The organism is Amycolatopsis sp. NPDC048633, from assembly GCF_040650695.1.
Lineage (GTDB): Bacteria > Actinomycetota > Actinomycetes > Mycobacteriales > Pseudonocardiaceae > Amycolatopsis.
In genome coordinates, this window is sequence record NZ_JBEZHS010000025.1 from 57,672 (window position 1) to 146,447 (window position 88,776).

81 protein-coding genes (1 of these 81 cut by a window edge) are annotated in these 88,776 nt (G+C 71.5%); 51 read left to right on the forward strand and 30 right to left on the reverse strand.

The genetic code is table 11. From position 1 onward, the window contains the following. Positions 1 to 93, forward strand: the 3' portion of a protein-coding gene (locus AB0C38_RS34010) for a glycosyltransferase (protein ID WP_360681460.1). Its footprint begins 624 nt before the window's first position; only the last 93 of its 717 coding nucleotides appear in the window; its start codon lies off the left edge, out of view; the stop codon is at positions 91 to 93. A gap of 440 nt (positions 94 to 533) precedes the next feature. Here AB0C38_RS34010 and AB0C38_RS34015 read toward each other — a convergent pair whose 3' ends face one another. Continuing rightward, positions 534 to 2,738: a helix-turn-helix domain-containing protein gene (locus tag AB0C38_RS34015; protein ID WP_360681462.1), complete on the reverse strand. Its 2,205-nt coding sequence runs from the start codon at positions 2,736 to 2,738 to the stop codon at positions 534 to 536. 114 nt (positions 2,739 to 2,852) lie between these two features. On the opposite strand from AB0C38_RS34015, the gene AB0C38_RS34020 reads away from it, so the two are divergent. From AB0C38_RS34020 to AB0C38_RS34030, 3 genes are read left to right on the forward strand one after another with little or no spacing between them, the layout of a single operon-like run. Then, on the forward strand, positions 2,853 to 3,809 hold the full coding sequence (locus AB0C38_RS34020) for a helix-turn-helix domain-containing protein (RefSeq protein WP_360681464.1): 957 nt from the start codon (positions 2,853 to 2,855) through the stop codon (positions 3,807 to 3,809). A gap of 58 nt (positions 3,810 to 3,867) precedes the next feature. Beyond that, positions 3,868 to 5,655: an ATP-binding cassette domain-containing protein gene (locus tag AB0C38_RS34025; RefSeq protein WP_360681466.1), complete on the forward strand. Its 1,788-nt coding sequence runs from the start codon at positions 3,868 to 3,870 to the stop codon at positions 5,653 to 5,655. Further along, positions 5,652 to 6,344 carry an ATP-binding cassette domain-containing protein gene (locus AB0C38_RS34030; protein WP_360681468.1) on the forward strand — a complete coding sequence of 231 codons (693 nt, stop codon included), beginning with the start codon at positions 5,652 to 5,654 and terminating at the stop codon, positions 6,342 to 6,344. Before AB0C38_RS34025 ends, AB0C38_RS34030 begins: the two co-directional genes overlap by 4 nt. A gap of 4 nt (positions 6,345 to 6,348) precedes the next feature. Here the strand turns inward: AB0C38_RS34030 and AB0C38_RS34035 are convergent, their stop codons facing one another. Continuing rightward, positions 6,349 to 7,149: an SDR family oxidoreductase gene (locus AB0C38_RS34035; RefSeq protein ID WP_360681470.1), complete on the reverse strand. Its 801-nt coding sequence runs from the start codon at positions 7,147 to 7,149 to the stop codon at positions 6,349 to 6,351. 13 nt (positions 7,150 to 7,162) lie between these two features. Beyond that, the gene (locus tag AB0C38_RS34040) at positions 7,163 to 7,426 is read right to left on the reverse strand and encodes a hypothetical protein (RefSeq protein ID WP_360681599.1); all 264 of its coding nucleotides are present in this window, start codon (positions 7,424 to 7,426) and stop codon (positions 7,163 to 7,165) included. Between AB0C38_RS34040 and AB0C38_RS34045 the strand changes: the two genes are divergently transcribed. The 4 genes from AB0C38_RS34045 to AB0C38_RS34060 all read left to right on the forward strand — a co-directional run bounded on the left by AB0C38_RS34045 (position 7,408) and on the right by AB0C38_RS34060 (position 12,541). Beyond that, positions 7,408 to 8,163: a MoaF C-terminal domain-containing protein gene (locus AB0C38_RS34045; protein WP_360681595.1), complete on the forward strand. Its 756-nt coding sequence runs from the start codon at positions 7,408 to 7,410 to the stop codon at positions 8,161 to 8,163. The two genes, AB0C38_RS34040 and AB0C38_RS34045, sit on opposite strands and share 19 nt — an antisense overlap. A 2-nt stretch (positions 8,164 to 8,165) precedes the next feature. Further along, positions 8,166 to 9,770, forward strand: a complete 1,605-nt coding sequence (locus AB0C38_RS34050; RefSeq protein ID WP_360681472.1) for an amidohydrolase — start codon at positions 8,166 to 8,168, stop codon at positions 9,768 to 9,770. Between the two features lie 161 nt (positions 9,771 to 9,931). Then, positions 9,932 to 11,308 (forward strand): DUF222 domain-containing protein, encoded by a 1,377-nt coding sequence (locus tag AB0C38_RS34055; RefSeq protein ID WP_360681474.1) that lies wholly within the window; start codon positions 9,932 to 9,934, stop codon positions 11,306 to 11,308. Positions 11,309 to 11,953: 645 nt separating this feature from the next. Then, a complete protein-coding gene (locus tag AB0C38_RS34060) occupies positions 11,954 to 12,541 on the forward strand; it encodes a TetR/AcrR family transcriptional regulator (RefSeq protein WP_360681475.1) in 588 nt (195 codons plus the stop codon). 3 nt (positions 12,542 to 12,544) lie between these two features. Here AB0C38_RS34060 and AB0C38_RS34065 read toward each other — a convergent pair whose 3' ends face one another. Together AB0C38_RS34065 and AB0C38_RS34070 are read right to left on the reverse strand one after the other, a co-directional pair. Continuing rightward, positions 12,545 to 13,453 (reverse strand): alpha/beta hydrolase, encoded by a 909-nt coding sequence (locus tag AB0C38_RS34065; protein WP_360681476.1) that lies wholly within the window; start codon positions 13,451 to 13,453, stop codon positions 12,545 to 12,547. A gap of 2 nt (positions 13,454 to 13,455) precedes the next feature. After that, positions 13,456 to 14,430, reverse strand: a complete 975-nt coding sequence (locus tag AB0C38_RS34070) for a methyltransferase dimerization domain-containing protein (RefSeq protein ID WP_360681478.1) — start codon at positions 14,428 to 14,430, stop codon at positions 13,456 to 13,458. 218 nt (positions 14,431 to 14,648) lie between these two features. On the opposite strand from AB0C38_RS34070, the gene AB0C38_RS34075 reads away from it, so the two are divergent. The 5 genes from AB0C38_RS34075 (at position 14,649) to AB0C38_RS34095 (ending at position 20,468) form a co-directional block, all read left to right on the forward strand. Next, positions 14,649 to 16,382 (forward strand): ABC transporter ATP-binding protein, encoded by a 1,734-nt coding sequence (locus AB0C38_RS34075; RefSeq protein ID WP_360681480.1) that lies wholly within the window; start codon positions 14,649 to 14,651, stop codon positions 16,380 to 16,382. Continuing rightward, entirely contained in the window at positions 16,379 to 17,956 is a 1,578-nt protein-coding gene (locus tag AB0C38_RS34080; RefSeq protein WP_360681482.1) for an ABC transporter substrate-binding protein, read from the forward strand. Before AB0C38_RS34075 ends, AB0C38_RS34080 begins: the two co-directional genes overlap by 4 nt. Next, complete coding sequence (locus AB0C38_RS34085; RefSeq protein ID WP_360681484.1) at positions 17,953 to 18,897, forward strand: ABC transporter permease; 945 nt, start codon at positions 17,953 to 17,955, stop codon at positions 18,895 to 18,897. The genes AB0C38_RS34080 and AB0C38_RS34085 overlap by 4 nt, the downstream gene beginning before the upstream one ends. Beyond that, positions 18,894 to 19,736, forward strand: a complete 843-nt coding sequence (locus tag AB0C38_RS34090) for an ABC transporter permease (RefSeq protein ID WP_360681486.1) — start codon at positions 18,894 to 18,896, stop codon at positions 19,734 to 19,736. Before AB0C38_RS34085 ends, AB0C38_RS34090 begins: the two co-directional genes overlap by 4 nt. 75 nt (positions 19,737 to 19,811) lie before the next feature. Continuing rightward, a complete protein-coding gene (locus tag AB0C38_RS34095) occupies positions 19,812 to 20,468 on the forward strand; it encodes an alpha/beta fold hydrolase (RefSeq protein ID WP_360681488.1) in 657 nt (218 codons plus the stop codon). Here the strand turns inward: AB0C38_RS34095 and AB0C38_RS34100 are convergent. Next, positions 20,446 to 21,720: an MFS transporter gene (locus AB0C38_RS34100; protein WP_360681490.1), complete on the reverse strand. Its 1,275-nt coding sequence runs from the start codon at positions 21,718 to 21,720 to the stop codon at positions 20,446 to 20,448. The two genes, AB0C38_RS34095 and AB0C38_RS34100, sit on opposite strands and share 23 nt — an antisense overlap. An 80-nt stretch (positions 21,721 to 21,800) precedes the next feature. Next, positions 21,801 to 22,727, reverse strand: coding sequence for an aldo/keto reductase (locus AB0C38_RS34105; RefSeq protein WP_360681491.1), 927 nt, complete (start codon positions 22,725 to 22,727; stop codon positions 21,801 to 21,803). 45 nt (positions 22,728 to 22,772) lie between these two features. Between AB0C38_RS34105 and AB0C38_RS34110 the strand changes: the two genes are divergently transcribed. Continuing rightward, a complete protein-coding gene (locus AB0C38_RS34110) occupies positions 22,773 to 23,501 on the forward strand; it encodes an SDR family NAD(P)-dependent oxidoreductase (protein WP_360681493.1) in 729 nt (242 codons plus the stop codon). Here the strand turns inward: AB0C38_RS34110 and AB0C38_RS34115 are convergent, their stop codons facing one another. Beyond that, positions 23,502 to 24,791: an amidohydrolase family protein gene (locus AB0C38_RS34115; RefSeq protein WP_360681495.1), complete on the reverse strand. Its 1,290-nt coding sequence runs from the start codon at positions 24,789 to 24,791 to the stop codon at positions 23,502 to 23,504. Positions 24,792 to 24,847: 56 nt separating this feature from the next. Between AB0C38_RS34115 and AB0C38_RS34120 the strand changes: the two genes are divergently transcribed. Next, the gene (locus AB0C38_RS34120) at positions 24,848 to 25,951 is read left to right on the forward strand and encodes a zinc-binding dehydrogenase (protein WP_360681597.1); all 1,104 of its coding nucleotides are present in this window, start codon (positions 24,848 to 24,850) and stop codon (positions 25,949 to 25,951) included. A gap of 8 nt (positions 25,952 to 25,959) precedes the next feature. Next, the gene (locus AB0C38_RS34125) at positions 25,960 to 26,907 is read left to right on the forward strand and encodes an aldo/keto reductase (protein WP_360681497.1); all 948 of its coding nucleotides are present in this window, start codon (positions 25,960 to 25,962) and stop codon (positions 26,905 to 26,907) included. A gap of 88 nt (positions 26,908 to 26,995) precedes the next feature. Here AB0C38_RS34125 and AB0C38_RS34130 read toward each other — a convergent pair whose 3' ends face one another. After that, complete coding sequence (locus AB0C38_RS34130) at positions 26,996 to 28,447, reverse strand: GMC family oxidoreductase (RefSeq protein ID WP_360681499.1); 1,452 nt, start codon at positions 28,445 to 28,447, stop codon at positions 26,996 to 26,998. A gap of 139 nt (positions 28,448 to 28,586) precedes the next feature. Here AB0C38_RS34130 and AB0C38_RS34135 point away from each other — a divergent pair, with 139 nt between their 5' ends. The 6 genes from AB0C38_RS34135 (at position 28,587) to hpaD (ending at position 35,663) form a co-directional block, all read left to right on the forward strand. Then, positions 28,587 to 30,023: an aldehyde dehydrogenase family protein gene (locus AB0C38_RS34135; protein ID WP_360681500.1), complete on the forward strand. Its 1,437-nt coding sequence runs from the start codon at positions 28,587 to 28,589 to the stop codon at positions 30,021 to 30,023. A 63-nt stretch (positions 30,024 to 30,086) separates the two neighbouring features. Then, entirely contained in the window at positions 30,087 to 31,505 is a 1,419-nt protein-coding gene (locus tag AB0C38_RS34140; protein WP_360681502.1) for a fumarylacetoacetate hydrolase family protein, read from the forward strand. After that, the gene (locus AB0C38_RS34145; RefSeq protein ID WP_360681503.1) at positions 31,487 to 32,155 is read left to right on the forward strand and encodes a GntR family transcriptional regulator; all 669 of its coding nucleotides are present in this window, start codon (positions 31,487 to 31,489) and stop codon (positions 32,153 to 32,155) included. Before AB0C38_RS34140 ends, AB0C38_RS34145 begins: the two co-directional genes overlap by 19 nt. Positions 32,156 to 32,170: 15 nt before the next feature. Then, positions 32,171 to 33,118 carry a 4-hydroxy-tetrahydrodipicolinate synthase gene (dapA, locus tag AB0C38_RS34150; RefSeq protein ID WP_360681505.1) on the forward strand — a complete coding sequence of 316 codons (948 nt, stop codon included), beginning with the start codon at positions 32,171 to 32,173 and terminating at the stop codon, positions 33,116 to 33,118. Then, positions 33,115 to 34,623, forward strand: coding sequence for a 5-carboxymethyl-2-hydroxymuconate semialdehyde dehydrogenase (gene hpaE / locus AB0C38_RS34155; RefSeq protein WP_360681506.1), 1,509 nt, complete (start codon positions 33,115 to 33,117; stop codon positions 34,621 to 34,623). Before dapA ends, hpaE begins: the two co-directional genes overlap by 4 nt. Then, on the forward strand, positions 34,620 to 35,663 hold the full coding sequence (gene hpaD, locus AB0C38_RS34160) for a 3,4-dihydroxyphenylacetate 2,3-dioxygenase (protein WP_360681508.1): 1,044 nt from the start codon (positions 34,620 to 34,622) through the stop codon (positions 35,661 to 35,663). The genes hpaE and hpaD overlap by 4 nt, the downstream gene beginning before the upstream one ends. Here the strand turns inward: hpaD and AB0C38_RS34165 are convergent. After that, positions 35,646 to 37,487: a prolyl oligopeptidase family serine peptidase gene (locus AB0C38_RS34165; protein WP_360681509.1), complete on the reverse strand. Its 1,842-nt coding sequence runs from the start codon at positions 37,485 to 37,487 to the stop codon at positions 35,646 to 35,648. The genes hpaD and AB0C38_RS34165 overlap by 18 nt on opposite strands. A 19-nt stretch (positions 37,488 to 37,506) precedes the next feature. Further along, on the reverse strand, positions 37,507 to 37,920 hold the full coding sequence (locus AB0C38_RS34170) for a DUF6292 family protein (protein WP_360681511.1): 414 nt from the start codon (positions 37,918 to 37,920) through the stop codon (positions 37,507 to 37,509). Between the two features lie 268 nt (positions 37,921 to 38,188). Here AB0C38_RS34170 and AB0C38_RS34175 point away from each other — a divergent pair, with 268 nt between their 5' ends. The 5 genes from AB0C38_RS34175 (at position 38,189) to AB0C38_RS34195 (ending at position 42,911) form a co-directional block, all read left to right on the forward strand. Further along, positions 38,189 to 39,580 carry an FAD-binding oxidoreductase gene (locus AB0C38_RS34175; protein ID WP_360681512.1) on the forward strand — a complete coding sequence of 464 codons (1,392 nt, stop codon included), beginning with the start codon at positions 38,189 to 38,191 and terminating at the stop codon, positions 39,578 to 39,580. Further along, positions 39,562 to 40,857, forward strand: coding sequence for a cyclopropane-fatty-acyl-phospholipid synthase family protein (locus AB0C38_RS34180; protein ID WP_360681514.1), 1,296 nt, complete (start codon positions 39,562 to 39,564; stop codon positions 40,855 to 40,857). The genes AB0C38_RS34175 and AB0C38_RS34180 overlap by 19 nt, the downstream gene beginning before the upstream one ends. A gap of 102 nt (positions 40,858 to 40,959) precedes the next feature. Beyond that, on the forward strand, positions 40,960 to 41,163 hold the full coding sequence (locus tag AB0C38_RS34185; protein WP_004558414.1) for a cold-shock protein: 204 nt from the start codon (positions 40,960 to 40,962) through the stop codon (positions 41,161 to 41,163). Positions 41,164 to 41,439: 276 nt separating this feature from the next. Beyond that, the gene (locus tag AB0C38_RS34190; RefSeq protein WP_360681516.1) at positions 41,440 to 42,372 is read left to right on the forward strand and encodes an acyl-CoA desaturase; all 933 of its coding nucleotides are present in this window, start codon (positions 41,440 to 41,442) and stop codon (positions 42,370 to 42,372) included. Then, positions 42,369 to 42,911 (forward strand): polysaccharide deacetylase family protein, encoded by a 543-nt coding sequence (locus AB0C38_RS34195; RefSeq protein ID WP_360681518.1) that lies wholly within the window; start codon positions 42,369 to 42,371, stop codon positions 42,909 to 42,911. The genes AB0C38_RS34190 and AB0C38_RS34195 overlap by 4 nt, the downstream gene beginning before the upstream one ends. Here AB0C38_RS34195 and AB0C38_RS34200 read toward each other — a convergent pair. Further along, positions 42,901 to 43,917: an endo-1,4-beta-xylanase gene (locus tag AB0C38_RS34200; protein ID WP_360681519.1), complete on the reverse strand. Its 1,017-nt coding sequence runs from the start codon at positions 43,915 to 43,917 to the stop codon at positions 42,901 to 42,903. The two genes, AB0C38_RS34195 and AB0C38_RS34200, sit on opposite strands and share 11 nt — an antisense overlap. 80 nt (positions 43,918 to 43,997) lie before the next feature. Between AB0C38_RS34200 and AB0C38_RS34205 the strand changes: the two genes are divergently transcribed. Further along, complete coding sequence (locus AB0C38_RS34205; RefSeq protein WP_360681521.1) at positions 43,998 to 45,059, forward strand: LacI family DNA-binding transcriptional regulator; 1,062 nt, start codon at positions 43,998 to 44,000, stop codon at positions 45,057 to 45,059. 38 nt (positions 45,060 to 45,097) lie between these two features. Here AB0C38_RS34205 and AB0C38_RS34210 read toward each other — a convergent pair whose 3' ends face one another. The 4 genes from AB0C38_RS34210 to AB0C38_RS34225 are packed head-to-tail and all read right to left on the reverse strand — an operon-like array spanning position 45,098 to position 51,227. After that, positions 45,098 to 48,127 carry a glycosyl hydrolase 115 family protein gene (locus tag AB0C38_RS34210; protein WP_360681523.1) on the reverse strand — a complete coding sequence of 1,010 codons (3,030 nt, stop codon included), beginning with the start codon at positions 48,125 to 48,127 and terminating at the stop codon, positions 45,098 to 45,100. A gap of 15 nt (positions 48,128 to 48,142) precedes the next feature. Beyond that, a complete protein-coding gene (locus AB0C38_RS34215; RefSeq protein WP_360681525.1) occupies positions 48,143 to 48,967 on the reverse strand; it encodes a carbohydrate ABC transporter permease in 825 nt (274 codons plus the stop codon). Then, complete coding sequence (locus tag AB0C38_RS34220) at positions 48,967 to 49,938, reverse strand: sugar ABC transporter permease (protein ID WP_360681526.1); 972 nt, start codon at positions 49,936 to 49,938, stop codon at positions 48,967 to 48,969. The genes AB0C38_RS34215 and AB0C38_RS34220 overlap by 1 nt, the downstream gene beginning before the upstream one ends. Then, positions 49,935 to 51,227 carry an extracellular solute-binding protein gene (locus tag AB0C38_RS34225; RefSeq protein ID WP_360681528.1) on the reverse strand — a complete coding sequence of 431 codons (1,293 nt, stop codon included), beginning with the start codon at positions 51,225 to 51,227 and terminating at the stop codon, positions 49,935 to 49,937. Before AB0C38_RS34225 ends, AB0C38_RS34220 begins: the two co-directional genes overlap by 4 nt. Before the next feature lie 133 nt (positions 51,228 to 51,360). Here AB0C38_RS34225 and AB0C38_RS34230 point away from each other — a divergent pair, with 133 nt between their 5' ends. From AB0C38_RS34230 to AB0C38_RS34245, 4 genes are all read left to right on the forward strand, one after another. Then, a complete protein-coding gene (locus tag AB0C38_RS34230) occupies positions 51,361 to 52,371 on the forward strand; it encodes a LacI family DNA-binding transcriptional regulator (protein WP_360681530.1) in 1,011 nt (336 codons plus the stop codon). A 71-nt stretch (positions 52,372 to 52,442) separates the two neighbouring features. Further along, complete coding sequence (locus AB0C38_RS34235; RefSeq protein WP_360681532.1) at positions 52,443 to 54,740, forward strand: glycoside hydrolase family 3 N-terminal domain-containing protein; 2,298 nt, start codon at positions 52,443 to 52,445, stop codon at positions 54,738 to 54,740. Beyond that, positions 54,737 to 55,954 carry an SGNH/GDSL hydrolase family protein gene (locus AB0C38_RS34240; protein ID WP_360681534.1) on the forward strand — a complete coding sequence of 406 codons (1,218 nt, stop codon included), beginning with the start codon at positions 54,737 to 54,739 and terminating at the stop codon, positions 55,952 to 55,954. Before AB0C38_RS34235 ends, AB0C38_RS34240 begins: the two co-directional genes overlap by 4 nt. Before the next feature lie 261 nt (positions 55,955 to 56,215). After that, positions 56,216 to 56,944 (forward strand): Asp23/Gls24 family envelope stress response protein, encoded by a 729-nt coding sequence (locus AB0C38_RS34245; RefSeq protein WP_360681535.1) that lies wholly within the window; start codon positions 56,216 to 56,218, stop codon positions 56,942 to 56,944. A gap of 46 nt (positions 56,945 to 56,990) precedes the next feature. Here the strand turns inward: AB0C38_RS34245 and AB0C38_RS34250 are convergent, their stop codons facing one another. Next, entirely contained in the window at positions 56,991 to 57,554 is a 564-nt protein-coding gene (locus AB0C38_RS34250) for a dihydrofolate reductase family protein (protein WP_360681537.1), read from the reverse strand. Positions 57,555 to 57,946: 392 nt separating this feature from the next. Here AB0C38_RS34250 and AB0C38_RS34255 point away from each other — a divergent pair, with 392 nt between their 5' ends. Next, the gene (locus tag AB0C38_RS34255) at positions 57,947 to 59,761 is read left to right on the forward strand and encodes a ThiF family adenylyltransferase (RefSeq protein WP_360681538.1); all 1,815 of its coding nucleotides are present in this window, start codon (positions 57,947 to 57,949) and stop codon (positions 59,759 to 59,761) included. Then, a complete protein-coding gene (locus tag AB0C38_RS34260; protein ID WP_360681540.1) occupies positions 59,758 to 60,711 on the forward strand; it encodes a ketoacyl-ACP synthase III in 954 nt (317 codons plus the stop codon). The genes AB0C38_RS34255 and AB0C38_RS34260 overlap by 4 nt, the downstream gene beginning before the upstream one ends. A gap of 39 nt (positions 60,712 to 60,750) precedes the next feature. Here AB0C38_RS34260 and AB0C38_RS34265 read toward each other — a convergent pair whose 3' ends face one another. Genes AB0C38_RS34265 through AB0C38_RS34280 form a run of 4 tightly spaced genes read right to left on the reverse strand, consistent with a single transcriptional unit; the run spans position 60,751 to position 66,694 of the window. Next, positions 60,751 to 63,846: a DUF87 domain-containing protein gene (locus AB0C38_RS34265; protein ID WP_360681541.1), complete on the reverse strand. Its 3,096-nt coding sequence runs from the start codon at positions 63,844 to 63,846 to the stop codon at positions 60,751 to 60,753. Continuing rightward, entirely contained in the window at positions 63,846 to 64,499 is a 654-nt protein-coding gene (locus tag AB0C38_RS34270; protein WP_360681542.1) for a hypothetical protein, read from the reverse strand. Before AB0C38_RS34270 ends, AB0C38_RS34265 begins: the two co-directional genes overlap by 1 nt. After that, positions 64,496 to 66,130, reverse strand: a complete 1,635-nt coding sequence (locus tag AB0C38_RS34275; protein WP_360681543.1) for a CATRA system-associated protein — start codon at positions 66,128 to 66,130, stop codon at positions 64,496 to 64,498. Before AB0C38_RS34275 ends, AB0C38_RS34270 begins: the two co-directional genes overlap by 4 nt. Before the next feature lie 3 nt (positions 66,131 to 66,133). Continuing rightward, positions 66,134 to 66,694: a toll/interleukin-1 receptor domain-containing protein gene (locus AB0C38_RS34280; protein ID WP_360681544.1), complete on the reverse strand. Its 561-nt coding sequence runs from the start codon at positions 66,692 to 66,694 to the stop codon at positions 66,134 to 66,136. Between the two features lie 235 nt (positions 66,695 to 66,929). On the opposite strand from AB0C38_RS34280, the gene AB0C38_RS34285 reads away from it, so the two are divergent. Further along, positions 66,930 to 67,904, forward strand: a complete 975-nt coding sequence (locus tag AB0C38_RS34285; RefSeq protein ID WP_360681546.1) for an SEFIR domain-containing protein — start codon at positions 66,930 to 66,932, stop codon at positions 67,902 to 67,904. On the opposite strand, the gene AB0C38_RS34290 is transcribed toward AB0C38_RS34285, so the two are convergent. The 3 genes from AB0C38_RS34290 to AB0C38_RS34300 all read right to left on the reverse strand — a co-directional run bounded on the left by AB0C38_RS34290 (position 67,901) and on the right by AB0C38_RS34300 (position 70,053). Beyond that, on the reverse strand, positions 67,901 to 68,944 hold the full coding sequence (locus AB0C38_RS34290; RefSeq protein WP_360681547.1) for an alcohol dehydrogenase catalytic domain-containing protein: 1,044 nt from the start codon (positions 68,942 to 68,944) through the stop codon (positions 67,901 to 67,903). The genes AB0C38_RS34285 and AB0C38_RS34290 overlap by 4 nt on opposite strands. Positions 68,945 to 69,038: 94 nt before the next feature. Next, entirely contained in the window at positions 69,039 to 69,449 is a 411-nt protein-coding gene (locus AB0C38_RS34295) for a cupin domain-containing protein (RefSeq protein WP_360681549.1), read from the reverse strand. A 22-nt stretch (positions 69,450 to 69,471) separates the two neighbouring features. After that, the gene (locus AB0C38_RS34300; RefSeq protein WP_360681551.1) at positions 69,472 to 70,053 is read right to left on the reverse strand and encodes a helix-turn-helix domain-containing protein; all 582 of its coding nucleotides are present in this window, start codon (positions 70,051 to 70,053) and stop codon (positions 69,472 to 69,474) included. A gap of 84 nt (positions 70,054 to 70,137) precedes the next feature. Between AB0C38_RS34300 and AB0C38_RS34305 the strand changes: the two genes are divergently transcribed. From AB0C38_RS34305 to AB0C38_RS34330, 6 genes are all read left to right on the forward strand, one after another. Beyond that, complete coding sequence (locus AB0C38_RS34305; protein ID WP_360681553.1) at positions 70,138 to 71,430, forward strand: cytochrome P450; 1,293 nt, start codon at positions 70,138 to 70,140, stop codon at positions 71,428 to 71,430. After that, positions 71,427 to 72,317 carry an alpha/beta hydrolase gene (locus AB0C38_RS34310; protein WP_360681555.1) on the forward strand — a complete coding sequence of 297 codons (891 nt, stop codon included), beginning with the start codon at positions 71,427 to 71,429 and terminating at the stop codon, positions 72,315 to 72,317. Before AB0C38_RS34305 ends, AB0C38_RS34310 begins: the two co-directional genes overlap by 4 nt. Next, a complete protein-coding gene (locus AB0C38_RS34315; RefSeq protein ID WP_360681556.1) occupies positions 72,301 to 73,146 on the forward strand; it encodes an SDR family NAD(P)-dependent oxidoreductase in 846 nt (281 codons plus the stop codon). The genes AB0C38_RS34310 and AB0C38_RS34315 overlap by 17 nt, the downstream gene beginning before the upstream one ends. After that, on the forward strand, positions 73,143 to 74,618 hold the full coding sequence (locus AB0C38_RS34320) for an NAD(P)/FAD-dependent oxidoreductase (protein ID WP_360681558.1): 1,476 nt from the start codon (positions 73,143 to 73,145) through the stop codon (positions 74,616 to 74,618). Before AB0C38_RS34315 ends, AB0C38_RS34320 begins: the two co-directional genes overlap by 4 nt. Before the next feature lie 30 nt (positions 74,619 to 74,648). After that, positions 74,649 to 75,515, forward strand: a complete 867-nt coding sequence (locus AB0C38_RS34325) for an NAD(+)/NADH kinase (RefSeq protein ID WP_360681560.1) — start codon at positions 74,649 to 74,651, stop codon at positions 75,513 to 75,515. Positions 75,516 to 75,632: 117 nt separating this feature from the next. Next, positions 75,633 to 76,316 (forward strand): DUF998 domain-containing protein, encoded by a 684-nt coding sequence (locus tag AB0C38_RS34330; RefSeq protein ID WP_360681562.1) that lies wholly within the window; start codon positions 75,633 to 75,635, stop codon positions 76,314 to 76,316. Between the two features lie 25 nt (positions 76,317 to 76,341). Here AB0C38_RS34330 and AB0C38_RS34335 read toward each other — a convergent pair whose 3' ends face one another. Continuing rightward, the gene (locus AB0C38_RS34335; protein WP_360681564.1) at positions 76,342 to 76,698 is read right to left on the reverse strand and encodes a DNA polymerase ligase N-terminal domain-containing protein; all 357 of its coding nucleotides are present in this window, start codon (positions 76,696 to 76,698) and stop codon (positions 76,342 to 76,344) included. A 105-nt stretch (positions 76,699 to 76,803) separates the two neighbouring features. On the opposite strand from AB0C38_RS34335, the gene AB0C38_RS34340 reads away from it, so the two are divergent. The 3 genes from AB0C38_RS34340 to AB0C38_RS34350 all read left to right on the forward strand — a co-directional run bounded on the left by AB0C38_RS34340 (position 76,804) and on the right by AB0C38_RS34350 (position 79,841). Next, a complete protein-coding gene (locus AB0C38_RS34340) occupies positions 76,804 to 77,238 on the forward strand; it encodes a Fur family transcriptional regulator (RefSeq protein ID WP_360681566.1) in 435 nt (144 codons plus the stop codon). Continuing rightward, the gene (locus AB0C38_RS34345; protein ID WP_360681567.1) at positions 77,235 to 78,758 is read left to right on the forward strand and encodes a catalase; all 1,524 of its coding nucleotides are present in this window, start codon (positions 77,235 to 77,237) and stop codon (positions 78,756 to 78,758) included. The genes AB0C38_RS34340 and AB0C38_RS34345 overlap by 4 nt, the downstream gene beginning before the upstream one ends. Positions 78,759 to 78,845: 87 nt before the next feature. Then, positions 78,846 to 79,841, forward strand: a complete 996-nt coding sequence (locus tag AB0C38_RS34350; RefSeq protein WP_360681569.1) for a YdcF family protein — start codon at positions 78,846 to 78,848, stop codon at positions 79,839 to 79,841. Here AB0C38_RS34350 and AB0C38_RS34355 read toward each other — a convergent pair. Further along, positions 79,838 to 80,257 (reverse strand): RidA family protein, encoded by a 420-nt coding sequence (locus AB0C38_RS34355; RefSeq protein WP_360681570.1) that lies wholly within the window; start codon positions 80,255 to 80,257, stop codon positions 79,838 to 79,840. The two genes, AB0C38_RS34350 and AB0C38_RS34355, sit on opposite strands and share 4 nt — an antisense overlap. A gap of 96 nt (positions 80,258 to 80,353) precedes the next feature. Between AB0C38_RS34355 and AB0C38_RS34360 the strand changes: the two genes are divergently transcribed. Next, positions 80,354 to 81,172: a hypothetical protein gene (locus AB0C38_RS34360; protein ID WP_360681572.1), complete on the forward strand. Its 819-nt coding sequence runs from the start codon at positions 80,354 to 80,356 to the stop codon at positions 81,170 to 81,172. Beyond that, the gene (locus tag AB0C38_RS34365) at positions 81,169 to 81,483 is read left to right on the forward strand and encodes a transcriptional regulator (protein ID WP_360681574.1); all 315 of its coding nucleotides are present in this window, start codon (positions 81,169 to 81,171) and stop codon (positions 81,481 to 81,483) included. Before AB0C38_RS34360 ends, AB0C38_RS34365 begins: the two co-directional genes overlap by 4 nt. A 33-nt stretch (positions 81,484 to 81,516) precedes the next feature. Here the strand turns inward: AB0C38_RS34365 and AB0C38_RS34370 are convergent, their stop codons facing one another. Beyond that, positions 81,517 to 82,656 (reverse strand): DICT sensory domain-containing protein, encoded by a 1,140-nt coding sequence (locus tag AB0C38_RS34370; protein WP_360681576.1) that lies wholly within the window; start codon positions 82,654 to 82,656, stop codon positions 81,517 to 81,519. Positions 82,657 to 82,804: 148 nt separating this feature from the next. Next, complete coding sequence (locus tag AB0C38_RS34375; protein WP_360681578.1) at positions 82,805 to 83,251, reverse strand: MarR family winged helix-turn-helix transcriptional regulator; 447 nt, start codon at positions 83,249 to 83,251, stop codon at positions 82,805 to 82,807. A gap of 54 nt (positions 83,252 to 83,305) precedes the next feature. Between AB0C38_RS34375 and AB0C38_RS34380 the strand changes: the two genes are divergently transcribed. Further along, on the forward strand, positions 83,306 to 83,758 hold the full coding sequence (locus tag AB0C38_RS34380; RefSeq protein WP_360681579.1) for a nitroreductase/quinone reductase family protein: 453 nt from the start codon (positions 83,306 to 83,308) through the stop codon (positions 83,756 to 83,758). Beyond that, positions 83,755 to 84,951 carry an FAD-dependent oxidoreductase gene (locus AB0C38_RS34385; RefSeq protein ID WP_360681581.1) on the forward strand — a complete coding sequence of 399 codons (1,197 nt, stop codon included), beginning with the start codon at positions 83,755 to 83,757 and terminating at the stop codon, positions 84,949 to 84,951. The genes AB0C38_RS34380 and AB0C38_RS34385 overlap by 4 nt, the downstream gene beginning before the upstream one ends. On the opposite strand, the gene AB0C38_RS34390 is transcribed toward AB0C38_RS34385, so the two are convergent. Then, positions 84,921 to 85,382, reverse strand: a complete 462-nt coding sequence (locus AB0C38_RS34390) for an SRPBCC family protein (RefSeq protein WP_360681583.1) — start codon at positions 85,380 to 85,382, stop codon at positions 84,921 to 84,923. The two genes, AB0C38_RS34385 and AB0C38_RS34390, sit on opposite strands and share 31 nt — an antisense overlap. Positions 85,383 to 85,489: 107 nt before the next feature. Between AB0C38_RS34390 and AB0C38_RS34395 the strand changes: the two genes are divergently transcribed. After that, positions 85,490 to 85,927: a DUF4383 domain-containing protein gene (locus AB0C38_RS34395; protein ID WP_360681585.1), complete on the forward strand. Its 438-nt coding sequence runs from the start codon at positions 85,490 to 85,492 to the stop codon at positions 85,925 to 85,927. On the opposite strand, the gene AB0C38_RS34400 is transcribed toward AB0C38_RS34395, so the two are convergent. Further along, a complete protein-coding gene (locus AB0C38_RS34400) occupies positions 85,878 to 87,128 on the reverse strand; it encodes a glycosyltransferase 87 family protein (RefSeq protein ID WP_360681587.1) in 1,251 nt (416 codons plus the stop codon). The genes AB0C38_RS34395 and AB0C38_RS34400 overlap by 50 nt on opposite strands. Positions 87,129 to 87,235: 107 nt before the next feature. Here AB0C38_RS34400 and AB0C38_RS34405 point away from each other — a divergent pair, with 107 nt between their 5' ends. Together AB0C38_RS34405 and AB0C38_RS34410 are read left to right on the forward strand one after the other, a co-directional pair. Then, positions 87,236 to 87,463 (forward strand): hypothetical protein, encoded by a 228-nt coding sequence (locus AB0C38_RS34405; protein ID WP_360681589.1) that lies wholly within the window; start codon positions 87,236 to 87,238, stop codon positions 87,461 to 87,463. A gap of 20 nt (positions 87,464 to 87,483) precedes the next feature. Then, positions 87,484 to 88,683 carry a cysteine desulfurase-like protein gene (locus AB0C38_RS34410; RefSeq protein WP_360681591.1) on the forward strand — a complete coding sequence of 400 codons (1,200 nt, stop codon included), beginning with the start codon at positions 87,484 to 87,486 and terminating at the stop codon, positions 88,681 to 88,683. Positions 88,684 to 88,776: the final 93 nt, after the last annotated feature.

The following is an 88,776-nucleotide window of genomic DNA, read 5'->3' on the forward strand; positions in this document are numbered from 1 at the left end:
GCACCGGTGATCACGAGCGCGCGCCTGCACGGCCGAGCCCCGGACGGCCTGGCCACCCTGCTCCGCACCTTGGCAACGGACCCAGTCGCCTGACCAGCCACCCATCGGCCGTGTCGTCCCCGCAATCACGCGAGATGCGCCTCCAATCACGCGAGTTCCGTCTCCAGTCACGCGAGTCACGTCCCCGGTCACGCGATTCCCGCCTCCGGACACCGGCCCTACTCCTGCGCGCTTCGCTTTGTAGAGGTCCTTCGTAGAGGTTGTCGCTGTCGCCGCCGGCCGCTCGCCGCGAAGATCGCTCCTGCCGCCACTCCCGATGAGAAAGGCACCGGTGAGAGCCGCCTGGAGAATGCTTCTCGCCGCGCTCGTCGCGGCTGCCCTGCTCACCGGGGTGCCCGCCGCCGCGGAAGGGCAGGCACACGTCGTGCTCGTGGACCGGTTCCGCGACACCGTCACCCTCGCCTGCGCGAGCCACGGCGGCAAGATCGCCTGCGTCCCCGTGCACCGGGCCCGGCCCTACCTGACGGCCGTCGTCACAACCGGTCCAGCTCCGCTCGCACCGCGGCCGCGCGCTCCTCACCGCCGTACTCCCGCAGCAGCTCCAGCGCATCCGTGAGCACCTCGCGCGCCCGGTCGCGCTCCTCGAGGCCGAGGTGCGCGCGGCCCAGCTCGGCCAGCGTCATCGCCTCGTACAGCCGGACCCCGGCCTCGCGCCAGAGGTCCGCGCTTCGGCTCAGCTCCCCGACCGCGACGGCGAACCGGCCCAGCTCCCGGTGCACGATCCCGATCCGCATCCGGCCGTACGCCATGCCGCGCACGTCGCCGGTTTCCTCGCCGACGGTCACCGCTTCGGACGCATAAGCCAGCTCGCGCGCGCGGTCGCCCTGGCGCCCGTACAGCACCGCCAGGTTGACCAGGTTGAGCGTCTCGACGTGCCTCAGGCCCAGCGACCGGTTGAGCGTCAGGCCGCGCTCGCCGAAGCCGATGGCCGCGTCGACGTCGTCGCCGAGGCCGTAGACAAAGCAGAGGTTGTTGAGGATGCCCGCCAGCTGACGCTCGTCGCCGATCGCCTCCCAGTCCGCGAGGCTCCGGCGCAGGAACGCGTGCGACCGCCGGTAACCGGCCGCTTCGCCACCGCTTGCCAGCTCCGCTTCGGCGACCCCGAGGTCGTTGCGCAGCGTCGCGGCCGCGACCGGGTCGACGCCGTCGACCAGCCGCAGGGCCACCTCGTCGACCTGGATGGCGTCACGCCAGCGGGCCCGCGCACGGTGGTATTCGTACAGGCCGAGCCCGACGGCGGCGATCGCGTCGGGCGGCACCCCGGGTGTCGCGGCGGCCTGCCGCACGACCGTGACGAGCTGCGCCTGGTGCCGGTCGAGCCAGGCGAACACCTCCTCCGCGGACGCCGGTCCGGCGGCCGCCCACCGCCCGGCCGCCCAGTCGTGGCGGTGCGAAGCCGACGAGACGAGCGCCATGCTCTGCCACGCCATCGCCGCGCAGAGCTCGACGACGCGGGTGATCGCTGCCGCCCCCTCGCCGGCCGGCACCTGCTCCCGCGCGTAGAGCCGGAGCAGGTCGTGCAGCCGGTACCACCCGGGGGCGGGCGTGGTCAGGAGGTGCTCGTCGGTGAGCCGCTCCAGCAGTTCCTCCGTCTGCCGCTCCGGCGCATCGAGCAACCGGCTCGCGACGGGCACCGACAGCTCCGGGACGTCGAGCAGCGACAGGAGCGGGTACGCGCGGGCCGCGGTGTCGTCCAATGCGCCGACGGCGAGCGCGAAGCTGGTCCGGACGCCCGTTTCGTCGAGCCGTCGGCGCTCGTCGTCGAGCCGGTGCGCGAGGTGGGCGACGGGCCAGCGCGGCCGGGTCGCCAGCCGCGCGCCGACCAGGTGCAGCGCCAGCGGCAGGTAGCCGCACAGCCGCGCCACCTTCCGGGCGGCGGTCGGTTCGGCCGCGACGCGCTCGGCCCCGATTTCGGCGGCGAGCAGGCGCAACGCGTCCGCCTCGGGCAGGACGTCGAGCAGCACCTGGTGCGCCTGCGGCAGGTCCGTCAGCGCGACGCGGCTGGTGACGATCGCCGCCGAACCGCCGGCGCCGGGCAGCAGCGGCGCGACGTGCGCGACGTCGCGGGCGTTGTCGAGCAGGAGCAGCACGCGCTTCGAAGCGAGCAGCGTCCGGAAGCGGGCCGACGCGGAGTCGAGCGACAACGGCTTCGGCGGCTCGCCCCCGAGCTCGCGGATGAGCCGGTCGAGCAGGTCCAGGGGATCCGCTGGGTCGGCGGCGTGTCCGCGCAGGTCCAGGTGTAGCGAGCCGCCGGGGAAGCGCCGCGCGAGCCGGTGCCCGGCTTCGAGGGCGAGCGCGGTCTTCCCGACGCCCGCCATCCCGGCGATCGCCACCACGACGCCCTGACGCGGCTCGCCGAACAGCCCCAGCACCCGGTCGAGCTCGACGTCCCGGCCGGTGAACGTCGCGATCCCGCCGGGCAGCTCCCGCGGGACGACGTCCGCGCGCGCCGGGCTTCCGGGCCGGGCGGCCGCGGCGGCGAACTCCGCGCGTTCGTCCGCGGCGAGGCCCAAGGCGTCGGCGAGCCGGTCGAGGGTGGCGCGCTGCGGGTAGCGGCGGTCACCCCGTTCGAGCGCGCCGACAGCCTGACCGCTGAGCCCGGACTTCTCGGCCAGCGCCTCCTGGGTCAGCTCCGCGGCGCGCCGAAGACGGCGCAGCCGAGTGCCGAACGACTCCATCCCCGCCCCTCCTCCGGGAACGAGGATCACATGCCGGAGCGGGCGAACACCAGGAGCCGTGCATTGTCGCCGAAGATCGTATCGCTTATCGTATACGACACTGCTCCCCTCCCGATGCTGCGAGGTGACCCCGTGCCCGCCCCCACGACCCTCATCGCCCGTGACTTCACCGAGTTCCGAACCGCGGTTTCGCAGTCGTTCGTCCCGCTCCAGGTCACCGAGGGCGGCGACGGCTTCCGCGGCCGGATCCGCTCGTCGGCCGCCGACGGGGTCCAGGTCTCCGAGGTCACCGCGTCGCCCCACGTCGTCGAGCGCACGCCGGAGCTGATCGCCCGCGGCGAACGGCGGTACTACAAGCTGAGCCTGGTCCTCGCCGGCACCAGCCTGCTCGTGCAGGACGGCCGCCAGGCCGTGCTCCGCCCCGGCGACGTCGCCCTCTACGACACCCACCGGCCCTACTCGCTGGTGTTCGAAGAAGACTTCCGCACCCTCGTCGTGATGTTCCCGCAGCGGCTGATCGACCTGCCCGCCGAGCTCGTCGGCCGGCTCACCGCCGTGCGCATGTCGGGCAAGGAGGGCGTCGGCAACGTCGTCGTGCCGTTCCTCGCCCAGCTCGGCGGCAACCTCGACCAGCTGGCCGGCCCGGCGGGCGCGCGGCTCGCCCACAGCGCCGTCGACCTGCTCTCGACGCTCGTCGCCACCGAACTGGACCTGGCGAACGAAGACCCGCACCACGAGCTGATGCGCCGGATCCGCGCGCACATCGACGCGAACCTGTCCTCGGCCGACCTCGGCCCGGCGCGGATCGCCACCGAGCACTTCATCTCGACGCGGCACCTGCACGGGCTCTTCCAGGAGCAGGGCACCACCGTCGCCGGCTGGATCCGGGCGCGGCGGCTCGAGCACTGCCGCCGCGACCTGCTCGACCCGGTGCACGCCGGCCGCCCGGTCGCGGCCATCGCCGCGCGCTGGGGGTTCGTCGACGCCGCGCACTTCAGCCGGGTGTTCAAGAGCGCGTTCGGCCGCGCGCCGAGCGAGCTGCGCCGCGAGTTGACCGTCAGCGACCGGTAGTTGCCCCGCAGCGCGTGACCGCTCGCCGGGCGGGCCGCTCCGTGGCGACGATGAGGCCATGCCCGAAGCCCCCACCGACGGCTGGCGCACCTACGACGAGTTCGCCGCCGGGATCGCCACCTACCGCCTGCCGGACGCCGACCTCACCGGCCGGGACGTCACGATCACCCTCGACGACGGCGAAGTCGTTTCCCTGAGCTTCAAGGACTCCGAGCACGTCGTCTGCAACGGCGTCGAGGATCCGTACGACGCCGTCGCCGTGCGCGACGACGTCCTCTTCGTGAACCTGCCCCTCACCAGCGTCGACGGCGAAGCTTTGACCGTCGTCTACTCGACGACGTCCCATCGCGCGCTCGCCGTCCGCTCGGCGATCGGCGCGGAAGACGTAGTTCCCCGGGTCTCCCAGAGCTTCCAGTCCGGCGTCACGGACGGGGGCACGCCGTCCGGCGTCGCGCCCGGGCCGTCGCGCGACCTCATCGGCAAGCGCAACCTCTACCGCTACAGCCCCGAGCACCTCTACGAGCACATCTACGTCTCATCGGAGCGCATCCAGTTCCCCGGCGCCACCGAAGGTCTCCCGGTCGAGCGGCCGGCGGCGTTCTCCGACGACCGGTCCTACTTCCTGTTCGCGGTGCTCGTCCTGGTCGCCTGCGGGCTGCTCGTGCACTTCCTGCGCCACGGCCGCTGGGGCAGCAGCTGGCACCTCGTCGCGTTCTCCGAACGCGGCACGGCGGCCGTCGGCGCCGGCGTGCGGACGTCGAAGCTGACGGCGTTCGCGGTCAGCGCCGCGCTCGGTGGTGTCAGCGGCGGCCTGCTCACCGGCCAGGTCGGCCTCGCCTTCCCGGCGAGCTTCACCGCGATCCAGTCGCTCGCGCTGTACGTGCTGGCGATCATGTCCGGCGCGCACCTGATCGACATGGCGGTGTTCGGGGCGCTGCTCTGGGTCGCGGTGCCGGAGCTGCTGAAACGCTGGGGCGTGCCGCAGGACTGGGGGTTCGTGATCTTCGGCGTGCTCGGCATCCAGGCGCTGGCCGGCCGCGGCAACCTCGGCACGGCCGTCCGCAATCTCCGGCACCGGTCCCGGGTGCCGGCCGGTGTCGGCCGCACGGACGTCGCGGAGGTTCCGCCCCTGCCGCCGGGCGAGCCGGTACTGGAGGTACGCGGGCTGAGCGTCCACTTCGGTCACGTCAAGGCGTTGTCCGAAGTGGACATCTCGGTTCCCGAACACGGGATTCTCGGTGTGATCGGGCCGAACGGCGCCGGGAAGTCCACTTTGGTCGACGTCGTCAGCGGCTTCCTGCCGCGGGCGACCGGGACCGTGACGCTCGACGGCCGTCCGCTGACCGGCTCACCCACCCGCCGGGCCCGGCGCGGGCTGCGGCGGACGTTCCAGCAGGACCGCGTCCCACCCGGCCTGACGGTGGGCGCGTACGTCCGGTTCGTCGCCCGGCGGCGGCTCCCCGGCACCGAGGTCGCCGACGCGCTCGAGTTCTTCGGCTGCCCGCCGGCGCGGACGCCGCTGTCCCGGGTGGACGCCGGCGCGCGTCGGCTCGTCGAGGTCGTCGGGCACCTGCTGGCCCGGCCGCGGGTACTGCTGCTCGACGAGCCGGCGGCCGGCCTCCCGCATGAAGAGCACGTGGCGTTCGGGCGGCGGCTGCGGCAGGTGCCGGCACGGTTCGGGGTGTCGGTCCTGCTCATCGAGCACGACCTCGACCTCGTGCGGTCGGTGTGCGACCGCCTGACGGTGCTCGACTTCGGCGAGGTCCTGGCGAGCGGGCCGCAGGCCGACGTGCTGGCCGACCCGGCCGTCCTGAAGGCGTACATGGGCGAAACGGAGCTGCTGTGACGGCGTTGCGCGTCGACGGTCTGACGGTGAAGCGCGGCGCGGGCCCGGTGATCCGGGACGTCGGGTTCACGCTGGAGCCCGGCCGGATCACGGCGCTGGTCGGCCCGAACGGCGCCGGCAAGACGAGCCTCCTGGAGGCCGTGTCGGGCGTGGTGCCTTGTGCTGCCGGCCGCGTGCACGTCGGTGACGTCGACGTCACCCGGCACTCGCGGGTGGCGCGGGCCCGGCTCGGGCTGGCGCACATCGAGCAGGGGCGGGCGGTGTTCCCCGGGCTGACGGTGCTGGAGAACCTCCGCCTGACCGCGCGCACGCCGGACCGGCTCGACGCCGTGCTTTCCCTCTTTCCCGAGCTGGCCAAGCGGCGGGACTCCCCCGCGGCGCTGCTGTCCGGGGGCGAGCAGCAGATGGTGGTGCTGGCGCGGGCGTTCGCGGCACGCCCGGCGTTCCTGCTCATCGACGAGATGTCGCTGGGACTGGCGCCGGTGGTGTTCACGCGTCTGCTTCCGGTGGTGACGCAGTTCGCGTCCGAGGGGGCGGCGATCCTGCTGGTGGAGCAGTTCACGCACCTGGCTTTGGGCGTCGCTCAGGACGCACTGGTGGTCTCCTCCGGCCGCGTCACGTACTCCGGCGACGCGCAGACTCTGCTGGACTCCCCCGCGACGCTGCACTCGGCCTACCTGGGGTCGTGAGCCGTCACATCCCGGCGCGTTCGAACGCCAGGGTCGGGAGGTCGACCGCGTGGGCGCCGCCGTCCGCGACCAGGACCGCGCCCGTGATGTACGACGATTCCGCCGAGCCCAGGAACCGGACCACCGCGGCGATCTCCTCGGGCTCGGCCGGGCGGCGCAGCGGGACCTCCGCCGTCACTCGGCGGTAGCCCACGTCGTGCCCGCCCGTGAAGCCGGCCGCCGCCGCGAACTCGTCCATCTCCGCGTCCGCCATCGGGGTGCGGACCCAGCCCGGGCAGACGGCGTTCGCGCGCACCCCGCGCGGCCCGAAGTCGCGGGCGATCGAGCGGGTCAGGCCGATCAGCGCGTGCTTGGCCACCGTGTACCCGGCGACGTTCGGCCCGGCGAACAGCCCGGCCAGCGACGACACCACCACGACCTGCCCGCCGGTCTCGACCAGCGATGGCAACGCCGCCCGGCAAAGCACGAACGCGCTCGACAGGTTCGAGCGCAGCGCGAGCTCCCAGTCGTCGTCGCCGGTGTCGACGACCGACCGGAACCCGTGACCACCCGCGTTGGCGACCACGACGTCCAGCCGCCCGTACCGGCCGGCGATCTCGGCGACGGCCCGTTCGGCGTCGTCGCGCACGCTCGCGTCACAGGCGATGACGTGCGCGCCGGTCTCCGCGGCGATCTTCTCGAGGGGCTCGCGACGTCGTCCCAGCACGACGACCCGCGCCCCTTCGCCCGAGTAGCGCCGGGCGACCGCCGCACCGATGCCGGTGCCGCCACCGGTGATGGCGACGACCCTCTCCGATATGTCCACTGTGGATCCTTTCCTAGGCGGGGAACAGCACCTGCCGGGCGACGTCTTCGGCCTGCTGCGCGGGAAACGCCGGATCGCCGAGGTCTTCGCGGGCCCCCTCCTCCCGGAACGCCCGCACACAGGCCAGCCCGATCCCCGCCGGTTCAGTTCGTATGCCCCCATCCTCACCGCCGGGCGCCGTGGCGGGGTTGGCGTCGAGCGCAGCCTTGTTGTCCGCCGCCGCACGGGCGGTTCCGCGCGCCGGGCCGGCGCGGGAGACTGCCCAGGGTGAGCACACTTTCGGACACCTCCACCTGGCTCCCCCTCGACGGCCTCGCCCCCGGGTTCGACGCGAACAAGGCCCCCGTGTCCGGCGACCTGGACGGCCGCGAGTTCGTCCTGCGCGACGACGACGGACCGGTCTTCACCCGGGACGGCGCGGAACCCGCCGAGACGTTCCTCGTCGACGACGGGCTGTACTACGTCCAGCTCCACCCCGGCGACGCCCGCGAGGCCGTGTCGCTGTTCCTTGACGTGCGCGACGGCCGCGCCCTGGTGGTCACCACCCGGATCGGCGAGGCCGGGACCCCGCGCGTCACCCAGGAGTTCCGGCCGGCGACGATCGACGGCATCGACGTGCGCGGCGAGCCGATGGCGCCCAGCACCGCGCTGATCGGGCGCCGCGTGCTGTGGGTCTACAGCGAACAGCACGCCTACGAACACCTCTACCTCAGCCCGCACTGGTACACGTGGCAGTGCCTGGCCGGACCCGAGCGCGGGCTCGCCGACACCGACGAGAACACCGTGTACCGGGTGCGGCCCGGGATCCACGTTTTCACCTGGCGGGAAAAGGTCATCCCGTGCGCGTCGGTGACGGTCGCCGACCACCGCGACGCCCGCCGCCTGCGTTCGCACGGTGTCCTCTTCGGACTCGACGCTTCCGGCGAAAAGACAACGCACTTCACCTTCGGCGCGCACGGCCGCCTGCTGAGCACCACCGTCCACCCCGGACACCTCGACCCGGCGGAGAGCTGATCGTGGCCGCCGACCTCGTCGTCACCAACGCCGTGGTGTACACAGTGGACGCTACCCGGCCGTGGGCGTCGGCGCTGACCGTCACGGGCGGGAAGATCGTCGCGCTCGAAGACGTAGACCGCGGACCGGCCACCGAAGTGCTGGACGTCGGCGGGGCGTTCATCATGCCGGGCCTCGTCGACGTGCACAACCACCACGCGCTGGCCGGGCGCGCCGACCTGTTCGAACTGACCTTCGGCGCGGACGCGAGCCTCGGCGACATCCTCGACGCGGTCCACGCGCGAGCCGCGTCGCTGGGCCCGGACGAGTGGCTGACCGGCGGGGCGTGGGCGTCGACCCTGGTGCCGACGATGTCGTCCGCGTCCGCCCGGCAGGCGCTCGACAAAGCGGCGGGAGGGCGCCCGGTCTCGCTCACCGACGACAGCCGCCACAACCGCTGGGTGAGCAGTAGAGCCCTGGAGCTGGCCGGGATCACCGCGGCGACGCCGGATCCGCCCGGCGGCGTGATCGTCCGGGACGGCGGTTCGCCCAGCGGGCTCCTGCTGGAAGCCGCGGGCGTACTCGTCGAGCGGGTGACCGGCAGCCTGACTCCTCTGCAACATCGCCGCGCATCCCAGCGGGCGATCGAGATCCTGCACGGCTTCGGCGTCACGGCGTTCCAGGACGCGGGCGTCTCGACCGACATCCTCGAGGCGCTGCGCTCACTGGACGCCGCGGGCGAACTGGACGCGTGGGTGGTGTCATCGCTGCTGGTCAACGACCCGATCTTCGGCTTCGACCCGATCGGCACGCCGCTGCTGGAGGTCGCCGACCGCTACCGCACGGAGCACCACCGCCCGGACTTCGTGAAGATCTTCCTGGACGGCGTCCCCCCGACGCGCACGGCGGCGTTCCTCGAGCCATACCTCCCCGACGACGTCCACGGCGCCTGCTTCCACGGCTCGACGACGATGCCACCCGAGGAGCTGACAGACTGGCTGCTCAAGGCGGCTTCGGCAGGTCTGTCGGCGAAGGTCCACTGCACCGGGGACGCGTCGGTGCGGCAGTTCTTGGACGCGGTGGCGCGGGTGCGCGCGGCGGGGTACACCTCGACCCGGTTCCAGTTAGCGCATGGGCAGTTCGTGCACCCGGACGACGTCCCGCGGTTCGCTTCTTTGGGCGTGGCTGCGGATATCTCGCCGTTCCTGTGGGTGCCGGGGGTCATTCCTTCGGCCATCGCTGCCGTGTTGCCGGCTTCGCGCGCCTCTCGGATGCAGCCGAATCGGGCTCTGGTGGACAGTGGTGCGCTGGTCGCGGGTGGGTCGGACTGGCCGGTCAGTGAGTCGCCTAATGCTTGGGAGGGCATTGCTGGTCTTGTGACCCGGTCGGACCCGTACGGTCGGTCGCCGGGTGCGTTGTGGCCTGAGCAGGCTCTTACCTTGGCCGAGGCCATCGAGGTTTTCACTCTTGGTGGGGCTCGGGCTTGTGGGCTTGATGATGTCGCTGGGGCTTTGACTCCTGGGCGGGCTGCGGACTTCGTTGTTCTTGATCGGGATCCTTTCCGGAGTTCCTCTGTGGGGGATACTCGTGTTGTCGAGACTTGGTTTGGTGGGCGGCGCGTTTTTTAGAGATACGGCTTCGCCGGGGCGTGGGAAATCGGCGCTTCGTGTTGTTGCTCCCGCTCGGTGCGGGAGCGCCGATCCCCCACGCTACGGTGCCCCTGCCGAACTTATAGTGGATCACCCTGTCGTGTGATGCCCGTGCGTTCGACTGGCGGTAATCTTGTTGTGTGGACAGCGAAGCGGTGTGGAAAGCAGATGCGGTGGCCTTGGCCGATCGCATCTCTGCGCTGCTCACTGTTGTGCGGTCTGCCGAGGCTGAGATCGGTTCGCTGCTCGTGGAAATCGAGTCCCGCGGTGTCATGGAACTCTTCGGATACCGGTCTGCAGCCCGACTTTTCGAGCATCTCGCCGATGTTCCCAAGTCTGCCGCCGAAACCGTGGTCAAACGAGCTCGGGCTCTCACCTCTGGTCGCAACCTCGACGGCACTCCGATCCCCGCGGTAGCTCCCGCCACCGGCGCAGCTGCCACGGATGGCCGGTTGAGCACCCCGATGATCGACACCATCGTCGGTGTAGTGACTCAACTTCCGCCCGAACATCGCGATGAGGCCGAACAGCACCTCCTGACCTTCGCCGAGGATGCCGGCCACAAGCAGGTCGCAGCGTTGGGTGCCCGCATCGTGGCCCACCTCGACCCCGACGGCGCCGAACCCGACACGACCGAACCGGCCACCCCCAGCCGGGAACTGTCGTTGCGCCGCAAAAAAACCGGGGTGTGGGAGCTGAACGGCCGCTTCGACGATGAGACCGGCACCCGCACCAGCGCTCTGTTGGACTCCCTGGCCCAACGCCGCACCACCGACGAGGGCCCAGACCTACGTTCGCCGCAGGAACGTTACGGCGACGCCTTCTCCGACGCGATCGACCTGGCGTTCAACTCCCCAGACCTGCCGATGCAGGCCGGTGAACGAGCCCACGTGATGATCGCGGTGTCATTGGCGGACCTGAAGTCCGGCGTCGGCGGGGCCGCTCTCGGCGACACCGGCGCCACATCCAAGACTGGCGCCGGCCGGGCAACCATCGGCAACCTTGGCGCCTCGCCTACGGCTGGTGCCAGCCAGGCCACCCTCGGCAACCTTGGCACCGCGCCTAAGGCTGGCGCCGGCCGGGCCACCCTCGGCGATCTTGGCACGATGTCCGCCGCCGAGGCCCGGATCCACGCCTGCGACTGCATGCTCATCCCCGCGGTGCTGGGCACCAAGAGCGAGCCTCTCGACATCGGCCGCCAACGCCGCCTGATCTCAACCCCACTCCGCCGAGCGCTGTACCTGCGCGACCGCGGCTGTGCCTTCCCCGGCTGCCACCGCCCACCCCGCCACTGCCAGGGTCACCACATCCGCCACTGGGCCGACGGTGGACCCACCGAGCTGGGCAACCTGGTCCTGATCTGCGCCCACCACCACCACCGGCTGCTGCACCGTTCCGGCTGGCAGGTCCGGATCGCCGCCGACGGCTTGCCCGAGTTCCTGCCGCCGGTGTTCCTGGACCGGCGCCGAAAACCCAGGCGCAACAACCTCCACCAACCGCTGCCCTTCGCAGCCTGAGCATGGGAAAGGCCCGCAGCCACTGGCTACGGGCCTAGACCCACGCCCGCGATACCAGCCATCGGAGCCCACACCACCTGGGGCCGCCGGACGGAACGAACAAATCCCAGCCCTCAGCAGCCGCAGCCACCAGCACCGGTCTTCACCCCAGGGACCACGGCACCAGCCGCCGAAACCCGACAGAGCCGCACAGGCTCATCCACCCGCGGGCCGCCTCTCCCCCGCCGTGCCGGCAACCTCTGAGCTTCCAACCCAGGAGCCGCCAGTCAGCCGCAGCTGCCGGCACCTGCTTGCACCTGCGACAGCGATTCCGCAGAGCCCACCGGCCGGAACTCCGACAAACCGCAGCAACCCCTCCACCCGCGGACCACCCATCCAAGGGCATCAGCAACCTGAGGCCTCCGCACCCACAGGCCGACCCGCATCCATCGACTCCAACCCGCGCCAGCTGCCCACCGAGCAACCGCTCCAAGCCGCGCCAGTCCAACCCGCGCCAGCCCGACCAGCTGCCCACTCGAGCCCATCAGCAGCCGCCGAGCTGCTGGCCGCCACCGACCGGCACGCACCCCACCAGACACGCCCCAACCCCCACTCGGTACCCACCGGCAGTTTCTCCTACACTGGTAGAGAATCAGGAGGTACCAGGTGCCCAAGATCATCGACCACGACCAGCGGCGCAGGGACATCGTCGATGTCACCTGGGACCTCATCGTGCGTGGGGGGATCGAAGCCGCGACCATGCGGGAGATCGCCGCCGCTGCCGGGTTTGCCAATGGGGCGCTCAAGCTGTACTTCCCCAGCAAAGAAGACATCATCGCCGCCACCTACGAACGCGCGCTCGACATGATGCGTCAGTACGTCGAGCTCGAGGGCCTTCGTGGGCTGCCGGCACTTCGTGAGATCTGTGTTTCCTCCATGCCGATCGACGAAGAGCGCATCACCGCCGGGCGCGTGCTGATGATCTTCTGGCAGATGTCGCTGGGCAACCGGACGATGCACGACAAGTACCTCGAGCACGTCCGCGAATGGCGGGGACTCCTGCACCGCTTCCTCGCCGAGGGCCGCGAGGACGGCGACGTCCTCACCACCACCCCGGACGAGCAGATCGTCGACGAGATCGTCCTGCTCAACGCCGGCGCCAACGTCATGAGCCTGGTGGCGGGTGAGTTCTCTACCGTCGAGCTCCAGCACCGGCACCTGGAGTCCCTCCTGGGTAGGCTCACCCGCCCCTGACCGTCAAGCGAAGATCCTCCGCAGGTAGGCAGCCACTTCGGCGTGCGATCGCGGCGACGCCGGCAGGTCCGTGTACAGCCCGTAGAAGCCGTGGATCTGCCCCGCGTACCGGTGGACATCCACCTCGACACCCGCGTCGGCGAGCCGCGAACCGAACGCCTCGCCCTCGTCGCGCAGGACGTCGTACTCCGCCGTCAGCACCAGCGCCGGCGGCAGGCCCGACAGATCCTGGCACCGCGAAGGCAACACATACGGGTCGTCCCAAGAGTCCGGGACGTACTGGGCGAAGAAGAACCGCATCGCGTCCGCCGTCATGCCGTAGCCAGTCGCGAAGTCCGCGTACGACGCGAACCCGTCGTCAGGGTGGCTGAACACCGGGCAGATCAGCACCTGGGCCGCGATCGGTGGTCCGCCGCGGTCCCGCGCCATCAGGGAGACCACTGCGGACAGGTTGCCGCCCGCGCTCTCGCCGCCGATCGCGATCCGAGAAGGGGCTACGAGAGGTCCGGCACCGCCGGCGGCCAGCCATTCCAGCGCCGCGTAACAGTCCGAAGGCGCCGCTGGATAAGGATCTTCCGGCGCGAGCCGGTACTCGACCGCCGCCACCGCGACCGATGCCGCGGCGCACACCGCCCGGGAGGCGACCTCGTTCTCGTCGATCGAGCCGATCGTCCAGCCACCTCCGTGGATCCAGAGGAACACCGGCACCGGCCCCGAAACCTCCGGCAGGTACAGCCGCACCCGGAGGCCACCCACAAGGTAGTGGTCGGTCACGGACGCGACCGGCGCCACTGCACCCGGCTCCGGCCGGGACGCAGCGAAAGCCGCTCGCAGCTCCACGGCCGTCAGCGGCCGATCGGGACCTTCGGGGCCGCGGGAAAGCAGCTCTCGCACAGCGGGGTCGAGGCCCATGCTCACACCGCCTCCGCGACGAGGACCCGCGGCGAACCCGGCAGCGTCAGCCGGTCCACCGTCCGCCACCCGGCGCCGGACAGCCAGTCCCGGACGTCCGCCTCCGGGTACACCACCGTGCCGTCGATGACCAGGTACTCCCCCGCGTGCAGCGCGTCGAGCGGGCGGGGCACCGCGTCTTCGTCCAGGAAGAAGTCGAGCAGCAGCAGACGCGCGCCCGGCGCCGCCGCGGCCCGCGCGTGGCGCAGGATCGCCCGGTTCTCCTCCACCGTGAACCGGTGCACCACGTGGTTCACCATCACCAGGGTGAACTCGCCGTCGGGCTCGGCTTCGGGCGTCGGGGCCCCACAAACAGCAGTCCGGTCCGAGAAGGGAGCAACTGCCGCGGTCACCGACGGCACCGACCGCGGGTCGTACACGAACGTCGCGTGCAGGACGTCGTTGGCCCGCAGCGCTTCCAGCGCGAACGCGGCCGAAAGACCGCCCAGGTCCAGGAGGTTCTTGTAGCCTTCGAAGTCGAACGCGCGCGCCAGCTGCCGAGCGTGTAGGTCGTTATACACCATCACCCCGCCGAGGAACGTGTCCCAGCGGTCGCCGGTGAGGTCGAGGTCGCCGGGCTCGCCGCTGTCGGCGGTGTGCGCGAACTGCTGCCAGTGGGGGTAGCTGATCGTCTCGAGGAACGTCAGGAAGGGCGCCAGGTCCAGGCCGTCTCCCCCGAAGTACGCGGCCGTGTCCGACGTCAGCGCGTAGTGGCCGTCCACACGGGACAACAGGCCGAGCGAAGCCAAGGTGTCACCGAGGATCCGGGTGATCTTCTCCGGCCGTCCTGTCCGCGAGGCCAGCTCCGCGGCGCTCAGCGGGCCGGCGGCCAGCGCCGGGAACAGGCCGATCCGGTTGGCGGCGAAGAGCTGCTGGGCGGCCATGTGGCCCACCGCGATGTCCACGATCCGTTCCGGCGTGGCTGGGGTCGTCGTCACGTCGTCCTCCTTCTGTTCGACGCGGACACTCTACATGCGTAGATAAACGAGTCCAGTGCCGGTTTTCCGCACGCAGCAACGGAAATATCAACTTCCTACGTTTGTAGAATAAAACCATTGACACGCCTTCCCGGGAGTGTCAACATGCGTAGAACTACCCCTGCCGGTGCCCGGCAGTCCGGCCCGCCCGTCGCGGCGGGCGCGAGGAAGGGGAATCCATGACGCTGCTCGAAATCCGGGACCTCACCGTCGGTGTCGTCACCGGGGACGCCGAGCGCGAACTCGTGCGGGAGCTGTCCGTCGATCTCGAGCAGGGGCGGACGCTCTGCGTCGTCGGCGAATCCGGCAGCGGAAAGACCGTGACCGCCTTGTCGATCATCCGCCTGCTCGAGTTCGTCGCCCCGGTCCGCACCCGCGGCGAGATCGCGGTTGACGGCGTGGACATCACGAAGCTGCCCGCCGACGCGATGCGCGCCTACCGCGGCCCACGGATCGGCATGATCTTCCAGGAAGCCCTCGACTCGCTGAACCCCGGCCGCCGCGTCGGCGGGCAACTGGTCGAGGCCTACCGCGAGGCCGGGTCGCTGCCCGGGCAGGCAGCCCGCCGCGGCAGCCCGCTGCGCAAGCGGGCCGAGGCCAAAGCCTGCCGGCTGCTCACCGAAGTCGGGCTCGCCGACACCGACCGGATCCTGCGGCTCTACCCCCACCAGATGTCCGGCGGCATGCAGCAGCGCGTGATGATCGCGCTCGCGTTGATGGCCGATCCCGACCTGCTCATCGCCGACGAGCCGACCACCGCCCTCGACGTCACCACCCAGGCGGAGATCCTCACGCTCTTCGACCGCGTGCGCCGAGACCACGGCACCGCCTGCGTCTTCATCACCCACGACATGGGCGTCGCCGCGCAGGTCGCCGACCGGATCGCGGTGATGTACCGCGGCCGCCTGGTCGAAACCGGTTCGCGCGACGACATTCTGACGCGGCCCCGGCACCCCTACACCCGGGCGCTGCTCGGCTGCGTGCCGCAGCTCGGCGTCAGCCGCCGCGACGGCTTCCCGACCATCTCCCCCGCGCTGCTCGAAGCCGCGATGGCCGGCGGACCGGCCGAAGCCGTCGAAACCCGGGCCCTGAAAGCACAGCGATGCACGGACCACGAAGGCACTCCGCTGACCGTCAGCGCGGTGTCCAAAGTGTACGGCCGAAAAGGACGGGTGCACGCCGTGCGCGACGTCTCCCTCGAGATCCCGCCGGGCGAGTTCCTCGGTCTGGTCGGCGAGTCCGGCTCCGGCAAGTCCACCCTCGGCCGGCTGGTGAGCGCCCTCGAACCGCCGACCTCGGGCACGGTGGTCTTCGGCCCGCACGGGATCACGCCCTCCGGGCTGACCGGCGACGAACGGGCGTTCCGCCGGCGCGTCCAGCTGATCTTCCAGGATCCCCAGAGCTCGCTCGATCCCCGCCACACCGCCGCGCGGATCATCGCCGAGCCGCTCAAGGAGCTGACCCCGCTGCGCGGCGCCGAACTCGACCGGCGCGTCGCCGACCTGATCGACGAGGTCGGCCTGCCGGAGGACACCGCGGGCAAGCTCCCCTCCCAGCTGTCCGGCGGACAGCGCCAGCGCGTCTCGATCGCCCGCGCCGTCGCCGCCGGGCCGGACCTGATCGTCGCCGACGAGCCGACGTCCGCGCTGGACGTCTCGGTGCAGGGCCAGGTGATGAACCTGCTGCTGGACCTGCGCCGCACCCGCACGCTCAGCCTGCTGTTCATCACCCACAACCTCAGCCTCGTGCTGTCGGTGGCCGACCGCGTCGGCGTGATGTACCGGGGCGAGCTGATCGAGACCGGCACTCCGGACGAGATCCGCCTCTCCCCGCGCCACGACTACACGCGCCGGCTGCTCGCCGCGAACCCCGACCTGCCCGCCCTCCCCCACACAGGATCGACGCGCCCATGAAGAGAATCCCTTTGCTTGCCGCCCTCGCCGCCGCGGGCACGCTGCTCGCCGGCTGCATGGGCAGCGCCGGAACCCCGGCCGCCGCCGACAGGCCGCCGGTCCGCGGCGGCAACCTCACCGTCGCCGTCCCCACCGATCCGCAGTCGCTCGACATGGTCGCCAACCCCGGCCAGGTCACCGCGCAGATCGGCAACATGATGTACGAGAAGCTGTTCGAGGTGGACCAGCACTTCGTCGCACGGCCGATGCTCGTCGACACGTTCGCCACCAGCCCGGACCGGCTGACCTACACCTTCAAGCTCCGCCAGGGCGTCACGTTCCAGGACGGCAACCCGCTGACCGGCAGCGACGTCGTCGCGAGCCTGCAGCGCTGGCAGAAAAGCCACCGCACGGGCCAGCTGGTCACGCCGGACATCGACGCGATCGCCGCACCGGATCCGGCGACGGTCACCATCCACCTCAAGCGGCCGCGCTACCCGCTGATCGACGAGCTGGCCGGCGCGGGCACCGAGATCTACGAGGCGAAGAACCTCGCCGGCCTGCCCGCCACCGGCTTCGCCCAGGACAAGGCGATCGGCACCGGCCCGTACAAGCTCAAGAGCTGGGACATCGGCCAGCAGCTGGTGCTGGAGCGCTACGACGGCTACAAGTCACGGTCCGAAGAGGACTGGGGCGGCCAGGCCGGCGCCAAGCACGCCTACCTCGACACGGTCACCTACAAGATCGTCGGCGACCAGGACGCACTGGTCAACGGCCTGCAGACCGGCCAGTGGGACCACGCGATGCCGGCCGACGACCAGTACGAACAGCTCAAGGCCAACCCGAACCTCGTCGTGCACAACCTGCCCGGCGGGAACGAGAACGTCATCATCCCCAACTTCAACCCCGGGTCGAAGTTCGCCGACCCGCGGGCCCGCGAGGCGCTGAACCTGCTGCTCGACAAGCCGGCCATCAACGCCGCGACCGGTGGCAGCAAGGACCTCACCATCGAGACCGGCGCGTTCGCCTCCCCGGACAACAAGGCGTCCTACTCGACCGCCGGCGACGACGTCTACCGGCAGCACGACCCGGCGCGCGCGAAGCAGCTGCTCGCCGACGTCGGGATCACCGCCGAGGCCACGATCCACATCGTCACCACCAACTCCTACCCCGAGTTCGGCAAGTGGGCCGTGCTCATCCAGGACGAGCTCGGCAAGATCGGGCTCCAGGTCAAGATCGACACCTACGACTTCGCCACCATGCTCGGCACCCTCACCAAGGACCCGGGTGGCTGGGACATCACGACGCTGTTCTTCGACTCGTCGCTGACCTCGCCCGCGCAGATGCCCGCGCTCACGCTCGGCACGCTGAACGGTTCGTCGTCGCCGGAGCTGGACGGGCTGCTGGCCGAGTTCAACGCTTCGACGACTCCGGAGCAGGCCAAGGCCGTCATCGACAAGCTGCAGGCCTTCACGTGGAAGCAGCTGTCGGTGATCACGCTCAGCCAGTCGAAGCTTTACGCGGCCTACACCCCACGGTTGAAGGGCTACGGCGACTTCTACCGCGTGTTCTGGAACTCCTGGCTGGCCGCATGACCGGCGTGCTGCTGCGCCGGCTGCGCGACCTGGTGATCATCCTGGTCATCGTCGGCACGATGATGTTCTTCGTCATCCGGCTGATCCCCGGCGACCCGGCTCAGGCCATCCTCGGCCCCACCGCGCGCCCGGCCGACGTCGCCGCGCTGCGCTCGAGCATGGGACTCGACGGTTCGCTGGGGCAGCAGTACCTGACCTGGGCCGGGCACGTGCTGCGCGGCGACTTCGGGACGTCGATCACCTACCACCAGCCGGTGCTCGACGTCGTCGCGAGCCACATCGTGCCGACATTGACGCTGGCCGTGCTCTCCACGGTCATCAGCTTCGTCCTGTCGGTCGCGATCACGGCGTGGCAAGCGGTTTCGCCGCGCAACCCGCTCGCCCGCGCGCTCGACCGGGTGTCGGCGCTCGGCATGGCGATGCCGGACTTCTGGATCTCGCTGGTGCTCGTGCTCGTCTTCTCGGTGACACTGCGATGGTTCCCCTCCAGCGGCTACCACGACCTGCTGACCGATCCGGTGGCTGCGGTGCCCGCGCTGGTGCTGCCGGTGACGGTGCTCGTCATCGGGCAGACGGCGCTGTTCGTGCTCACCCTCCGCGAAAGCGTGCTCGGCGAACTCCCGCTTGCCTACCTGCGCACCGCGCGCGTCAAAGGCCTGCCCGAACGGCGGGTGCTGCTGAAGCACGTCCTGCCCAACGCGCTGATGCCGCTGGTGACGCAGCTCGGCAGCAACTTCGCCATGCTGGTGGGCGGGATCGTGATCATCGAGTCGATCTTCGTCGTGCCGGGGCTCGGCCACCTGCTCATGGGCGCGGTGTCCACTCGCGACTTCCCGCTGATCCAGGGCGTGACGTTGTTCGTCGCGGTGCTGTTCGTCGTGGTCAACCTGCTGGTCGACCTGTCGTACGCGCTGCTCGACCCGAAGGTGCGTGTCGCGTGAGCCGTAACCGCACCCTCGTGATCGGCTCGCTGCTGCTGGGCCTGGTCGTGCTCGCGGTCATCGTCCTGCCGTTCTTCCTGCCGAGCGTCAGCGCGACCGACCCGGTGCACCGGCTGCTGCCGCCGTCGGCCGACCACCCGCTGGGCACCGACTCGTTCGGCCGGGACGTGCTCGCCCGGCTGGTGTCCGGCGGGCGCGCGTCGCTCGGGCTGTCCGCGCTGATCACGCTCTGCGCGGCCGTCACCGGCATGGTGATCGGCCTGGTCAGCGGCTTCTACCGGACGGCCGACGCGATCCTGATGCGGCTGATGGACGCGTGGATGTCGTTCCCGGCGATCATCCTCGCGACGGCGCTGGCCATCGCGCTCGGCGCGAGCATCTGGACCGAGCTCATCGCGCTGACGGTGATCTTCACGCCGTTCACCGCGCGAATCATCCGCAGCCGCGTGCTCGGCGTCGCCGGCCGGCAGTACATCGGCGCCGCGCGCGTGTCCGGGATGAGCCGCGGCAAGATCCTGCTGGTGCACGTGTTCCCCAACGTGCTGCCACTGGCCCTGGTCCAGGTCGTCATCCTCGCCGCGGCCGCGATGCTCGTCGACGGCGCGATGAGCTTCCTCGGCCTCGGCATCGCCCCGCCCACCCCGACCTGGGGGAACATGATCGCCGATGGCCGGTCCTACCTGGTCACCGCGCCGTGGCTGGTGGTCGTGCCGGGCGTGACGATCATGCTCTGCGTGTTCCTGCTCAACCTCATCGGCTCCGCGCTGCGGATCGCCGTCGACGCCCGTGCCCGCACGCTCGGCGAGCTGCAGCGCCTGCGCGTGCGCCGTCCCGTGTGAGAAAGGACCCTCTTGCCCCAGACCTCCTTGGCCGTACGCCGGTTCGCGCCCGTCGGTCCCCCTGCCGGTCCCCCGGTGCTGCTCCTGCACGGCTTCGCTTCCGACGGCCCGACCGACTGGGTCAGCACCGGCTGGCCGGCGGCGCTCACCGAGTCCGGCCGCCCGGTGCTCGTGCCCGACCTGCCGGGCCACGGCTCGAGTCCGGCGCCCGCCGACGCCACCCCCGAAGCCGTGGTGGGAGAACTGGCCCGGGCGGTCGGCGAGGTGTCCGAAGTGGACGTCGTCGGGTACTCGCTGGGCGCGCGGCTGGCGTGGGAGCTGCCCGCGCTGCTGCCGGTCCGGCGGCTGGTGCTGGGCGGGATCAGCCCGCACGAGCCGTTCGGCGCGGTCGACGTCGAGGCGGCGCTGGCCTTCGCCGGTGGCGGGAAGCTCCCCGCCGACCCGCTGACCGCCGCGATCGCCCGGATGATCACCGCGCCGGGCCGTGACCCGGCCGCCCTGGCCCGGTGCATCGAGGGTCTGCGGCGCGAGCCGTTCGCACCGCGGGCCGGGACGATCACCGTGCCGACCCGGTTCGTCGCCGGCCGGGACGACCCGATCAGCGGCGGCATCGAGCAGCTCGTGCGGCTGGTGCCGGGCAGCGAGCTGCTCACGGTCCCCGGCGACCACGGTGCGGCGCTGCGCGGTGCGCCGTTCCGCATCGCGGCGCTCACGTTCCTCGACGTGCCGTAGCCGGTCGCTCGGCCGCGGCGGGAAAGTCCCGGCTGGTCCGGATCGGACTGGCGAGGATGATCGCGGTAGCGGCGACGAACACGCCCATCAGTGCCCACATCGTCCCGCGCGTCCCGGCCCAGGCACCCAGGCCACCGGCGAGCAGGGCGCCGGCCGCGCTCGAGGCGCTCGCCAGCAGACTGCCGGTGGCGACGACGCGGCCGCGCACGTCCCGCGGCGGGTAGCTCTGGCGAAAGCTCGCCGCGATGACGTTCGTCGTCACGACCGCCGCGCCGAGAGCGACCCCGCCGAGGCCCGGCAGCACCAGGCCGGGGCCGGAGGTGGCCAACGGGATGAGGAAGCCGAACGGAGCCAGGGTCAGCAGGGCGACGACCAGACCCCGTGCCGTGCCCCACCGCCGCGCGAGCCACCCGGCGACGGCCGCGCCGAGTACGCCGCCGATCCCCGGCGCCGCCACCAGGAGTCCCACGGCCGCCGGGGCGACCCCCACCCCCTGCACGAAGAAGACGACCTGGATCGCCTGGTAGCCCGTCAGCGCGAGGTTGGCGACCGCGCTGAACAAGGCCAGGGGACGCAGGTACCGGTCGCGCGCGACCCACCGCAGGCCGTCGGCGATCTCTTCCCGCACCGTAGTCCGCCGCCGGGTGACGGGCCGGCGTGGCTCCCGCGCGGCGATCGCCGACAAGCACGCCGCGGAGACCAGGAACGTCACCGCGTCGAGCACCAGGCCGGACACCACGCCCACCCACTGCGCGAGCACGCCCGCCAGACTGCGTCCCGCGATCAGGGCGACGGACTCGCTGCCCTGCAGCTTCGCGTTCCCCTCCGGCAGGTCGGCCACCGGGACGAGCACCGGGAGGTACACCCGGTACGCGGTGGAGAACACGACGCTGCACGCGCCGGTGAGGAACGCGACGACGACCAGGTGGCCGACGGTCAGCAGGTCGAGCCAGGCCGCGATCGGCACGCTGAGGAACAACAGTGCCGAGACACCGTCGCAGACCAGCATCAAGGGCCGGGCCGGAAGGCGGTCGACCCACACTCCGGCCGGGAGACCGAGGACCAGCCACGGTACCCAGACGGCGGCGGCGATCAGGCCGACGGTGAAGGGGCCGGCGTGCAGCACGAGTACGGCCACCAGGGGCAGCGCCACCGTGGTCACGTTGCTGCCCAGCCGGCTGGTCGTCTCACCCAGCCACAGCAGGCGGAAGTCGCGGTGCCGCCACAGGCCGCCTCGCGTAGTCGCCGTCACCTGCCGCCTCCCCACGGTGTTCCGCCAGTATGGGCGAGGCGATCGGCGCCGGAACCGGGTTCAGCCCTCAGCGGACGGCGTCACCAGGAGCCGTCCGGGTTGACGTCGCGGTCCAGCCAGAGGTGGTCGAGCGCCGTCCGGATCTCCGTGCCGTGCTCGCGAGCCAGGTCGAGGGTGCCCAGGTTGTCTGTCAGCTGGTCCGCCCGGCTCACTCCGAACAGGACGTTCGCCACCGGCGCGTACGCCAGGCAGAACGCCAGCGCCAGCTGGGCCCGCGTCGCGCCGAAGTCCGCCGCGATGGCCGCGACCTCGGCCGAAGCGTCCACGATGGACGGCCGGATGGCACCCGGGTCGGCGCCGATCTTGCGCGTGGGAGCCGCGTTGCCCAGCAGGACTCCGCCTTCGAAGACGTCGGAGGCTTGGAGAACCAGCCGTCCGCTCGCGATGTGCTTGCCGTAGCACTCGCCCTCGGCCATCGACCGGCGGGCGATCGAATACTTCAGCTGCGCGAACTCGGGCGCGGGCAGATTTTCGCGCTCGGCGAACTCCAGCGCGCGGTCGAGGTCGGCGGCGAGCCAGTTGTTGACGCCCCAGCCGCCGATCCGGCCGGCGCGCACCTGCTCGGCGACCTCCGTGACGACCCGCGGGACGTCCGGGCGTTCGCGGTAGTCCCCCACCACGACCAGGTCCGCGTGGCCGGTGCCGATCCGGCCCAGGGACGTCTCCAGCTGCCGCGCGAACCCGGTGCGCGGGTAGTCCCACAGCCACAGCTTGCCGCAGAGCACGTACTCCTCCCGGGCGATCCCCGCTTCCCGCACGGCTTCGCCGAAGATCACGTCGGTGCGCGAGTTCTCGGCGTGCGGGCCGAAGTCGTAGTGCGCCACGTCGAACAGCCGCACGCCGGCGTCGGCCGCGGTCCTCAGCAGCGTCACCGCGTCGCCGAAGTCCATCCGGTCCCAGGTGTTCCACGAACCGAGGCCGAAGACCGACTTTCCGAGCACGCTCACGAGTTTTCCCTTCGTCCCAGCACATCTTACGTCTACGATTGTAGAATGAAAACACGGATCGTAGTGGTCACCGGCGGGGCGAGCGGGATCGGGCGGGGTGTCGCCGAAGCGTTTCTCGCCGCGGGTGAGCGCGTCGTCATCGCCGATGTCGACGCCCGCGCGGCGCACGACGTAGCCCGGGAGCTCGGCGCCGAGCACGTCGAACTGGACATCTCGGACCCGGCTTCGGTGGACGCTGCCGTGTCCCTGGTCGCCCGCGCGTTCGGTCCGATCGACGTCCTGGTCAACAACGCCGGTCTCGCCGGGGGCGGCGGACCGCTCACCGACCTGGACGTGGCCGTCTTCGACCGCTGCGTGCGGGTCAACTTCCGCGGCACGTTCCTGATGACCCGCACTGTCGGCGCCCACATGGTCGCGGCGGGCACGCGCGGCGCGATCGTCACCATCTCGTCGATCGGCGCCCGGCAGCCGACCCCCGGGCTGGGCCACTACGAAGCCACGAAGGCGGCGGTCGACGCGCTGACGCGGTCCGCGGCGCTGGAGCTGGCACCGCACGGGATCCGGGTCAACGCCGTCGCGCCCGGGCCGGTGCGCACGCCGATGACCGCCGGGTTCGCCGCGGACCCCGCCGCCCGCGCGGCCTGGGAGTCACGGATCCCGCTGGGCCGGATCGCCGATGTCGCGGATGTCGCGCCGGCGGTCCTCTTCCTGGCGAGCGCCGGGCACATCACCGGAGTGAGCCTGCCGGTGGACGGCGGCCAGCTGCTGACCTGACTATCCCTTGTGGACGATCCGGCCGCCGGTCACGGTCAGCTCGACGGCGACCGACGGCAGATCGGCCAGGGCGACGTCCAGGGGGTTGTCCGCCAGGACGCAGAAGTCGGCCGCCATGCCGGGCTCGAGCGAGCCCTTCCACCTCGCGGACCCGTCCTGCGCGGCGGCTTCGGTCGTGCAGCAGCGAAGGAGCCGGGCGGTCAGCTCCGGCGTCACCCCTCGCGCGTCGAGCAACTCCCCGGCCGCCGCGAGGTGGACGCGCCAGTCGGGCGTGACGACCGGGGCGTCGCTGCTCAAGGTCAGCCGCACCCCGGCGTCGAGGATGTCCTGGAGCGGCCACGCCTTCGCGGCGATGTCGGCGCCCAGGGCCATGGCGACCATCGGCCGCATCGCGGTCGCGATGGCAGGCTGCGTGGTCAGGCCGACGCCGGTCGCCGCCATCCGCCGCAGCTGCGCGGGCGTGACGAGGTCGCCGTGAACGAGGTGGTCGCCGTCCCGAAGGTGCGCGAGCGCGGCTTCGATGCTTCGCTCCCCCGTCGCGTGCACGCCGACCACCAGGCCCGCCTCGTGCGCCGAGGAGATCATCGACGACAGGGTGGCCGCGCGGCCGTCGTCGTCGGGGCCGTCGACGAGCAGGCTGCCGTGGGTGCCGTCGGGGTAGCAGTGGTGCGTCCAGGCCGTGCGCATCGGCGGGATCCCGTCGGCGAAGATCTTGACGCCGGAGACGGCGAGCCACTCCGGATCGGCTGCCGGCGCCGGCGTCGCGAGGCCGCGCGCGAAGCCCTCGAGCGAACTGGCGCCGTCAAGGAGGCCGAACAGGCGCAGGACGGTGACGCGCGCCCGCAGCAGGCCTTCGCGATGCAGGGCCGCGTACTCGTCCAGGACTTCCGCCGAGAAGCACCCCGTCTCGCCGGGGCCCAGGCCGGGTTCGGTGTAGCTGGTGATGCCCAGCGACGCGCAGATGTCGCCCGCGCGCAGGATCGCTTTGCGGCGGTCCGAGGCGGTCGTGACCGGCTCCTCCTCGTGCGGCGCGCCGAGCAGTGGGTGCGGCCAGCGCGCGCCGAGCCAGGTCGCGTGCAGGTGCGCGTCGTTGATGCCGGGCAGCACCGCGCGTCCGGCCAGGTCCAGGACCTCGGTGTCCGGTCCGATGTGGCCGGCGACGTCCCCCACCGCGAGGACGCGGCCGTCGCGTAAGGCCAAGCCGTCCGCCACCGTGCCCGCGGCGTCGACGGTGAGCACAGTGCCCCCGCGGACCACCAGGTCGGCCGGGCGGATCCGTTGTGCCGTCATGGTTTCCTCCCGGCTCTAGACTTTTTCTTCCACGACTGTAGACTAAAAACATGGCCCTGCCCACCCACACGGAGGCCGCCGTGCTCACCGGCCACCGCGCGCCCCTCGAACTGCGCGAGCTGCTCCTCCCGGCGGAACCGGAGCCCGGCGCCGCTCTCGTCCGGCTCACCTGCACCACGCTGTGCGGCACCGACGTCCACCTCTGGTCGGGCGAAATGAGCCTGCCCGGCATGCTGCCGATGGTGCTGGGGCACGAGATGGTCGGCGAGGTCGTCGCCGCCGGGCCCGGCACCACCGACGCGTTCGGCCGCGAGATCCGGCCCGGCGACCGCATCGGCTGGTCGGAGGCGACGTGCGGCCGGTGTCACGGCTGCGCGATCCTGCGCGAGCCGGTCGCGTGCGAGACCCGGGGTTACGGGTTCCTCCAGCGCGCCGACCGGTTCCCGTACGCCACCGGCGGCCTGGCGCGGTACTGCTACGTCACGCCCGGCGCGGCGAAACTGCTGCTCCCGGACGACGTCGAGGACACCTGGGCGGCGATGTCCGGCTGCGCGGGCAAGACCGTGCTGCGCGCGGTCGCGCGGTCGGGCGGCATCCGTCCGAACGCGACGGTCGTCGTCCAGGGCGCCGGCGCGCTCGGCGTCTTCGCCACCGCGGTCGCGCGGCTCTGCGGCGCCGGTGTGGTGATCACCGTCGGCGGCCCTTCCTCCCGGCTCGAAGTGGCCGAGCGGTTCGGTGCCACGGCGACCGTCTCCGTCGAGTCCACTCCGGACGACCGCGTCGAGCGCGTGCGGGAGCTGACCGGCGGCCGCGGCGCGGACCACGTCTTCGACTTCGCGGGCGGCCCGACGATCGGCGAGGAAGCCGTCGCGTTCGCGGCGCAGCGCGGGACCGTCGCGATCGTCGGCTCGACCGGGCCGGCCCTCTCCCCCGTGGCGCTGGGCACGGTGATGAGCAAGGAGCTGACCATCGCCGGGTCGCTCAACGGCGACATCGCCGACTACCACCGGTCGGTGGAGTTCTTCCGCTCGTTCGCCGGCCGGATGCCCTGGGCGGAGCTGTTCAGCGCGCCGGTCGGGCTGGCCGGCGCGTCCGCCGCCGTCGAGTCGATGGCCCGGCTCGGCGAGCTCAAAGCCGTCATCGACCCCCGACTGTCCTAGGAGCCTCCGTGACGATCCCCCAGCGCCGCATCGGCCGCGACGGCCTACTGACCGGCGTGCTGTCCCTCGGCTCGTGGCACACCTACGACCGGATGGACTTCCGCGACGCGGTGACGCTGCTGCGGACCGCCGTCGACGCCGGCATCACGCTGTTCGACGTCGGTGTGTACGGCCTCCCCGGCAGCCCGCCGGTGTTCACCGACGTGCTGTTCTCCGCCATGGTCCGGGCCGCGGGCCTGCGGCGGGAGGACTACCTGCTGTCGGCGAAACTCTGGCTGGAGGGGTATCCGGCGCAAAGCCTGCGGGATCAGCTGGAGAACGCGCTGTTCCGGGCCGGGGTCGCGCACGCCGACCTGGTGATCCTCGGCGACCTGCGCCGCGACGACACCGATTTCCGGGCGCTGGTCGCCGACCTGGCTTCGCTGCGGGCCTCGGGGCTGATCCGGCAGTGGGGTGTGAACAACTGGTCGGCCGGCGCGATCCGCGCGGTGCACGACATCGCCGTCGCCGAAGGAGCGCCCGGACCCGCGATCGCGCAGCTCAAGTACAGCGTCGCGCGCCGGTCCATTCCGGACGGCACCCCGTTCGAATCGGTGTTCGCGCGCGGTGTTTCGCTGCAGGCATCGGACGTGTTCGAGGGCGGGGTGCTGCTCGGCAAGGGCGGCCGTCAGGTCGGCCGGGACCCGGGCGACGTCCGGCAGCGGATCGCGGACTCGGCCGCCGACCTCGCGAAGGTCGCTTCGAGCCTCGGGGCAACACCCGCTCAGCTGTGCCTGGCTTTCACGCTCACCCACCCCGCGAACACGACGACGTTGTTCGGCGCGACCAGTGCCGAGCAGCTTTCCGACAACCTGGAGGCGGTCGCGCTGGTGAACCGCGTCGGGGCTTCGGCCCTGCGCTCGCTCGTGGAGCCGTTCTGGGCGGACCGTGACGCCGTCGATCCCGAGGGCCCGTGACCGAGCTGTTCGCCGAGACGCTGCCCGCGCGGTCCTCGCGGCTGCGCCGGCTGCTCGGCGAAGGAGGTCGTGAGTGAGAAACCGTGTTCTAACCCCGTTTCTCACTCACGACCTCGCCGAGGATGAACTTCGCCGCCTGCTCGCCCACCAGCACCGCCGGGGCGTTGGTGTTCCCCGTAGTCACGCGCGGCAGGACCGAGGCGTCCGCGACGACCAGCCCGTCGAAACCGTGCACCGCCAGCTCCGGGTCCACCACCGACGAGGCGTCCGTGCCCATCCGGCACGTGCCGACCTGGTGGTGGTAGGTGATGGCTGTCCGGCGCACGTACTCCCGGACGTCGTCCTCCGGAGCGGGGTACAGCTGGCGCGCGCCCCACTCCCCGGCCGGCGCGGGCGCCCGGCCGACCGCGCGGCACTGCTCCACCGAGGCCACCAAGCACTCGAAGTCCGCCGGCGCGGACAACGCGCCCAGGTCGATCAGCACCGAGCCGTCCGGTGCCAGCCGCACGCTTCCCCGGCTCGCGGGCGTCACCATGCCCGCCATCAGCGAGAACCCCGTCGGCGGGCCGGACATCCACGGCTCGTACATCGGCACGCTGAAACAGATCGGCTGCGTGTCCGGCACCGCCAGCCCCGGGCGGCTGCGCCAGAACCAGTGGACCTGCGTCACCGATCGGCCCGGCGACGGCGAAACGTCACGATCCGTCGCGAAGATCACCGGCGAAAGGAGGTGGTCGTGGAGGTTGCGCCCCACCCCGGGCAGGTCCGCGACGACGTCGATGCCGAGCGCGGCGAGCTCGTCCGCCGGGCCGACGCCGCTGCGGAGCAGGATCGCCGGCGATGCCAGCGCACCCGCCGCGAGCACCACCAGGTCCGCCATCAGCTCCCGCAGCGAGCCCTCGATGGAAGCCACCACGCCGGTGACGCGAGAACCCGAGAACCGCAGCCGGTGCACCACGGCTCCCGTGTGGACAGTCATCCGCGAAGCCACGGGAGACGCGTAGGCGTGCCAGGTGGTGAACCGCCGACCGTCGCGCACGGTGATCCGCTGGACGGAAACGCCGTCCAGCGAACCGCTGTTGTAGTCCGGGTTCACCGGCAAGCCCACGGAAAGACAAGCGTCCATGATGGACTGCTGAATGGGGTGCAGCGGCGCGTTCGGGACGACCTCGAGGAGGTCCTTCTCGATCCGCTCGAACACCGGCGCGACGTCGGACCACGCCCAGCCGGGCAGTCCCCAGCCGTCGTAGTCGGCGGGCGCGCCGCGGACCCAGATCATCGCGTTCAGCGCGTGCGACCCGCCGAGCACCTTGCCCCGCGGCAGGTGCAGCCGGCGATCGGCCGCGTGCGGCTGCGGGACCGTGTAGTGGTCCCAGTCCTCCGGCCCGTGCCACAGCTCCCCCGCCCGGGCCGGGTCGTGGATGGCGGGGTTCACGTCCGGGCCACCCGCTTCCAGGAGCGTCACCGCCGCGCCCGCGTCCACCAGCCGCCGCGCCACCACCGAGCCGGCCGAGCCGGCGCCCACCACGATCGCGTCCATGTGTGCCAGCCTGACGGGCGTCCCGGCGACCGGGCCCCATCCCTTCGCCGTGGGTCAACGGGCATGCGTGAGCGGACAAGACCCGCGGCGCCCCGGCGCCCGATACTCGGCTCACCCAAGGCCGAGGAGGAACCCCGGGATGGCGACACGCCTGTGCATCGACGGACAGTGGACCGAGGCCGACGGCGGCACCCTCCCGACGCGCGACCCCGCCACCGGCCGGGTGCTCGAAGAGGTCGGCACGGCGTCGAAGGCCGACGTCGACGCCGCTGTCGCGGCCGCCCGGCGCGCGCTGACCGCGCCCGGATGGGCCGGGCTCCTGCCCGTTCAGCGGGCCGCGTTGCTGTTCCGCTTGGCCGACCTTGTCGAAGAGCACCTCGAAGAGCTGGCCCGGCTGGAGACGCTCGACCAGGGGCAGCCGATCGGCATCTCCCGCCAGGTGAGCGTCACCGGCACGGCCGAGCACTTCCGCTACTTCGCGGGCTGGGTGACGAAGCTGCAGGGCACGACGAACCCGGTCTCCTTCCCGGACACCCTGCACTACACGCGTCGCGAGCCGGTCGGGGTCAACGCGCTGATCACGCCGTGGAACTTCCCGCTGATGATCCTCGCGTGGAAGCTCGCCCCGGCGCTGGCCACCGGCAACACCGTGGTGATCAAGCCCAGCGAGGTCACGCCGCTGACCAGCATCCGCCTGGTCGAGCTGGTCCACGAAGCGGGCATCCCGGCGGGTGTGGTCAACCTCGTCACCGGCGACGGCGCGGTCGGCGCCCTGCTGACCGAGCACCCGGACGTCGACCACGTCTCCTACACCGGCTCGACGGCGGTCGGGAAGCTGATCACCGCGGCGAGCGCGGCGTCGAACCTCAAGCGGCTCACGCTCGAACTCGGCGGGAAGGCCCCCAGCATCATCGCGGCCGACGCCGACATCGACGCCGCCGTGGCCGGCAACCTCGCCGGCGCGACGCTCAACACCGGCCAGGTCTGCGCCGCGTACACGCGGTTCTACGTCGACCGCAAGCGCGAGCAGGAGTTCGTCGAGAAGCTGGCCCGCGGCCTCGACGGCCTGCGGATCGGCCCGGGCACCGACGAGAGCACCCAGCTCGGCCCGCTGGTCTCCGAGAAGCACCGCGAGCACGTCGACTTCCTGGTCGGCACCGGCCGCGAGCAGGGCGCCGAGCTGGTCACCGGCGGAAACCCGGTCGAGCGCGACGGCTACTTCTACGCCCCGACGCTGTTCGCCGGCGTCCGCGACGACATGGCGATCATGCGCGAGGAGATCTTCGGCCCGGTCCTGGCCGTGACCGCCTACGACGACGGCGACGAGCTGCTCGCCCGCGCCAACGACACCGAGTACGGCCTCGCCGCGACCGTGTGGACGCGCGACCTCCGCACCGCGCAGCGCTACGCCGACGGCATCCGGGCCGGCGCGGTGTTCGTCAACATGCCGCCGATCCCGGACATGGCCGCGCCGTGGGGCGGCTACAAGGCGTCCGGCTGGGGCCGCGAGATGGGTCCGTGGGCCCTGGACGCGTACACCGAGACCAAGTCCGTGTGGCTGCACTACGGCTGTTGATCAGGCCGCAGATCGTATATCATTTAGGATATCTTCGCCCGAACCGGCAGGCAGGAACCACCGATGACCAGCATCGCGCGGCCCGGCAAGATCATCGCGCTGCACCTCAACTACCGCTCCCGCGCCGCACAGCGCGGCCGCGTCCCCGAGCAGCCGTCGTACTTCCTCAAGCCGCCGACATCGGTCGCGGCGAGCGGAGACGTCCTCGAGCGCCCGTCAGGCACCGAGCTGCTCGGCTTCGAAGGCGAGATCGCGCTGGTCATCGGGCGGCTCGCCCGCCGCGTCCGCCCCGAGGACGGCTGGGCGCACGTCTCCGGCGTCACGGCGGCCAACGACTTCGGCGTGTACGACCTGCGCTACGCCGACAAGGGCAGCAACCTCCGCTCGAAGGGCGGCGACGGCTTCACCCCGCTCGGCCCGGTGGTCCTGCCCGCCGCGGACGTCGACCCGGCCGCGCTGCGGCTGCGGACCTGGCTCAACGGCGACCTCGTCCAGGACGACACCACCGCCGGCCTGCTGTTCGATTTCGGCCGGCTGGTCGCCGACCTGTCGCAGCTGATCACCCTCGAACCCGGCGACGTCGTGCTCACCGGGACGCCCGCGGGCGCGTCGGTCGCCGGACCCGGTGACGTCGTCGAGGTCGAAGTCAGCGCGGACGGGCACACCAGCGGCCGCCTGGTCACCCCGATCGCCGAGGGAACCGTCCCCTTCGGACCGTTCGGCGCGCTCCCCCGGGCCGACGAGAAGCAACGCGCGGACGCCTACGGGACGGCCGAACCGGAGTTCACGCTGAGCGCGGAACTGCGGGAGCGGATCGAATCCGTCGGTACCGCAACGCTTTCCGTCCAGCTCCGCAAGCGCGGGTACCACGACGTCTTCATCGAGGGCCTCACCTCGACCCGGCCGGGCGCCCGGCTGACCGGCCGCGCACGGACCCTGCGCTACCTGCCTTATCGCGAAGACCTGTTCCGTGCACACGGCGGCGGCTACAACGCCCAGAAGCGCGCGATCGACAGCCTCGGACCCGGCGACGTCCTCGTCATGGAGGCCCGCGGGGAACGCGGCACCGGCACCATCGGGGACATCCTGGCGCTGCGCGCCCAGGTCAACGGCGCGTCGGGGATCGTCACCGACGGCGGCGTCCGCGACCTCGCCGCGGTGTCCGCTTTGGACATTCCCACCTTCCACGCCGGGCCGCACCCGGCGGTGCTCGGCCGCCGGCACGTGCCGTGGGACGTCGACGTCGCGATCGCCTGCGGGGGCGCGGTCGTCTGCCCCGGCGACGTCATCGCCGGGGACGGCGACGGCGTGCTCGTCATCCCGCCGCACCTGGTCGAAGAGGTCGTCGACGCGGCGATCGAGCAGGAGCGGCAGGAGACGTTCATCGCCGAACAGGTCGCCGCCGGCGAGCGCGTCGAGGGGCTCTACCCGATGGACGAGCACTGGCGCGGGAGGTACACCGCATGGCTCGCGAAACGGTGAACGGCGCCGCGCCGAGCAAGTCGCGGCTCGCTTACGAGTGGATCAAGGCCCGCATCGGCGACGGCACCTTCTCCCCCGGCTACCGCCTGGTCCTCGGCCAGCTCGCGCAGGAGCTCGGCGTCAGCGTGGTGCCGATCCGCGAAGCGATCCGGCTGCTGGAGGCCGAGGGCCTGGTGACGTTCGAACGCAACGTCGGCGCGCAGGTCGCGATGGTCGACGAAAGCGACTACCAGCACACGATGCAGACCCTCGCGCTGGTCGAGGGCTACGCGGCCGCCCTGGCCGCACCGCTGCTACCGCCGGGCGCCCTCGACGAGGCCCGTGAGCTGAACGCCCGGCTGGCCGACTGCCTCGGTCACTTCGAACCCGTGCGGTTCACCGCACTCAACCGGGACTTCCACGCCGTGCTCTTCGGCGCCTGCCCCAACCCCCAGGTCCTCGACCTGGTCCGGCGCGGCTGGAACCGGCTGAGCGGGCTGCGAACCTCGACGTTCAGCTTCGTGCCCGGCCGCGCCCGCCAGTCCGTGGCCGAGCACGAAGCCATCCTCGGCCTGCTCGACGCCGGCGCTCCCGCCGCCGAGGTCGAACAGGCCGTCCGCGCCCACCGGCTGGCCACGCTGGATGCGTTCCTCGCCCACCGCCACCCCTGACGCAGGAGAGAAGCCATGCGATTCCGCTCCGACCCTCAGACCATCCGCGGGTCGATCGCGCCCCTGATGACGCCGTTCACCGCCGACGGCGAGGTCGACCACGACGGCCTGAAGAACCTCGTGCGCTGGCAGCTCGCTTCGGGCACGCACGGCATCTCCATCGGCGGGTCCACCGGCGAACCGGGCTCGCAGACCGTCGCCGAGCGCGCGGAGGCGATCCGCACGGTGGCCGCGGAGGTCGGCGACCGGGTGCCGTTCCTCCCGGGCACCGGCTCGGCGAAGCTCGACGAGACCCTGGAGCTGACCGCCGCCGCCCGCGACGCCGGGATCGACGCGGCCCTGGTGATCACGCCGTACTACGCGCGGCCCACGCAGGACGCGCTGTTCGTCTGGTACCGCACGGTGTGCCGGGAGTTCCCCGACCTGCCGATCGTCGCGTACAACGTGCCGAGCCGGACCGCGGTCGACCTCGCGCCGGAGACGGTCGCCCGGCTGTTCCGCTCGTGCGACAACTTCGTCGGGATCAAGGAGACGACGAAGGACTTCGAGCACTTCTCCCGCGTGCTGCACCTCTGCGGCCGGGAGCTGCTGGTGTGGTCCGGGATCGAGCTGCTCTGCCTGCCGCTGCTGGCCCTCGGCGGCGCCGGGTTCGTCAGCGCGACGGCCAACATCGCCCCGGCCGCCTGCGCAGAGATGTACACGGCGTGGGAGTCCGGCGACCACGAACGCGCCCGCGAGATCCACTACGGCCTGCACCCCCTGGTGGATCTGCTGTTCGTCGAGACCAACCCGGCGCCCGGGAAGTGGGTGCTCGAACAGCGCGGGCTGATCGCGTCCGGGCACGTGCGGCTGCCGCTCATCACGCCCACCGAAGCCGGTCTCGCCCGGATCAAGGGCTTCCTGGCGGAAGGCGAGAAGTACCTCTCGCCGGCCGAAGGCTTCACTGTGAAGGGGAAAGCATGACCCACTACGTCCCGGACGGACTTCCGGGCGAGCTGAAGCACTACATCGACGGAGAGCTCGTCGACAGCGTGTCGGGCAAGACGTTCGACGTGCTCGACCCGGTGTCGAACACCCCGTATGTGACCGCCGCCGCGGGCCAGGCGGAGGACGTCGACCGCGGGGTCGCCGCCGCACGCCGGGCGTTCACCGACGGGCCGTGGCCGCGGATGCTGCCGCGGGCCCGCGCGCGGGTGCTGAACAAGATCGCCGACGCCGTCGAGGCGCAGGACGCCCGGCTCGCGGAGCTGGAGACGTTCGACTCCGGGCTGCCGATCACCCAGGCGCTCGGGCAGGCCCAGCGCGCCGCCGAGAACTTCCGGTTCTTCGCCGACCTCGTCGTCGCGCAGGCCGACGACACCTACCAGGTGCCCGGCCGGCAGGTGAACTACGTGCACCGCAAGCCGGTCGGCGTCGCCGGGCTGATCACGCCGTGGAACACGCCGTTCATGCTGGAGAGCTGGAAGCTCGCGCCCGCGCTGGCCTCGGGCTGCACGGTCGTGCTCAAGCCCGCCGAGTTCACGCCGCTGTCGGCGAGCCTGTGGGCCGGGATCTTCGCCGATGCCGGACTGCCCGAAGGCGTGTTCAACCTGGTCAACGGCTTCGGCGAGGAAGCGGGTGACGCACTGGTCAAGCACCCGGACGTCCCGCTGATCTCGTTCACCGGCGAAACCACGACCGGGCAGACGATCTACCGCAACTGCGCGGCCGGGCTCAAGGGCATGTCGATGGAGCTGGGCGGCAAGTCCCCGGCGATCGTGTTCGCCGACGCCGACCTCGACGCCGCGCTCGACTCGACACTCTTCGGCGTGTTCTCCCTCAACGGCGAGCGCTGCACCGCCGGGAGCCGGATCCTGGTCGAGCGGCCGATCTACGACGAGTTCTGCGCGCGGTACGCCTCGCGCGCGGCGAACATCGTCGTCGGCGACCCGCACGACCCGGCCACCGAAGTCGGCGCGTTGGTGCACCCCGAGCACTACGACAAGGTGATGAGCTACGTCGAGCTGGGCAAGTCCGAGGGCCGGCTGCTCGCCGGCGGCGGTCGTCCGTCCGGTTTGGACAGTGGTAACTACCTGGCGCCGACGGTCTTCGCGGACGTCCCCTCGTCCGCGCGGATCTTCCAGGAGGAGATCTTCGGGCCGGTGGTCGCGCTGACCCCGTTCGACACCGAGGCCGAGGCATTGCAGCTGGCCAACGACGTCAAGTACGGCCTCGCCGCCTACCTGTGGACGTCGAACCTGGCGCGGGCACACACCTTCGCGCAGTCGGTCGAGGCCGGGATGGTCTGGCTCAACTCGCACAACGTGCGCGACCTGCGCACGCCGTTCGGTGGGGTCAAGGCGTCCGGCCTCGGCCACGAAGGCGGCTACCGATCGCTCGACTTCTACACCCACCAGCAGGCGATCCACGTCTCGCTCGGGCCGGTGCACACCACCCGGTTCGGCAGCGTCCGGAAGGGACAGTCATGACCGAAACCCCGCCGGACGTCCTCCGCTGCGCGTACGCCGAGCTCGTCGTCACCGACCTGGCGGCGTCACGGGCGTTCTACGTCGACGTGCTCGGGCTCGTCGTCACGCACGAGGATTCCGAAGCGTTGTACCTGCGCGCGTTCGAGGAGTACCTGCACCACTCCCTGGTGCTGCGCAAGGGAACCACGCCGGCCCTCGGCGTGCTGGCCTATCGCGTGCGAAGCTCCGCCGACCTCGACCTCGCGGAGGCGTACTACCGCGCGCTCGGCTGCCGGGTCGAGCGGCGGGCGGCGGGCGCGACGCGCGGGATCGGCGAGGCGGTGCGGGTCATCGACCCGCTCGGGTTCCCGGTGGAGTTCTTCCACGAGGCCGAGCACGTCGAGCGGTTCACGCAGCGCTACGACGTCCACGGCGCCGGGGCACTGTCGCGGCTGGACCACTTCAACCTGGACACCCCGGACGTCCCGGCGGCCCGGAAGTACTACGAGGGCCTGGGTTTCCGCGTGTCCGAGGACATCCAGGACGACGAAGGCACGGTGTACGCGGCTTGGATGTTCCGCAAGCCGACGGTGCACGACGTCGCCCTGACCGGCGGCGACGGCCCGCGGCTGCACCACATCGCGTTCGCGTCGCACGAACGGCACCAGATCCTGCACATCTGCGATCACCTGGGCGCGCTGCGCAAGCCCGGCATGATCGAGCGCGGGCCGGGCCGGCACGGGGTGTCGAACGCGTTCTACCTGTACGTCCGGGATCCCGACGGGCACCGCATCGAGATCTACACGCACGACTACTACACCGGCGACCCGGACAACCCGGTGATCACCTGGGACGTGCACGACAACCAGCGCCGCGACTGGTGGGGCAACCCGGTGGTGCCGAGCTGGTACACCGACGCGTCGGTGGTGCTCGACCTGGACGGTTCGGTCCGGCCGGTGGTCGAACGGGCCGAGCCGCGCGAAGCCGACGTCACCATCGGCGCCGACGGGTTCTCCTACGTCGCCGGGGAGGCGGAGTTCAAGTTAGGCGAGCAGGTCTAGGAACCACGCGCGCGAGCGGTCGAGGACGTCGATCTGGTGGCCGCGCTCGCGGATCGAATGGTTCTCGCGGGGATAGACGACGAACTCGTGGTGCTTCTCTCCGAGCGCGCAGTGGAGGAGCTCGGCCTGCGAGAGCGGGACGTTGGTGTCGTCCTCCCCGTGCATGATCAGCACGGGTGTCCGGATCCGGCCGGCGTGGGTGATCGGGCTGTTCTTCACGCCGCCCAGCGCGGCTTCGAACCGCGAGTGCTCGCCGGTGGCGGCCAGCAGCGGCCAGTCGATGACACCCGCGCCGACGAGCGCCGCGGCGAAGCGGTCGGTCTGCGTCACGGCCCAGGCGGCGAAGAAGCCACCGTGGCTCCAGCCGCCGATCCCGAGCCGCTTTTCGTCGGCGATGCCGTCTTTCACGAGGAGGTCGATCCCGGTGAGGACGTCGGTGAACTCCGCACCGCCGACATCCCCGGCGACGCTGGCGGCGAAAGCGTGGCCGTGGCCCAGGCCGCCCCGCCCGTTCGGGAGGAACACCGCGAAACCGGCGGCGGCGAACCATTGGCCGGAGGGGTACCAGCCGAGGTGGAAGCGGTCGGCGTACCGGTCGCGGGGCCCGCCGTGGACCAAGGTGATCAAGGGGAAAGGGCCGTCGCTCGCGGTCTTTCCCGGCGGGAGGATCAGGAGCCCGTCGAGGTCCAGGCCGTCCGCGGCCCGGTAGTGGAGGCGCCGCTGGGTGCCCCAGCTTCCGTCCGGCGCGGTTTCGCTGAGGCGGACGAGGTCTTGCGGCGGGCCGGCGTAGACCGCTTCGGGTTCGGTTCCGGCGCTCACGACCACCGCGACGGCCCGGCCACCGCGGCTCGCGGTCAGTTCTTTGCTCTGGACCTGGGCGATCTCCGTGAAGGTGCGGGTGGCGGGGTCGAGGCGGCGGACGGTCGTGTCCAGGCCTTCGGCGAACAGCGCGAGCGGCGGGCCGTCGTCGACCTGGGTGAGCTCGAGCGGGCAGACGCTCAGGCCGGTGGTGAGGTTTTCGCCGTCGTCGAAGACCGCGGTGCCGCCGATCAGTCCGGGCGGGGTCAGGCCGAGGTAGGCGAGGTGCCATTCGGTGCCGTCGTGCCACCAGGCCGGAGACGACGCTTCGAGGGCCGGCGCGGCCAGGTCGCGGGTCTCGCCGGTGGCGGGGTCGACGAGGTGCAGGCCGGGTTCGAAGACCCCGGTCGCGTGATCGGCGCAGGACCAGGTGAAGACGGCGAGGGCTTTCCCGTCCGGGCGGGCGGCCACCACGTCGACGTGCCGGTCGCCGAGGTCGCCGAGCGGACGGAGGGTGGCGGTGCCGAGGTCGAGCAGCCAGAGCCGGTCGGGGCGGGCTCGGGTGTCGCAGACCCGCGACGAGCCCGGCCGGACGCTCCGGACCAGCGGATCACCCGCGCGGTCCGCCGGGTCCGGCGCGACCACCACGACCGCTTCCGACCCCGGCAGTGGGACATAGCTGCTGATTCCCGCGGCCTGCTCCGTCAGCCGCTCGGGAGCACCGCCGGCCAGGCCGATCCGGTACAGCTGCGCGGTTCCCCGCTCGGCACGATCCGACAGGAAGAACACCGAGCCGGAGTCCGCAGCCCACCGCGGCGCATGGTTCTCGGCCACGCCGACCGAAAGTTCCCGGGCCACCGCACTCCCGTCGGCCGGCGCGAGCCACAACCCGCTCACCGGAAACCGGTCCACCCGGCCCACCGGCGCCGTCACGTACACGACCCATCGGCCGTCCGGGGAGATCCGCGGGTCGCGCGGCACCACCCGGTCGACCACGTGCTCCGCCGTCAGTTCCCCCAAGTCCATCGGGCCAGTCTGCCCGAAACTAACGGGACAGCGTCGCCAGCAGCTCCTCGTGATCACCCGGCTCGCGCAGCGCCGGCGCTTCGAGCGCGCCGGCGTCCGGGTCGCCGGCGCGGACCGCCGCGAGGAACCGGACCACCGCGCGGGGCGCGGGAAGCACCTCGCCGCCGAGGTGGGCCAGGGCCGTCGCTCCGCTGACGTCTTCGATCGCCGCCGCCCAGCCGTGCGCCTCGTCCCAGACCAGCGCGAGATCGTGCTCGGGGAACCGGGTCAGGCGCCAGTCGAGCGCGATGTACGCCGCCGCGGGCGTTCCCGCGTCCAGCGTGCAGGACTCCAGCCCGACCCCCACCGCACGCGCCACCCCGGCCACGTACTCGCGCAAGCCCCGCTCGAACGAGAACTCCGTGTCACGCCCGAAATCGATCAGAATGCTCAACGCTGCCTCGCTTTCCCCATGCCGCCGCGGGATCCCCGCGGTCCGAGCGCCGGATACCCCGCTGCCCCCGGGGCCAACCGCGAAGATCCGACGTTCACGCGTCGTCCATCCGGCGACATTCTACTTGTCATCTTTTCGATGACAAGAGCCATCGCCGCGCCGGCTGCCGCCCCTTCCCTCGAGCCCCGTCCCACCGCTCGGGACGACGTGGAAAACCCCACGCAAACAGCACAGTGCGCCCGCCTTCGCCGTGAGGCAGGATCGAGACGTGACCATCGATCAGGCCGGGGTGCCGGAAGCCCGTCCGGGCCCGGCATTCCCCGAGCACGAAGCCCGCGTCGACGCCTTGCGGCGGCAGCTCACCGCGATCAGCGGCGAAGCCACCGTGCGGCTCGCGAAGCGGACGTCCAACCTTTTCCGCTCCCGGGCCGCCGCGAAACACCCCGGACTGGACGTTTCGGGCTTCACCCACGTACTGCGCGTCGACCCCGCGACCCGCACCGCCGACGTCGAAGGGATGGTCACCTACGAACAGCTCGTCGACGCCACGCTGCCGCACGGCCTGATGCCGCTGGTCGTCCCGCAGCTCAAGACCATCACGCTCGGCGGCGCGGTCACCGGGCTCGGCATCGAGTCTTCGTCCTTCCGCAACGGCATGCCGCACGAGTCGGTGCTCGAACTGGAGATCCTCACCGGGGACGGCGGGATCGTCGTCGCCACGCCGGACAACGAGCACGCCGACCTCTTCCGCGGCTTCCCCAACTCCTACGGCACCCTCGGCTACGCCCTGCGCCTGAAGATCGTCCTCGAACCGGTGAAGCCCTTCGTCGAGCTTCGCCACGTCCGCTACCACGACCGGGACACCTACTTCCGCGCCCTCACCGAGGCCTGCGACAGCGGCGAACACGACTTCGTCGACGGCACGGTCTTCGGCCCGGACGAGCTGTACCTGACCCTGGCCACGTTCGCCGACACGGCGCCCGCGACCAGCGACTACACCTGGCTGGACATCTACTACCGCTCGATCCAGGCCCGCGAGACCGACCACCTCACCGTCCGCGACTACCTCTGGCGCTGGGACACCGACTGGTTCTGGTGCTCCCGCGCGTTCGGCGTCCAGCACCGGCTGCCGCGGCTGCTGCTCGGCCGCCGGTTCCTGCGGTCCTCCGTCTACTGGAAGGCCGTGGCGCTCGACCGCCGGTTCAAGATCGCGCAGCGGCTGCTCAAGCTCCGGCGGATGCCGCCGGAGGAGACGATCGTGCAGGACATCGAGGTGCCGGTCGGGCGCGCCGCGGAGTTCCTCGAGTTCTTCGAGCGGGAGATCCCGATCAGCCCGGTGTGGGTCTGCCCGCTGCGGCAGCGCCCCGGTGGCGTGCGCTGGCCGCTCTACGAGCTGGATCCCGAAGCGCTCTACGTCAACTTCGGGTTCTGGTCGTCCGTGCCGCTGGACCCCGGTGAGCGCGACGGCGTGCACAACCGGATGATCGAGGCTGAGGTCACCCGGCTGGGTGGGCACAAGTCGCTCTATTCGGACAGCTTCTACGCCGAAGACGAGTTTTGGCGGCTCTACAACGGCGACGCCTACCGGGAGCTCAAGCGGACCTACGACCCGGCCGGGCGGCTGCTCGGCCTCTACGAGAAATGTGTCCGCCGCCGGTGAAAGGAACGAACGTGACCCAGGCAAGCACCCCGGTCGGCGAGGTCTTCGAGCGTCTGCTCGGCCCCCGCGCGACCGTATCGATCACCGCCTACGACGGCAGCAGCAGCGGTCCGGCCGACGCGCCGGTCGCGATCCAGGTCCGCTCGCCGCTGGCCCTCGACTACCTGATGTCCTCCCCCGGCGACCTCGGCCTCGCCCGCGCGTACGTCGCGGGTGCGCTCGACGTCACCGGCGACCTGTACACGGCGCTGGACGCGCTCTCGGCCCAGGTCGACCAGCTCACCCCGGCCGACCGGCTGTGGCTGCTGCGCAAGCTCGGCGCCCGCCACCTGCGGGTCGTCAAGCCGCCCGCCGAGGAGCACCCGAGCCGGATCCGGCGTGGGATGACCGCGCTGCGGCACTCGAAGGGCCGCGACAGCGAGGCCATCGCCAGCCACTACGACGTGTCCAACCGGTTCTACGAGCTGGTCCTCGGCCCGTCGATGGCCTACACGTGCGCGGTGTACCCGGAGGCCGGCGCCTCGCTGGAGGAGGCGCAGGAGCACAAGTTCGACCTGGTCTGCCGCAAGCTCGGCCTCGAACCCGGGATGAAGCTGCTCGACGTCGGCTGCGGCTGGGGCGGGATGGTCGCGCACGCCGTCCGGCACTACGGCGTCGAGGCCCTCGGCGTCACGCTCTCGCGCGAGCAGGCCCAGTGGGCGCAGAAGAACATCGTCTCCCTCGGGCTGGCCGACCGCGCCGAGATCCGCCATCTCGACTACCGGGACGTCACCGAGACCGGGTTCGACGCGATCTCGTCGATCGGCCTGACCGAGCACATCGGCGCCCGCAACGTGCCCGGGTACTTCCGGTTCCTCGCGGCCAAGCTCAAGCCGCACGGGCGCCTGCTCAACCACTGCATCACCAACCCGGACAGCAGCGTCGCCCACCGCTCGCGCGGGTTCATCGACCGCTACGTCTTCCCGGACGGCGAGCTCGAGGCCCCCGGCGAGCTGGTCACGGCCATGCACGACGCCGGCCTGGAGGTCCGGCACTCGGAGAACCTCCGCGAGCACTACGCGCTGACGCTGGCCGGGTGGTGCGCGAACCTCGACGAACACTGGGACGAAGCGGTCGCCGAGGCGGGTGCCGGCCGCAGCCGGGTCTGGGCCCTCTACCTCGCCGCCTGCCGGCTGGCCTTCCAGCGCCGCGAGATCGAACTGCACCAGATTCTGGGGGTGCGGACCGACAGCGAAGGCGGGATGAGCATGCCGCTGCGCCCCGATTGGGGAGTTTGACCACCGGGGCTGGCCAAGTCCGGACCCGCAATGGGAGGATGGTCCCGAGACCGGGCGTCCGAACGGGACGGCCAGGCTCACTAAAAAAGAGTAGGTATGGGTATGGCTCAGGGCAGTGTCAAGTGGTTCAACGGTGAAAAGGGCTTCGGCTTCATCGCGCAGGACGGCGGGGGTCCGGACGTGTTCGTCCACTACTCCGAGATCCAGGGCAGCGGCTTCAAGTCGCTCGACGAGGGTCAGCGCGTGGAGTTCGAAATCGGCCAGGGCCAGAAGGGCCCCCAGGCCCAGCGCGTAAGCGTCATCTGAGCCACGAGGCACCAAAGGCCCTCGCCCTCACCGGGCGGGGGCCTTTCTCGTGCGCGGCCACACCGCAGGTTTACAACGGTACGGTAACGTGTGAGGAGTCGAGAGCTCCGGCGTCCCGCCTATCCCCTCCCGTCCGGTGGCTCGTCCAGGCCGATCGCCCACAGGAGCGGCGACGTGCCCGGCCCACCGCAGACCGCTGACCGCCGGGTGTTCCCGCTCCCCGGCCTCCCGCGCGTGAACCCGGCCCGCGCGAGACGACTTCGAAACGAGTAGTGCATGACAGCCTCCGTGAAGGCTCCCCGTCCCGTCGCCAAACCCGTGCTCTCCGGCCGCCAGACCGTCGCCGAGCTGATCACCATCCGCACGTTCCTGCTGGTCCCGTTCCTCGCGCTCGCCGCGGCCGTCCCGGTCTTCTGGGGCTGGGGCGTCAGCTGGCTCGACCTCACCATCGGCGGCGCGTTCTTCGTCGTGTCGACGCTCGGCATCACCGTCGGCTACCACCGCTACTTCACCCACGGCGCGTTCCGCGCGAAGCGGGCGCTGCGGATCGCGCTGGCCGTCGCCGGCGGCCTCGCGGCGCAGGGCCCGGTGATCGGCTGGGTGGCCGACCACCGCCGCCACCACGCGTTCTCCGACCGCGAGGGCGACCCGCACTCGCCGTGGCTGTTCGGCACGTCCCCGGTGGCGCTCGCCCGCGGCTTCTGGCACGCCCACATGGGCTGGCTCTTCGGGCGCGACAAGACCAACGTCGACCGGTTCGCCCCGGATCTGGAGGCCGACCGCGCCCTCCGCGTCGTCGACCGGCTCTTCCCCCTGTGGGTCGTGGTGAGCCTGCTGCTGCCGCCGCTGCTCGGCGGGCTGATCACGCTCTCGTGGTGGGGCGCGCTCACCGCGTTCCTCTGGGCCGGCCTGGCCCGGATCTCGTTCCAGCACCACGTGACGTGGTCGGTTAACTCGATCTGCCACATGATCGGCGAGCGCCCGTTCGCCAGCCGTGACCGCTCGGCGAACTTCTGGCCGCTGGCGATCCTGTCGATGGGCGAGTCCTGGCACAACACCCACCACGCGGACCCGACGTCGGCCCGCCACGGCGCGCAGCGCGGGCAGATCGACATCTCGGCCCGGGTGATCTGGCTGTTCGAGAAGCTGGGCTGGGCGTGGAACGTCCGGTGGCCGACCGCGAAGCGGCTCGCCGCGCTGGCCCGATGACCACGGTCGCCCTGACCTTCGACGACGGGCCGTACCCGGAGACGACGCCCGCGCTGCTGGCCGCCCTCGGCGACACGCCCGCGACGTTCTTCCTCTGGGGCGAGCACGCCGCGGCGCACCCCTCGCTGGTCCGGGCGATCGCCGCGGCGGGGCACGTGATCGGCAACCACACGTGGACGCACCCGCGGCTCACCGGGCTCGACGCCGGCGCCCGCGACCAGGAGGTCCGGCGCACGCAGGACCTCCTGGCCGAGCTCACCGGAACCCGCCCGGCGTTGTTCCGCCCGCCCTACGGCGACACGGGTCCCACGGTCGCCGAGACCATCGCCGGGCAGGGGCTCACCGAGGTGCTGTGGACCGTCGACACCCGCGACTGGGCGGGCGCCTCCGCCGACGAGGTCGAGGCCGCGGCGGCGCGCGCCGAGCCGGGCGGCGTCGTGCTGATGCACGAAGGCCGCCCGGCGACGGTCGAAGCGGTGCCGCGGATCCTCGCCGCCCTCGCCGCCCGCGGCCTGCGACCGGTCCCGGTCAGGGGTTGATGCGCAGGTACGCCGGCTTCGGCCGCAGGTTCTCGTCGAACAGGCAGGCCGCCCCCTCCCCCGGGAAGACGTCCGGGACCCAGGAGTGCCGGTCGGTGAAGCCCCACGTCGTGAACTCCACGCACCGCCGGACCGCCTGGCAGCCGTCCCACAGCTGGTCGAAGTAGCTCGCCTGCGTGTCGAGCTTCGCCGGGTCCGCCGGGGTCGGGATCCGGACGTCGGCCTCGGTGATCGCGACGTCGACGCCGAGCTTCGCCATCCGAGCCAGGTTGGCGCGGTACTCCCCCGGGAAGCCGTACTGGATCGACAGGTGCGCCTGGACCCCGACGCCGCCGATCGGGACACCCTGCCGCCGCAGCGTCTTCACCAGGTCGTACACCGCGTCGCTCTTCGGGTTGCGGCCTTCGATGTTGTAGTCGTTGATGTACAGCGTCGCCGCCGGGTCGGCCGCGTGCGCCCAGCGGAACACGTCCGCGACGAAGCCGTCGCCGAGCCTCTGCCGGAAGACCGTGTCACGCCGCGTGCCGTCCTCGTTGAAGATCTCGTTGACGACGTCCCAGGCGCGGATCTTCCCCTTGTACCGCTTGACCTCCGTGGTGATGTGGTCGCGCAGGACCCGGCGCAGCTCGCCGGCGGGCAGCGCGGCCACCCAGTCCGGCAGCTGGGAGTGCCAGACCAGCGTGTGGCCGCGGACGGTCTTGTGGTGCTGCTGGGCGTACCGGACGATCGCGTCCGCGCCCGACCAGTCGTACTGGCCGCGGACCGCTTCGACCGTGCCCCATTTCATCTCGTTCTCGGGCGTCACGTTGTCGAATTCGCGCGTGAGCACGGTCCGGTAATCGGGTTCGCCGGCCAGGTAAGCCGCCGCGACGGCACTGCCGACGTAGCGGTGCGTGATGTCTTTCAGCGGAACGGACGCCGAGGCCGCCGGCGCCTGCCACACGGCAATACCCAGGACCGCCAGCAGCGTCACCAGGACGCGTTTCTTCGGAATTCTTCCCAGCATGTTCACCCTCCATCGACAATAACCGAACCGAAAGTTTCGAGGCGTTTCAAATCAGGTTTCGATGACCTAGAATCTCCTTCATGACAACGAAGTCTGACGACCTCGAACCAGTCACTTCCCGGGTCACGATCGCCCGGATCGCCGCCGAGACGGGGGTTTCCGTCCCGACTGTTTCGAAGGTGCTGAACGGACGCCCCGACGTCGCCGAAAGCACCCGTGCCCGCGTGGAAGCGGTCATCGGGAAATACGGTTACCGTCGACGCGCCGACGAACGGTCCCGCCGTTCCCGGCTGCTGGAACTGATGTTCCACGAACTCGAAAGCACGTGGGCACTGGAAATCATCCGCGGGGTCGAGTACGTCGCCCGCGAAAACGGAATGGCGGTCGTGCTCGCGGAATCGTCGGGCCGGCACACGCCCGGGCAGAGCTGGCTGGAAAGCGTGCTGGCGCGGCGGCCGGTCGGCATCGTTTCGGTGTGCTCCGACTTCACCGGCGGGCAACTGGCGAAGCTGCGGGCCCGCGACATCCCGCTCGTCGTGGTCGACCCGGCCGGCGCGCCGGGACCGGAGACGCCCTCGATCGGGGCCACGAACTGGCAGGGCGGGCTGACCGCCACCCGGCACCTGGTGGAGCTGGGGCACCGCCGGATCGCGATGATCGGCGGGCCGGACGGGGTGCTGTGCAGCCGGGCCCGGATCGACGGCTACCGCACGGCGCTGGAGACGGCCGGGCTGGCGTTCGACCCGGCGCTGGTGCGCCGCGGCGACTTCCACGTCCGGTCCGGCTACCGGGAGCTGGCGTCATTGCTGACCCTCCCCGACCGCCCGACGGCGGTGTTCGCCGGGAGCGACCTGCAGGCGCTGGGGGTGTACGAGGCCGCGCGCGACGCGGGGCTGCGGATCCCGGACGACCTGAGCGTGATCGGCTTCGACGACCTGCCGGTGGCCCGCTGGCTGACCCCGGAGCTGACGACGATCCGCCAGCCCCTGCAGGAGATGGCCGCCGCCGGCGCGCGGCTGGCGATCGCGCTGGCCCGGGGGTCGCACCCGGAGAGCCACCGGCTGGAACTGGCGACCAGTCTGGTCGTCCGGCAGAGCACGGCGGCCCCGGCCCACCACGGCCACGGCGCGCTGGCCGGCTAGCGGACTCGGCGCGCCCGCCCGAAGCGGCGGCCGGCTCATCACGGCCACCGCGTGCTCTCCGGCGGCCCGAAGTAGCTCGGCCGCAGCCCGCCCGTGTCGACCACCAGCTTCTGGACCACCACCGCCGGGTCGACCATCCACACCTTCAGCACGTGCGGACCCGGCGCGTCGACCACGTGCCGCGTCGAAGTCAGGTTCACGTTGTCCGACGTGGTCCGCTCCCACTGGCGGTTCATCGTCATGTCGTCGGCGCCCGTGGCCTTCGTGATGTTCACGACCTGCGGCGCCGCGTCGTCCAGCGACACCGCGTACCGCAGCCCGTCACCCGGCAGCACGTTGCTGCGGGGCGAGAGGTATGCCCACACCGTCACCGGCCCGGTCGTGAACAGCGTCATCCGGTACTCCAGCCGCGGTCCGGCACCCACCGCGCGGCTCGCCGCGGTGACCGGGAACGGCGTCATCCCCGCGCCGGTCCGGCCCAGGTCCGGGATCCGGCGCCACGAAACCGAGCCCGCGCCGACGTTCGCGCTGCAGTGCTCGGCCTCCATCGACACGTACCCGCCGGCTTCGACGAACCCGCGCCGCCACGCAGCCGGCAGCGCCGGGTTCCGCACGACGGCGTCCACGGCGACCGAACCTCCCGCGCCCGCCACCGTGATCGGCACGGTCGTGGTGCCCTGGGGCGCCCGGCTCCAGTCGATCCGCACGGTCATCCGCAGCTCCTCCTCGACCCGGCCGCCGCGCGGCTCGACCTGGACCCACGGCGCACCGGAAGAAACGGTGCAGCGGAAGGGTGTCCGGCCCCGGTTGAACACGTCGATGTACTGGGCCGGCGCGCTCTGGTACGGGCTGAACTCCGGCAGCACCGGACGCCCCGGTGCCGCGGGCCACCACTGCTCCGAGCCGTCGACGGCGACCCCCAGCCCGGCGGCGGCGGGCAGGTCGAGCCGCCGCACCGCGGGGAAGATGACGTCCGGCAGCGCGACGTTGTTCAGCTCCGGCTGCTGCCAGGGCGCGTTCGGGCCGTAGCGGGCGACGTCGCCGTAGTCGATGTGCGGCTGGGTCTGGAACCCGTTCCACTTGCCGCCCGCGATGCCGGTGTTGTACTTGTCCGCCAGGGCGAGGTCGTCGGTGAACCGGGCCTCGGTGACGGCGGCGAGCCCGTTGGCCGAAGCCCGGCCCTGCGCCGCGTACAGCAGGTTGGTGAACTCGGCGCGCCGCAGCGCGTAGAGGTTCGCCGACGCCGTGACCGCGTAGGAAACCAGTTCGTAGAACGCGTCCCGGTAGGCCGAGGGCAGTCGTGCGGAGAGCTTCGACGCCCGGGCCGCGAGGTCCTGCCACTCGGTGGTGACCCGGTCCAGCTCCCGGTAGTTCACCAGGCTGAACGGGGTCGCCTGGTCGTCGTAGACGATGGTGCCGTCCGGCTGGAGCGTGATGCGCCGGTTCAGCAGCTCCGGCTTGCGCCGTGACTGCAGCCGCCCGTAGTCGTGCAGGACCGACGCGATGTCCGACGCCAGAGCGGAACCGAAGTTCGCCGCGACGAACTCACGTTCCCATGTGGACAGTCGCTCGGCCGGGAGCGCCGCCGGGTTCCAGGCGTAGTCAAGGAAGAACTGCAGCGGCAGCTCGTTGCCCTTCATGTCGCCGACGTTGGCGACCCACAGCCGGTCGTTGCCGTAGGCGCTCGCCTGGTGCAGCTGCTCCCAGGTGTTCGCGAGCAGCGCCGTGTCGACCCACTTGTAGTTGCGCCCGCCGCCGACGTAGTCGAAGTGGTAGTACAGCCCGTACCCGCCGGGGTGCGGCGGCAGGGAGAGGTCCGGGTGCTTGCGGACGTTGCCCCAGTTGTCGTCGGTGAAGACCACGATGACGTCGTCGGGCGGGCGCAGGCCCTGCGCCCAGTAGCGCTGGACCTCCTTGTACAGCGTCCACACCTGCGGGACGTCCGTGCTCAGTTCGCGGGCGAGGATGTCCCGTTCCGCCGCGATGATCTCCCGCATCAGCTCGATGCCGTCGCCGTCGGGCAGGCTGACGTCGCCGTTGCCGCGCATGCCGAGCGTGACGACGCCTTCGAAGTCCTCGCGGGCCATCCGGCGGATCCCGTCGGTCCAGTAGGCCTTGATCGCGTCGCCGTTGCGGCGGAAGCTCCACTCCCCCGTGCCGCCGTACGGGTCGTGGCCCGGGGTGGTGATGTTTCCGGCGCCGTCGCGCACCGCCGCCACCGCGTGCCGGTTCCACTCCTCGATCCCGCGCATCATCGGCGCCTCGTGCGAGGTGCCCATCACGACGCCGTACTCCTTCGCCGTGGCGTGATTGACCGGGTCGTCCTCGGCGAAGGCGCGGCCCCACACCGCCGGCCACAGGTAGTTGGCCCGCAGCCGCAGCATGGTCTCGAAGATCTTCGCGAAGAAGAGGTGGTTGAAACCGCCCGGGTAGCCCGGCGCCTTTCCGGGACCGAAGTAGGCCGGGGCCCAGGTGCCGAGCGCGGGGTTTTCGTCGTTGATGAAGAACCCGCGGTACTTCACGTGCGGTGTCCCGAGGCTGAACCGCTCCCCCGGGAGGTGCAGCTCGGCGCTGCGCCGCGGCGGGACGTCGGCCCACCAGTACCACGGTGAGACGCCGATGCGCCGGGAGATCTCGTAGACGCCGTAGATGACGCCGCGCTGGTCGCTGCCGGTGAGGACCAGGCGTCCGTCGACGACCTGGCTCAGCGACGTCTCCCACTTCCCGGCGACTCCGGTGACGTCGAGCTTCCCCGCGGCGACCAGGCCGTCGACCAGCGGGCTGTGGCCGAGGGTGCCGACCAGCACCACCGGCCCGTGCTTCGGAACGACGTCGAACGACACCGCCGGGCGGATCCCGGTGACGCGTTCGACGTCGGCGGCCAGGTCGCCCACTACCCGGCGCACCCCCGGCCGGTCATCGGAACTCACGACGATCGTCGCGGCCTTTCCCCGCGACGCCAGCGGGAACCCGGTCCCGGCTTCGGCGAGGCCCGGCAGGGCCACGGATCCCGCCCCCGCGAGGGCGAGCAACTGCAAGAACGCACGACGGTGGACCTCGGACGGCACGGGAGACCTCCTGAGTCAGCCCTTCACGGATCCGGTCAGCCCGCCGACGATGCGTCGTTCGGCGAGCACGAAGAACGCCAGGGCCGGGATCATCGACAACGCGGTGAACGCGAGCACCTTGGCGGTGTCCTGGGAGTACTGGGACTGGAACGTCGCGACGCCGAGCGGGAGCGTGAAGTGCGCGGAGTCGTTGAACACCAGCAGGGGCAGCAGGTAGGCGTTCCAGCTGGTGACGAAGGCGAGCACGCCGACCGTCGTCAGCGCGGGCGCCGACAGCGGCAGCAGGATCCGCCAGAAGAACCCGAGCCGGCTCGCGCCGTCGAGGACGGCGGCGTCCTCGAGCTCACCGGGGATGGCGTGCATGAACGGGCGCAGGATCACGATCGTCACCGGCAGCGAGAACGCCGCCTCGGGGATCGCCACGCCCCAGAAGCTCTCGAGCATGCCCAGCTGGCGCAGCCACAGGTACAGCGGCAGCGTCGCCACGGTGAGCGGGAACAACAGGCCGAGCGTGAACAGCGTGTACAACGCCTCCCGGCCCTTGAAGTGGTACCGCGAGAGCGCGAACCCGGCCATCGAGCCCAGGGCGACGGCGACCAGGGTCGCGATCACGGCGATCAGGGCGCTGTTGCCGAGGAACGTCCAGAACGCGCTCGAACCGAGGATCGACCCGTAGTTGTCCGTGACCCACGGGCCGGGCAGCCCCGCCGGGTCGGAGTTGATCTGGGCGTTGGTGCGGAACCCCCCGAGCACGACGAACAGCAGCGGCACGAGGGTCACGCCGATCACGACGATCGCCCCGAGGTAGCCCATCGACAGGCCGAACGGGCGAGAGCGCATCAGCCCACCATCCTCGTCAGGGCGCCCTGGGTGTCGCGGCGCAGCGCGTACCGCTGGTACAGCAGGGCGAACAGGAAGCAGATGATGAAGAGGATGACCGCCACCGCGGAGCCGAACCCGAACTCGTAGCGCTTGAAGCCGTGGTCGACCAGGTAGGTCGCCATCGTCGTCGACGCGTTCGCCGGCCCGCCCGTCGTCATGATCCACACGACGTCGAACAGCTGCAGCGAGCCGATCACCGACAGGAAGATCCAGATCCGGATGGTCGGCCCGAGCAGCGGCAGCACGACGTGCCGGGTGGTCTGCCACGCCGACGCGCCGTCGAGCGCGGCGGCCTCGCGCAGCTCGGCCGGCACGCCCTGCAGCCCGGCGAGCAGCAGGATGATGCCGAACCCGATGAACTTCCAGGTGATCACCACGAACAGCGTGTAGAGCACGATGCCCGGGTCGGCCAGCCACTGGTGGATCAGGCCACCGAGCCCGGCGCCCTTCAGCACCTGGTCGGTGAACCCGTTCGGCTGCAGCATCTGCACCCAGATCACCGCGGTGATCGCCTCGGACAGCACGTACGGCGCGAACACCAGGGCGCGCAGCACCGCGCGGCCCCGCAGCTTCCGGTTGAGCAGCATCGCCAGCCCGATCGACAGCGGCAGCTGCACCACGATCGACAGTCCGGCGATGATCAGGTTGTGCCCGATGGCGCCCTGGAACACCTCGCCGGCGAAGGCGTCGGCGTAGTTGTCCAAGCCGACGAAGTCGTCGAGCGGGCCGAACCCGTTCCACTGGTACAGGCTGTAGAACGCGGCGATCCCGATCGGCACCAGCACGAACCCGCCGAACAGCAGCAGGGCCGGCCCCAGCAGCAGGGCCAGCTCGAGCCGCTTTCCCAGGCCGGAACGCTTCGCCCGGGAACCCGCCGCCGGCGCGGACGGCCGCGAAGCCGTCCGCACCGGCGTCGTCGCCGTGGTCACTTGTTGCCCGCCGCGGCCTGGTTGATGGCCGCCACGATGCCTTCGGGGGTGCCCTGGCCGGCGAACATGTTGGCCACCGCGTCGTTCAGGGCCGCGCCGACCGCGGTCGGGAACGCCTTGTCGAAGTACATCTGCAGGTAGGGCGCCTTCTGGCCGTAGTCGAAGACCTCCTTGAGCGTGTCGGTCTTCAGCGACTTGGCGGCGGCGGAGTTGACCGGCAGGCCGGCCCCTTCCGCGGCGAGCTTCGTCTGCACCGGCTCGGTGTTCAAGTACTGCAGGAAGTCCGCGCACGCCTTCGCCGCGCGGGAGGTGCAGGCGAAGCCGTCACCACCGCCGAGCACGGCCGCCGGGTCGCCCTGGCCGCCCGTCACGGACGGGAACGGGAACCAGCCGACCTTCGAGTCGAGCTGCTTGTCCTCGGTCAGCGCCGACATCGTGCCGGGCTCCCAGTCGCCCTGCAGCTCCATCGCCGCCTTGCCGTTCGCGACGAGCCCCGCGGAGCTGCCCGCGCCCTGCTGGGCGGGCGTGCCGGCGAACCCGGTCTGGAACGGCTGCGTGTCCAGGAAGCTCTTGAGGTCCTGCCCGGCCTTCGTCCAGCACGGGTCCTCGAGCTTGACCGCCTTCACCGACTGCTTGAGCACGTCGGCGGAGCATTCGCGGACGGCGAAGTAGTTGTAGTAGAAGGCGTCCGGCCAGCGGTCCTTGCCGCCGACGGCGATCGGCGCGAGGCCCTTGGCCTTCAGCTTCGTGACCGCGGCGTTCAGCTCGTCGACGGTCTTCGGGGGCGCGGTGATCCCGGCGTCGGCGAACAGGTCCTTGCGGTACCAGAACCCGACGAAGTGCTGTTCGAACGGCACGCCGTACTGCTTGCCGTCGACCTGCCAGCTCTCGGCGAACTTGCCCGCCTGGGAGATCCAGGACTTGGTCGCGTCGGTGATGTCGGCGAGCTTGCCCGAGGTGACCTGCGAGGCCAGCTCACCGGCCCCCCACGACTGGTAGACGTCCGGCGGCTCGGCACCCTGCAGCGCGAGCGGGACCTTGGTGGGGAAGTCCTCGTTCTGCAGCGGCTGGGCCTTCAGCGTGACGTCGGGGTGCGCCTGGTGGTAGTCGGTGACGACCTTCTCCCAGATCGACTTGATCGGGTCGGTGGTGCCGTTGTGCCACCAGGTGAGGGTGACCGGCCCGCTCGGCTGAGCGGGCGCTTCGCTTCCCCCGCTGCACGCCGAAAGGGCGAGCGGAACGATCGCCACCAGCGCGGCGAGAACAGGGATCCGGCGTTTCACAAACATCGTGGGTCCACTCCTGACGACTTCGGCCGAGTTGGACGGGGCGCGACTGCACCCGGGTTGGCGAAGAGTTTGCTCCCGGGCAAATCGGATGTCAATCGTTGTCGATAACGTTTTACATCGCTAGTCTGAGCCGATGCAGCCCAGTTCCAGGGTGACCATCCGTGACGTCGCGGCCCGTGCCGGCGTCTCGGTGGCCACGGTGTCCAAAGTGATCAACGAGCGCTACGGCGTCTCCGCCGCAACGCTCGCGAAGGTCCGCGCGGTGATCGAAGAGCTCGGCTACGAAGCGAGCCTGGTCGCGCAGAGCCTGCGCAACCACCGGACCAACGTGATCGGGATCCTGGTCGCCGACCTCGAACCGTTCTCGACGGAGCTGCTCAAGGGGGCCGCGGACGCCATCCGCGGCAGCGGGTTCGAGCTCGTCGTCTACTCCGCGGGCGGACGCACCGGCGACCCGGTGGGCTGGGAAAAGCGTTACCTGTCCCGGCTTTCCGGCACCCTCGTCGACGGCGCCGTGCTCGTCACGCCCGCCGTCTCGCTCGAAGCCGTGCCCGGTACGCCGGTCGTCGCGGTCGACCCGCACACCGGGCCGTCGCACCTGCCCACCATCGACTCCGACAACCTGCGCGGCGCGCAGCTGGCCACCGAGCACCTCCTGGACCTGGGACACCGGCGGATCGCGTTCCTCTCCGGGCGCCCCGACCTCGAATCGGCGTCGCTGCGCAAAGCGGGTTACCTGCGCGCCCTCGAAGCGGCGGGCGTGCCGGCCGACGAGAGTCTCATCCGGATCGGCGCCTACGACCCGGAAGTGTCCGCGGCCTCCGCGCACGACCTGCTGACCGGCCCGGACCGCCCGACGGCGATCTTCGCCGCGAACGACATCTCGGCCATCGCGACCGTCGGCGCGGCCCGCGAGCTGGGGCTTTCGGTGCCCGGCGACCTCTCCCTGGTCGGTTTCGACAACGTCCCCGAATCCGCGCTCTGCAACCCACCACTGACCACAGTGGACCAGCCGATCCGGGAGATGGGCCACCGGGCGATCAGCATGCTCATCGCGCTGATCAACGGCGACGAGGTCCCGCGCACGCACGTCACGCTCGACACCGGCCTGGTGGTGCGGAGCTCGACCCGTGCCCTCTCCTGATCCTGTGACATCCGAGGGCTCCGCCACCCGGAACCCCCGAAAACTCGTCTCCTGACGAAGGGCGGAAAGCCTTGACCACGCAGCCTGCCACGGCGCCCGAGCCGTGGCGCGACCCCGCGGCCGACCCGGGCGAGCGCGTCCGCGCCCTGATGGCGCGGATGACCCTCCGCGAGAAGCTCGCCCAGCTCTACGGCGTCTGGGTCGGCATCGACTCGGGCGGCGAGATGGCGCCGCACCAGCACGACTTCGTCGACGCCGACGTCGACCTCGACGACCTGGTCCGCCACGGCATCGGGCAGCTGACCCGCGTCTTCGGCACCCGGCCGGTCGACCCGCTGATCGGCGCGCACAGCCTCGCGCGCACGCAGCGCCAGATCGTCTCCAGCAGCCGGTTCGGCATCCCCGCCGTCGTCCACGAAGAATGCCTGACCGGGCTCGCCGCGTGGCAGGCGACCATCTACCCGGCCCCGCTGTCCTGGGGCGCGACGTTCGACCCGGACCTGGTGCGCCGGATGGCTTCGCGGATCGGGCACACCATGCGGGGCCTCGGTGTGCACCAGGGTCTCGCCCCGGTCCTCGACGTCGCGCGGGACCTGCGCTGGGGCCGCGTCGAGGAGACGATCGGCGAAGACCCGTACCTGGTCGGGACCATCGGTGCCGCGTACGTCGCCGGCCTCGAGTCGTCCGGCGTGATCGCGACGCTGAAGCACTTCGTCGGGTACTCCGCCTCGCGCGCCGGGCGCAACCTCGCGCCGGTTTCGGCCGGGCCGCGCGAAATCGCGGACGTCCTGCTCCCGCCGTTCGAGCTGGCCCTGCGCGCCGGTCCCCGGTCGGTGATGAACGCCTACACCGACACCGACGGCGTCCCGTCCGCCGCCGACACATCGCTGCTGACCGGCCTGCTTCGCGACACCTACGGGTTCACCGGGACGGTCGTCGCGGACTACTTCGCCATCGCGTTCCTGCACCGCCTGCACGGTGTCGCGGCCGACCGCGCCGACGCCGCCGCGCAGGCGCTGACCGCGGGCATCGACGTGGAGCTGCCCACCATGGACTGCTACGGCGAGCCGCTGCTCGCCGCGGTGGAAGGGGGTGCGGTCGACGCCGCCGCCGTCGACCGCGCCCTCGAACGGGTGCTGCGGCAGAAGTGCGAGCTCGGGTTGCTCGACGCGGACTGGGCGCCGGAGGTGCCCGAGTCGATCGACCTGGATGACGCCCCCTCGCGGGCGCTGGCGCGCGAGGTGGCCGAGAAGTCGATCGTGCTGCTGCAGAACGACGGCACGTTGCCGCTGTCCCCGGGCACCCCCGTCACCGTGGTCGGGCCGCGCGCCGACGCGGCGGGCGCGATGCTCGGCTGCTACTCGTTCCCGCTGCACGTCGGCGTCCACCACCCGGACGTCCCGTTCGGCGTCTCGGTGCCGACGGTGGTGGAAGCGCTGCGGTCGTCCTTCGACGTCACGTACGCGCTGGGCTGCCCGGTCGTCGGGGGCGACGACGCCGGGATCGAGGAGGCGGTGGCGGCGTGCGCTTCCGCCTCCGTCTGCGTGGCCGTCCTCGGTGACCAGGCCGGGCTGTTCGGCGGCGGGACGTCCGGGGAAGGCTGCGACGCGCCGGATCTGCGGCTGCCGGGCCGCCAGGAGGAGCTCCTGGAAGCACTGCTGGCCACCGGAAAGCCGGTCGTGCTGGTCCTGCTCTCGGGCCGCCCCTACGAGCTCTCCCGGCAGATCGACCGGCTCGCCGCGGTGGTCTGCGGGTTCTACCCGGGCGAGGAGGGCGCGCCGGCGCTCGAAGGTGTCCTCAGTGGACGGATCGACCCGGCCGGCCGGCTGCCGGTGAGCTTCCCGGCGGCCGGGGCGAGCCAGCCCTCGACGTACCTCGCGGCGCCGCTCGCCCGCCGCAGCGAGGTGAGCACCGTCGACCCGTCGGCCTTGTTCCCGTTCGGGCACGGGTTGTCCTACACGCCCGTGACCTGGGTCGACGTGAGCGCGACGGGTTCGGTGTGGCCGACGGACGGCGTGTGCCGGGTCCGGGTGACGCTGCGGAACGACCACGCCCGGCCCGCGTCGGAAGTGGTCCAAGTGTACCTGCACGACCCGGTGGCGGAGGTCGCGCGCCCCGAGCGCCAGCTGATCGCGGCCCGCCGGGTTTCGCTGGAGCCGGGGACGACGGCCGTCGTGGACATCGGCCTGCACGCGGACCTGACGTCGTACACGGGCCGGGCGGGCCGGCGCCTGGTCGACCCCGGCGACGTCGAGCTGCGGATCGGGACGTCGAGCGAACAGTTCGTGGCGACCCTGCACTGCACGCTGACCGGACCGCGCCGTGAAGTCGGCTTCGACCGCGTCCTGGCTCCGGAGTTCGGGTCATGAGACGGACTTCGGTGATCGTCGTCCTGGCCGTCTTGACCGCGTTGTTCGTCGGCGCGTCCGGGCGTCCGCCCGCGTCGCACTGGGTGGCGACCTGGACGTCGATGCCGCAGCTGACGGAACCGTCGAACCTGCCGCCGGCCCCTTACACGGGTGCCGACCGGGTGCTGGACAACGCTTCCCTGCGCCAGACGGCGCACGTGTCGGCCGGCGGGCCCCGGATCCGCCTGCGGTTCTCGAACGCGTTCGGCGGGGCTCCGCTGCCGCTTTCGACCGTCTCGGTGGCGCGTCCCCTCGACGGGCGCGCGGGCGTTTCGGCGGTCGTGCCGGGCAGTGTGCTGCCGGTGACGTTCCACGGCAAGCCGTCGACGACGATCCCGATGGGCGCGCAGGTGGTGTCGGACCCGCTGCCGTTCCCGGTGCGGACCTTCGAGAACATCACGGTGACGGCGTACCTGGCGCACGGCCAGGGTTCGCTGTCGATCACGTCCCACCCGGGCTCGCGCACGACGTCGTACCTCGTGCCGGGCAACCAGGTGACCGCCGCGGACCTGACCGGCGCGACGCCGGTGGACCACTGGTACTTCCTGAGCGGCATCGAGGTTCTGTCCCCCGCGCCGGCGGTGGCGGTGATCGGCGATTCGCTGTCCGACGGCCGCGGCTCGACCACGAACGGCAACGACCGCTGGCCGGACGTGCTGGCGTCGCGGCTGTCGTCGGCGGTGGTCAACCAGGCCGCGGGCGGCAACCGGGTGCTGCAGGACGGCCTGGGCCCGAACGTCCTGGCCCGCCTGGACCGCGACCTGCTGGCCCAGAGCGGGGTTTCGCGCGCGATCGTCTTCGAGGGGATCAACGACCTCGGCACGGCCACGCCGGCCGCCGCCGCGTCCACGGCGTCGGACCTGATCGACGCGTACGACCAGATCCTGACGCGGGCCCACGCGGCCGGCATCCAGGTGTACGGTGCGACGTTGACCCCGTTCGGCGGCAACGAAGGCTACGACGACCCCCTGCGCGAAGCGGCGCGGACTTCGGTGAACACGTGGATCCGCGGCCATTTCGACGCGGTCCTGGACTTCGACCGCGTGGTCCGGGATCCTTCCTCGCCGACCCGCCTGCTGCCCGCCTACGACGTGGGTGATCACCTGCACCTCAACCCCGCCGGGTATCGCGCTTTGGGTACGAGTATCCCGTCGAGCCTGTTCCGGAATGACTGACGGAATACCCACTGGCCGGAAAGTGGACAATTCCTGGACGCTATTTCTCCGCCTGCATCACGGATCGCTCACCCTCGCCTGACAGACCGTGATCAGCGGGCCGGTCAGCACGGAGAGCGTTGTCGCACGCCGGATATCCGTTGGGACACAAGCGAGTCTCGAACCCGGGGGTCTGTGCCGGGGAGCATGGCCGATGCCCCTATAGTGTCGCCGTCTCAGCTCGTCCCCATCCGTAGTCGTCGCTCCCGAAAAGGGGAATACATGTCCGACGTCATGAACAGCATCTTCGGCCGCGCTCAGAACGAAACGCCCAGTTCAGAAGGCTACGGCTACGGCACCACGACCGAAACCGCCGACACCGCCACGACCGCGACCGAGCCGACCGAGGACACCGCCGCGGCCGAGGACACCGTCGACGAGACGGCCGACGTGGACGAGACCGCCGACGACGCCTCGACCGACGACACTGGCGACACCGACGAGGCCGAAGTGGACACCGCCGACGAGGAGTCCGACGAAGCCGTCGCGGACGAGGCCGCCGCCGAGGAGTCCGACGAGGACGCCGGCGACTCCGCGGACTCCCTTGACTCTGCCGATTCCGCCGACTCCGCCGACGAAGCGGTCGCGGAAGAAACCGACGCGGTTCCGGTGGCCGTCGCCGCCGAGACCGAAGAAGCCGGAAGCCGGGCCGCCGCGGGCACTCGCGGCAGCACCACGGTCGCCGACGGTGTGGTCACCAAGATCGTCGTCCGGGTCGCCCGCAAGGCCGAAGGCGTGTACGAGCTCGACGAGGCGGGCACCTCCGTCGAGGTCGACGGCGAGGTCGCCACGATCGCCGTCACGCTGGTGGTCGAGTTCGGGCGCGCGGTCAAGACGCTGGCCGAGCAGATCCGCATCCAGGTGGTCGAAGCGGTCGAACAGTACCTGGGGCTCGAGGTCGCGTCCGTGGACGTCCACGTCGCCGACATCCACTTCCCGGACGCCGACTGACTCGTCGCTCGGTCTCGGGTGCGGGGCGCCCGAGACCGAGCGTCCGTCACCGGCGCACGACGTAGCGCAAGTGGAGCACGTCGCGATCCGCCAGTTGCCGGACCAGGTCCAGCTCGACCTGGTCGCCCTCCCCGAACAACCGGCGGCCGGCGCCGAGCAGCACCGGCACCACGTGGAGCTCCAGCTCGTCCAGCAGGCCCGCTTTCAGCAACGCCTGCGCGGCACCCGCGCCGTGGACCATGACCGCGCGGTCGCCCGCCGCGGCGCGCGCCTCTTCCGCGCACGCCACCACGTCCGTGAAGAACCGCGCGCTCCCGGGCGGGACGTCGGACGGGTCGGCGTGGTGGGTCAGCACGTGGATCGGGACGCCGTCGTGGTGATCGCCGCCCCAGCGGCCGGCCAGCTCGAACGTCCGCCGGCCGGAGATCAGCGCGCCCGTCGCCATCGCCTCGGCGTACACCTGTCCGCTCGGCCCCTCGCCTTGGCGGTCGTCCAGCCAGTTGAACAAGCGGAAACCGCCGCGCCCCATTTCCTGTCCCGTGCGGTCGTCCGGCCCCGCCACGAAGCCGTCGAGCGAAATCGTCATGTCCAGCCTGATCGGTCCGGTCATCGCCGCCCCGCCTCCTCCGTGTAGTCGTCAGCAGTGCGTCGAACGGGAGGCGCCCGGATCGACACCGGCGCGATGATCTCTCCCCCGCCGGGGTGAAGCTTGCCGCGACCCGCTTCTCGCGACTCTCCGCGCCCATCGCCGTCCGACACGGTCCGCCACCCCTTCGAGTGGATCTTCGTTGTCGATCTTCATCATTAGCGGGCACGGGAAATCACCGGGCGTCATTCTCCCTCCCGGTAAAGGATTTCCCGGCCGCGCGCAGCCGATGTCGCGTCATCGCGCCGGGGCAGGCGGCCGCTGCTACTGTTCGCCCGCCCTGGTCCGGACCACGTCGTCCGGCCCGGCCTCTTCCGGGCGACCTCCGCCCGCACCTCCTGGAGAAAAGGCTCGACTTGACCCACCTGAACCACCCCGGCGCGGGGTCGGCCACGCCGGACTGGCACGTCACCGCATTCCGCGGCGACGCTTCGCTGCTCGACGCCGTCCGCGAGCTCCGCGCGCGGATCCTGTTCGACCACGGCCGCCGCCCCGACTTCCGCCGTGCCAACGGCACCCACGTCGACGACCAGGCCCTCGACTTCGGCGCCTGGCACTTCGTCGCCCGGCAGAGCCCCGCCGGTCCGCCGCTGGGGTACATCCGGTTATCGACACCGGATGCCGGCGTGCCGTACCAGTCGCGCGAGTTCCTCGGGAGCGAACGCTACGAGGAACTGCTGGCCGCCGAAGGCTTTCCGGCCGACGGCGTGTTCGAACACAGCAGGCTCGTGGTCGAACACCGCGCCCGGAAACTGGGTCTGGGTCAGTACCTCAACGCCCTCGCCGTCGGCGCCGCCCACCACCTCGGGGCCCGGGCGATGATCGGCACATCCGGCACGAAGGACGGCCAGGACCGGTTCCACGAGCGGTTCGGCTTCCGGCCCGTGCACGGCACCCGCCGGTACGTCCCGCAGTACACCGAAGACGTCGTGATCATGCTGCACCGCGTGGCCGACGGGGCCGGGCGCCACCACGACCTCGTCACCCGCCTGCGAGACGAGTTCCCGGTGATCGCGGCCGCCCGTCCGGCGTCCCCGGCCCCCGCGCCGCAAGCCCGCGGGACCGCTCCGGTCACCCTGTCCGGCGCACCCGCGCCGGACCACGACACCTGGCGGCCCGTGCTCCACACCGCCGGCCGCGCGCTGGACGCGCTGCTGGCCTCCGGGGCCGTCCGCGAAGTCCACGACACGATCGACGACCAGCTCACCGAGCTGGTCCGCAGCCGCGAACCCGCGTGCCGCGACGTGGCCGAGATCGAGCGTCTCAAGGACGACCAGCTGGCCGGAACCCCGCGCTGGGCGTACGGAACGTGGGCCTGGTACCCGTGGTCCGGGCGACTCGTGCACGTGCTGCCGCGGGAGGAGTTCCGCCTGGTGCGCACCGACCGCAACCGGGGCCGGATCGAGCGGCCCGAGCAGCGCCGGCTGTTCGGCAAGCGGATCGGGATCATCGGGCTGTCGGTCGGCAACAGCGCGGCGCTGACGTTCGCGCTGGAGGGCATCGGCGGCGCCTACAAGCTGGCGGACTTCGACGACTTCGGCCTGTCGAACCTGAACCGGCTGCGCGGCGGCGTGCACGACCTCGGCGTCAACAAGGCGGTGCTGTCGGCGCGCCAGATGTATGAGATCGACCCGTACCTCGACATCGAGATCCAGCGGGACGGCCTGAACCCGGACACCATCGAGGAGTTCTTCCGCGGCGGGATCGACCTGCTCGTCGAGGAATGCGACACGCCGTGGGTCAAGATCGCGGCCCGCGAGTACGCGCGCGACCTCGGCATCCCGGTCGTGATGGACTGCAACGACCGCGGCATGCTCGACGTCGAGCGGTTCGACACCGAGCCCGACCGGCCGCTGCTGCACGGACTGCTCGGCGACGTGAAGTCCGTCGACCTGCTCGACCTGGAGCCGCGGGCCAAGGTGGAGCTGATCCTGGCGATGGTGGACGCGGGGCGGATCAGCCCGGAGCTGGCGGCGTCGTTCGGGGAGCTGGGCCGGACGTTGAGCAGCTGGCCGCAGCTGGCGTCCGGCGTCGCACTCGGCGGGGCGCTGTGCGGCGAGGCGGCCCGCCGCATCCTGCTCGGCCGGCCCTGCGAGTCCGGCCGGTTCTACACCGACCTCGGCGAGCAGCTGCACGCGTCCCGCAACGTCTACGCCGGGGGTGTGCGGTGAACGGCCTGTCCGTTCCCGTCGCGATCACGGGCACCGGAGTCCACCTGCCACCGGAGGTGGTCACGAACGCCGAACTCGCTGCGACGCTGGACACTTCGGACGAGTGGATCATCAGCCGCACGGGCATCCGCGCCCGGCGCCGCCTCGCCCCGGACCTCTCGACGTCGGACATGTGCGTGGCGGCGGCCCACCCGGCGCTGGCCGCGGCCGGCGTCACGGCCCGCGATGTCGACGCGATCATCGTCGGGACCTACACGTACGACCAGCCGTTGCCGTCGACGGCCCTGATCGTCAAGGAGGCACTGGGCGCGGACCGCGCGCTGACGCTGGACATCACGCAGGCGGCGTGCGCCAACGGCGTTCAGGCGCTGTTCCTGGCGGCGCACCTGCTCCAGACATCGGCGGCCCGGACGGTCCTGGTGCTGGCGGCGGACTGCGCATCGCGGGTGACTCATCCGGCCGACCGCACGACCAGGGTGTTCTTCGGCGACGCGGCCGGGGCGGCGGTCTTGACGCGCGCTTCCTCGCCCCAGGGCGGTCTCCTGGGCTGGGACTTCGGCTCGGAGCTGTCCTACGACGTCGAGATCCCGGCGGCGGGCGAGTACCTGAAGATGAACGGCAGAGCGGTCTGGAACACGGCGACCCGCTGCCTCCCGGACAGCATCCTCCGGGCGACGGACAACGCGGGGGTAGGGGTGGAGGAGGTCACGCACTTCTTCCTGCACCAGGCGAACCTGAACATCATCACGGCGGCCCTGGACAAGCTCGGCATCCCCCACGCCCGAGCCCCGATCACGGTGGAGAGCTTGGGCAACACGGGTTCGGCGGGCGTGTTCACGGCACTGCACGAGAGGTTCGCGGCGGGCGCGGTCTCGCCCGGGGACACGTACGTGGTGTCGTCGATCGGGGCAGGGTTCCAGTGGGGCACGTTGTGCTTCCGCCACGCGTGAGGTGAGCCGGCGCCGCGGCCCCCCGAGCCGCGGCGTCGGCTACCCCTCCTCACCGCGGGCCCGGGTGATCACCTCCTCCAGGCGCAGCGGGCTGGCCGGGTGGTGGGACAGGCACAGCGGCGTCGCCACCTGCCGGAACCCGAACGCCTCCCCCGCCACGTAGAACTGGGCGCGCTCCAAGCGTGAGATGTCCGCGACCGGGCTTCCCTTGGCCCGGGCCAGCTCGTTGGCCGCCGCGATCTGGGCCGGGCTGTTCAGGCGGCCGAAGAACTGCGTCATCGCGTTGCCGACCACCTGGTTGTGCAGCCCCTTGGGCGCCTGGGTGGCGAACAGCAGGCCCAAGCCGTACTTGCGGGCCTGCGAGGCGAGGACGATCGTGCTGCGCGTGCTCGCCGTGAGGGTGCCCGACGCCGCCATCGTCTGGGCTTCGTCCATCACGAACAGCGCGCCCAGCGGCCGGTCGCCCGCCGGGTTGCGCTTGACCCACGCGAACAGCTCCATCTGCAGCTGGTTGACGAAGTTCTGCCGCTGCTCGTCGGCCTGCAGGCCGACGAAGCTGATCACCGACACCCGGGCCCGCTTGCCGGCGGCCGGCGTGAGCAGCACACCCGGGTCCACCGGTTCGCCGCCGCCCGCGAACAGCGGGTCGTTGACCATCGCCGCCTTCAGCACCTCGGCCAGCCCGGCCGCGATGCGCGGGGCGTCGTTGAGGTTGCTGACGTCCTCGGGCAGCTCGGTCAGCATCTCGATCAGCGCGGGCAGGCTGCGCGACCCGGTCCGCGCGTGCCGGACGACCGCCTGGCGCAGCACCGCCAGGCCGATGTTCGTCTTCGCCGTGCTCCCGGTCAGCCGGGCCTGCGGCGCCAGTGTCGCGACGGCCACCTCGACCGCCGCCCCGAACTCGTCGGAGTCGTCGAGGACGCCGGCGAAGTCCGGCAGGGGTTGGAACGCGAGCGGCCGCCCGGTCGCCCGACCCGGTGTCCAGACGACGACGTCGGTTTCGGCCAGGTACCTCTTCGCGAGCTGAGCGTCATCGGGCCCCCAACCGTCGGGCGGCGTGGGCCAGGCGTCCCCGAGCCGCGCGAGGTCGTTGTTCGGGTCCAGGACGATCGCGGAGACCCCTTGCAGAGCACACTCCTCGATGATCCGCCTGAGCAGCACGGTCTTCCCCGAACCGGACCCGGCGAAGACGGCGGCGTGCTTGCGCAGCGCGGAGAGCCCGACCCGCACGGGCTCCCCCGAGCCGACAACGGTCCCGAGGGTGATCTCCCCTTCAGCGGCCACCGCCACCTCCGCCGGCGGCGGATGAGTCCCTTCGGCAGGCTGCCCCGACGGCTTCTCCGGCAGCACCGCGGAAAGCAGATCCGACCGGCTCGCGGGCCGCCGGTCGATCAGCCACTCGTGCAGCTCACGGCCGCCGGTGCCGAGCATCTTCTGCAACGCCCAGAAAGTCCGGACGTCGGCCAGGCTCGGCGGGACCGTCTTGCCGCCCGCGGTGGTGAACTTCTCGACCTCTTCCCGCGTCTTGGCGCCGCGCCCCCAGGCGTCCCGGAGGATGACGAGATGACGGTTGTCCGCTCCCTGGAGCTGTCCCGCCGCGGAACGGGCCTTGCGGAACCGGCTCAGCGCAGCGCGGGGATCCCGGGCCGCGATCGCCCGGAACGCCCAGTGCTCCTGCAGGTCCGCGGCCTCGTCGAGGGTCCGGGAGAGCCAGGCGTGCACTTCGCTGCGCCCGTTCTGGCGCTCACACGACCACTCCAGGTCATCATCACCGACTTCGGTGACCCAGCAGCGCAAAGCGGCGGAGAGGAGCTCGGGCATCACCTTGTCGACGGTCTTCTCCGCGAGCAGCTTCTCGGGCTCCGCTTCCGCCTGCAGCTTCTCGAACTCAGTGTCGAGGTCGGCGAACCGGTCGTGCTCGACCGCGGTCCGCACCACCGGAGCGATCGGCACGACCACCTTCTCATCGAAGGAGGTGAGCTCCTGAACCTGCCCGGCGCGCAGGCAGAGTTCGATGTGCGCACCGATGCGCTTCAGCAGCTGCCGCGGAGTCCACTGTTCCCAGGGTTCGGCGAACGCGACGGGCGCGACGGGCCAGGTCGGGTGCGGCGGCGTGAACTCCATGGCCTGGTAGGCGACTCCGAGCCGCTTCGCCACCAGTGCCCGGCCGACTTCCGGGTCGAGGATCCGGCCGAGCGTGACCGACTCGCGGAAGCGGTCCGGGACGGTGCCGGCCGCCTTTCGCCTGAGCTGGTCCCACGTCGCGGGCAGGCAGGCCACCACGGTCAAGGTCTTTTGCGTGATTTCCCGCAGTCCCATGAGGCCGTCCGCGATCTGCGCCACGAGCACATCGTCTTCGTCGTCGTCCCCCACCTCCCGGGTGAGTTTCGTCGACCGCGCGACGAGCGTGTCGAGCTGGTCGACAGCGATCACGACCGGTCCGGTCAGGGCGAGCAGACGCGTGATCTCCCGTACGAGAACACGGGCGGGCTTCGGCCGTGAGTAGATGTTCCACTGCCGGGCCTCCGGCGTGAGCTGCTCGTCGCCGTCGAGGAAGTCGTCACCGATGTATTTGGCACCGCGGTCCTTGCTGGCGATGAGCACGAGGGCGCGCGCAGTATCCCCGCATTCGTCCGCAACCGTCGCGTTGAGGGACTCCACTCCCTCGATGAACGCCTCGACGTCGTCCACGGTCAGGTCGCGCCCGCGCCGGATCCTTGCCTCCACATCGGCATCGACATGGGCTCGCAGGCATACGCGCAACAAGAACCTCTTCAGCTGCGACTCGCCCGAATCGTCCGAGCGAGCCAGCCCATGGCGCAGTGCCTCGGCCGTGTTCTCCCAGAACGCGTCGGCAGCAGTGACGTCGTCGAGGAAGAAGTACCCCCGTGCGCGGTGCACCTGACGCCGGACGAGGCCCAGCAGGTGGGTCTTGCCCACCCCCTTGAGTCCGCGCAGGACCAGACCGATCGGGCTGGGGCCGTCACTGATCTTGGCGTCGCGGATGCCCGTGTCGAGCGCGGCGAGGGCATCGGCGTGCAGGCCGTCGACGTGGTACGGCGAGTCCAGCCAGACGTGGTCAGGGGTGTCCGCCCAGTCGAAGCTCAGCGTCGCCAGTGCCTTGAGCTCGTCCATCACAGGGCCTCGATCGAGAGCAGGTGGTTGTCCTCACCGCCGATGCGGATCGCCGCCTCGTGGTCGGCCGCGGTGAGCGCCTTGCGGTTGTCCTCCGGGACGAGGTGTACCTTGCCCGCGCTGCTCAGTTTCTTCAGCACGGCGTCGACCTCCGCCGCGGGCGCGCCGAGCTTCAGGCGCAGGTCCACCAGCCCGACCCAACCGCGCGGTTCCCGCACGAGCTCGCGATACGCGATGCGGATGCGGGTCTCGAGGTCTTCGGCCGTCGCCGGTTCGGCCGTCGCGGGTTCGATCAGGCCCGCCGGGGTGAAGACATCGGCCAGCCGCAACTTCCGGCTGCGCAGGAACCCGTCGAAACCGCCCAGCACCACGTAGAGCGCCGAGCAGAGGGTGCTCAGCGGCCGGGGCGGCGGAGGAGTCCCCTCTCCGATCTCCTTCTCACACCACGCCCATCCGCTGTCGGTCAGCTGGTGGACGAACGTACGGCCGACCTTTTCGCTCGCGATGTACCCGCTGTCGTTGAGCTGCGTGCGTTCCTTGCCGGTGAGGGTGAAGCCCACCAGCTCCTTCAGCTCCGGGTTGGGCACCTCCCGGCCCAGCACCATCAGCGTGAACATCGCCGCGGTCTGCTTGTGTCCCAAGCGATCGGTCATCCGAGATCCTTCCGGTGGTTCGGCTTCGTCGTGGTCTGTGCGCGGGCCTCGAGGGTCCGCAGGAGCCAGTCGATCGACTGGCGGACTCTCGGCGGGGCCGCGTGGTGGTCGCGGCCGTCCGGGAAGCGGGGTTTCACCGCCACGGCGAGGTCCATCGTCAGGTCGCGGGTCCGTTCGCTGTCGCCACCGCCGACAGCTGCCTGCAGGGCCGTGACCAGCTCGTCGACCAGGTCCCAGCGGGACGGGCGCAGCCGCGATCCGCGGGCCTGGCCGAGGACCGAGGCCAGGTCGGGCTCGTCGTCCGCGTCGACGAGCGGGGTGAACCCCTTCAGCTGGCCGGCCAGGTCGCGGGCGACCCCGTCCAGGCCGCGCGCGCCACCGAGCCGCAGGTAGCGGAGATTGCCGACGTAGCCCGGCAGCCCGGCCGCGTCGGTGCCCGCCGTGAGCACCGGGATCACCCGGCGGTCCTGGCCGAGCGTGCGGTGCAGGAACAGCTCGACCTCGGCCGCCTGCCAGCGGCTCACCTTGCCGTCGACGAGCAGGCACAGGTGCCGGGCGTCGTCTTCGGTCCGGGCGAGCAGGGACCGGTCGCCGGAAAGGGACTTCACCACCCGGACGCCCTGTCTCTTCAGGGCGGTGACCAGGTCGTCCGCCGTGCCGACCAGCGGGCGCGGGATGCTGACGCGCAGTTCGTGCTTGAACTCCTGCCGGCTCGCCCGCACGGCGGCCACGTAGGCGTCGCGGTTCTCGGCCAGCAGGTCGGTGCGGTCGAGCCGGCACGCGATCACCGCCGCGACCGTCTCCAGCGCGAACCCGATCTGGTCCGCGCTCGGCGTCTTCTCCGACAGCACCGGCAGCTGCTCGCCGAAACTCCAGTACGACACGTAGGGCAGCGTGAGGTGGCGGGACATCGTCTCCGGCTCGACCGCCTGGTCGAGCCAAGTCCGGTACAGCTCGGCCGTCTCGTCGATGACGATGCGGCGCCACGACTCCGACCGGTCGTACTCCTCCCGGTTGTCGAACCGCGACAGGACCGGCAGGACGGTCAGCCGCGCGCGGTCGAACGGCAGGAGGTTGCGCGCCGCGTCGGCGCGCCGGGCCGCCTCCATCGCGCCGAGGATGCTCTGCCGGTTCGCGGTGAACAGCAGAACGAGGTGGTCCGGCAGCTGCGCCGTGCAGATCCCGCCGATGTCGGAGATCCCGGTGCGGCTGTCGATGAGGACGAAGTCGTAGCGTGCGACCCACTGCTCACGGCACTTCTCGAGGTATTCGCCGAACCCGTCGTCGTACAGACTGTCCCAGTCGATCTCCTGCACCTGCTCGACGTAGCCGGGCTCGTCGCGGCCGGCCGCGACGAAGTCGAGGACACCGACGTCCGTCAGCCGCTGGACGTGCGCCTCCGGTGCGAACCGGCCGTGCCGGAAGTCCTCGACGAGGTCGACCACACCGCTGCTCGGCCGGGCGGCCAGCCGCGGCCGGAAGTAGTCGCTGAGGCCGGGGGCCTCGAGGTCCCAGTCCAGGCAGAGCACGCGGTGGCCCCACCGGGCGAGCAGCACGGCGATGTTGGCCAGCGTGAAGCTCCGGCCGACCCCGCCCTTGTAGGAGTAGAAGGTGAAGATCGTTCCCGGCATCGGTCAGAACCTCGGCCTTCGTGCCCGCGTCGGCGGTTCCGCGTCCGGGGTCCGCACCGGGAAGTCGTCCCGCCACTCCGGCGCTCGCTCGATGAGCTCCTCCAGCTCGGCGGCGATCTGCTTGATCTGCTGGTTGAAGTCGAGGTAGGCCGGCGCGGTCTGGAAGTGTTCGAACGGGTGGTTCCACTGCTGCAGGTCACGCGGCCGCCGGGCGTGGGCCCAGTCGGGGAAGTGCTGGGAGTCGCAGAAGATCACCGGGTAGATCAGGTGCTGCCCGAGTGCCTCGCGCTCCGCCATCGAATACCACTCGGCCAGGCACAGCTCGTCCCGGAAATACTTCGGGGAGCAGACCGGCACCAACACGCGAGAGCGCCGCAGGGCCGACTTCAGTTCCTCCGGCCAGCTCGACCCGGTGCGCACCTGGTCGTCGAAGAAAATCTTGACGTCGTCGAAGAGGTTGTTGTCGAGCACTTCGGACAAGCGCGGATGAAAGTGATGGCGAATCCACTCGGAGATATCGCTCGCGGTGCGCCGATAGCTGATGAAGACGTCGTACTCGTACACGCGTGACGCCGCCCCTTCACCGCTCCCACCAAGCGGAGCTCATCCTAGATCCGCCGGACACCGGTGAAGAAGACGGGAAAGCTGACAAACTCTGGACAATAACTGGCCACACCCGAAATCTCGCCGACAATGCTACCTTGACAAATCGAGAAGGCGCGGATACAAGTCGCGAAGCGTTTCCGGAATACCGATCTCGCGGATCGGTGAATCACCGACCGATCCCGAGGGGAACCCGATGTCCGACCGAGAAGTGCCCAGGGTGTTCGTCACCTACGCGCACGACACCCCGGAGCACAAAGCGCTCGTGGAAAAGTTCGCGACGTTCCTGCGCGGCGTCATCGGCTTGGACGTGCACCTCGACTCGTGGTACGACAACGTCCGTCGCGACTGGTCGCTCTGGGCCACCCAGCACCTGAGCGAAGCGGACTTCATCCTGGTCATCGCTTCCGCCGAGTACAAGCGCCGCGCCGATGGCACGGCGATGCCGCACGAGGGGCGGGGTTCCCAGTTCGAAGCGGCGATCATCCGGGACAACCTGACCCGTGACCTGCGCCGCGAGACCGAACGGGTGCTGCCCGTCGTCCTGCCGGGCCGCTCGGTCGACGAGATCCCGACCTTCCTGAACGGCCACTCGACGACGAGGTACCACGTCGGCTCGTTCACCGAGGCCGGCGTCGCCGAGCTCCTCGGGGCGATCACCGGGCAGGGGCAGTACCCGATGCCCCGCCGCGGGGTCTGGCGCGGCGGGGAGCGGGAACCGCAGCCGGTGCTCGCCGGCGAGCTGCCGTGGACCTGCGCCAGCCACGGCGTGCGACGCGGCCCGGCGTCGATCGGCGACGTGGAGTACGAGCACAGCATCGTCCTGCGGCCGACCACGCCGGCCGCCACCGGGCCGGGCTTCGTCGAACTGGACCTCGGTGGCCACTACCAGCGGTTCACCGCGGTCGCCGGCGTGCTCGACGACGCCCGGGATCCGTTCCAGGTCGGGCATTTCCGCGTGGTGCTCGACGGGAGACCACGGTCCGAACACGAGGTCGCGGCGGGAAAGCCGGCGGCGATCGACCTCGACGTCACCGGCGCCCGCCTGCTCCGGCTCGAGATGTCGCGGCCGGGTGTGACGGCGTCTCCCTTCGGCTCCGCGGCCGTCGTCGTCACCCGGCGGCGGGGACGGCCGCCGGAGCTTGCTCTCGGGGATCCGACCGTGACCTAAGGCGTGATGACCACCTTCAACGCCGAGTTGGCGGCCGCGTTGGCGAAGACCTCGTACGCCTCCTCCATCTGCGCGAACGTGAAGCGGTGGGTGCCCATGCGCTCGGCCGGGATGCGACCCGAGGACACCATCTTCAGCAGCGTCGGGATCGATACCGTGTCCACCAGGCCCATCGTCAGCGTCAGGTTCTGGATCCACATCTCCTGCATCGGCAGCTCGACCGGGACGCCGTGCACGCCGATGTTCGCGATGCGGCCGCCCGGGCGGACCAGCGAGGCCGCCGTCAGCAGCGTCTCCGGGTAGCCCACCGCTTCGATCGCCACGTCCACGCCCAGGCCGTCGGTCAAGCCCAGGACGTCCGAACGCGTGTCAGGGCCCGCTTCGAACGCGTCCGTCGCGCCGAACTCCAGGGCCTTCTCCAGGCGGAACTTGTTGGAGTCCACCGCGATCACCTTCGACGCGCCCCACAGGCCCGTGGTCAGGATCGCCGCCAGGCCGACCGCGCCGGCGCCGACGACCGCCACCGTGTCGCCCGGGCGGACGCGGCCGGCCAGGACGCCGACCTCGTAGCCGGTCGGCAGCGAGTCGGCCAGGAAGATCGCCTGCTCGTTGGTGACGTCGTCCGGGACCGCGTACAGCGACGTGTCCGCGAAGGGCACGCGCACCAGCTCCGCCTGCGTGCCGTCGATGAGGTGCCCGAAGATCCAGCCGATCCCGCCGACCGTCTGGCAGTGCGACGGCATCCCGCGCCCGCAATACTCGCAGCGCCCGCACTGGGTGATGGCCGGGACGAGCACCCGGTCGCCGACCGCGAACGCGCGGACCGCTTCCCCGACGGCGGTCACCGTGCCGACCGCTTCGTGCCCGAGGATCCGGCCGTCGGTGACCGCGGCGACGTCACCCTGCAGGATGTGCAGGTCGGTGCCGCAGATCGTGGTGGTGTCGACCCGCACGACCACGTCGGTCGGCTCCTGGACGGCGGCGTCCGGGACGTCTTCCCAAGCCTTCGCACCCGGACCGTGGTAGACCAGCGCCTTCATCGTCGCCTCCGTCGGCCGCCCGGCGCTGATGGCCGGGCCCGGCCGCCCTCGACGCTAGGACCGCGGCGGGCGCCCGGCTGTCGCAATTTGAGATTCAGGCATTGCGGGCCATGAACGTCCGAGCGTCCCCTTCGGAGGGGTCGACGAACACGATGTCGTCCGGCCGCCGCCGCGGGACGTCGATCGCCAGCACCACCAGGGGTTCCGCCGTGATCCGCGGGAAGCCGTGCACCTTCCGCCGTTCGAAGCAGAGGAACATCCCCGGCCGCGCCTCGAGCTCCTCGCCGTCGAGGTGGAACGTGCCGCCGCCGCTGAGCACGTAGAGGTGCTCGTCGCACTCCTCGTGGTAGTGCAGCGGAACCTCGCGGTAGATCCGGAAGATCCGCGCACTGGCCGACGGCTTGTCGACGAAGTACTTGTCCACCAGCATCGTCGTGGCGGTCGCGGGCAGGGCCGCCATTTCGGCGTGGACGTCGAAGACGCTCTGGCTGTTGTCGCTCTCCATGCCCGTCAAGCTAGCGAACCGGTCAGGCGGGGCCCAGCAACGCGATCGACGCCCGCACCGCGACCTCCGTGACGTCCCCCGCTCGACCGCCGTCCTCGACCGTGGTCGCGATCAGCTCTCGGAGGCCCCCCAGGAGCATGATCGCCAGCTGGCGGGAGGGCGGGCTGATCCCCGCCGCGCGCAACTCCGGTGTGTCCGTCAGCCTCTGCGTCATCGCGATGAACCCCTCCATCGCGTCGCGCTGCAAATCGCGGGCCGGGGCGCCCAGGGCCGGGACGTCGCGGATCCAGCTCAGCGTGATGGCCGGCTCGGACTCCGCGCACGCGATCCACGCCTCGATGGCCTGGCGCACCTGAAGCGCCCACGGCGCGCGCGGGTCCACCGCGTCGGAGATCTGCTGGATCATCGAACGGTTCGCGTCCGCCAGCAGCGCGATCAAGCACTCTTCGCGGCTGGAGAAGTGTTCGTAGAACGTCCGGCGGGACGTGCGCGCGCGGCGGACGACGTCCGCGACCGTCGTTTCGCGGAAGCCGTCCTCGGTGATCGACGCGGCCAGGCCGTCCAGCAGCCGCTGGCGGCGGGTGTCGACGTCCACGAAAGTCACGCTACCGCCCTCCTCTTGAAACGCGATGGTACACCGGCGTACCGTACCGACGGTACGCTCGCGTACCACCTCTCGGGAGAGTCGATGACGACCATGACAAGCGCGGTCACGCTGCCACCGGGACCGAGCGCGCCCCGCGCCGTCCAAGGCGCCTACGCGCTCACGCAACCGCTGCGAGGCATGCGCCGGCTCAAAGAGCGGTACGGGGACGCCTTCACGGTGAACGTCCCGATCTTCGGCCACGCCGTCGTGCTCAGCGACCCGGCCGAGATCAAGCAGCTCTTCACCTCCGGGCCCGACCTCGTCGACAACCTGGAGGTCAACCTCGGCCGGGTGCTCGGCCCCCACTCGATGTTCGCGCTGTCGGGCGACGAGCACAAAAGGCAGCGCAAGCTCCTCGTCCCACCCTTCCACGGCCGTCGGCTCGCCACGTACGAGAAGATCGTCGAAGAAGAAACCCTGCGTGAGCTGAAAAGCTGGCCGGACGGGGAAGCGTTCGCCACCCTGCCGTCGATGATGCGGATCACGCTCAACGCCATCCTCCGCGCGGTCTTCGGCGCCGAAGGGACCGAGTTCGCCGAGCTGCGCGCGCTGCTCCCGCCGTTCGTCACCCTCGGCTCCCGGCTGGCCCTCGCGCCGATCTCCAAGAAGGGCCGCTTCAACCCCTGGCGCCGCTTCGAACGGATGCGCCGCGAGTACGACGCGATCGTCGACCGGCTGATCGCCCAGGCCCGCCCGGACGGCGACGACGTCCTCGCGATGATGCTGCAGACCCGCTACGACGACGGCTCCGGGCTGAGCCGCGACGAGATCGCCGACCAGCTCCTCACCCTGCTCACGGCCGGGCACGAAACGACCGCGACGACGCTGGCCTGGGCCGTCGAACGCCTCCGCCGCCACCCCGCGCTGCTGGCGGAACTACGCGAAGACGACAGGAAGCTCCTCGAAGCCACGATCCTCGAGGTCCAGCGCACCCGCCCGGTCATCGATCTGACCGCCCGGCAGGTCAAGCAGGACGGCTACCAGCTCGGCCGCTGGACGCTGCCCAAGGGGTACGCGGTGCTCGTCAGCATCGCCCTGATCCACGATGACGACGCGGTCTTCCCGCGCGCGGCCACCTTCGACCCGCACCGCTTCGAAGGCGCGCGCCCGGACCTCTACCAGTGGATCCCGTTCGGCGGCGGCACGCGGCGCTGCCTCGGCGCCGCGTTCGCGACGATGGAGATGACCGTCGTCCTGCGGACCCTGCTGCGGGACTTCGATCTCGTGCCGACCGCCGAACGCGGCGAACGCTGGCACTCGCGGGGCGTCGCCTACGCCCCGGCCAAGGGCGGCCGCGCCATCGTGCGCCGCCGGAGCACCGGAGGAGATTCGTGACCGAAGAGATCGCCGACGCCGGCCGGGGCATTTCCCTGGCGTACGAACGGATCGGGGACCGCGGTGCCGAACCGCTGGTCCTCGTCGCCGGGCTGGGCCAGCAGCTGCACAGCTGGCCGGACGCCTTCTGCGCGCAGCTCGCCAAGCGGGGCTACGAGATCATCCGGTTCGACAACCGCGACGCCGGCCGCTCGACGCACCCGCGGTTCCGGCCGGTGAGCCTGCCCGCGATGTTCGCCGGCCGCTTCCCGCCGGAGCAGTACGACCTGAAGGACATGGCCGCCGACACTGTCGGGCTGCTCGACGCTCTCGACCTCGAGACCGTCCACATCGCCGGTGTGTCGATGGGCGGCATGATCTCCCAGACGGTGGCGGCGCTGCACCCGGCGCGCGTCCGGACGCTGACGTCGATCATGTCGACGACCGGGTCCCGTCTCCTCGGCCGCCCGGCTCTCTCGACGTTGCGGCTGATGGGCGCGAAGCCGCCGAAGTCCCGCGAAGAGGCCGTCGAAAGCGCCGTGAAGATGTTCCGGCACATCAGCTCGCACGGCTTCCCGTTCGACGAAGCCTGGGTGCGCGAAAAGGCCGGGACGGGCTGGGACCGTGACCCGACGGCGGGTGGTGTCGGGCGTCAGCTCGGCGCGATCCTCAAGTCCGGCAACCGGACGGCGTGGCTGCGGAAGATCACCGCACCCACGCTGGTGATCCACGGCGACCGCGACCGGATGGTCCACCCCACCGGCGGCTCCGCCACGGCCCGCGCGATCCCCGGCGCCCGCCTCGAAACCGTTCCCGGCATGGGCCACGACCTGCCCGCGGGCGCGTGGCCCGTCCTGCTCGACCTCATCGACAAGCACGTGAGGAGCAGCGATGTCACGGCCCCGTAGCATTGTCGGCCGCCCGGTGGTGATCACCGGCGCCGCGTCCGGCATCGGGCGCGCCCTGGCCACCCGGCTGTCCCGGCTCGGCGGGCCGGTCGCCCTCGCCGACGTCGACGCGGACGGGCTGAAGGCCACCGCGGCGGCGCTGCACGGCCGCGTGCTCACCCGGGTGCTCGACGTCCGCGACGCGGAAGACCAGCTCCGGTTCGCCGCCGAGGTGCGCGAGTGGCTCCCGGCCCCGCTGGCCGCAGTCTTCAACAACGCCGGCGTCGCGGTCACCTCGTCCGTGCTCGACGCGGTACCCGAGGACGACGACTGGCTGCACGACATCAACTTCCGCGGCGTGGTGCACGGGACCCGCGCGTTCCTGCCGATCCTCGCCGAGCAGGGCGAAGGCGCGATCGTCAACACCTCCAGCGTGTTCGGCCTGCTCGGGATGCCGTACCAGAGCGCCTACTGCGCGGCCAAGTTCGCCGTCCGCGGGTTCACCGAGTCGCTGCGGCAGGAGCTGCACGGCACCGCCGTCCGCGCGGTCACCGTCCACCCGGGCGGCATCACGACGAACATCGCGCGCAACGCCCGCGTCCGCCGCGACCCCACCGGGTTGGGCCGCAGCCGGGACGAGATGGCCGCGCAGTTCGAGGCCATGACCATGACGTCGCCGGACAAGGCGGCGGCGATCATCCACGCCGGCGTCGACCGCGGCAAGGCCCGGATCCTCGTCGGCCCGGACGCCTACCTGTTCGACGCGCTCGCCCGCGTCACCCCCACCCACTACAACGCCGTGCTGACGCGCCTGATGAGGCGCCCGCGGCGGACGGAGGCCGTGCGATGACCGAGCACGTCGAGGTCCTGATCGTCGGCGCCGGGCTGTCCGGCATCGGCGCGGCCCACCACCTGCGGACGGCGTTCCCCCGCAAGACGTACGCGATCCTCGAAGCCCGCGACGCCATCGGCGGCACCTGGGACCTGTTCCGCTACCCGGGCGTCCGGTCCGACTCGGACATGCAGACCCTCGGCTACCGGTTCCGGCCGTGGACCAGCGAGAAGGCCATCGCCGACGGCCCGTCGATCCTGCAGTACGTCCGGGACACCGCCACCGAGGCGGACATCGACCAGCACATCCGGTTCGGGCACAAGGTGGTCCGCGCCGAATGGTCCACAGAGGACGCACAGTGGACGGTCGAGGCGACCCACGATGGCGAGCCCGTTCGGTTCACCGCGAAGTTCCTCTACCTGTGCAGCGGCTACTACGACTACGCGGGTGGCCACACGCCGGAGTTCCCGGGTATCGAGGACTTCGGCGGCTCGGTCGTGCACCCGCAGCACTGGCCCGAGGACCTGGACTACACCGGCAAGAAGGTCGTCGTGATCGGCAGCGGCGCGACGGCCGTGACGCTGGTGCCGGCGATGGCCGACCGCGCCGAGCACGTGACGATGCTGCAGCGCTCCCCCACCTACATCCTTTCGCTGCCTTCGGAGGACGCGCTGGCCAACCGGCTGCGGAGCCTGCTCGGCCCGAAGCTCGCGTACCCGATCGCGCGGTGGAAGAACGTCGCGGTGAGCACGCTGATCTACCAGCTCAGCCGCCGCCGTCCGGGCGTCGTCAAGGCGATGATCCGCAAGGCCGCGATGAAGCAGCTGCCGCCCGGGTACGCCGTCGACACCCACTTCAAGCCGCGCTACCAGCCGTGGGACCAGCGGCTGTGCCTGGTGCCGGACGGTGACCTGTTCCGCTCGATCAAGCACGGGGACGCCTCGATCGTCACCGACCGGATCGCGTCGTTCACGAAGGACGGCATCCGCCTGGAGTCCGGCGACGAGCTGGCCGCGGACGTCGTCGTGACCGCCACCGGGCTGCGGCTGCTGGCCTTCGGCGGCATCGACCTGGCCGTCGACGGCGACCCCGTCAAGCTGCCGGAAACCATGGCGTACAAGGGGATGATGCTCAGCGGCGTGCCGAACTTCATCTTCACGATCGGCTACACGAACGCGTCCTGGACGCTGAAGGCCGACCTCGTCGGCGAGTACTTCGTCCGGCTGCTGCGCCACCTCGGCCGGAACGGGTACGACCAGTGCGTGCCGGTCAACGACGACCCGGCCGTCACCGAGCGGCCGCTGCTCGACTTCGACGCGGGCTACGTGCTGCGGGCGATCGACGAGTTCCCGAAGGCCGGCTCGCGGGCGCCGTGGACGCTGGGCATGAGCTACGCGCACGACGTCGTCAAGCTGCGGCACGGCCGGATCGACGACGGCGCGCTCCGCTTCTCGCGGCGGAAGGCGGGAGCGGGCAGACTGAGCGCATGACGCTCATTTCACCCGCCCGGGGCCGCTGACATGCGCTCCGCGGGACTCGTGCTGCACCCCCGCCGCGACTCGGCGGCCGCCGTCGAGGCCGTGCTCGGCTGGGCCGGCAACCGCAACATCGAGATCCTCGGCATCGCCGACGAGATCGTCCGCCTGAACTGCGCGGCGGTCGGGGTGACGGCCGAGGAGCTCGGCCGGCGGTCCGACCTGGTGGTCAGCCTGGGCGGCGACGGCACGATGCTGCGGGCGATGCGGCTCGCCGACGGGCAGCGCGCGCCGGTGCTGGGCGTGAACCTCGGCAAGCTGGGCTTTCTCGCCGAGGTCGACGTCCCCGACCTGCCCGGCGCGCTCTCGGCCATCGACGAGAACCAGTTCACGGTGGAGCCGCGGCTGGCCGTGGACGCCGTGCTGGAGGGGCGCCGGATCACGGCGTTCAACGACATCGCGGTGGTGCGGGTGCCGGGCGAAGGCAGCGCGGTGGTCGCGGTCCGCGTCGGCGGCCAGCCGTTCGTGAGCTACTCGGCGGACGCGGTGGTCGTCGCCACCCCGACCGGCTCGACGGCGTACAGCTTCTCCGCCGGTGGTCCGATCACGAGCCCGGCGGTGGAGGCGCTGCTGGTCACGCCCGCCGCGCCGCACTCCGCGTACAGCCGGGGGATCGTCCTGTCGGTGCACGACGAAGTGACGCTGGAGCTGCTGCCGACCAGCGGCCGGCTGGCGGTGGAGGTCGACGGCCAGGTAGCGGGCTACGTCTCCCCCGGCGACCGCCTCGACCTGCACGCCCGGCCCAGCGCGGCGCGGGTGGTCCGGCTCGGGATGACGACGTTCTACCAGCGGGCGCGGCGCAAGCTGCGGCTCACGGACTCCGCTGAGATCCCGCAGGACGGCGACCACTGACCGCGCGGTGTCCCGCGTCACATCTCGGGCGTGTCCCGCGATGGTCACGGAAAGGTCACAGGTAGCGTCCGCGGCTTGCGCCTGAACCAGCCGAGCCGTCGCGGAGTGTCTTAACGCATGCTGTCCCCTTCACCCGTCCGTCCTTCACTCCGTGCCCGGCTGCTCGTACCCGGAGCGCTGACCGCCTTCGCCGGCGCCGTCGTCCTGCTGGCCGTGCTGCACCTCGACCGGCGGCTCGCGCCGCTCGACCCGGTCAGCACGATGCTCAGCGACTACGCGCTGAGCCCGGGCCGCTGGATGTGGGACGGCGCGCTGCTGCTCACCAGCACGGGGTCGGCGCTGCTGCTGGTCGCGCTCTACCACCGCGGCCTGCTGGCCAACCCGGCGCTGGTGGCGGCGAAGGCGCTGTGGTGCCTCAGCCTGCTCGCGGTCGCGGTCTTCGCGAAGGATCCGCAGGGCGGCGCCATCACCGCCACCGGCAAGATCCACCTCTACGCCTCGGCCGTGACGTGCCTCAGCCTGCCGGTCGTCGGCTGGGCGCTGGGCCGCCGCCACCGCGACGACCCGCGCTGGCGCCGGTTCGCCACCTGGTCACGGCGCCTGGCGCTGGCCGCGATCCCGTTCTACCTGCCGTTCATCGTGCCGTTCGCGGTGAACGTCGTCCTCGGCGGCCACCTCCCGACGGTCGCGACCGGCCTGGTGGAGCGCCTGATGATGGTGCTGGAGATCGCGCTGCTCGCCGTCCTCGGCCACTGGGCCCACCGGGCGATGCGCGCCGGGGTTCAGCTCCGGACAGCCTGACCGGCACACCGGGCGCCGCGCGAGTTCAGGACGTCGCGTCTCCCGGCTGGTCGCGGGTGCGGTGCAGGAGCCAGTCCCGGTCGGTGCGGATCAGCGCGTACCGGACCGACTCCGTCCGGCCGTGGAGGGTGAACAGGATTCGCTTCGCCGTCCGGTCGTGCTCCTCCCACCAGCCGGTGTCGGCGACCTTCTTCGTGTCGTCCTCGTAGGCGAGGTGGTCCATCGCGTGGTCGGGGACGGCGACCGCGAGCCGGTTGCCGCTCGCGTCCGGCGGGAGGCCGCGCGGGACCGCCCACGAGCGCAGCACGCCGTCCTCCTCCAGCCGGAGGTCGAAGTGGTGCCGCGGGCGCCAGTGCTCGTGCAGAACGAAGGCCGGTCTCACCTTTTCACCATGCCAGAAAGCCGCGCATGTACCCGCTTTCCGGGCGCTCAAACCGTCCATCCGAGGACTTGACCCGATCCAGAAAAGCGCGGACGGTGGGGTGTCATGAGCGATGTGACCACCACGCTGCGGGCCGCCGGCCTGCGCGTCACCGCGCCCCGGCGGGCGGTGCTCACGTGGCTGGCCGGGCATCCTCATTCCACAGTGGACGAAATCGGCACCGGGGTCCGCTCGGTGCTGGGATCCGTGTCCACCCAGGCGGTCTACGACGTCCTGGGCGCGTGCGCGGAGGCCGGCCTGATCCGGCGGATCGAGCTGCCGGGCCATCCGGCACGGTTCGAACGGCGGGCCGGGGACAATCACCACCACGTCGTGTGCCGCCGCTGCGGGCGGACGGAGGACGTCGACTGCCTGGTCGGCGCGGCCCCGTGCCTGACCCCGGGCGACGCGCACGGCTTCCTGATCGACGAAGCGGAAGTGGTGTTCTGGGGCGTCTGCCCCGGCTGCCGCACCACTTTCCGGAAAGAGGCATCACCGTGACGCAGTCCCATCCCGAACCGACCACCACCGACGCCGGTATCCCGGTCGAAAGCGACGAACACTCCCTCACCGTCGGCCCCGACGGCCCGATCCTGCTGCACGACAACTACCTCATCGAGCAGATGGCGCAGTTCAACCGCGAGCGCGTCCCCGAGCGGCAGCCGCACGCCAAGGGCAGCGGCGCGTTCGGGCGGTTCGAGGTGACCGGCGACGTCAGCGCATACACGAAAGCCGCGGTGTTCCAGCCGGCCACGAAGACCGACCTGCTGATCCGGTTCTCCACCGTCGCCGGCGAGCGGGGCAGCCCCGACACCTGGCGCGACCCGCGCGGCTTCGCGGTGAAGTTCTACACCAGCGAAGGCAACTACGACATGGTCGGGAACAACACCCCGGTCTTCTTCATCCGCGACCCGCTGAAGTTCCAGCACTTCATCCGCTCGCAGAAGCGCCGCGCCGACAACAACCTGCGCGACCACGACATGCAGTGGGACTTCTGGACGCTGTCGCCGGAGTCGGCGCACCAGGTCACCTGGCTGATGGGCGACCGCGGGATCCCGCGGACCTGGCGCCACATGAACGGCTACAGCTCGCACACCTACATGTGGGTCAACGCGGGCGGCGAGCGGTTCTGGGTGAAGTACCACTTCAAGACCGACCAGGGCGTCGAGACCTTCACCCAGGACGAGGCCGACCAGATGGCGTCGGCCGACACCGACTACCACACGCGGGACCTGTACGAGTCGATCGAGCGCGGCGACCACCCGAGCTGGACGCTCAAGGTCCAGGTCATGCCGTTCGAGGACGCCAAGACCTACCGGTTCAACCCGTTCGACCTGACGAAGGTGTGGCCGCACGCCGACTACCCGCTGATCGACGTCGGCCGGATGACGCTGGACCGCAACCCGACCGACCACCACGCCGAGATCGAGCAGGCGGCGTTCGAACCCAGCAACCTGGTGCCGGGCATCGGCGCGAGCCCGGACAAGATGCTGCTCGGACGGCTGTTCTCCTACCCGGACGCGCACCGCTACCGGATCGGCGTGAACTACAAGCAGCTCCCGGTCAACGCCCCCGTCGCCCCCGTCCACAGCTACAGCAAGGACGGCGCGATGCGGTACACGAAGGTGTCCGACCCGGTGTACGCGCCGAACTCCAAGGGCGGCCCGCAGGCCGACGTCGCCCGGTACGGGCAGCCTTCGGGCTGGCACACCGACGGCGACATGGTCCGTACGGCGTACACGCTGCGCGAGGACGACGACGACTGGGGCCAGGCCGGGACGATGGTCCGCGAGGTGTTCGACGAGGACGCCCGCAGCCGGCTGGTCGACAACGTCGTCGGGCACCTGCTCAACGGCGTGAGCGAGCCGGTGCTGGCGCGCGCGTTCGACTACTGGCGCAACGTCGACAAGGACGTCGGCGACCGGATCGAGTCGGGTGTGCGCGCCAAGCAGGACGAGACCGACCCGAAGGCGGCGGACCAGGGCAACCCGGCGCGGTCCAGCATGCAGCACAAGGCCTGATCAGTCCACAGAGGACGCGGACCCGGTGGGAGCCCACCGGGTCCGCGTGCTCTACGTTGGCCTCTTCACGGGAGGTGGGGAGGCCGGGTGAGCGTCACCGATGTCGTGCTGCCCGCCTGTGCCGCGGCGGCACTGCTCGTGTTCGCGGTCCGCCTGGCCCGCGAACCGCGCCGGCTCGGCAACGCCGTCTGGCTCGGGGTGGCGCTGCTGCTGACCGGGTTGTGGGCGCTGCGCGCGGCCCTGCACCTGGAGTGGCTGACGCCGATCCTGGTCGGGCTGGTGGCCGTCGTCGCGGTGGTCATCGCGGTGGTCCTGCCCGCCGCGCTGATCGTCAACGGTGTCGGGATGGTGCGGCGCGAAGGCCGGAGCCTCGCGAACCTGCTGTCCTTCGCCCTCGGCGTGGGCATGCTGGTGCTCGAAGGGCTGTTCTTCGCGCCCCTCGGGCGGTGGGGCTCGGCGCTGGTGGCCATCGCCGTGGTGCTCGCCTGCTACTTCGGGTTCCTGTTCGCGTCCCTGTTCGGGTATTCGATCCTGTACGGCCGGCTGCGGCGGCGCGTGGGGTTCGACGCGGTCATCGTCCTCGGCTGCGGCCTGGCCGGCGATCGCGTGACGCCGCTGCTGGCCGCCCGGCTCGACCGCGCGATCCAGCTGTACGAGCGCGAAGCGACGCCTCCGCTGCTCGTGGTGTCGGGCGGCCGGGGGCCCGGCGAGACGATGACCGAAGCCGAAGCGATGCACGAATACCTGCGCTCGCGGGAAATCCCGGAGGACCGGATCCGCCGCGAGGACCGCGCGACGACGACCGAGGAGAACCTCGCGTTCTCGGCCGAACTGCTGCCCGGCGGCGTGCGCTCGCACCGGGTGCTGGCCGTCACGAGCAACTACCACGTCTTCCGCACCGCGGTGGAATGCCGCCGGCTGGGCCTGCCGTTCGACGCGACGGGGGCGCCGACCGCGCGGTACTTCCTGCCCAGCGCGCTGCTGCGCGAGTTCGCGGCACTGATCCTCCACTACCGGCGCACGACGGTCGCGGCGTGCGTGCTGATCATCGGCACCGGGCTGGCGCTGGCGATCTTCGCCTAGGCGGGCACGGCGGCGACCGCCTCGACCTCCACCGCGTAGTCCGGCCCCGCCAGCGCTGCCACGACCGCCAGGGTCGACGCCGGGAAGTCGCCGACCGGGAACCAGCGCGCGAACACCTCGGCCTGCGCGGCGCGGTACCCGGCGAGGTGCTCGGTGCCCGTGACCAGCGTCAGCAGCTTGACGAGGTGCTCGGGTCCGGCCCCCTCGGCCGCGAGCAGCGCTTCGAGGTTGGCGAAGATCTGCCGCGCCTGCGCTTCGGCGCCGGCCGCGACGACCGCGCCGTCCGGTCCCACGCCGAGCTGGCCGGCGAGGAAGACGAGCCGGTGCCCGGCGGGCACTTCGGCCAGGTGGCTGTACCGCCCGAGCGGCGGTGCGACGGTGTCCGGGTTCCAGCGGCGCGGCTTCACGCCGTTCATGATCGCAGACCCGGGTTCCCCGCCGGGCCCGGCGCACGCTAGGTTCGCCCACAGATCTGGTTTGCCAAATAAACCAGTTACGAATCTGGGGAGACGATGACCGAACCCGCCGTGCTGCTCGACGAGATCTCCCGCCTGCGGGCCCGGACCCGGGCCGACCGCCACGCGTACGTGCCGCCGTTGTTCCTGTTCGGCGTGCTCGTACTGCTGGCGCCACTGTGGGCCGGAGGCGGGCCGCGCCGCTTCGAAGTCGCGAGCGTCGGGTTCGGCACGCCACTGCAGCTCTACTGGCTGGCCGTGGTCGTCGGCGGGTTCCTGGCGACGGCCGCGTGGTACCTCTACCGCGGCACCCGCCGCGGGGTGCGGACGCCGGTCCGCGGCTACCTCGCCATCGGACTGGTCGGCGTCCTCGCGATCTCCTTCGGGTTCCCGGTGGTCGAATCCTTCGCCTACCGCGTCGATCGGTCGCCGTACGCCCAGCCGTCCTTCACGGTCCCGGTGGCGGCCGCCGCCGTGCTCGCGCTCGGCGGTGCGCTGTGGCTGCGGCCGCGACTCGCCCGCCGGGGCGTCGCGACGGCGGCCGCGATGGTGTTCGGCCTCATCGCACTCGCGATGCTCGACCTCCAGTTCGCTCCGGTGCGGCCCTACGCGCCGCTCGTCACGATCGCGCTCGGCCTGGTCGCGCTGGCGTGGCTCGAACGCAGCCGGGTACTCGGCGTCATCAGCGGGCTCTTCGCCGCCGCGGCCCTGCTGGCAAACTTCTACAACATGCAGAACGTCTTCTTCCACCTCGGTGTTTTCGCGCGCTACGAAGGCGAAGCCACGAAGGCGTTCACGAACACGCTGCTGCCGGGGCTCGTGCTGCTCGCGGGCGGGGCCTTCGCGGCGTGGCACGAGCGGCGGGCGCGCGCATGAGCGAGCACCCCGCGGCCGGCCTCGACGAGACCGTGCACCAGCGGCACCGGCTCGGCATCCTCACCATCACGGCCGAGGCGGGAAAGGTCGACTTCGGCTACCTGCGCCGGACCCTGGACATGACGGCCGGGAACCTGTCGCGGCACGTCACGATCCTCGAGGAGGCCGGGCTGATCGACGTCGAAAAGGGGTACGAGGGCAAGCGGCCCCGCACGTGGATCACCATCAGCCCGGCCGGCCGGCGGGCCCTCTCTGCGGAGGTAGCCGCGCTGCGCGCCCTGGTGTCCGCGATCGAAAACGCGGCTACCTGAGGCTCGTCGTATAGGCCGTTATACGAAAGGCCGTCAGCGGAACCAGGCACCCGCCCCCGAGCGCAGCACCAAGCCTTGCGGCTCCGGGGGAATCGGCAGCGACCCCTGGCTCGGCGGCCACAGCGTCACCGCCGGGACCTCGCGCAGCTGGGCGCGCAGCTGGGGCAGCGGCAGCGGGCGCCGGCGGGTCAGCAGCGTCGTCGTGCGGGGGTGCAGGTCCACGAACGGGTACGTCGCGTGCAGTGCCGCCAGCCGTCGCTCGAGGTGGTGGCTGCGAGACGTCAGCTCCGCCGCGGGCACCGCCGGCTGGATCACCAGGAACTCCCCCGGCCCGAGCCGGACCGCGCGGTCGAGCGGGCGCAGTCCCCCGCGCAGCAGGTCGGCGATGTTCTGCTCCGTGTGCATCCGGACGCGGGTGCCGTGGCGCCGCTCGACCGCGGCGAGGTCGTCGACCGCGACGAGCACCAGCCCGAGCGGCACCGTGTCGGTCGCGTCGCCGAGCCACCGCGTGAGGCCCGCCAGGGTGTCGAGCCCGGTGTCCGGGTCGACGGCCGGGCCGGACGAGGCCGGCGCCGGCGCGCGGGCTTCGTCCAGCCGGGCCGCCACGTGCCGCAGCGCCGCTTCCGCCCGGCTCTCGACGTCGACCGCCGCGGGGGTCTCCACCGACGCCAGGACCTCGCCGACCTTCCGCCGCACCGCCGGGGGCAGCCGGTCGCCCATGGCGTCGCGAAGCCGGACGACCTCGGCGTACGCCTCGTCGCGGCGCAGGCCCCAGCGGCCGCGGAACAACCGCGCCCGCTCGACCGACGACGCCTGCGGGTCGACCTCGTCCAGGTCCTGCGCGACGACCGAGGCCCCGAAGGTCGGCGACAGCACGGCGACCGACCATTCCCGCGCCATCGGCTCGTCCGGGCGCAGCAGCACCGGCGTGACGCCGTGCGGCAGATCGGGCCGGCCCGAGTCGACCATGCCGACGACCGTGACGGCCGCCTTCCGCGCGATCCGCGCGTAGACCTCGCGTTCGCGTTCGAAGTACGGCAACCGCTGGAACAGCGCGAACACCACGGTGTCCGCGCCCGTCCCGTCGGCGAGCGCCGCGCGCTCGACGGCGTGGGACGCGGTCACCAGAGCGCGCTTGGACAGCACGCCAGCGCGCTGGTCTGCGTCGGGCACGGAGGATCGCCTTCGCCGGAGAAAGGGAAGCAATCACCGTAAAAGACCAAAGGCCGCCCGGCTAGCCACACAATGGCGTGAACTCGAAAGGGGCGCCGATCATCCTCTCGGGCGACAACTTCGTCACGGTCCGCAAGTCTCGGACGGACTAGCGCGGCTCGCCCGTGTACGTGCGCAGCACTTCCGTCGTGTCGCCGAGGAACTTCGCCACGACTTCGGCCTGCCCCGGCTCCAGGTCCTCCGTCAGCCGGGTCATCGCCTCGACCAAGGGGGCCAGCGCCGCCCGGACCTCGGTGCGCGCGGCGTCGGCGATGACCAGCGTGACCCGGCGCCCGTCGCTGGGGTGGCGGTCGCGGCGGACGTGGCCGGCGGCCTCCAGCCGGTCGACCAGGACGGTCGCCGACGCGGAACGGATCTTGAGCGCGTGCGCCAGGTCGACCGTGCCCATCGGCGTGCCCGACGCCAAGTGCTGCAGGGCCTGCACGTCGGTCGCGCCGAGGTCCAGGCGCCGGGCCAGGGCCAGCTGGACGTCGTGGGCGAGCGCCAGCAGGTCTCGCAGGGCGAGGTTCACCCGGAACGCGACACTGTCTTCCACGTGCCCATTCTAAGGTAGCTAGACAATCTAGCTAGTTTTGCTACCGTGGACCGCGTGGACGTGCGAGCGATGAACGCCGAAATGACCGCCAAGCTGATCGGCGCCCCGAGCGAGGCGCCTCCCGAAGGCGGGTACGCGCTGCGCGTCGTCGAGACCCGCGGCCGCAGCACCGGCGAGCCGCGGCGCGTGCCGCTGGCCGTCGTCGCGTGGGACGGCGGGCGCTACCTCGTCTCGCCCGTGCGCGACCGCGACTGGGTCGCGAACCTCTTCGACGCGCCGGAGTGCGCCTTGCTCGCGGCCGGCGAACGACAGGACTGCCACGCGGACCTCGTCGACGGAGACGAGGCCGCCGGCGTGGTCGCGACGTACCTGGCCGCGATGTCCGTGCCGTGGGCGGTCAAGGCCTTCCCGGTCCCCCAGGACGCGAGCCCGGCGCAGATCAAGCAGCACCTGGCCGGGATGGCGGTGTTCCGACTGTCGACAGTGGACACAGTGGACACAGCGTGAGCGTCGCCGTCGCGGGCGGCGGCCCCGGCGGGCTGCTGCTCGGCTACCTGCTCGCCCGCGCCGGGATCGGGGTCACGGTGCTCGAGGCCCGCTCCGACTTCGACCGCGACTTCCGCGGCGACTCGCTGCACCCCTACACCCTCGAACTCCTCGACCGGCTCGGCCTGGCCGAAGACCTCCTGCGGCTCGACCACTTCAAGGCCCGGTCGTTCCGCTTCCACACCCCGTCCGGCGTCTACAGCTGCGCCGACTACGACCGCCTGGACACGCCGTTCGGCTACGTCGCCCTGATGCCGCAGGTGCGGTTCCTCGACTTCCTCGCCGAGCGGGCGGCCGCGCTGCCGGCGTTCACGCTGCGGACGAACGCCAAGGTCACCCGCCTTCTCGAAGACGACGGGAAGGTCACCGGCGTCCGGTACCGCGGCGGCGAGCTCACGACGTCGCTGGTGGTCGGCGCCGACGGCCGCTTCTCCACCGTGCGGCGGCTCGCCGGCCTCGACGCGCGGCCGCTCGGCGCCACCACCGACCTGCTCTGGTTCCGCCTCCCCCGCTCCCCCGGCGACCCGCCCGACGCCGACCTCGATCTCTACTTCGGGCACGACGCCTACGTCGGCGTCCTCGGCGGGGTCCACGACTGGCAGGTGGGCTACAGCATCGAGAAGGGCTCGTACTCGGCCCTGCGCGAACGCGGGGTCGAGCCGATCCGCGCGTTCCTCCGCGCCCGGGTGCCGTGGCTGGCCGACCGCGCGCACCTGCTGACCGACTTCTCCCAGACGACGCTCTTGTCGGTGGACATCTCCCGCGTCGAGCGCTGGCACCGCCCGGGCCTGCTGCTGCTCGGCGACGCGGCGCACGTCATCTCCCCGGTCGGCGGCAACGGGATCCTCATGGCGATCCAGGACGCCGTCGCGGCGGCGAACCGCCTGATCCCGGCCCTGCGCCGCGGCGACGCCGGGCCGGACGTCCTCGCCGGCGTCCAGGCCGACCGGATCCGCGCGATCGAGCGCGTCCAGGCCGACCAGGTCCGGGTCGAGAAGCGCGCCGCCGCCGCGAGGGCGCGCGGCCGCGGCACCGCGCCCCCGGCCCTGCTCAAGTTCTTGTTCACAGTCCCCGCACTCCGCACCCGCGGCGCGCGGAGCAACGCCTACGGGCCGTTCCCGCCTCAGCTCGACGAGTCCTTCTTGGCGTCGTAGGACGCCCAGCCACCCTGACCCTGCGCCGCTTCGACGTCGGCGTCGGCGCTCGCCGCGTGGGTCATCGCGGCCACTGTGCGTTCGAGACCCTGCTGGACCTCGCCACCATCGGCTTCGCGGACGCTGTGCAGCGTCACGGTGATCTCCGACGACGCCGGGCCGTCTTCGGCGATCCGCAGCTCGCCGTGGTAGTCGTCGGGACCTTCCGCGCCCCAGGACAGCGAGCGGTTCGCCGTGTCGGTGTGCAGCCACGCCTCGCTCGCGACCCGCTTGCCGTGCACTTCGGCTTCGACGTGCACGGTGTCGCCGCCCTTCGGCTCGGCGACCTTCATGTCCGGGAAGTACCGCGGCAGGTTCTCGGGGTGACTCAGGAAGGCGAACAGCTCGTCGGCCGGGACGTCGGCGGTCGCGGTGTGGCGGTACTCGGTCATCGTCAGCTCCTCGTCGGCGGTCGGATCGCGCCCCGGTTACCCCTACCGCCGCGGAACAACCCCCGCAAAGGTGCTTTAAACGGGCCCACACTGGGCATCCGTCAAGCATGACGACCACGGAACCCGAGACCCGGATGCCGAAGCGGGGCCCCGCCCCCGTGCAGGGCATGGGCATGCTGATCGGCCTGCTGTTCCTGATGCTGGGCGCGTTCGAGCTGATGCCGGGGGTCACGGTCGGCGAAGGGGCCGCGCGGGCCCTCTTCGGCGTCTTCGCGGTATCGGGGGCGTGGACGCTGGTGCACCTGCTGACCGGCGCCGCCGCGGTGTTCTGCACCCGGTCGTCCCGCGCCGCCGCCCGGTTCCTGCTCATCGCCGGTGCGTGCTACGCCGTGGTCGGCCTCGTCGGGCTGCTGCCGTTGCCGCGGGCGGTCACCGACACGCTGCCGTTGAACACCGCGGGGATCTGCCTCGCGCTGGCCCTCGGCACGGCGATGCTCATCCTCGGAGCGGGCTGGCTGTGGCGCCGGCCGGAACCGCGCCGCTGAGGTCGTCAGCCGGCCGCGGGAACCGCACGAGCACCGCGGTGACCAGCACCGCGAGTCCGAAAAGGACATAGCCGTTGCCGGTCAGCTGCTGGAGGAAGGACCAGTCTCGCTCCACCTCGCCGCCGCGCGGCCACCACCACTGCGGCCCGGCGACGAACAGCACCGCGCCCACCCCGGCGAGGACGGCGAACCCGCGGCGGCGCGTACGCCGAGCCAGCGCCGCCCAGCCGAGCAGGACGACGACGGCCCAGACCCAGTGGTGCGTCCACGAAATCGGCGAGACGAGCAGCCCGCCGACGGCGTTCAGGCCGAGCGCGACGGTCTTCTCCCCCGCCGCCAGCGCGCGCCGCACACCCAGCGCGGTCAGCACGAGCACCACCGCGACCAGCGGCAGCCACCACGCGGTCCGCGCGTCCGCCGGCACCCCGGCCCGGGCGAGCAGCCCCAGCAGCGACTGGTCGCCGGCGTAGGTCGGCTCGCCGACGCGGCCGGTGTCCCAGAGCGCGCTGGTCCAGTACCGCGCCGAATCCGCACCGGCGAGCAGGAAGCCCAGCGCCGTCGCGGCCAGGAAGGTGACGACGCTGGTCACGGCCGCCCGGGTGTCCCGGCGGAGCAGGAGGTACAGCAGGAAGATCGCCGGGGTCAGCTTGATCGCGGCGGCGAGCCCGATCAGCAGGCCGCGCGGCCAGCGTGGGGTGTCCACCAGGACGTCCAGGACGACGAGCGCGAGCAGCAGCAGGTCGAGCTGGCCCGCGTACACCGTGCGCAGGACCGGCTCGAGGACCTCGGCGGCCAGCAGCAGCGCTCCGACCCGCCGCCAGTCGCAGCGCGCGCCCAGCGCGCGGAGCACCGTGACCAGCACCAACGCGAGCAGACCGAGGGTGCCGACGGTGACCACGAGGCAGGCCGCCCAGTACGGCAGCACCGCCAGCGGGGCCAGCACGATCGCCGCGAACGGCGGGTAGGTGAACAGCAGGAGCTGACCGTCGCCGGTGGGCGGGAGCGTGCCGTAGAGCGCTTCGCCGTGCAGCAGCGCCGCCGACCCGAGCCGGTAGACGTCCAGGTCGACGCGGTAGGCGGGGAACCGCCACCGGCCGTCGTTGTACGACACGAGCAGCGCCACCAGCACGAGCGCCTGCGCGCCCAGCAGCACGTACGCGTTCCCCAGCTTGGCCCGCACCCCTCGTCCCCCTCTGATCATCTTTTGCATTCTGTCGCGTCCCCGGGCGAGCGCCATCCGGGAAACCCCCGGGCCTTCCCCGGGCCTTCCCCCGAAAAACGGGTTGCCCACCGTGCCAGCCTGAACGGATGGGGACACCGACCGGCTTCACCTACCGCATCGACGAAAGCGGCACCGTGACGATCACGCACCACGGCCGTCCGGCCGGGACGCTGCGCGGATCCGCCGCCGCGCGCTTCCTGGCCGCGGCGGACCGCGGGGACGACCAGCAGCTGCTGATGGCCCGCGCGACCGGCAACTACAAGCACGGCAACGAGCGCCAGGCCCGCGACCACGCCCGCAACCGCGCCCGGTGAGTTCCTGGCACGCTGGCGCCATGAGCTACGACGTCCGGACGATCCGCAAGCACTTCCCCGCCCTGGCCGCCGCGCACTTCGACGGACCGGGCGGCTCGCAGGTTCCCGATGTCGTCGGGGAGGCGGTGGCCGGCACGCTGTGCTCCGGGATCGCCAACCGCGGGGTCGTCACGGCGGCCGAGCGCAGGGCGAGCGCGGTGGTCGCCGAGGCGCGCCAGGCCGCCGCCGACCTGCTCGCCGCCGACCCGGCCGGGGTCGTGTTCGGGCGCAGCATGACGCAGCTGACCTACGACTTCTCCCGGGCGCTCGCGAAGACCTGGGGCCCGGGCGACGAGGTCGTCGTCACCCGGCTCGACCACGACGCGAACATCCGGCCGTGGGTCCAGGCCGCGGAGGCCGCCGGGGCGACGGTGCGCTGGGCGGACTTCGACCCGGCGACGGGCGAGCTGGCCGTTTCCGCCGTCACGGACCTGCTGTCGCCGCGGACGCGGCTAGTGGCGGTGACCGCGGCGTCGAACCTGCTCGGCACCCGGCCGGACATCCCGGCGATCGCCGCGGCGGTGCACGACGCGGGCGCGCTGCTGTACGTCGACGGTGTCCACCTCACGCCGCACGCGGCGGTCGACGTCACGGCGCTGGGGGCCGACTTCTACGCCTGCTCGCCGTACAAGTTCCTCGGCCCGCACCTCGGCCTCGTCGCGGCGGCGCCGTCGTTGCTGGAGACGCTGCACCCGGACAAGCTGCTGCCGTCGACCGACGCCGTCCCCGAGCGGTTCGAGCTGGGGACGCTCCCGTACGAGCTCCTGGCCGGAACGACGGCGGCGATCGACTTCCTCGCCGATCTCGTCCCCGGCTCGGGGACGCGCCGGGCCCGGCTGGTCGCCTCGCTGTCCGCTTTGGAGGAGCACGAAAACGCGCTGCTCACCCGGCTCGACGCGGGGCTGGCCGCGCTTCCGGGGGTGACCCGGTACGGCCGGCCTTCGCGCCACCGGACCCCGACCGCGTTGTTCGCGGTCGACGGTGTCGCGCCGCAGGCGGTGTACGAGCACCTCGGCGCGCAGGGCGTCAACGCGCCGGCGGGAAGCTTCTACGCGATCGAGTGCTCGCGGCACCTGGGTCTGGGCGACACGGGCGCGGTGCGGGCCGGGATCGCGCCGTACACGACGGAAGCCGACGTCGACGCGCTCCTGGCCGGAGTCGAGTCGGTCCCCCGCGGCTAGGTCCGAAGCGCCCCAATGTGGCCTTCGGTGCGTTGAACGCACCGAAGGGCCCCTTGGGTGCGTTCAACGCAACCAAGGCCACATTGGGGCGCT

Excerpts from the sequence above, each read along its gene's own strand:
- AB0C38_RS34065 (WP_360681476.1), bottom strand. The coding sequence starts at position 13,453 with ATGGGCCTCGACCCCGCTGTGCGAGAGCTGCTTTCCCGCGGCCCCGAA.
- AB0C38_RS34355 (WP_360681570.1), bottom strand. The coding sequence starts at position 80,257 with ATGAACGGCGTGAAGCCGCGCCGCTGGAACCCGGACACCGTCGCACCG.
- AB0C38_RS34240 (WP_360681534.1), top strand. The coding sequence starts at position 54,737 with ATGAGACGGACTTCGGTGATCGTCGTCCTGGCCGTCTTGACCGCGTTG.
- dapA (WP_360681505.1), top strand. The coding sequence starts at position 32,171 with ATGCGATTCCGCTCCGACCCTCAGACCATCCGCGGGTCGATCGCGCCC.
- AB0C38_RS34245 (WP_360681535.1), top strand. The coding sequence starts at position 56,216 with ATGTCCGACGTCATGAACAGCATCTTCGGCCGCGCTCAGAACGAAACG.
- AB0C38_RS34080 (WP_360681482.1), top strand. The coding sequence starts at position 16,379 with ATGAAGAGAATCCCTTTGCTTGCCGCCCTCGCCGCCGCGGGCACGCTG.
- AB0C38_RS34085 (WP_360681484.1), top strand. The coding sequence starts at position 17,953 with ATGACCGGCGTGCTGCTGCGCCGGCTGCGCGACCTGGTGATCATCCTG.
- AB0C38_RS34410 (WP_360681591.1), top strand. The coding sequence starts at position 87,484 with ATGAGCTACGACGTCCGGACGATCCGCAAGCACTTCCCCGCCCTGGCC.
- AB0C38_RS34320 (WP_360681558.1), top strand. The coding sequence starts at position 73,143 with ATGACCGAGCACGTCGAGGTCCTGATCGTCGGCGCCGGGCTGTCCGGC.
- AB0C38_RS34225 (WP_360681528.1), bottom strand. The coding sequence starts at position 51,227 with ATGTTTGTGAAACGCCGGATCCCTGTTCTCGCCGCGCTGGTGGCGATC.
- AB0C38_RS34325 (WP_360681560.1), top strand. The coding sequence starts at position 74,649 with ATGCGCTCCGCGGGACTCGTGCTGCACCCCCGCCGCGACTCGGCGGCC.
- AB0C38_RS34230 (WP_360681530.1), top strand. The coding sequence starts at position 51,361 with ATGCAGCCCAGTTCCAGGGTGACCATCCGTGACGTCGCGGCCCGTGCC.
- AB0C38_RS34195 (WP_360681518.1), top strand. The coding sequence starts at position 42,369 with ATGACCACGGTCGCCCTGACCTTCGACGACGGGCCGTACCCGGAGACG.
- AB0C38_RS34140 (WP_360681502.1), top strand. The coding sequence starts at position 30,087 with ATGACCAGCATCGCGCGGCCCGGCAAGATCATCGCGCTGCACCTCAAC.
- AB0C38_RS34390 (WP_360681583.1), bottom strand. The coding sequence starts at position 85,382 with ATGACCGAGTACCGCCACACCGCGACCGCCGACGTCCCGGCCGACGAG.
- AB0C38_RS34185 (WP_004558414.1), top strand. The coding sequence starts at position 40,960 with ATGGCTCAGGGCAGTGTCAAGTGGTTCAACGGTGAAAAGGGCTTCGGC.
- AB0C38_RS34360 (WP_360681572.1), top strand. The coding sequence starts at position 80,354 with ATGACCGAACCCGCCGTGCTGCTCGACGAGATCTCCCGCCTGCGGGCC.
- AB0C38_RS34025 (WP_360681466.1), top strand. The coding sequence starts at position 3,868 with ATGCCCGAAGCCCCCACCGACGGCTGGCGCACCTACGACGAGTTCGCC.
- AB0C38_RS34200 (WP_360681519.1), bottom strand. The coding sequence starts at position 43,917 with ATGCTGGGAAGAATTCCGAAGAAACGCGTCCTGGTGACGCTGCTGGCG.
- AB0C38_RS34340 (WP_360681566.1), top strand. The coding sequence starts at position 76,804 with ATGAGCGATGTGACCACCACGCTGCGGGCCGCCGGCCTGCGCGTCACC.
- AB0C38_RS34075 (WP_360681480.1), top strand. The coding sequence starts at position 14,649 with ATGACGCTGCTCGAAATCCGGGACCTCACCGTCGGTGTCGTCACCGGG.
- AB0C38_RS34130 (WP_360681499.1), bottom strand. The coding sequence starts at position 28,447 with ATGGACGCGATCGTGGTGGGCGCCGGCTCGGCCGGCTCGGTGGTGGCG.
- hpaE (WP_360681506.1), top strand. The coding sequence starts at position 33,115 with ATGACCCACTACGTCCCGGACGGACTTCCGGGCGAGCTGAAGCACTAC.
- AB0C38_RS34290 (WP_360681547.1), bottom strand. The coding sequence starts at position 68,944 with ATGAAGGCGCTGGTCTACCACGGTCCGGGTGCGAAGGCTTGGGAAGAC.
- AB0C38_RS34115 (WP_360681495.1), bottom strand. The coding sequence starts at position 24,791 with ATGACGGCACAACGGATCCGCCCGGCCGACCTGGTGGTCCGCGGGGGC.
- AB0C38_RS34295 (WP_360681549.1), bottom strand. The coding sequence starts at position 69,449 with ATGGAGAGCGACAACAGCCAGAGCGTCTTCGACGTCCACGCCGAAATG.
- AB0C38_RS34365 (WP_360681574.1), top strand. The coding sequence starts at position 81,169 with ATGAGCGAGCACCCCGCGGCCGGCCTCGACGAGACCGTGCACCAGCGG.
- AB0C38_RS34015 (WP_360681462.1), bottom strand. The coding sequence starts at position 2,738 with ATGGAGTCGTTCGGCACTCGGCTGCGCCGTCTTCGGCGCGCCGCGGAG.
- AB0C38_RS34180 (WP_360681514.1), top strand. The coding sequence starts at position 39,562 with ATGTGTCCGCCGCCGGTGAAAGGAACGAACGTGACCCAGGCAAGCACC.
- AB0C38_RS34270 (WP_360681542.1), bottom strand. The coding sequence starts at position 64,499 with ATGACCGATCGCTTGGGACACAAGCAGACCGCGGCGATGTTCACGCTG.
- AB0C38_RS34190 (WP_360681516.1), top strand. The coding sequence starts at position 41,440 with ATGACAGCCTCCGTGAAGGCTCCCCGTCCCGTCGCCAAACCCGTGCTC.
- AB0C38_RS34020 (WP_360681464.1), top strand. The coding sequence starts at position 2,853 with ATGCTGCGAGGTGACCCCGTGCCCGCCCCCACGACCCTCATCGCCCGT.
- AB0C38_RS34215 (WP_360681525.1), bottom strand. The coding sequence starts at position 48,967 with ATGCGCTCTCGCCCGTTCGGCCTGTCGATGGGCTACCTCGGGGCGATC.
- hpaD (WP_360681508.1), top strand. The coding sequence starts at position 34,620 with ATGACCGAAACCCCGCCGGACGTCCTCCGCTGCGCGTACGCCGAGCTC.
- AB0C38_RS34250 (WP_360681537.1), bottom strand. The coding sequence starts at position 57,554 with ATGACCGGACCGATCAGGCTGGACATGACGATTTCGCTCGACGGCTTC.
- AB0C38_RS34265 (WP_360681541.1), bottom strand. The coding sequence starts at position 63,846 with ATGGACGAGCTCAAGGCACTGGCGACGCTGAGCTTCGACTGGGCGGAC.
- AB0C38_RS34205 (WP_360681521.1), top strand. The coding sequence starts at position 43,998 with ATGACAACGAAGTCTGACGACCTCGAACCAGTCACTTCCCGGGTCACG.
- AB0C38_RS34395 (WP_360681585.1), top strand. The coding sequence starts at position 85,490 with ATGACGACCACGGAACCCGAGACCCGGATGCCGAAGCGGGGCCCCGCC.
- AB0C38_RS34165 (WP_360681509.1), bottom strand. The coding sequence starts at position 37,487 with ATGGACTTGGGGGAACTGACGGCGGAGCACGTGGTCGACCGGGTGGTG.
- AB0C38_RS34405 (WP_360681589.1), top strand. The coding sequence starts at position 87,236 with ATGGGGACACCGACCGGCTTCACCTACCGCATCGACGAAAGCGGCACC.
- AB0C38_RS34400 (WP_360681587.1), bottom strand. The coding sequence starts at position 87,128 with ATGATCAGAGGGGGACGAGGGGTGCGGGCCAAGCTGGGGAACGCGTAC.
- AB0C38_RS34305 (WP_360681553.1), top strand. The coding sequence starts at position 70,138 with ATGACGACCATGACAAGCGCGGTCACGCTGCCACCGGGACCGAGCGCG.
- AB0C38_RS34285 (WP_360681546.1), top strand. The coding sequence starts at position 66,930 with ATGTCCGACCGAGAAGTGCCCAGGGTGTTCGTCACCTACGCGCACGAC.
- AB0C38_RS34275 (WP_360681543.1), bottom strand. The coding sequence starts at position 66,130 with ATGCCGGGAACGATCTTCACCTTCTACTCCTACAAGGGCGGGGTCGGC.
- AB0C38_RS34135 (WP_360681500.1), top strand. The coding sequence starts at position 28,587 with ATGGCGACACGCCTGTGCATCGACGGACAGTGGACCGAGGCCGACGGC.
- AB0C38_RS34315 (WP_360681556.1), top strand. The coding sequence starts at position 72,301 with ATGTCACGGCCCCGTAGCATTGTCGGCCGCCCGGTGGTGATCACCGGC.
- AB0C38_RS34145 (WP_360681503.1), top strand. The coding sequence starts at position 31,487 with ATGGCTCGCGAAACGGTGAACGGCGCCGCGCCGAGCAAGTCGCGGCTC.
- AB0C38_RS34110 (WP_360681493.1), top strand. The coding sequence starts at position 22,773 with ATGAAAACACGGATCGTAGTGGTCACCGGCGGGGCGAGCGGGATCGGG.
- AB0C38_RS34330 (WP_360681562.1), top strand. The coding sequence starts at position 75,633 with ATGCTGTCCCCTTCACCCGTCCGTCCTTCACTCCGTGCCCGGCTGCTC.